The organism is Pseudomonas sp. UBA7530, assembly GCF_002479365.1.
GTDB lineage: Bacteria > Pseudomonadota > Gammaproteobacteria > Pseudomonadales > Pseudomonadaceae > Aquipseudomonas.
Window position 1 is genome coordinate 111,577 of record NZ_DLMS01000007.1, and the last position, 113,361, is coordinate 224,937.

Below are 113,361 nucleotides of genomic sequence, written 5' to 3' on the forward strand. Positions count from 1 at the left end.
ATTTGGAGCGGAAAAGCTTCGCGGACAAGTCCGCTCCCACGAGCAATGCTGTTCACTTAAGGTTGTACGCGCTTGGCTCCCCTCTCCCATTTATGGGAAAGGGGCTGGCGGAGAGGGCTGAAAATTCCGCAAGACTGCCAGTTTCCCCCTCGCCGAACACGGCCCGCCCTAACCCTCTCCCCAAAGGGGCGAGGGGACTAATCGCCTCCGATCACTTCTGGTGTGAACAGCATTACGCTCCCACGAGTGCCACTGAGACCCGTGGGAGCGGACTTGTCCGCGAAACGAGCAGTGCGCGCTACTGTTCGGTCAATAAAAAACGCCGCGAACCTGCAAAGCAGTCGCGGCGGTTTTCTTAGCAGACTGGCCCTAGGTCGCAGGCCGGCAGGCTTAGCCGTCGAGCATTGCCTTGTCACGCACCGCGCCCTTGTCGGCACTGGTGGCAAGCAGGGCGTAGGCCTTGAGCGCGGTGGTCACCTTGCGGGTGCGCGGCGCTGCCGGCTTCCAGCCCTTCTTGTCCTGTTCGGCGCGGCGTGCAGCCAGCTCTTCATCGCCAACCAGCAGGTTGATGCTGCGGTTGGGGATGTCGATGAGGATCTTGTCGCCGTCATTGACCAGGCCGATGGCGCCGCCCGCGGCGGCTTCCGGCGAGGCGTGGCCGATGGACAGGCCGCTGGTGCCGCCGGAGAAACGGCCATCGGTGAGCAGGGCGCAGGCCTTGCCCAGGCCCTTGGACTTCAGGTAGCTGGTCGGATAGAGCATTTCCTGCATGCCCGGGCCACCTTTCGGGCCTTCGTAACGGATGATGACGATGTCACCTTCCTTCACTTCGTCGGCGAGGATGCCTTTTACGGCGCTATCCTGGCTCTCGAATACCTTGGCGGTGCCTTCGAACACGTGGATGGACTCGTCGACGCCGGCGGTCTTCACCACGCAGCCGTCGAGGGCGATGTTGCCGTACAGCACCGCCAGGCCGCCTTCCTGCGAATAGGCATGCTCGACGCTGCGGATGCAGCCTTCGGCGCGGTCGTCGTCCAGGCTCGGCCAGCGGGTGCTCTGGCTGAACGCGGTCTGGGTCGGGATGCCGGCAGGGCCAGCCTTGAAGAAGTGGTGTACCGCTTCGTCCTGAGTCTGGGTGATGTCCCACTGAGCGATGGCTTCGGCCATGTTGGGGCTATGTACGGTGTGCACGTCGGTGTGCAGCAGGCCGCCACGGGCCAGTTCGCCGAGAATGGAGAAGATGCCACCGGCGCGGTGTACGTCTTCCATGTGGTACTTCTGGATGTTCGGCGCCACCTTGCACAGCTGCGGCACCTTGCGCGACAGGCGATCGATGTCGCGCAGGTCGAAGGCGACCTCGCCTTCCTGGGCCGCGGCCAGCAGGTGGAGGATGGTGTTGGTCGAGCCGCCCATGGCGATGTCGAGCATCATGGCGTTCTCGAACGCCTTGAAGTTGGCGATGTTGCGCGGCAGCACCGACTCGTCGCCTTCGCCGTAGTAGCGCTGGCACAGCTCGACAGCCAGGCGGCCGGCGCGCAGGAACAGCTGCTCGCGGTCGCTGTGGGTGGCCAGGGTCGAACCGTTGCCCGGCAGGGACAGGCCCAGAGCTTCGGTGAGGCAGTTCATCGAGTTGGCGGTGAACATGCCGGAGCAGCTGCCGCAGGTCGGGCAGGCGCTGCGCTCGTACTCGGCGACTTTTTCATCGGACGCGGTCGAGTCGGCGGCGATGACCATGGCGTCGACCAGGTCCAGGCCGTGGCTGGCCAGCTTGGTCTTGCCGGCTTCCATCGGGCCGCCGGAGACGAAGACCACCGGGATGTTCAGGCGCAGCGCAGCCATCAGCATGCCGGGGGTGATCTTGTCGCAGTTGGAGATGCAGACGATGGCGTCGGCGCAGTGGGCATTGACCATGTACTCGACGGAGTCGGCGATGATCTCGCGGCTTGGCAGCGAATAGAGCATGCCGTCGTGGCCCATGGCGATGCCGTCGTCGACGGCGATGGTGTTGAATTCCTTGGCCACGCCGCCGTGCTTCTCGATCTCGCGGGCGACCAACTGGCCCAGGTCCTTGAGGTGCACGTGGCCGGGCACGAACTGGGTGAAGGAGTTGGCGATGGCGATGATCGGTTTCTTGAAGTCTTCGTCCTTCATCCCGGTGGCGCGCCACAGGGCACGGGCGCCGGCCATGTTGCGGCCGTGGGTGGAGGTCTTCGAGCGGTAATCGGGCATGACGATGATCCTGCGGCTAATTCGGTTGTGTGTGCGGTGAGCGTCGTCGAGCGGCAGATCGCCGCGGTATCAGGAGGCTGCATGACGAAACGGGATCACCGTTCGTACGGCCGGGGCTCACGGGCCCGCCGGAGGATTTCTGGCGAGGAATGCTGGGATTCTACGCCCGCCAAGGCGGGCGGGGGAAGGCTGATGGTCGCTTGCGCCAGTCGCTGTCGCTCAGTGCGGTAACTCGATCCCGCGCATGCGTTCGGCGCGGCGGCGCAGCAGTTCGAGGGTCACCAGCAGGGCGATGGACACCAGGATCAGCAGGGTGGCGATGGCCAGGATGCTCGGATTGATCTGCTCGCGCAGGCCCGAGAACATCTGCCGCGGGATGGTGCGCTGCTGAGGGCCGGCCATGAACAGGATCACCACCACTTCATCGAACGAGGTGATGAAGGCGAACAGTGCGCCGGAAATCACCCCGGGTCGGATCAGCGGCATGATCACGTCGAAGAACACCCTGATCGGCGTGGCGCCGAGATTCAGCGCGGCGCGCGCCAGGCTGTAGTCGAAGCCTGTGAGCGTGGCCGTCACCGTGATGATGACGAAGGGCGTACCCAGCGCGGCGTGCGCCAGGATCACCCCGAGGTAGCCACCGGCCAGGCCGAGGTTGGAGTAGAAGAAGAACATGCCGGCGGCGGTGATGATCAGTGGCACGATCATCGGCGACAGCAGCAGGGCGGTGATGAAACGGCGAAACGGCATCTCGTCGCGCGCCAGACCTACGGCGGCGCAGGTGCCCAGAATCGTGGCGAGGATGGTGGAGAGGATGCCGATGAAGAAGCTGTTCTTGATCGCCAGGATCCACTTCGGGTCGTCGAGAATCTCCCGGTACCAGCGCAGCGAGTAGGCGTCCGGGTCCAGCGTGAGCATGCCTTCGGTGAAACTGAAGAACGGCTCGGCGTTGAACGACAATGGCACGATCACCAGGATCGGCAGGATCAGGAACAGCAACACCAGCCAGGAGCTGGCCTTGAGCAGCCAGTGTCCGAGGTGGTGCCAGAAGCCATAGTAGGCGGGGATCTTCATGGCGCCGTGCCCGGGGTGAGGTGACGGCTGCTGCCGCCTGTAGCCCGGACGCAGTCCGGGAGCGAGGAGGAGACGGGTTTCACGGATTGCATCCGGACTACGCCGTGTTGCTGCGATGCTGATAAGGCCATGTTCATCCCAACTTGATATTGCTGGCGCCGACGAAACGGTCGTACACCCAGTACAGCAGCAGGATCAGCCCGAGCAGCAGCGAGCCCAGTGCGGCGGCCAGCTCCCAGTTGTTCGAACGCTGCATGTGGAAGGCGATGATGTTGCTGATCATCTGCCCGTCGGTGCCGCCGACCAGTGCCGGGGTGATGTAGTAGCCCACCGATATGATGAACACCAGCAACGCCCCGGCGCTGAGGCCTGGCAGGGTCATCGGGAAGTAGATGCGGGCGAACGCCGGTATCGGTTTGTCGCCCAGGCTGAGCGCGGCGCGCATGTAGCTGGGGTCGATGCCGCGCATCACGCTGTACAGCGGCAGGATCATGAACGGCAGCAGGATGTGGGTCATCGCCACCACGGTGGCGAATGAGGTGTAGAGCATCTCGAAGGGTTGGCTGATGATGCCGATGCCCATGAGGAAGGAGTTGATCACGCCGTTGGTCTGCAGCAGGGCGATCCACGAGGTGGTGCGCACCAGCAGCGAGGTCCAGAACGGCAGCAGCACCAGTACCAGCAGCAGGTTGGCGCGATTCGATGGCAGGCCGGCGAGGTAGTAGGCCAGCGGGTAGCCGAGCAGGGCGCAGAGCAGGGTGATGACCAGCGCCATGTTCAGCGTCTTGGAATAAAGCTGCAGGTAGATCTGTGTGTCCTGGCGCACCTGAATGCCCTCGTCGGGGTGCAGCTCGAGATCCAGTGCGGTCAGGTAGTAGTCGTAGGTGTAGACCTTGCCGGCACGTTCGATGGCGTACCACAGCTCGGGCTTGCTCCAGTTGCGATGGGCGTCGAGCAGGGTTTGCACACCCTGGCTCTGCAGCGCTTGTGCATCCAGACGGCCGATGCGCCGTGCAGTGGATTTGACCACGCTGGACATGCCCGTGTAAGCGCGGTTGAACTCCTCGGACAGCTTGCCGGACAGGCGCTGTTCGTTGAGCCCATGCAGCTCCGTGACGAAGACCTGCAAGGTTGCCTCGTCCGGCATCTGCCGGTGATCGTCCCAGCGTTCGAGTTCGGCCAGGGTCAGGGGAATCAGCTCGGCTACGGTCGGGTGATACACGCTGCGCCACAGCATGGTGCCGATCGGGGCGACGAAGGTGACGAGGATAAACAGCAGCAGCGGCACCACGAACAGAAAGGCGGCGACGCGCTTCTTGCGACGGGCGCTGGCAGCTTGGCCGGCTTCGTGGGTGGTCAGGGATGACAAGGCGTTACTCCGATGGATCCAGCCCAACTGTTCCCCCGGCTCCCGTGGCAGGCGCTTCAGCGGCGACGGTCGCGGCTAAAGCCCCTCCCACAGGTCGGAGGAAACAGGGTGCCGGTGCTTTTACTTCAACAGCCACTCGTTGAACTTCTCGCCCAGCGACTCGCCGTAGTCGGCCCAGAACTCGGAGCCAGCCTGGATGCCCTTGTCCAGATGAGCGGTCGGCAGGTGCGGAGTGGCGTTCTGGTCAGCCAGCGGCATGGACGACTTGCGAGTCGGTCCGTAGGCCACGTCCGGCATGCCGGCCAGTGGTTTGGAGCCGGTGGCGTACTTGATGAACTCCATGGCCAGCTCCTTCTTCTTCGAGCCCTTGACGATGGCCCAGGCATCGAGGTCGTAGACATGGCCGTCCCAGACGATTTCGAAGGGCTTCTTCTCCTGCACTATGGCGTCGTAGAAGCGGCCATTGGCCGACTGCACCAGCACTGCACCGCCGTCGTTGAGCAGTTGTGGCGCTTGCGACCAGGAGTCGAACCAGACGATGTCCTTCTTGATGCTGTCCAGCTTGTCGAAGGCGCGCTGCTGGCCTTCCGGTGTGGCCAGCACTTCGTAGACTTCCTCCGGGGCTACGCCGTCGGCCATCAGTGCCCACTCCATGTTCACCTGCGGGCGCTTGCGCATGGCGCGCTTGCCGGGGATCTTGGCGGTGTCGAAGAAGTCGCCGATGCTGGTGGCCTTGGTGCCGCCGATGGTGGTGTCGTTGAAGGCGAACACCACGGACCAGACGATATTGCCCACCGCGCACTCGCTGGCCAGCGCTTCGGGAATGAAGTCCTGAGCCGCCGCAGTGCCGTCGATGCCGGCCGGCAACACGCTGTGATCGAGGGTTTCCAGCAGGCCTTCGGAGCAGGCGCGCTCGAGGTCGATCACTTCGAAGTCGACCACGTCCCACTGGATGTTGCCCGACTCGACCTGGGCCTTGATCTCGGCAACGCCACCCGAATAGTCCTCGAACAGCACCTTGACGCCGGTTTCCTTCTGGTAGGGGTCGATGACGTGCTTCTTCTGCGCGGCGCCGTAGGAGCCGCCCCAGGACACCACGGTGAGACTGTCCTGGGCCGTGGCGTTGCCTGCAGTGAAACCCAATGCCGCCAACAGGGCGAAGGTGGAAACGCTGGTAGTCAGTGATCTAGCCATTGCTGTGCTCCATTTGCTTCTACTAGTTGTGGTGGTCAGAGCGTCGTCGGCACTTCCGATCGGTCCAGGGCCTGGCTGTCTTCCGGCAGCCAGGTGAGGGCGATCTCTTCCTGAGCGCTGAGTTGCGGGGCTGAACTGTCGTTCAGATTCTTCACCACCAGTTCACTGCCGCTGGCAGTCTCGAAGTGGTAGCGGATGTATTCGCCGACGTAGTGGCGGGTGACGAACCGGGCCTTGACCTGGTTGCCGCTGTCGCCGAGGCGGGTGGTGAAATTGAGCTTTTCCGGACGCACCGACACCGTGGTGGCCTGGCCGACTTCGCAGCAGTTGGCCTTCAGCGTGCTGACCAGGCCGCCATCGTCGAGACGTACCTGCACGCGGTCCGTTTCGACCGTCTCGATCACCCCTTCGAGCTTGTTGCTCTCGCCGATGAAGTCGGCGACGAACAGGTTGGCCGGGCGCTCGTAGAGCACGTGTGGCGCGGCGCATTGCTGCACCACGCCGTTGTTGAACACGGCGATGCGGTCGCTCATGGTCAGCGCTTCGGTCTGGTCATGGGTCACGTAGATCACGGTGAAGCCGAGCTGCTCGTGCAGGCGCTTGATCTCGAACTGCATCTGCTCGCGCAGCTTCTTGTCCAGCGCGCCGAGTGGTTCGTCCATCAGCACGATGTCCGGGGCGAAGATCAGCGCTCGGGCCAGGGCCACGCGCTGGCGCTGGCCGCCGGAGAGCTGACCGGGATAGCGTCCGCCGAACGCCTGCAGTTCGACCAGGGCGAGGTACTGCTCGACCTTGGCGCGAATCTCGTCCTTGGGCAGCTTGCGGATCTTCAGCGGGTAGGCGAGGTTCTCGCGGATGGTCATGTGCGGGAACAGCGCGTACTGCTGAAAGACCATGCCGATGTTGCGGTCGTACGGCGCGATGCTGGTGACGTTGCGGCCGTTGATCAGAATCTCGCCGCTGGTCACGTCTTCGAAGCCGGCGAGCATCATCAGGCAGGTGGTCTTGCCGGAACCGGAAGGGCCGAGCAGGGTGATGAACTCGCCCTTGGCCACGTTGAGGTTGAAGTCCTTGACCACCAGGGTCTTGTGATCGTAGGTCTTCTTGACATTGGTGAATCGCAGGAACGCGTCGTTCCCAGCCTGCGCAGTCATAGTCCTCCCCGCTGTCCGCAATGTGGAGTCAGCTCGTGGCCAAGGCTCCAACTTCTGAGTCGATTCGCCTCCTTCGTGGGCGGCGATCGTTATGGCGATAGGCAAAAGCAATAAGCAAGCCAGATTAAGGCTGGCTGCTTGATAGCGCTCTGCTATGCAGGCTCAAGCCTAGTCGATGCTGGGCGAGATGCGAGGCGGGGTGTGGGAGGAGGTAACAACGAATGGGGGAAGAGGCACCTGCCGACACGCACTCGGCAGGTGCAGCTTGCTCAGCTGTTGGGCAGCAGGCGTACGGTCAGGCTCTTGATGTAGCGGGTTTCGTTGATCGCCGGATGTACCGGGTGATCCGGGCCCTGGGCGCCGCGCTCGAGCAGCTGGATGTTGCGATCCAGATGGCGGGCGCTGGCCAGCAGGATGTTCTGCAGGTTGTCCTCGTCCAGGTGCATGGAGCAACTGGCACTGACCAGGATGCCGTCCTTGTTGAGCAGACGCATGGCGGTTTCGTTGAGGCGGCGGTAGGCGGCCTCGCCGTTCTTGATGTCCTTCTTGCGCTTGATAAAGGCGGGTGGGTCGGCAATTACCACGTCGAAGCGTTCTTCGGCCGCCTTCAGTTCACGCAGGGCGGCGAACACATCGCCCTCGACGCAGGTGACCTTCTCGGCGAAGCCGTTGAGCGTGGCATTGCGCTCCACGCCATCGAGGGCGAAGCCGGAGGCGTCCACGCAGAACACTTCGCTGGCGCCGAACGCCGCCGCCTGCACGCCCCAGCCGCCAATGTAGCTGAACAGATCGAGCACGCGCTTTCCCTTGACGTAGGGCGCCAGGCGCGCGCGGTTCATGCGGTGATCGTAGAACCAGCCGGTCTTCTGCCCTTCGATCACCGGCGCCTCGAACTTCACGCCGTTTTCTTCCAGGGCGACCCACTCCGGCACCTCGCCGTAGGCGGTTTCCACGTAGCGCTCAAGGCCTTCGGCGTCGCGCGCGCTGGAGTCGTTCTTGAACAGGATGCCGCTGGGTTTGCACACCTGGATCAGCGCGGCGAGCACGTCGTCCTTGTGCGCTTCCATGGTGGCCGAGGCCAGCTGCACCACGAGGATGTCGAAGAAACGGTCGACTACCAGGCCCGGCAGCAGGTCGGAGTCGCCGTACACCAGGCGGTAGCAGGGCTTGTCGAACAGGCGCTCGCGCAGGCTCAGGGCGACGTTGAGACGATGCACCAGCAGGGATTTGTCCAGCACGTGCTTGACGTCGCGCGACAGCAGGCGGGCGCAGATCAGGTTGTTCGGGCTCATGGCGACGATGCCCAGCGGCTTGCCGCCGGCCGCTTCGAGGACAGCCTGGTCGCCGGCTTTGAAGCCATGCAGCGGAGTGGCGGCGACATCGATCTCGTTGCTGTACACCCACAGGTGGCCGGCGCGCAGGCGTCGGTCGGCGTTGGCTTTCAGGCGCAGACTGGGCAGGGAAGACATGAGTTCGAGCTCCGCAGGGCAAAGAGCGGGATTATAGCGGTTTGCACGCAGGCCCGGCGGTTACAAAAGTCGACTGCGGGCGTGCCTGAGCTTTGGCTAGACTGTGCGCTAATTCTCACCCTGCCCGATTCCCCCTCCATGACCTACGAACTCACCGCCGAACAGATCCAGCAAGTCCTGCAGGGGATCAGCGTACCGCCGCAACCGCAGATCATGGTCGATCTGCAGATGGAACAGATCATGCCCAACCCCGATCTGCGCAGCATCGCCAAGCTGATCAGTCAGGACCCGGGGCTGTCCGGCGCGCTGCTGAAAATTGTCAACTCGCCGCATTTCGGCCTGGCCAACCGCATCGCTTCGATCCAGCAGGCGGTCAATCTGCTGGGCTGCAACACGGTGATCAACCTGATCAATGCGCAGTCGATCAAGGGCGAACTGACCGACGAAGCGATTCTGGTCCTCAACCGCTTCTGGGACAGTGCCCAGGACGTGGCGATGACCTGCCTGACCCTGGCCAAGCGCCTCGGTTATCACTCGCCGGACGAAGCCTACAGCCTCGGCCTGTTCCACGACTGCGGCATCCCGCTGATGCTCAAACGCTTCCCCAACTACATGCAGGTGCTGGAGGAAGCCTATGCCAGCGCCAGCGACGAGCGCCGCGTGGTCGACACCGAGAACCGTCTGCTGACCACCAACCACGCCGTAGTGGGCTATTTCACCGCGCGCTCGTGGCGCTTGCCGGAGCATCTGTGCGAGGTCATCGCCAACCACCACAATGCCCTGTCGATCTTCAGCGACGATTCCGGACAGGACGCGCAGCTCAAGACGCTGCTGGGCATCCTGAAGATGGCCGAGCACATCTGCGAGACCCATCGTGTGCAGGGCGGTCAGGCCGTCGACATGGAGTGGCAGTACATCGCCCAGCCGATTCTCGAATACGTCGGGCTGTCGGAGTACGACTTCGAGAACCTGCGTGAAAGCATCCGCGACCTGACCGTACTTTGAACCTGGCAGGGCGCTTGCTGCACGTGGGCCTCGGTGCGTGCTACCGCTTTGCGCACCGCTCCTGCTAAGGTGGCGCACCGCCGTTTTTCTGCCGTATCGCCATGCCCGAATTACCTGAAGTCGAAACTACCCGTCGTGGTATTGCCCCCTATCTTGAAGGTCAGCGCGTCAGCCGCGTGATCGTGCGTGAACGCCGTCTGCGCTGGCCGATCCCCGAGGACCTGGACATTCGCCTGTCCGGCCAGCGTATCGAGTGCGTCGAGCGGCGCGCCAAGTACCTGCTGATCAAGGCCGAAGTCGGCAGTCTGATCGGTCATCTGGGCATGTCCGGCAGCCTGCGCCTGGTCGAGTGCGGCCTGGTTGCGGCCAAGCACGAGCATGTGGATATCGAGCTGGAGTCCGGCCTGGCGCTGCGTTATACCGACCCGCGCCGCTTCGGTGCGCTGCTCTGGAGCGAAGACCCGCTGCGCCACGAGCTGCTCAGCAAGCTCGGCCCGGAGCCGCTGGGCGGGCTGTTCGACGGCGAGCGGCTGTTCCAGCTTTCGCGTGGGCGCAGCATGGCGGTCAAGCCGTTCATCATGGACAACGCCGTGGTGGTGGGCGTGGGCAACATCTACGCCACCGAAGCGCTGTTCGCTGCCGGTATCGACCCGCGTCGCGAAGCCGGTTCGATCTCGCGGGCGCGCTACCTGCGCCTGGCCGAGGAGATCAAGCGCATCCTCGCCCATGCCATCGAGCGCGGCGGCACCACGCTGCGCGACTTCGTCGGTGGTGATGGTCAGCCCGGCTACTTTCAGCAGGAGCTGTTCGCCTACGGGCGCGGCGGCGAGTTCTGCAAGGTTTGTGGCAGCACGCTGCGAGAGGTCAAGTTAGGGCAGCGGGCGAGTGTGTACTGTCCCAAGTGCCAACGCTGAGAAAACCTATCGATCTGCTGCGCGTCGGCCCTACTGCGTTAAAAACAGGCTCGGAATGCTCATGTACAAAAGTACACTCCGCTTCCTCGCCTGTGTTTGCCTTGTATGGCTCTAGCTCGCAAGCTCGTAAAACACGTTCTGGTAAGAAAAAAACAAGAAATACCGAGGTTGATCGATGTCCGGTAACTACTTGCCGCGCAATCCTGTGGCCCAATGGCTGGGGCGCAGCGTACTGAGGGTGATGGGCTGGCGGATCGAGGGCGAACTGCCGAAGCTCGACAAGTTCGTCGCCATCGGCGCTCACCATACGTCAAACTGGGACTTCGTGATCTTCATCGCGCTGAAGTTCGTGCTGCGCCTCAATGCCCGCTGGTTCGGCAAGCACAGCATCTTTCGCTGGCCCTTCGGCGGCCTCATGCGCGGTTGGGGCGGCATTCCGATCCGTCGGAACCTGAAGCTCAACACCGTCGAGCAGGCGGTGCAGGCCTTTCGCGAACACGACCAGTTCATCCTGGTGCTGTCGCCCGAAGGCACGCGCAAGAAGGTCGAGCGCTGGAAGATGGGTTTCTACCATATCGCTCTGGGCGCGGGCGTGCCCATCGTGCTGGGTGCGCTGGACTACCAGAACCGGCGCGTGGTGATCGGCCCGACCTTTCAGCCGACGGGTGACGAAAAATCCGATCTGGCTGCCATGCTGGCGTTCTTTCGCCCTTATGTGCCGAAAAAGCCGGAGTACGCCTTTCATGGCGATTGATGTCCATCACGCTGACAATTACCAATGCGCTGTTATAGTTACTGGCACTTTCCCGAATAACCTGAAGGATCGATCCATGAAAGCGTTCCGCACCTCCGCTGCTGTCCTGGCGCTGACCTCTGGCCTGCTGGCGCTATCGGCGCAGGCGGAAGTGGTTCAGCAGAACGTCAGCGGCGATCCGCTCTATACCGTAGAAGCGCCCAAGGGCTATGCCATGATCGGTGACCTGGTCATCGCTCGCCCGCTACTGATCGGCGCCACCGCCATCGGCGCTGCGGCCTTTATCGTCAGCCTGCCGTTCACCGCCCTGGGCGGCAATGTCGGCGAGGCGGCGCAGTCGCTCGTGGTCGAGCCTGGCAAAGAAGCCTTCGTGCGCTGCCTGGGCTGCACCAGCAGCGGCTACAAGCAAGACTGATTCGCTGCAACCCGCTGTCGCGGCCTCTCGCCTCTTTATCGAGGCGAGGGGCCGTTTACGTTTGAACGCCGAGAAAAGGAAGGAACGGTGATAATGAAGTCCTTGCGCTGGGTGATGCTGTCGCTGGTGATAGCGGGGCTGATCGCCTCGTTCTGGTTCAGCCAGGGCTGGCTGCAACTCTGCGCCGGCCTGGCGATCTTCCTGTTCGGCATGCAGTGCCTGGAAGAGGGCTTGCGCCAGTTGGCGGGCAGCAAGCTGGAACAGTTGCTCGGGCGCAGCACCGCGACGCCGTTCAAGAGTCTGTTGTTCGGTGTCGGCGGCACCTTGCTGCTGCAATCGAGCACGCTGGTGTCGCTGCTGACCATCGCCTTCATCAGCACCGGGTTGATCCAGCTGGCCGGCGGTATCGCCATCCTCTTCGGCGCCAATCTCGGTGCCACCAGCGGTATCTGGCTGCTGGCGATGGCCGGGCAGAACCTCAGCCTGAGCCCGCTGGCGCTGCCACTGCTGGTTTTCGGTGTGCTGGCCGGCTTCTTCGGCGCCAAGAGCAAGGCGGCCGGGCGCATCGTGCTGGGCATCGCCTTCATCTTTCTCGGCATCGACCAGATCAAGGAGGGCTTCGCCAGTTTCGGCGATGGCCTGGACATGACCGGCCTGCAGGAAGGCGGACTGCGCGGGGCGCTGTTGTTCACCGCCATCGGCATGGCCATCACCGTGGTGCTGCAATCGAGTCACGCCACGCTGATGCTGACCCTGGCCGCGCTGGCCAGCGGCCAACTGGAGCTGGGGCAGAGCCTGGCCATCGCCATTGGCTCGAATGTCGGCAGCAGCGTGACCACAGCCTTCGTCGGTTCGCTCGGCGGCAATCGCAGCGGCCAGCGCCTGGCGCTGGCTCATGTGCTGTTCAACATCACCACCGGCACCCTCGCCTTCTGCCTGCTCGGCCCGCTGACCTGGCTGGTACATGCGCTGGCCGAGCCCTTGGGGCTGGGCGACAACAGCCTGATCCAACTGGCGATGTTCCATACCCTGTTCAATGCCATGGGCGTGGCGCTGTTCTGGCCGCTGCAGGGGCGCCTGGCGCAATACCTGATCCGCTGGCTGCCGGAGCGTGTCGAGCCGCCGGTGCTGATCACCGAGCTGGCGCCCGAGCAGGTCGCCGAGCCCGAGCGCACCCGCGCGCGCTACCTCAACGAACGCGCGCTGGACTCGGTGGACGCCGCATCCGGTGCGGTGGTGCAGGAGCTTGGGCACCTTGGCCGCCTGAGCCTGGAGGTGATCTGCCACGCGCTCTATCTGCCGGTGGACCAGCTGGCGCGTACCCAGGCCGACGATAGACTGCTGCAGGCCAAGCCTACGCACGGCGGCTTCGATGCGCAGCACCTGTACCAGCTTCATATCAAGGGGGTGTATGGCGACCTGCTGAGTTTCATGGGCCGCATGGAGCTGCCCATGGACGAAGCGCACCAGCAGTTCTGGGTCAGTTGCCAGCTGGCAGCGCTGCAATTGGTGGACGCGGTCAAGGATGCCAAGCACCTGCAGAAGAACCTCGGCCACTACCTCGACGCGCCGCCCTCGGCCGTGCGGGATGCCTATGTGGAGCTGCGTCGTCATATGCTCGTCACGCTGCATGAGGTGCGTGAGCTGGCGCGCTCGGAGATGCCCGAGGAAATGTGGCAATCGCGCCTGCGCTGGCTCGACGAGCAGGCGGCGAGCTTCGACGGGCAGTTCCGCCAGCGTCTGTTTGCCGATGTGCGCAGCGGGCGGCTCGATGGCCTGCAGACCAGCTCGCTGATGAATGACCTGGGCTATGTCAGCCGCATCTTCCAGAGCCTGCGCAACGTACTGATGCTGGGCAGCGAGCAGGCGCTGTTCCGTGAGTTGCGCAAGTTCGGCGAGGAGCAGGAGAGTCTGATCAGACTCTCCTGACCCAAGACGTAGCCCGGATGAAATCCAGGCTTTGCTCGGTTTTCCCGGATTTCATCCGGGCTACGGCCACATTCGGTCGATGCACCTCAAGGAATCGCCTCGCCAATCCCGCGCGGGTCGCTGGCCGCCTGCACTTCACCGCTGACCTTGTCCCAGAACAATACCTGCTGATTACCGTACTGCCGGTCGAGGCGCTTGAGTTCATAGCCACGTCGCTGCAGCTCGGCGGCCTGCTCGTCGCTGAAGGTATCCGGCTCATGCTCGATCACATCCGGCATGAACTGGTGGTGGTAGCGCGCTACGGCCGGCCAGCGCGCGATGGGCTGGTCGTCCAGGTATTCGAGCATCGACAGCAGCACCATGCTCGGAATACGGCTGCCGCCTGGCGTACCGAAGGCGGCGAACTCGTCGCTGCTCTCGATGAAACTCGGGCTCATCGACGACAGCGGGCGTTTGCCCCCGGCAATGGCGTTGGCCTGGCTGCCCGCCAGGCCATAGGCGTTGGCGCCCTGCACGTCGGCGGCGAAGTCGTCCATCTCGTCATTGAGCAGCACGCCGGTGCCGGGCACGGTGAAAGCGGCGCCGAACGGCAGGTTGATCGACAGCGTGGCAGCCACTGCATTGCCCTCGGCATCGAGCACGGCGAAATGCGTGGTGTGGTCGCCCTCATGCCAGGTGCCGGCAGGCGGCAGGCTGGCGCTGGGCGTGGCCTTCTCGGGCTCTATGCTGCCGGCGAGCACGGCCAGGTGTCCGGGCGAGAACAGTTGCTCCACGGGATTCTTGACGAAGTCCGGGTCGCCCAGCAGGCCGCGATCTCGGTAGGCGCGGCGCAGCGCCTCGACCACGTAGTGCACGCGCTGCATCGGTTCGGCGTCGCGCCAGGGTAGTTGTTCGAGCATCGCTAGGCTCTGCGCCAGCGCAATACCGCCGGCCGAGGGCGGCGGTGCGCTGATCAGCTCGCGGCCATCTTCGAGGCGAAAACGCAGCGGTTCGCGGCGGACGATGCGGTATTCGCGCAGGTCATCCAGGGTCCAGATGCCACCGGCGTGGCGTACGCCAGTTACCAGGCGCTCTGCCACCGGCCCTGTGTAGAAGCCGGCACGGCCATGCTCGGCCAGTGACTGCAGGGTGGCGGCCAGCTCCGGCTGGCGCAGCGAATGGCCCTCGCCGGGTATTTCGCCCTGGTCGAGAAACAGCCTGGCGCTCTCGGCATCGTCGCGCAGTGCCGCCAGGCGCCAGGTCGCGCGTTCGCGGTAGACGCGGTCCACCGCAAAGCCCTCGTTGGCCAGGCGAATCGCCGGGGCCAGGCTGGTTTTCAGCGGTAGGCGACCGTGATGCTCGGCCAGTTCGACCAATGCTGCCGGCAGCCCGGGAATGGCAGCAGCCAGCGCGCCATTGAGCGACAGCTCGCGTTGTACCTTGCCGTCGCGGACGTAGAGATCCGGCTTGGCCTCCAGTGGCGCGCGCTCACGGGCGTCGAGGAAGTCGTAGCCGGGGGCGTCGCCAGCGCTGCGCAGGAGGAAGAAGCCACCGCCACCCAGGCCCGAGCCGTAGGGCTCGACCACGGCCAGGGCTGCACTGGCGGCAATGGCGGCATCGAAGGCATTACCGCCAGCGTCGAGCATCTGCTGGGCGGCGGCAGTGGCCGCAGGGTGGGCGGTGGCAATGGCGGGTTGCTGCGGGGCGGCCTGAGCCAACAGGCTGGCGCCGAGCAGCAGGGTCGATAGCAGGAGTTTGCGCAACATGCGATCTACCAGAGGGCGGCTGAAGGAAGCTTGAAGCTTAACAGCCTCGCTCGGGCGAGGGGGCACAACGGGCGCGGAGAAAGTGGGAGGTCGCTAGCCCTCGAAAGTGTCAGGCCTTGCCGGTGATGATGCGGTACTTGTGCATCAGTTCATCCTTGCTCTCCACGTTGTTCTCGTCGAGCGGGATGCAGTCGACCGGGCAGACCTGCTGGCATTGCGGCTCATCGTAGTGGCCGACGCATTCGGTGCACAGGTTGGGATCGATCACGTAGATCTCCTCACCCTGGGAAATGGCGCCGTTGGGGCACTCGGGTTCGCAGACGTCGCAGTTGATGCAATCGTCGGTAATGATCAGGGACATGAAAAACAACTCCCGTCGAAGCTGGGCCACGACATTGGCAGGCGACAATGGGGCAATTGTGCCGGATTGGTACGCCATGTGCCATTAGCCCGGTCGGTTAGGCGCCTTGCTCCCTCTCCCGTTTGCGGGAAAAGGGCAGGGGAGAGGGTAGGGAATCGTGGCGCCGCTTTTATCCTCTCCCAAGAGCGGGAGAGGGTCATCAGTCGACCGTGAACGGCCGGCTTTTAATGCTTGCGCAAGCGCTCGTGGAGCGCATCGGCGACGGCCGGGTGCACGAACTTGGAAATGTCGCCACCCAGCGCGGCGATTTCGCGCACCAGGGTCGAGGAAATGAAGGAATACTTCTCCGACGGTGTGAGGAACAGGCTCTCGACGTCCGGCGCAAGCTGGCGGTTCATGTTGGCCAGCTGAAATTCGTACTCGAAGTCCGATACCGCGCGCAGGCCGCGCAGGAACACGTTGGCGTTCTGCTCCTTGACGAAGTGCGCCAGCAGCGAGGAGAAACCCACCACTTCAACGTTGGGCAGGTGCTTGGTTACCTCGCGGGCCAGCTCGACGCGTTGTTCCAGCGGGAACAGCGGGTTCTTCTTGGGGCTGGCGGCAACGGCGATGATGACGTGATCGAAGAGCCGCGCGGCGCGTTCGACCAGATCGCCATGGCCTTTGGTGATGGGGTCGAAGGTACCCGGGTACAACACTCGATTCATCGCTTCGTCCTGTTCGAGGCGGCAAGAGTCGCGGATGGTAGCGCAGCGTTTCCCTTGCGGCCAAGCGTGACGAAAGGCTCGGTTGCCGTGTGTGCCTGAGTGCCTGGCATTCAATGGGCTGTAGAGGATGCAGATGTGGGCGATTACCGAGCAGGGCACAGCCTGCGCCAGGCAGGGCCGTGCGCTGCACTGCTCAGGCCTTCAATCGTTCGCCCAGCAGGGTTGCCAGTTTCGCGGTCAGCCCATAGATCGAAAGTTGCGGGTTGGCGCCGATGCTGGTGGGGAACAGCGAGCCGTCGTGGACCGACAGGTTCTCCAGCTGGTGATGCCGGCCGAGGCTGTCGACCACTGCCTGCTGCGGGTCTTCGCCCATGGCGCAGCCGCCCATCACGTGAGCGCTGCCCAGGCGGGTGCGGTACAGCGCCAGGTCGAGGTTGTCGATCAGGTCCCGGGCTTGCTTCCAGGTTGCCACGTAGCCGGCATCGGCGTGCATCGGCATCACCGCCCTGGCGCCTGCGGCGAACTGGATTTCGGCCATGGTCAGGAAGGCACGGCGCACGCCATCCCAGGTGTAGTCGGTCATCTGGTAGTCGAGTACCGGGCTGCCGTCGTCACGCAGTTCCACACGGCCCTCGGCGCAATCCGGGTGGAAGCCGTCGCGCAGCAGGGCAAGCATCACGTTGGTATGCGGCAGTTGTGCCATGCGCAGGGCGTTCTCGCGGCCAAAATCGCCGAGCAGGGTGGCGGTCAGCGCTGGCTGTAGGGGCGGCACTTCCAGCTTGTAGGAAAGGCGTCCGCCGGTGCCATCGTCCCACTGAAAATGATCCGAGTAGACCGACTGCGGCGCACCGTAGAAGGGGTTGATGACCTGTTCGAACTGCGCCGCGGAGAAGTTCACCAGGTGAAGGTAGGTGCGCCGTCCGACGCGCTGGTGCGGGTCGGGCGCGTTGGAGCGCAGCAGAATGCCGGGGGTGTTGATGCCACCGCCGGCCAGCACGTAGTGCCGCGCCTTGACCCGGATGCGCTTGCCGGTGGGCGCCACGCAGCGTTCGTCCATGCCCAGGCAGTCGATGCCGACCACCTTGTCGCCTTCGATCAGCAGCTTGTCGGCGCGCGCCAGGTAGAGCAGCTCGCCGCCGGCGTCGAGGGTGGCGGGGATGGTGGTGACCAGCATCGACTGCTTGGCGTTGGTCGGGCAGCCCATGCCGCAGTAGCCGAGGTTCCAGCAGCCGCGCACGTTGCGCGGGATCGGCGCCCAGTGATAGCCGAGCTTGTCGCAGCCGCTGCGCAGCACCTCGTTGTTGGCATTCGGTGGCACCGCCCAGGGCGCGACGCCCAGGCGCTGCTCCATCTTCTCGAACCAGGGCGCCATGGACGCGACGTCATGGCCTTTCACGCCATGCACTTCAGCCCAGTGGGCCAGGGTCTGTGGCGGCGTGCGGAAGCTGCTGGTCCAGTTGATCAGCGTCGTGCCGCCCACGGCCCGGCCCTGCAGTATGGTGATGGCGCCATCCTTGCTCATGCGGCCGATACCTTCCTGATAGAGGTTCGGGTAGGCCTCGGCCTCCTGCATCTTGAAGTCGTCGCTGGTCTTCAGCGGGCCTTCCTCGATCAGCAGCACCTTGTAGCCAGCGGCGCTGAGAATCTCCGCCGTGGTGCCACCGCCGGCGCCGCTACCGACGATGGCGACATCGGCTTCCAGCGTCAGGTCGTTTTCCAGGCGCGAGCCGTCGTATGTCTTCCAGCCTTTGGCCAGGCCTTGCTTGAACAAATCGGGTACAGGCATTTCACCTTCTCTTCTTGTCGTCGGGCCGTCTGTAGGGGGCGAGCTCTCGAGCTGGGTGCTTGCCCTGATCGCGGATAAATCCGCTCCTACACCAACAGCCCGTATTCCGTGGGAGCGGCTTCAGCCGCGATGCTCTCCACCCCTGGTAGGGTGGGCCGTCATACGGTGGGCGGCCCCGGATAGCCGCAATGCGCCCAGGCTTCCTGGCAGCTGTACCAGGCCATCATCACCAGTTGCAGCAGCGAGGCGTGGCCCATGCGCAGCAGGCTCAGGCTGCTGTTCTGCCAGCGGCTGAGGAAGTTGCGCACGTCATCGGCGCTGGCGTTGTCCCAACTGCCCCAAACGCCGGTCAGCGGGCCACGGGTAATGGGCAGGGCCAGCACGTCGAACAGTTGTACGGTGAGTTTCAGCATCTCCGGCGACAGGTGGGCGAGGCCGTTGTCGAGACTCTTCAGCGTGCCATCTATCGCCTGCGGCATCTGTTCGGTACTGACGGCGCCATCGAGCATCACCGGGATCAGCGCGCGCAGAAACGGCAGGTCGCTGCTGCGCAGGATCAGATAACCATTGGCCGGCGTGCTGGCCGAGCAGCCGCTGAGCGTCGCGGTCAGCCCGGCAGTGCCGAGCAGCGCCGTGCCCAGCAGGCCGACCTTGAGCAGGCTGCGCCGCGAAAGTTGCGGCGCGTCGAGAGTGGTGTCGTTCATTGTTGTTATCACCAGGCGTAGAGCGGGTGCTGACCGCGTCGATCAACGTACGAACAATTTGTAGATGAGCTTCTGGATCGCCTTGCCGTAAGGCGGGTAGATCAGCCGTGCGGCGTTGAAACGCTGCTTGATGAATACGCCCTTGGCCTTGCTGAAGGTCAGGAAACCTTCGTGACCGTGGTAGTGGCCCATGCCCGACGGGCCGACACCGCCGAACGGCATGTCGTCCTGCGCCACGTGCAGCAGGGTGTCGTTCAGGCACACGCCGCCGGAGTGGGTTTCGTGCAGCACGCGCTGCTGTTCGCCCTTGTCGTAACCGAAGTAGTACAGCGCCAGCGGGCGTGGCCGTGCGTTGACGTAGGCGAAGGCATCTTCCAGGCGGTCGTACGGGACCACCGGCAGCAGCGGGCCGAAGATCTCGTCCTGCATCAGCTTCATGTCGTCGTTGACGTCGAGTACCAGGCTCTGCGGCAGGCGCCGGCCCTGGGCCTCTGGATACAAGGGAACGATGCGCGCGCCCTTGGTCTGCGCGTCCTGCAGGTAGCCGTTGAGGCGGGCCAGCTGGCGCTCGTTGATGATCGCCGTGTAGTCCGGGTTGTCCTTGAGCTGCGGATAGAAACGCTGCACGACGTCGCGATAGGCGCTGACGAAGCCGTCGACGCGATTACGCGGCACCAGCACGTAGTCCGGCGCCACGCAGGTCTGGCCGGCGTTGAGGGTCTTGCCGAAGGCGATGCGCTCGGCGGCGTGCTCCAGCGGCACGTCGGCCGAGACGATGGCTGGCGACTTGCCGCCCAGTTCCAGTGTTACCGGGGTCAGGTTCTCCGCGGCGGCGCGCATCACGTGCTTGCCGATGCTGGTGGCGCCAGTGAACAGCAAATGGTCGAACGGCAGCTTGGAGAAGGCCATGCCGACTTCCGCCTCGCCCAGGGCGACGCTGACCAGGTCCTCGGGGAAGATGCGCGCCAGCAGGTCCTTGACCAGTTGCGAGGTGGCCGGGGTGGATTCGCTCATCTTGATCATCACCCGGTTGCCGGCGGCCAGCGCACCGGTCAGCGGGCCGACGGCGAGAAACAGCGGGTAGTTCCACGGCACGATGATGCCGACCACGCCCAGCGGCTGGTAGATGACCTTGGCTGAAGCGGGCATGAACTGCATGCCGACGCTACGCCGTGAAGGCTTCATCCACTTTCTGATGCGTTTGCTCGCGTAATGGATGCCATGCAGGCTGGGCATCAGTTCGGCGAGCAGGGTCTCGTCCACCGAGCGGTTGCTGAAGTCCTGAGAAATCGCCTCGATCAGCGCATCCTGCTGTTCGTCCAGCAACTCCTTGAGGGACTTCAACCACTGAATGCGTTGCTCGGCCGACGGCATCGGGTTGGCGGCAAAGGCGGAGCGCTGCAGGGCGAAGGTGGCGTCCAGCTGGCTGATCTGCTGTTGGCTGTGCTGCAAATAGGCGATGTCGGCGACCATTGGTTTCTCCTCGACGTTCCAGCGGGCAGGCTGTTGAAAAACTATCTGCGTTGTCATCGCTGCGTTAAAAACAGGCTCAAAATGCTCATTTACAACTTGTAAACTCCGCTTTTTCGCCTGTTTTTGCCTTGCGCTGACTGCCTCGCCGACGTTTTTAAACAGCCTGCTGGAGGCGGCTATAAGCCGCGATTAGGCTGAGCTGGATTTTTAGAGCAATTACTCTAATGTGTCAAATAGGTGCCGCGTTTCCGTCCTCGCTGCACCCTAACCAAAGGCCTGCCAGCGCTTTTGCGGCGCATTCGGGGGTAACACTCCGGCTGTTTCGCCTGTACCTTTGCCACTTTTGAAGTCGAGATCGAGCTGCGTCATGGCGCCACCCAAGACCCGCGACCGCATCGTTGCCGAGAGCCTGGCCCTGTTCAACGGCCAGGGCGAACGCAATGTCACCACGAACCACATCGCCGCACATCTGGGCATTTCGCCGGGTAATCTGTATTACCACTTCCGCAACAAGCAGGTGATCATCGCCGAGCTGTTCGCCCAGTACGAAGCGCAGGTCGACAGTTTTCTGCGTCTGCCCGAAGGTCGTGCGCTGACGGTAGAGGACAAGACCTTCTACCTGGAGGCGCTGCTGGCGGCGATGTGGCACTACCGTTTCCTGCATCGCGATCTGGAGCACCTGCTGGAATCCGACGCCGAGTTGGCTGAGCGTTATCAGGCCTTCGCCCGGCGCTGTCTGGTGCACGCGCGGGCCATCTACCAGGGCTTCGTCGATGCCGAGATCCTCAGCATGACGCCGGCGCAGATCGAGGCGCTGACCCTCAACGCCTGGATCATCATGACTTCCTGGGTGCGTTTCCTCTGCACCGCCGGGGCCAGCCCGGACGACCTCAGCCAGGACATGCTGCGCCGCGGCATCTACCAAGTGCTGGCGCTGGAGGGCGGCTATATCGCGCCTTCGACGCGTGCGGCGGTCGAGGCGCTGTACGATCGCCTGCACGTGCCGCTGGAGCAGGTACTGGGGTAAGCGGTTCGGTGTCACCGGATGCTCTGTAGCCCGGATTCATCCGGGGTACGACTTCGCGGGTCGGTAGGAGGGGCTTTTGCCGCGAGCTTTTCGCCGCTGAAGCGCCTCCCACAATCTGCAGCGACTGCCTTGCCCGGTTGCAATCCGCAATGGCCTTTGTCGCGTCTTCCCGGACTTCATCCGGGTTACTTGCCGCCCGCGTAGGAGCGGCTTCAGCCGCGATTATCCGTGGCTCGCCAGCCATTGCGGAATACGCCGCTCCAGGTAATACACTGGCTTGCGCGGGCTGCCTTCGACGAAGCCGACATGCCCGCCCTTGGCGTGCAGTTCGAACTCGGTGCCGGGGGCGAGTTCGCTGGCCTCCGGCAGGCTATGGCGGAAGATGAAGGGGTCGTCCTCCGCCTGGATGATCAGCGTGCGTGTGCGGATTTCACCCAGGTAGAAGCGGCTAGAAGCGCGGCGGTAGTAATCGTGGGCATCGGCGAAACCGTGCAGCGGCGCGGTGATGCGCCCGTCGAAGTCCCAGAAGGTGCGCATGCCGTCCAGCGGGCCGAGGCGCTCCAGTACCGACAGGCGCTCGCTCTGACCCTGTTCGGTGAATAGGCGCTGCTTGTCGTTCACGTAGGCGACCATCTCGCGCATGAAGTGCGCCTGATACACCCGTGAGAAACCCAGGCCGATGCGGTCGGCGCACTGATCCAGACGAAACGGCACCGACACCGCTACCGCGGCTTGCAGCTGGCTCTGCGCGCCGCTTTCACCCAGGTACTTGAGCAGCACGTTGCCGCCCAGCGAATAGCCGACGGCATATAGCGGCGCCATCGGCCGTTGCGCGCGCAGGTGGGCGACAGCCGAGGCCAGATCCTCGCTGGCGCCGGAATGGTAGCCGCGCGGCAGCAGGTTGGGCTCGCCGGAGCAGCCACGCCAGTTCAACGCCACGCTGGCCCAACCGCGTGCGGCCAGGGCCTGCTGCAGGCCGAGCACGTAGAGCGAGCTGGAGCTGCCGGTCAGGCCATGCAGCACCAGCACCAGCGGCGCGTGGGCGTCGTGCGGGCCGTGCCAGTCGAGGTCGAGGAAGTCGCCATCGTCCAGCCACAGCCGTTCGCGCTGGCGCTCGAGCTGCGGCGGCTTGCGGCAGAAGGGCTTCCACAGCGTCTGCAGATGCGGACCGGGGAGCCACCAGGCGGGGCGAAATTCAGTGTTCATGGTGAAGTCGGTCGTCGGCAGTAGACGTAGCCCGGATGCAATCCGGGAATGGTGGCCCTGGATTTCATCCAGGCTACGGAGCTTTCAGCGTCGGCGCTTGCGCAGTATGCGCCAAGCGCACCAGGCCAATACCAGTAACGCGACGATACGCTGATTGGTAAGTCCGATGACGATACCTTGCTGATGCTCCAACAGTATCGTGCGATTCAAATTCAGCGGAATTTCCTGCTGGCTGAGCAGCACCGGCAGCGCCAGTACGATCAGCAGCAGATAGGGCAGGTGGGCATAGATGAAGTCCTTCATCCACGCTGCCACAGCGCGTAATGCACCTGGCCGGTGTGCTTCTCACGGTGCAGGCGCCAGTTCCCCGGTAGGCCGAGGGTTGACGGGGTGGATTCGCTTTCGGTGTAGATCCAGGCGTCGTCGGCCAGCCAGCCTTGTGTTTCCAGCAAGGTGCAGGCGTCCTGTAGCAGGTCCTTGTGGAAGGGCGGGTCGAGCAGAGCGATATCGAAGCGCCGCGGTGCCGGGCGGGCCAGCAGTTGCAGGGCATCGCCGAGCTGAATCTCGCCCTCGCTGCACTGCAGCGTCGTCAGATGTCCGCGCAGCGCAGCCACCGACGCCGGGTTGAGGTCGCAGGCCAGGCCGCTGGCAGCGCCGCGCGACAGGGCTTCGAGCAGTAGCGCGCCGCTGCCGGCGAAGGGGTCCAACACATGAGCGCCCTCCACGTAGGGCGCGAGCCAGTTGAACAGCGTTTCGCGCACCCGATCCGGGGTCGGGCGCAGGCCCGGCCCGTCGGGGAAGGCGAAGCGCCGCGAACGCCATTGCCCACCGATGATGCGCAATTGACCCTGGCCGCCGTGGGCTTTGCCCGCGGCGGGTTTGTGCGGGGCGCGTCCGCGCATCAGTGCGGCACCGTGCTGGGCTGCTCGGCCGGGCGATCGGTCGGTGGTGGCAGCTCCTTCTGCGCCACGGTCGGGCCTGCTGTGACCACCACCAGTGCTTCGGGGTCGAGGTGCTTGGCCATCGCCGCTTTCACCTGCTCGGTGGTGAGGTTCTGCACGTCGCGCATGAAATCGTCCAGGTAGCTCAGCGGCAGATCGTAGAAGCCCATCGATGCCAACTGGCCGACGATGGCCGCATTGCTTGCCGTGGACAGTGGGAAGCTGCCGGCCAGCTCGCGCTTGGCGTTGTCCAGCTCCTGCTGGGACGGGCCGTCACGCAGGTAGTCGGTCAGCAGTTGCTTGACCAGCGCCAGGGTGCCCTGGCTGAGCTCGGCGCGGGTCTGCAGATTGATCATGAATGGGCCGCGCGCCTGCATGGTCCTGAAACTGGAGTAGACGCCGTAGGTCAGGCCGCGCTTCTCGCGTACTTCGCTCATCAGGCGGGTGCCGAAACCGCCGCCGCCGAAGATCTGATTGCCTAGATATAGCGCGGCATAATCCGGATCGCTGCGGTCGATGCCGAGCTGGGCGAACATCAGATGGGTCTGGTTGGATGGGTATTCGATATGGCTGACGCCCGGCTTGGGCGTTTGCGGCTGGGCGATCTTCGCCAGCGCCGGGCCTTGTGGCAGGGCGGCGGAGAGCTGATTGGCGATGGCCTCGGCCTCGGCGCGCGACAGGTCGCCGACCAGGGCGATCACCGCATTGCCGGCCGCGTAGGCGCGAGCGTGGAAGGCCTGCAGCTGCTGACGGGTGATGGCGGGGATCGACTGCGCCGTGCCGTCGCTCGGGTGCGCGTAGGGATGCTGCCCGTACAGGCGCTCGAACAACTCCAGGCTGGCCAGCTTGCCCGGATTCTGCTTCTGGTACTCGAAGCCGGCGAGCAGCTGGTTCTTGATCCGCGCCAACGAATCGGCAGGGAAGGTGGGCTTGCCCAGTACATCAGCGAACAGCGCCAGCGCAGGTTCGCGTTGCTCCCACGCGCTCAGGCTGCGCAGGCTGGCCACGGCCATGTCGCGGTAGGCGCCGTTGCCGAACTCGGCGCCGAGGCCCTCGAAACCGGCGGCGATGGCGCCAACGTCCTTGCCCGGCACACCTTCGTTGAGCATCGCGTTGGTCAGGGTAGCCAGGCCCGGCGCGCCGCCGTCCTGACTGCTACCGGCGGCGAAGGTCAGGCGCAGGTCGAACATCGGCAGCTCATGGGCTTCGACGAACAGCACCCTGGCGCCCTGTGAGGTGTGCCAGCTCTGGATTTCCAGCGTACGGCGGGTCGGCGCCTTGCCGTCGAGCGCAGCCAGCGACTGCAGCTTGGCGGCATCGCCGGTCGCCGTGCTGTCGGACAGGTTGGCGCAGGCGCCCAGTGCCAGGGCGGTGGACAGGACCAGGCCGAGCAGGCCCAGGCGGCGTTGCTCAGTCTTCATGGGCGGGACTCCTTATTGCGGGATTCTTCAGGCAGAACGTGGGCGACACTCAGGCGGTCGCGAACGAAGAAGGTACGGGCGGCCTGCTGGATGTCCGCCGGGGTGACGGCTTCCAGCTCGGCCAGTTCCTGGTCGATCAACTGCCAGGACAGGCCCACGGTTTCCAGTTGACCGATACCGGTGGCCTGGCTGGTGATTGAGTCGCGCTCGAATACCAGGCCGGCGATGACCTGGGCGCGTACGCGTGCCAGTTCGGCAGCGGACGGCGGGGCTTTCTTCAGTTCTTCCAGTTCGCGCCACAGGCCGGCTTCGGCCTGCTCCAGGGTCTTGCCCTTCTGCACGTTGGGCATAGCCGAGAGGATGAACAGGCTGTCGCCGCGGGTGAAGGCGTTGTACCAGACGCTGGCACCGGAAACGAGCTCCTCGCCGCGCTCCAGGCGGGTCGGCAGACGCGCGCTGTAGCCGCCATCGAGCAGCGCGGCGGCCAGGCGCAGGGCATAGACCTGGCGCGGCGTTTGCGCAGTGGCCAGGCCCGGCACGTTGAAGCCCATGACCAGATTGGGCAGTTGGGTCTTGAGATACAGGGTGGTGCGCCGTTCGCCCGGCGCGGCCAGTTCCAGCGGCAGCTTGGCGGTCGGAACGTCGCGACGCGGGATGTCACCGAAGTAACGTTGCGCCTGGGTCTTGACCTCGTCCAAGCTGACGTCGCCGACCACCACCAGGGTGGCGTTGTTCGGCGCGTACCACTTCTTGTACCAGGCGCGCAGTTCGTCGATGTGCATGCGCTCGAGGTCGGCCATCCAGCCGATGGTCGGGATGCTGTAGCCGCTGGCCGGGTAGGCCATGGGTTTGAAGCGCTCGAATGCCAGGGACGAGGGACGGTCGTCGGTGCGCAGACGGCGCTCTTCCTTGATCACCTCGATTTCCTTGGCGAACTCGTCTGCCGGCAGTTTCAGGCTGGCGAGACGGTCGGCTTCCAGCTCCAGCGCCACGCCCAGGCGGTCGCGGGCCAGCACCTGGTAGTAGGCGGTGTAGTCGTCACTGGTGAAGGCATTTTCCTCGGCGCCCAGCTCACGCAGGATGCGCGACGCTTCGCCGGGGCCGAAATTGCGGCTGCCCTTGAACATCATGTGTTCCAGGGCGTGGGACAGGCCGGTGGAGCCGGGCGTCTCGTAGCTGGAGCCGACCTTGTACCAGATCTGCGAAACCACGACCGGCGCGCGGTGGTCCTCGCGGACGATGACCTTGAGGCCGTTGTCCAGTTCGAATTCGTGGGTGGGTTGAGCGGGAGACGCGGAGGCTGCAAGAGGCACGCAAAGGGCGCCGAACAGCAGGCCGAGGGAACGGCGGGCGATGGCATTCATTAAAAGTCTGACCTGTCGGATAGCCTGGGCGGTCGTACCGCCGGCGGGCGAAGAGGTGCTAGGATACCCCATCCTTTTCCGGGGCGGCGCGACAAGGCTTTACAGCCTGTTAGCGTCGCTCCCCTGAGATGCAAGCGACCCATGTTTGGTTCCAATGACGACAAGAAGTCGCCGGCCGAGGCTGGCGCGCAGACCCCGCCTGTGACCGAAGAGAAGAAATCCCTGTTCAGCTGGTGGCGCAAGAAGCCGGCGGAAACACCTGCCGAGCCGGCTCAGCCCGCGCCCGTCGAGCCAGCGGCGCCTGCGCAGGCACCTGTCGAGCCGTCGCCGCCTGCGCCCGAAGCCTTGCCGGCAGCAGAGTCCGCAGCCGAGACGCCAGTGGTTGATGTCACGCCGGCTCCAGCGCCGCCCATTGCCGAAGCCCCCGTAGCTGAACCCATGGTCGTCGAGCCGACGCCAGTCGCGGTCGAACCCATCGCCGAGGTTGCCCCGGTGGAGGCTGCGCCAGCGCCCGTCGCCGCGCCGGCCACCCAGGATAAGCCCGGTTTCTTCGCCCGTCTCAAGCAGGGCCTGTCCAAGACCAGCGCCAGCCTCGGCGAAGGCATGGCCAGCCTGTTCCTCGGCAAGAAGGCCATCGACGACGACCTGCTCGACGATCTGGAAACCCGACTGCTGACCGCCGACGTCGGTGTCGAGGCGACCACCGCCATCATCGGCAATCTGACCAAGCGCGTGGCGCGCAAGGAACTGGCCGACAGCGGCGCGCTGTACAAGGCCCTGCAGGAAGAGCTGGTCACCCTGCTCAAGCCGGTCGAGCAGCCGCTGGTGATCGATACGGCCAAGCAGCCCTATGTGATCCTCGTCGTCGGCGTCAACGGCGTGGGCAAGACCACCACCATCGGCAAGCTGGCCAAGAAGCTGCAGCAAGACGGCAAGAAGGTCATGCTCGCCGCCGGCGATACCTTCCGTGCCGCTGCCGTGGAGCAGTTGCAGGTCTGGGGCGAGCGCAACAACATCGCGGTCATCGCCCAGCACACCGGTGCCGACTCGGCCTCGGTGATCTTCGATGCGGTGCAGGCCGCCAAGTCCCGTGGCATCGATGTGCTGATCGCCGATACCGCCGGGCGCCTGCACACCAAGGACAACCTGATGGAAGAGCTGAAGAAAGTCCGTCGGGTGATCGGCAAGCTGGACGAGACGGCGCCGCACGAGGTGCTGCTGGTGCTCGACGCCGGCACCGGGCAGAACGCCATCAGCCAGGCCAAGCAGTTCAACCAGACGGTGAACCTCACCGGCCTGGCGCTGACCAAACTCGACGGCACCGCCAAGGGCGGCGTCATCTTCGCCCTGGCCAAGCAGTTCGGCCTGCCGATTCGTTACATCGGCGTGGGCGAGGGCATCGATGATTTGCGTCCGTTCGAGGCGCAGGCTTTCGTCCAGGCACTGTTCGAGGAGCGTGAGCGCGGATGATCCGATTCGAGCAGGTCGCCAAGCGTTACCCCAATGGCCATGTCGGGCTGCACGAGCTGACTTTCCGCGTTCGCCCCGGCGAATTTCTCTTCGTCACCGGCCACTCCGGTGCCGGCAAGAGCACGCTGCTGCGCCTGCTGCTGGCGATGGAGCGGCCCACCAGCGGCAAGCTGCTGCTGGCTGGGCAGGATCTTTCCACCATCACCAATGCGCAGATTCCCTTCCTGCGTCGGCAGATCGGTGTGGTATTCCAGAACCATCAACTGCTATTCGACCGCACCGTTTACGACAACGTCGCCCTGCCGCTGCAGATTCTTGGTCTGTCCAAGCCGGAGATCGCCAAGCGCGTCGGCGCCGCGTTGGAGCGCGTCAGCCTCAGCGACAAGGCTGCGCAAGCGCCTGGGGATCTGTCCACCGGTCAGCAGCAGCGCGTCGGCATCGCCCGCGCCATCGTCCACCGCCCGGCCCTGCTGCTGGCGGACGAGCCCACCGGTAACCTCGACCCGCGCCTGGCCGCCGAGATCATGGGCGTGTTCGAGGACATCAACCAGCTGGGTACCACGGTGCTGATCGCCAGCCACGACCTGGCGCTGATCGCGCGCATGCGCCAGCGCATGCTGACCCTGCAACGCGGTCGTCTGATCGGTGACGGGGAGGCTGCCTGATGAGCGCATCGAAGATGCCCACACCGCAACCGGCCGAACGTGTCGGCGCGGCGCCGCGCAACAAGGTGGTGGACGGCCCGGCTGACGAACCGGATTTCCGCACGCTGTTCCACGCCTGGCTGGAAAGTCACCGTGCCAGCCTGGTAGACAGCCTGCGCCGCCTGGCGCGACAGCCCATCGGCAGCTTCTTCACCTGTTGGGTGATGGCGGTGGCGCTTAGCCTGCCCATGGGCCTGTCGCTGCTGCTGGACAACGTCGAGAAGCTCGGTGGCTCCTGGCAGCGCGCCGCACAGATTTCCCTGTTCCTCGACATGTCCGCCGGTGAGCGTGACGGCCAGGCGCTGCGCGAGCAGATCGCGGCGATGGATGACGTGGCCGATGCCGAGTGGATCAGCCGCGAGCAGGCGCTGGAAGAATTCCAGCAACTGTCCGGCCTGGGCCAGGCGCTCAAGGAGTTGCCGGAGAACCCGCTGCCAGGCGTGGTCCTGGTCACGCCGAAGGAAGTCGACAAGGCCAAGCTCGAAGCCCTGCGCCAGCGCCTGGCGGAGCTGCCCAAGGTAGAGCAGGCACAGCTCGATCTGGTCTGGGTCGAGCGTCTGACTGCCATCCTCAAACTGGGTGATCGCTTCGTCTTCGGTCTCAGCCTGCTGCTGATCCTGGCGCTGCTGCTTGTGATCGGTAATACCATCCGCCTGCACATCGAGAATCGCCGCGCCGAGATCGAGGTGATCAAACTGGTAGGTGGAACCGATGGCTATGTGCGGCGTCCTTTCTTGTATATGGGCGCGTTGTACGGTTTCGGCGCCGGCATCTTCGCCTGGTTGCTGTTGGCCTTCGGGCTGGATTGGCTGAACGATGCTGTAGTACGTTTGGCCGGCCTCTACGGTAGCGATTTCGCCCTGGGTGGCGTACCTTCGGCCGACGGTTTTTCGCTGCTGCTCGGCGCCGTGCTGTTGGGCTATATTGGCGCCTGGCTGGCGGTGGCGCGTCACCTGAACGAACTTGCTCCCCGCTAGGGCGCTGTTCGGCGAGGCTGAACGCAAGCTGACAAGTCATTGTTTTGGTTGATATTGACTATCTGATAGGGAACTTATCCACAGGCTCTTTATCAGATAGCGCAGTGCTACACTGCACGAGTTTCGTGAATCGGAGGATTCGAATGTCCACTTCCTTGCAACCTGTTCATGCCCTTGTTCCAGGCGCCAACCTGGAAGCGTACGTGCATGCGGTTAACAGCATTCCACTGCTGACGCCCGAGCAGGAGCGTGAACTGGCCGAAAATCTCTACTATCAGCAGGATCTCGATGCCGCCCGCCAGATGGTGCTGGCTCACCTGCGTTTCGTCGTGCATATCGCGCGCAGCTATTCCGGTTATGGCCTGGCCCAGGCTGACCTGATTCAGGAAGGCAACGTCGGCCTGATGAAGGCGGTCAAGCGCTTCAACCCGGAAATGGGTGTGCGTCTGGTGTCTTTTGCCGTGCACTGGATTCGTGCGGAAATCCACGAGTTCATCCTGAAGAACTGGCGCATCGTCAAAGTGGCCACCACCAAGGCGCAGCGCAAACTGTTCTTCAACCTGCGCAGCCAGAAGAAGCGTCTGGCCTGGCTGAACAACGACGAAGTCACCGCTGTAGCGGAAAGCCTGGGCGTCGAGCCGCACGAAGTGCGCGAGATGGAAAGCCGCCTGACCGGCCAGGACATGGCCTTCGACCCGGCAGCCGATGCCGACGACGACAGCGCCTTCCAGTCGCCCGCGCATTACCTGGAAGATCACCGCTACGACCCGGCCCGCCAGCTCGAGGATGCCGACTGGAGCGACAGTTCCAGCAGCAACCTGCACGAAGCGCTGGAAAGCCTGGATGAGCGCAGCCGTGACATTCTCCACCAGCGCTGGCTGGCCGAGGAGAAGGCGACGCTGCACGATCTGGCCGCCAAGTACAACGTGTCGGCCGAGCGTATTCGTCAGCTCGAGAAGAACGCCATGAACAAGCTCAAGGGCTGTATCGCCGCCTGAGCCTGCCGCAACCCGAAAAGCCGCACCCTGGTGCGGCTTTTTGCTGTCTGGAGCAACCGCCTTGAACAAAGCCCCGCTGAAAGCGCAGCACTGGCTGATATTCGTGATCGTTGCCGTGCTGTTCTTCGCCTGGGGCGCCTGGCTGATGCGCAGCAGCGAGGTTCAGCCGGTGACCAATCTGCAGCAGTGGCGCGATGCCCTGCTGCAGCCGCTGGCCGAAGATGGGCTGACGCTGCGTGATGTGCAGGCGCTGGCCCCGGGCGAGCTGTGGCTGGAGCCGCGCCTGGACGGCGCACGGCTGACCTATCGAACGAGGCTTGAAGGGGAGGAGGGCGAGTGGTCGCTGCAGGCTGAACTGGCCTTGAGCCAAGGCCAGCGTGACAGCCTGATGGTGGCGCAAGGCCTGAAGGCAGGCGATGCGGAGTTAGCGCTGGATGAGTCGCTGACCGAGCAGATGGCCACTTTTTCCATCGCCAGCCTCAATCTGCACGCCCCGCAAGCGCTGGCCAGCGAACGCCTGGCCGCCAGCCTCGGGCAGCCGCGTCTGACCCTGGAGTTGGCCGACGGCCAGGCGTGGGTCTATCCACAATGGGGTTTGACCGTGCATCTGCACGGCGATGACGTCGAACTGCTGCATGCGGTGCCGCGCAAGGCGTTTCGCGCTACTCGCTAGCTTACAGCCAGCGTGGCCACCAATCGGGGCGCTGTGGCTTTAGCTGGTCGAGGTAGTGGCTGCCGCCGAGCTGGTTCATCTGCTGGCGAATCCAGGCCGCGCGGCGGATCACGTAGCCATTCGGGCGACCTGCGCTCCAGCGCAGCGGGTTGGGCAGCACGGCAGCCAGCTGGCTGGCCTGCTGGCGATTGAGGTAAGGAGCGCCGACGCCGAAATGATGCTGCGCGGCGGCTTCGGCGCCGAAGATGCCATCGCCCCATTCGACGCTGTTGAGATAGACCTCGAGGATGCGCTCCTTCGACCAGAGCAGCTCGATCAGCGCGGTGAACCAGGCTTCCAGCCCTTTGCGCAGCCAGCTGCGCCCGGACCAGAGAAACAGGTTCTTCGCCACCTGCTGGCTCAGAGTACTGGCGCCACGCAGCGAGCCGCCGCTCTGGTTGTGCGCCAGCGCTGCCTGAATCGCGCCGACGTCGAAGCCCCAGTGCTCGGCGAACTTCTGGTCTTCGGCGGCGATCACCGCCATCTTCAGGTGGTCCGGCAGTTCGTTCCAGGGGCGCCATTGGCGCTTCAGCTCAATGGGCTGTGAGCTGCCCCAGGATTCGATTTTGCGTTCGATCATCAGCGCCGTGCCGGGTGGCGGTACCCAGCGCAGCACGAGCACCAGCAGGGCGCTGGCCAGCATCAGCCAGAGCAGCAGTTTCAGCAGGCGGCGGGTCAGGGCTCGGAGCATGGGGTCTCGCAATGATTGGGCGTGGCGCTATTAAAACAAAAAATCGCCGGGAGCGATTTTTGACGTCGGCTCTGCCGACGGCCCGAAGGGTTGCGGCCAGGGATGGCAGGCAACCAAAAACTGAAGAAATGCCCGTCTGATGATCAGGTGTGACAATAACGACCCCCTTGCCGGCGGCCTGAGTGATTAAACTGCGTCAGGTCGATCCCATCTGGAGGTTTCATGGCCCGTCTCTGGCTGCTGTTATCCGCTTTCGCCGGCTTTACCGGCGTCGCTCTGGGCGCCTTTGCCGCTCACGGTCTGAAACACAGGCTGACGCCCGAGTATCTGGCGGTGTTCCAGACCGGCACGCACTATCAGCTGATCCACGCGCTGGCCCTGTTCGGCGTCGGTCTGCTGGCGTTGCATATGCCCGGACGACTGGTGAACCTGGCTGGCGGCGCCTTCGCCGTGGGTATCCTGCTGTTCTCCGGCAGCCTCTATCTGCTGATCCTCAGCGGTATCGGCAAGCTCGGCATCATCACCCCGTTCGGGGGTGTCGCCTTCCTGATCGGCTGGCTGTGCCTGGGGCTGGCGGCGTGGAAAATGACCTGACCCTGGCGTCAGAAATGAGGACCAATGGCGTCTTTTAGCCTTGGTCGCGACAGCCTATCGGGCTAGAATGCCGGCCCTCTTCCTAGTTGTGACCGAGTCGTCATGCGTATCCAGTTGAATGGTGAACCCTTCGAACTGCCGGATAACCAGAGCGTCGCCGACCTGTTGGTTCGCCTCGACCTGACCGGGCGCCGTGTGGCGGTCGAGCTCAATCTGGACATCGTTCCACGCAGCCAGCACGACAGCACCCGGATCGCCGAGGGCGATCAGGTGGAAGTGGTGCATGCCATCGGCGGCGGTTGACTTCACGAGGAGTATTCCATGAGCCAAGTTCGCAGCGACAAGCCCTTCACCCTGGCCGGTCGTACGTTCCAGTCGCGCCTGCTGGTCGGTACCGGCAAGTACAAGGATATGGACGAGACCCGTGACGCCATCGCGGCTTCCGGCGCCGAGATCGTTACCGTGGCGGTGCGCCGTACCAATATTGGCCAGAACCCCGGCGAGCCGAACCTGCTCGACGTGATCAGCCCGGACAAGTACACCATCCTGCCCAATACCGCCGGCTGCTACGACGCCGTCGAGGCCGTGCGTACCTGCCGCCTGGCGCGTGAGCTGCTCGACGGCCATAACCTGGTCAAGCTGGAAGTACTGGCCGACCAGAAGACCCTGTTCCCCAACGTCATCGAGACCATCAAGGCCGCCGAAGTGCTGGTCAAGGACGGTTTCGACGTCATGGTGTACACCAGCGACGACCCCATCATCGCCCGTCAGCTGGCCGAAATCGGCTGCATCGCGGTGATGCCGCTGGCCGGCCTGATCGGCTCGGGCCTGGGCATCTGCAACCCGTACAACTTGCGCATCATCCTCGAGGAATCGAAGGTGCCGGTGCTGGTCGACGCCGGCGTGGGCACGGCCTCCGACGCCACCATCGCTATGGAACTGGGCTGCGAAGCGGTGCTGATGAACAGCGCCATCGCCGAAGCGCAGGACCCGGTGCTCATGGCCCGCGCCATGCAGCACGCCGTCGAGGCCGGGCGCCTGGCCTACCTGGCCGGGCGCATGCCGAAGAAACTCTATGCCAGCGCGTCGTCGCCGCTGGCTGGCCTGATCAATTAAGGATGACGATTGGCTGCGGACCGGCTCGCCGGCCCGCCAAGTCGTAAAACACCCTACAAGAGCACAGCATGACCGATAGCCAACAGCCCGAACTGACCGAAGACGGTCGCCAGCGCCGTACCATCAAAAGCTTCGTGATGCGTGCCGGGCGCATGACCGAAGGTCAGCAGCGCGGCATCGACAAGGGCTGGCCGCTGTTCGGCCTTGAACTCGAAGATGGCCCGCGCGATTTCGATCAGGTGTTCGGGCGCAGCGCGCCGCGCACCTTCGAAATCGGTTTCGGCATGGGCCACTCCACCCTGGAGATGGCCGCTGCCGCGCCCGAGCAGGACTTCATTGGCGTCGAGGTGCACAAGCCGGGCGTGGGTGCCTTGCTCAATGGCGCGATGACGCAGAACCTGAGCAATATCCGCGTGTACAGCTGCGATGCGCTGGAAGTGCTGCGTGACTGTGTCGCCGATTCCAGCCTCGATCGCGTGCTGCTGTTCTTCCCTGATCCCTGGCACAAGTCGCGCCACCACAAACGCCGCATCGTTCAGCCGGCCTTCGCCGAGCTGGTGCGCAGCAAGCTGAAGATCGGCGGCGTGCTGCATATGGCCACCGACTGGGAAAACTACGCCGAGCACATGCTCGAGGTGATGAACGTCGCGCCGGGTTATCGCAACCTTGCTGCAGATGGCACCTATGTGCCGCGCCCAGAAGAGCGCCCGGTGACCAAGTTCGAACGCCGCGGCGAGCGTCTTGGCCATGGCGTATGGGACCTCAAGTTCCAGCGCCAGGAATGATGACCGGGCGACCCTGGCCGACCAGGATCGCCCCACGCTTAGAACCGGCAGGATGCACGATCAGATCGGGATAACCCGGCGGCCAGGACGGCACCTCACCTCAGAACCTGTTCATGATCCGTTGCGCGTGGACGCTCGCGAGCTCGTGAGGCAGGCTCTCATCACACAACAACGATAAACGCGCCTGCAAGGCGTGTAGATATTGGCGACGCCGCTGCCATGGCGCCGCAAGGAGAGCATTGTGTTGAGATCGGTTTCCATTCTTCTGCTGACCGCCCTGGCCTTTCAGGCTCAGGCCAAGGTCGATGCCAGCCAGGCTGCGCGCCTGGAGCAGGATCTGACCCCGTTGGGCGGTGAGCGTGCGGGCAATGCTGCCGGCACCATTCCGGCCTGGACGGGAGGCTTGGCGACGCCGCCAGCCGGTTACCAGCCCGGTATGCATCACCCGGACCCTTATGCCGACGACAAACTGCTCTATCGCGTCGACAGCCAGAACCTGGCGCAGTACGAGCAGCAATTGCCGGTCGGCCTCAAGGCCCTGCTGCAGGAGAACCCCAGCTTCTACCTGCGGGTCTTCCCGACTCGCCGCAGCGCGGCGGCTCCGCAGCGCATCTACGACGCCACCCGTTTCAACGCGCTGAATGCCGAGCTGATCTCTGGCGGCAATGGCGTGCAGGGCGCGGCGGCCGGCGTGCCGTTCCCCATGCCGCAGAACGGCCAGGAAACCATCTGGAACCACATCATGCGTTACCGTGGCGACCAGATCAGCATGGCCACCAATCAGGCGGCGGTGCTCGCCAATGGCAGCTACAACCTGCTCAAGCTCGAGCGCGACATCTATTTCCTCTACGGCCGCGAAGGCGTTGCCCCGCAGGATCTGGACAACACCCTGTTCTTCTATAAGTACAAGGTCGTGGCGCCGGCCAAACTGGCAGGTTCGGCACTGGTGGTGCAGGAAACGCTCGATCAGGTGCTGGCCATTCGCAAGGCCTGGCGCTTCAACCGCGGCGAGCGCCGTGTGCGTCGCCTGCCCATGCTCGCCTATGACACCCTGCAGCCCGATACCAACGGCATGGCCACCGCCGACCAGGTGGACGCCTACAACGGCGCCCCGGACCGCTACGAATGGCAGCTGTTGGGCAAGCGCGAGATGCTGGTGCCCTACAACAGCTACGCGGTTCACCAGCAAGGCATTCCGTACGCCGATATCCTCCAGGCCAAGCACATCAACCCCGAACTGCTGCGCTACGAGCTGCACCGCGTCTGGGTGGTCGAGGCGGACCTGCGCACCGGCTTCAGCCACCCGTACGGCAAACGCCGCTTTTATCTGGACGAAGACAGCTGGCAGATCCTCGCCGTCGATCTGTATGACCGCAGCGGCAACCTGGTCGGCCTGCAGGAAGCGCATCCGATCAGCTACTACGATGCGCCGATGTTCGGCTCGACCCTGGAGACCATCTATGACCTCAAGGGCGGCCGCTACTTCGCCGACGGCCTGGACAACAACGAGAAGATGTACGACTTCAACGCCCGGCTGAGCCCGCGCGACTTCACCCCGCAGGCGTTGCGCCGCGAAGGCAACTGAGCCGGCATCATCCGCGCGACCAGCGCATCGCCAGCTGCGGCTGCCGCTCGCGCACTACAGCGTTATCGCGGACAAGTCCGCTCCCACAGAAGGTCGGCGCGCGCAGCGCCGGCACAATTGTTCTTGTGGGAGCGGACTCGTCCGCGAAGCCTTTCGTCCTGGATGACGACTACATGCAGCGGCATGGTCCGTCCGGCCGTTGGCGCGATAGACGCCCAGCTCGAAGTTGTCGCGCCTGCGCATGTGACGACCTGCTTGGTGCATTGAGCGGAAACGCCACGTATAGTCCCGCTCGGATCTAAGAAACCGCTCTAAATCGATGCTTTCAGCGTTTCTACGCATCTTCGGTTTCAATTTTTTCGGCGCGTGGTCGCTTATTACCCGCGTATGCCCGTTAGCACTACCCAGGTTCTCGGGCACCCCAAACTGTTTCCAGATTCCGGTGATAACGCCCTGCGCGGAAAGCCCGTCCACAGGCTTCTGCTCTTTTGGCCCATCGCTGCGCACGGATCTGGCTTTCAACGGCGGTTGGCCAGCCCAGCCCGCCATCGATGGAGTCCTTCGCATGAACATCAAGGATTTGCCGCTGCGCCTGAAGATCACCCTGACGGCGGCGGCGCTGTTATCGCTGGTCAGCATCACGCTGATCTGGCAGAGCGTTTCCTCTCTCGACAGGACGGTCAACGACACCCTGCAGCGGGACATCGACGGCTTCGCCCAGGCGGTTTCGGTCAACCTCGGCAACTGGATGCACGACCGCATCAACGCCGTGAAAACCACCTCGACCAGCCTGGTGCAGCAGCCGCAGATCGCTCCGCACATCCTGCTGCAGCAGACCTGGGCGACCTTCGCCTTCAACATCACCTACATCGGCACCACCGATGGCCGGATGCTGCAGAACGACCCGAGCGTGATCCTGAAGAACTACGATCCGCGTCAGCGCGGTTGGTACCAGGGTGCCGAGAAGAACAACGACGTGTTCATCAGCGACCCCTACGTCTCGCTCACCGATGGCGCCTACGTGGTGACCATCGCCTACCCGGCGCGCCGCGACGGTTCGTTGATCGGAGTAGTCGGCGCCAACCTGACGCTCGACACCCTGACCGAGACCATCGGCAAATTGAGCATTCCCGGCGACGGCTACGCACTGCTGATCGACCAGAGCGGGCAGATGATCGCCCATCCGGACAAGGACTGGCGCACCAAGTCGGCCTCCGATTTTTCGCCGACGCTGGGCGGCGAGCAGCTCAAGGCGCTGGTGCAACAGCGTCGCCTGGCCGAGGCCGATGTGGCCGGTACCGAGAGCCTGCTGTTCGCCGTCGAGATTCCCAACACGCGCTGGACCTTCGTGATGGTCATGGACAAGGCCAAGGTGCTCGCTCCGGTGCGTCACCAGCTGTTCGTGCAACTGGCCATCGGCACCGGCATGCTGGTCGTTGCCATTCTGGTGCTGGCGTTGCTCGGCCGCGTGCTGTTCCGCGACCTGGAGCAGATTCGCCGCAACCTCAATGCCATCGCCGCCGGTAACGGCGACCTGACGCAGCGACTGCCGGTCAACTCCAACGACGAGATCGGCCAGTTGTCGAGCAGCTTCAACCGCTTCATCGACCAGTTGCACGGCATCATCTCGCGCCTGCGCGATGTCGCCGTGGCGCTGAGCAGCGAGTCCGGGCAGGTGGCGCAGGATGCCGATGCACAGAACCAGCGCGTGCAGCAGCACCAGTCCGAGCTGCATCTGGTGGCCACCGCGGTGACGCAAATGGCGTCCGCCACCCAGGAAATCTCGCGTAACGCCGAAACCGCTTCCGGCCAGGCCGTGGACTCGGTCAGTCTCAGCGTGGAAGGTCGCCGCCAGGTGGAGCGCAGTCAGGAGTCCATCTCGTTGCTGGCCGAGGAGGTCGAAGGCGCCGGGCGCATCATCGACGAGCTGCACCGTCACTCCAACGAGATCAGCTCGATTCTCTCCACCATCGCCAGCATTGCCGACCAGACCAACCTGCTCGCGCTCAACGCGGCCATCGAGGCGGCGCGTGCCGGCGAGCACGGCCGCGGCTTCTCGGTGGTGGCCGACGAGGTGCGGGTGCTGTCCAAGCGCACCCACGAGTCGACCCGCGAGATCGAGGCGATGATCCAGGTGCTGCAGGACGCTACCCGTCAGGCGGTTGGCGTGATGGACAACGCCGGCACCAAGGCCTCGCAGAGCGTCACCGATGCTCAGGCGGCCAGCGATCTGCTGCAGCGCATCACCGAGGCGGTCGGGCAGATCAACGACATGGCCGCGCAGATCGCATCGGCGGCCGAGGAGCAGGCCAGTGTGACCGTCGAGGTCAACCGCAACACCGAGAACATCCGCAGCATGGGCGATCAGATGTCGCAGAGCAGTCACGCTGCCTCGGCAGCGGCCTCCAATCTGCAGGCGCTCGGCCGGCAGATCGGCGACGAGGTTTCCAAGTTCGTCTTGTAAGTCGGCTGCGCTACTCGCCGTAGGAGCCGCTTCAGCCGCGAAACTGTCGAGAGCAATCGCGGCTGAAGCGGAATACCGCCCAGCCGCTCCTGCAAGAAGATCGAGTGCAAAGAAAACGCCGCGACTCCGGTAAGGAGCGCGGCGTTTTCGTTTCAGCCCGCGATGAGGCGGCCCAGCGTCTAATTGCGGTCGGCCATGATGCCGATTACCACGAAGATCAGGATCAGCACCGGCGCCAGGGTGAAGTTGTTGAAATGCGCCAGGCCCTTGGCCAGCCAGGGCGTGAGGAAGACGATCGCCAGGCCGTAGCCGACCGCGCAGAACACCACGAACAGCAGGGTGCGCAGCACGAAGTTTAGGTTGCCGATGGTGCGCTGGACCCAGGCGTTGATGGCCGGGCCGAACAGCACCAGCAAGGTCGCCATGATAGCCAGGGAAATATCGCTGAGGTGGCTGCGGCTCCAGCGCGACAGGGTGACGATCAGATCCAGTAGCAGATCCATTGGGGCTCCTTGGAAAGCGTAACGGTCAGCGCAGGGCATCTCGGGATGCGCGAGCGAAGCGCCTAAGCCTAACGGATTGTGCTTGCGCTGTGGGTGACCTAGGCCAGGAACAGCTGCAACAGGTCGTTGAGAAACAACTGGCCTTTGGCCGTGGCGACCAGGCGCGTATTGTCGGCCTGCAGCAGCCCCTGGCGTTCGGCTTCGCGACGGGCCTGTTCGAGTTGCTGCAGCGGCAGGCCGGTGCGTTGGCTGAACAGTTCGGCGGGCGCGCCATCGGTTAGGCGCAGCACGTTCATCAGGAACTCGAAGGGCAGCTCGTCGGCTTCGAGGATACGCTCGCCGGCCTGGAAGGCTTTGCTGCGGTCCAGATAATCCTTGGGCAGGCGGGTTTTCCAGGTGCGCAGGATGCGTCCGTCCGGTGTGCTCAGCTTGGCGTGGGCGCCGGCGCCGATACCGAGAAAGTCGCCGAAGGTCCAGTAATTGAGGTTGTGCCGCGCCTGCTTGCCTGGCTGGGCGTAGGCCGACACCTCGTACTGTGCGTAACCCTCTGCGGCGAGCAGGGCCTGGCCGGCTTCCTGGATATCCCACAGCAGATCGTCTTCCGGCAGCACCGGCGGCTGGCTCCAGAACACCGTGTTCGGCTCCATGGTCAGCTGGTACCAGGACAAGTGCGTGGGTGCCTGAGCGATGGCCGTGCGCAGGTCGAAGAGGGCATCCTCGATGCTCTGCTCGGGCAGGCCGTGCATCAGGTCGAGGTTGAAGTTGTCGAAGCCGGCGGCGCGCGCCATATCGGCAGCCCGCACGGCCTCGTTGCCATCGTGGATGCGCCCCAGCGCCTTGAGCTTGGCCTCTTGGAAGCTCTGCACGCCGATGGATAGGCGATTGATGCCCAGCGCCCGGTAGCCCTTGAATTTGGCCTGCTCGAAGGTGCCGGGGTTGGCTTCCAAGGTGATCTCGATATCCGGCGCGAAGGCCACGCGGCGTTCGACGCCTGCCAGCAGGCGGCCCAGGGCGCGGTCGGAGAACAGGCTGGGGGTGCCACCGCCGAAGAAGATCGACGTCAGCGGCCGGCCATGCACGTGGCGCAGGTCGACATCGAGGTCGGCGAGCAGGGCGTCGACGTATTCCTCTTCAGGCAGTGTCGGCCCGGCGGCGTGGGAGTTGAAGTCGCAGTAAGGGCATTTGCGCACGCACCACGGGATGTGGATGTAGAGCGCCAGGGGCGGGAGCAGGAACTTCCCGCCAGCGGTATCGCTCATGCCAGCCCCAGGCGCTGCTTGAGCAGGGCCATGGCGCGGGCGCGGTGGCTGAGGCGGTTCTTCTGCTCGGGCGGCATCTCGGCGCTGGAGCACTCACCTTCCGGCACCCAGAACAGCGGATCGTAGCCGAAGCCGTGTTCGCCACGGGCTTCGTGCAGGATGCTGCCGTGCCACAAGCCTTCGCAGAGGATCGGCAGCGGATCGTCGGCGTGCCGCACCAGCGCCAGGGCGCAGACGAACTGGGCGCCACGCTCAGCATCTGGCACGTCTTTCAGGGCCGCGAGCAGCTTGGCGTTGTTCGCCGCATCGCCCTGGCCATCGGCATAGCGCGCCGAGTAGATGCCGGGGGCACCGCCGAGGAAGTCCACCGCCAGGCCGGAGTCGTCGGCCAGCGCCGGCAAGCCGGAGATGCGCGCGGCGTTGCGCGCCTTGAGGATGGCATTCTCGACGAACGACAGGCCGGTTTCTTCCGGCTCGACCTGGCTGAACTCGCCGATGGAGCGCACGCGCACGGCGTCGCCGAGCATGGCCTGCAGCTCCTTGAGCTTGCCGGCGTTATGGCTGGCCAGGACCAACTCTTTGAAATTAGTCATCCGGGAACATTTCCTGGTTGAAGGTGATGCGATGTGCGTCGTCACCCTGGCGCACGTTGAGCGTGAAGCTGAGCACTTCGCGGGTCTTGAACGGGAACTGCGCCAGGTAATAGATGGCCTCGCCTTCGGTGACCTGGCGGAAGGTCAGCGTGGTGCTCTTGCCCAACAAATCCTTCACCTCACCGCCCACTACCGCCGTGCTGGGCTTGCCAGCCTTGAGCACGGCGACGTTGATCACGCCCTGGGTCTTGCTGCGCACCAGGCCGGCGGCGCTGGCGATATCCGGCTGGATGAAGCTGGAATTGAACACACTGTAGTGCACGTCAAGGTCGCCGAAGCTCTGCTTGCGCTCGGCGGCGGCCGGCAGGGCCAGGCACAGGGCGATTAGGAAGGGAATGATGCGGCGCATGGTGTTCTCCTCGTTCAGACCGCGACGCGGTGGGCGGACAGGTCCGCGCCGCTGATGCGGTAGATGCCGATCTCGCCCAGCAGGTTGGGCCAGATGCGGCTGGCGATGCCGTGGCGATGGTCACGGTCGACCGCCAGGCGTTCTTCCACACGGGCACCCTGGGCGTGGCACAGGCGCTCGAAGTCCTCGAAGGTGCAGAAGTGGATGTTCGGTGTGTTGTACCAGGTGTAGGGCAGGAAGTCCGACACCGGCATGCGACCTTTTGTCGTCAGGTACCAGCGGCAGCGCCAGTGGCCGAAGTTGGGGAAGGTGATGATGCAGGTCTTGCCGACGCGCAGCATCTCGGCCATCACCCTGTCCGGGTAGTGCAGCGCCTGCAGCGACTGGGTCATGACTACCACGTCGAAGCTGTTGCTGGCGAAGTTGCCCAGGCCCAGGTCGAGGTTTTGCTCGATGACGTTGACGCCGCGCTCGATGCACAGGGCGATCTTGTCCGGATCGATTTCCAGGCCGTAGCCGGAAACCTGCTTGTTGTCGCGCAGCCAGGCGAGCAGTTCGCCGTCGCCGCAGCCCAGGTCGAGCACACGGCTGCCCGGGGCGATCCATTCCTGGATGATGTCCAGATCCGCTCGCATGCTCATACCTCGATTCGCTTCATGTAGCTGCCGAATGCCTGCAGGTAACGCGGGATCGGCATGAGGAAGGCGTCGTGGCCCTGCGGTGCATCGATCTCCAGGTAGCAGACGTTCTTCTTCGCCGCCGTCAGGGCGTCGACGATCTCCCGCGAGCGGGCAGGGGAGAAGCGCCAGTCGGTGGTGAAGGACATCAGGCAGAAGTCCGCCTTGGCCACGGCCAGGGTCTTGGCAAGATCGCCGTCGTGCGCGGCGGCCGGGTCGAAGTAGTCCAGCGCCTTGGTCATCAGCAGGTAGGTGTTGGCGTCGAAGCGCCCGGAGAACTCCTCGCCCTGGTAGCGCAGGTAGCTTTCCACCTGGAACTCGACGCTGTGGAAGTCGTAGTTGAGCTTCTCGCTCTTCAGACCACGGCCGAATTTCTCGCCCATGGCATCGTCGGACAGGTAGGTGATGTGGCCGACCATGCGCGCCAGCATCAGGCCGCGCTTGGGGATCACGCCCTGTTCCTGGAAATGCCCGCCATGGAATTCCGGATCGGTGAGAATCGCCTGGCGCGCCACTTCGTTGAAGGCGATGTTCTGCGCCGACAGCTTGGGCGCCGAGGCGATGGCTAGGCAGTGCCGTACGCGCTCGGGGTAGCTGATGGTCCACTGCATGGCCTGCATGCCGCCGAGGCTGCCGCCGATCACCGCGGCCCATTGCTCGATGCCGAGCACATCGGCCAGGCGCGCCTGGCTGTGTACCCAGTCTTCGACCGTCATCACTGGGAAATCGGCGCCGTAGGACTTGCCGGTCGCCGGGTTGGTACTGCTCGGGCCGGTGGAGCCGTTGCAGCCGCCGAGGTTGTTGAGGCTGACGACGAAGAACTTGTTGGTGTCGATCGGCTTGCCGGGGCCGATGCAGTTGTCCCACCAGCCGGGTTTGCGGTCATCCGGGCTGTGGTAGCCGGCGGCGTGATGATGGCCGGACAGGGCATGGCAGATCAGCACGGCATTGCTGCGTGCGGCATTCAGCTCGCCGTAGGTTTCGACGACCAGTTCGTACTCGGCCAGGCTGCGCCCGCAGGCCAGCGCCAGGGGGGCGCTGAAACGGAACACCTGGGGGCTGACCAGGCCGACGGAATCTTCGGGAAATGCAGTGGGCATGAAGGCGCTGCTAATGAATCGGAGGAGGGCGCCAGTCTAAAGAGCACCGACCCGAGCGGCAAGCGAGCGGTCTGGTCTCCCCTCTCCCGCTTGCGGGAGAGAGCGTGCATGAGCGTAGGATTTACAGGCTTTGTTGCCGCGCCGCCACCGGCAGGCTGACCACCTTGCCCTGGCGCTGCACCGGCGCCGGCATGCGCAGCACGCGGAGCATGTCGCTGGCCTGGGCCAGCTGTTGCTCCAGCTCTTCCTGGTAGCGCGCCAGTTGCAGGCTGCGCTTGCGCGTCTGTTGGGTTTCCTGTGCCAGTGCCTTGAGGCGCAGCATATGGCTTTCCAGCATCTGCTTGTGTTCGAGGGTGTGCTGCATCAGCGGCATCAGGGCGTCGGCGGCCCACTGTTCGGCGTCCAGGCGCAGGCGCTGGTGCAGGCCGATCACTTCCTGCGCCAGAGTGGCGAAGAAGCGCCGGGTCAGGCTGCGTTGTTCGGTGAGCAACGTTTTCACGTGCAGGCGGAACTGATCGCCCTTGTCCTGCAACTTCTTCAACTCGCGCAGGTAGCGCTGGATCTTGAACTGCGGCGCGTCGACGCCGCCCAGCGGGCTTTCTTCGTTATGCCGGCGATAGATGGCGGCGACCATCTTGTTGGCCATCTCCGCTTCGTGCTCCAGGTTGTGCAGGTCCTGCTCGACGGCGCGGAAGAAATGCAGGATGGCCTGGTTGATGCCCAAGGTCGTCCAGCTGCCGGTGAGGTTGCGGCGCACCTCGTTCAGGTGTTGCTCCAGACGCTCGGCGCGTGCGGCGTGGCGCAGCAACTGGCCCTGGCGTTGCAGCAGGCGCTGATTGGTCTTCAGGCCAAGCAGGCGTTTGTGGTGCTGGTTGTGGTCTTCCTTGGTCTTGGCGGTCAGCTCGAACAACAACTGGCCGTTGTCCTGCTGATGGCTACCGAGCAGGGCCAGCTGTTCGCCGACCTTTTCCAGGCGCAGGTTGAGCACGTGCTGGCTGTTGTTCACCAGTGCCAGGACCTGGCGCACCACGTGGTCTTCGATCAGTCGCTCCTTCTGCGCGACGATGCGCTCGCACAGCAGGTTCTCCAGGTCGGCCATCTGGCTGCGGGCCAGCAGCTCCTCATCCTTGCGAACCTTGGCCAGCAGCGCCTGCTTGGCAGACAGCGGCAGTACGTCCTGCTTGGCGATGCCCAATTGCTTGGCGGTGGCGCTCTGAATCTGGCTGATGGCGTTCTGCACGAAGGACTCGCCGGCCAGATCGTCCCAGAGCACGTCGATCTTGTTCAGCACGGCGAACAGGCAGGTCTGTGTGTCTTCGTCGAGCTGACGGATGTGCTGTTGCCAGATGCTCATGTCGCTCGCGGTTACGCCGGTATCGGCGGCCAGCAGGAAGATGACCGCCTGCGCGTTGGGCAGCATCGACAAGGTCAGCTCCGGCTCGCTGCCCAGGGCGTTGAGGCCCGGTGTGTCGAGAATGCGCAGGCCCTGGCGCAGCAGAGGGTGATCGAAGTTGACCATGGCGTGGCGCCAGGCCGGCACCAGCACCTGGCCGCGCTTGCCGGTGCCTTCGAGCATGTCCGGGTGGAAACCGAGCTGAATCGCCTGCTCCACCGGCATGGGTTTGGTCTTGGCGACCTGGCTGAAGGCCAGCGCCATGTTGGCCGGGTCGCTGGTATCCAGCGGAATATTCACCCAGTGGCGGGGAATGCGTTTGAACTGTGCGACGCTGGCCGAGGCGGTGCGGGTCTCGATCGGCAGCAGGCGAATGTAGGGGCGTTCCGAGCGCGGGTCGAAGAACAGCTCGGTGGGGCACATGGTGGTGCGCCCGGCATGCGAGGGCAGCATGCGCTGGCCGTATTCTGAGAAGAACAGGCTGTTGATCAGCTCGGTCTTGCCGCGCGAGAACTCGCCGACGAAGGCCAGGGTGATGTGATCGGTGCGCAGGATCTTCAGCGCGCGTTCGAGCTTGGCCTGAACCGCCTCGGAGTTGAGCCGGTTGTGCTCCAGCCAGCTGCGATAGCGCGTTATCTCGCGCATCAGTTCGCGTTTCCAGGCGACGTAGGCGTCAACCTGCTGGCTGAGACGTTCCATGCTCATCCTGGCTCTCCTCTCGGCAAGATCATCCTCTTGCGGGGGCTGCGTAACGGTTTGGTTGGGGTTGCCGCCAGGAAGCACGGCGTTTCGCGAGAATAGCTTGCATTATGCGAGCTGCAAGGCGGCCGTCAATTGGCCTCTTCGCCAGTCCCGCCTTATGGTCGGCTGGGACGGCTGAGTGGTCGTCAGGCGCGCTGCAGGCCGGGAATCGGCGGCAGGCTCTGTGGGGCGCGAATGCGCAGGCGTTTCTGCCGATTGAGTTCGCCGCTTTCCAGGCTCACCTGGCTCTTGGCCACGCCGAACGCCTTGGCCAGGAAGGCCTGCAGATGGGCATTGGCCTTGCCGTCGACTGGCGGGGCGGTGAGGCGAATCTTCAGCCTCTCACCATGCAGCCCGGCGAACTCGTCCTTGCTCGCTTTAGGCTGCAGGTGGCAGTCGAGGATCAGATCCTCGCCGTCCCAGCGAAAGTAGCTCGCCACTCAGAGGAAGGGGCTGAGCATCGGTGGCAGGCCGGTGGAGGCCGCCAGGGCGCCGATCACGAAGCGGTCGATCAGGTTGATGGTGATGAAGGCGAAGATCGGCGAGATATCCAGGCCGCCGAGGTTCGGCAGCAGCTTGCGGAACGGTGCCAGCAGCGGTTCGCAAATCTGGTTCACCAGCTGCGCGCCGGGGTTGTAGCTGCCTGGGGCGACCCAGGAGAGGATCACGCTGATGATCAGGGCGAAGAAGAACACCTTGAGGAACAGCGAGGTCACGCCGATCATCGACCACACCAGTAGCTGCAGAATGAAGCCGCCGACGTTGTAGCCCATCAGCGTCAGGGTGACGATCATCAACAGCAACTGCACTAGAATCGCCAGCACCAGCGAGGCCAGATCCAGCCCGGCGAAGCCCGGGATGATGCGGCGCAGAGGCGTCAGTAGAGGCTGGGTGGCCTTGACGATGAACTGGCTCAGCGGGTTGTAGAAGTCAGCACGTACCAACTGCAGGATGAAGCGCAGCAGCACGATCAGCAGGTACAGGCTGCCCAGGGTCTGGATGATGTAGATGAGGGCTTCGATGAGTCCGGACATGTGTGCTTCCTTATTGACCCAGTTGTTCGGCCAGTTCGGCCGAGCGATTGGCGGCGGCGTTGAGTGCCTGTTGTACCAGCGCTTCGAAGCCGCCGGCCTGGAAGGTTTTGATTGCCGCTTCGGTGGTTCCGTTCGGTGAGGTCACACGGCGACGCAATTCTGCCGCGTCGACATCGCTCTCGCTGGCCATGCGCGCGGCGCCCAGTGCAGTCTGGATGCTCAGGCGTGCTGCGGTTTCACGCGGCAGGCCGAGCTGCTCGCCGGCCGCAGTCATCGCTTCGATCAGCAGGAAGAAATAGGCCGGGCCACTGCCGGACACGGCGGTAACGGCGTCGAGCTGTGCTTCTTCATCCAGCCACAGGGACAGGCCGACGGCGCTCAGCACCTGTTCGGCCTGGGCTTTCTGCTCGCTGCTCACGCGCGGGTTGGCGAACAGGCCGGAAACGCCCTGGCGCAGCAGCGCCGGGGTGTTGGGCATGCAGCGCACGACAGGGCGCTCGCCCAGCCAGCTCTCCAGGCTGGCGCAGCTGATGCCGGCGGCGATGGAGATGATCACCTGGTTGGCGGCCAGGTGTGGCGCCAGATCCAGGCATACCGCTTTCATGATCTGTGGTTTGACCGCCAGCACGATCAAATCGGCGCCTTTGATGGCCTCGCCATTGTCGGCGAAGGTGGCGATGCCATGCTCCTGCTGCAGGCGCGCGCGCTGTTCGCTGCCGGGCTCGCTGGCGCGGATGGCGCTGGCTGCCACGCCCTGGGCGCGCAGGCCGCCAATCAGGCTGGCGGCCATGTTGCCGGCGCCGACGAAGGCGATGGTCGGGTTGCTCATTGCGGGAATTCCTTCATTCAGTGAGTGGGCTGGCCGTAATCGCGGGCGCCGAACAGGGCGGTGCCGATGCGCACCCAGGTGGCACCTTCGGCGATGGCGGCTTCCAGGTCATGGCTCATGCCCATGGACAGGGTATCGAGATCGAGCGCCAGGTCATCGCGCAACTGGCGCAGACGGGCGAAGGCGGCGTGTTGCGCGGTGACGTCGTCGGTGGGCTCGGGAATGGCCATCAGTCCGCGCAGCTGGAGGTTGGGCAGGGCGACAATGGCCCTCGCCAGCTCTGGTAGTTCCTCGGGACTGCAGCCGGACTTGCTGTCCTCACCGCTGACGTTGACCTGCAGGCAGATGTTCAGCGGCGGCAGATGCGCGGGGCGCTGATCGGACAGGCGTTGGGCAATTTTCAGGCGATCCACGGAATGCACCCAGTCGAAGTGCTCGGCGATGGGCCGGGTCTTGTTCGACTGAATGGGGCCGATGAAGTGCCAGATCAAGGGCAGGTCGGTCAGCTGGGTCTGTTTTTCCAGCGCTTCCTGAAGGTAGTTCTCGCCAAAATCGCGCAGACCGGCGGCGTGCGCTTCGCGGATGGCTTCGGCCGGTTTGGTCTTGCTCACCGCCAGCAGGCCGATGTCCGCCAAATTGCGCTGCGAGGCTTGCGCCGCCTCACGGATACGCGCTCCGACCTTTGCAATATTCTCTGCTATCGTGGACATTACCTGCGCTCTACATAAAGCCCGCTCGTTAAGCGTTCGCGGCATTCTACCTGCTTGCTTGTAATTGGGGAGTCCCATGGATATCACTGAGCTGCTCGCCTTCAGCGCCAAGCAAGGCGCGTCGGATTTGCACCTCTCGGCGGGGCTGCCGCCGATGATCCGCGTTGACGGTGACGTGCGCCGCATCAACCTGCCGCCGCTGGATCACAAGCAGGTACACGCGCTGATCTACGACATCATGAACGACAAGCAGCGCAAGGATTTCGAAGAGTTTCTGGAGACCGACTTCTCCTTCGAAGTGCCGGGTGTGGCGCGCTTCCGGGTCAACGCCTTCAACCAGAACCGTGGCGCCGGTGCGGTGTTCCGTACCATTCCGTCCAAGGTACTGACCATGGAAGACCTGGGCATGGGCGAGGTGTTCCGCAAGATCACCGACGTGCCGCGCGGCCTGGTGCTGGTCACCGGCCCCACCGGTTCGGGCAAGTCGACCACCCTGGCGGCGATGCTCGACTACCTCAACAGCAACAAGTATCACCACATTCTCACCATCGAGGACCCGATCGAATTCGTCCACGAGTCGAAGAAGTGCCTGGTCAACCAGCGCGAGGTGCACCGCGACACCCACGGCTTCTCCGAAGCCCTGCGTTCGGCGCTGCGTGAAGACCCGGATATCATCCTGGTGGGCGAAATGCGTGACCTGGAAACCATCCGCCTGGCGCTGACCGCCGCGGAAACCGGCCACCTGGTGTTCGGCACCCTGCACACCACCTCCGCCGCCAAGACCATCGACCGCGTGGTCGACGTGTTCCCGGCCGAAGAGAAGTCGATGGTGCGTTCGATGCTCTCCGAGTCGCTGCAGGCGGTGATCTCGCAGACCCTGCTGAAGAAGATCGGTGGCGGTCGCGTGGCCGCGCACGAGATCATGATCGGTACGCCGGCCATTCGTAACCTGATCCGCGAGGACAAGGTGGCGCAGATGTATTCGGCGATCCAGACCGGTGGTGCGCTGGGCATGCAGACACTCGATGCGTGCCTCAAGACCCTGGTATCCAAGGGCCTGGTCAGCCGCGACAGTGCGCGCGAGAAGGCCAAGAGCCCGGAAAACTTCTAAACCGTTCGGCCGGCGCGTGCGGAACACGCTCGCGGGCGCCGCTCAATGCCGAACAGTGCGTGTGGATGTGCGAGAGCGACGATGGAATTCGAAAAACTGCTGCGCCTGATGGTCGAAAAAGGTGGTTCCGATCTGTTCATCACCGCCGGTGTACCGCCGTCGATGAAGGTCAACGGCAAGATCATGCCCGTGACCAAGAACGCCATGTCGCCGGAGATGACCCGCGAAACCGTGCTGGGCGTGATGAACGAGGCGCAGCGCCGCGACTTCGCCGAGAACCACGAGTGCAACTTCGCCATCAGCGCCCGTGGCATCGGTCGCTTCCGCGTCAGTGCTTTCTACCAGCGCAACCTAGTGGGCATGGTGCTGCGCCGTATCGAGACCACCATCCCGACCATCGATGAGCTGAAGCTGCCGGAGATCCTCAAGAAGCTGGCGCTGACCAAGCGCGGCCTGGTTCTGTTCGTCGGTGCCACCGGTACCGGTAAGTCCACCTCGCTGGCGGCGATGATCGGCTACCGCAACAAGAACAGCAGCGGCCACATCATCTCCATCGAAGACCCGATCGAGTACATCCACCAGCACCAGAACTGCATCGTCACCCAGCGCGAAGTGGGCATCGACACCGAGTCGTTCGAGGTGGCGTTGAAGAACACCCTGCGTCAGGCGCCGGACGTGATCCTCATCGGTGAGGTGCGTACTCGCGAGACTATGGATCACGCCGTGGCCTTCGCCGAAACCGGCCACCTGTGCCTGGCCACCCTGCACGCCAACAACGCCAACCAGGCGCTGGACCGCATCATCAACTTCTTCCCGGCCGACCGGCAGAACCAGGTGTGGATGGACCTGTCGCTCAACCTCAAGGCCATCGTCGCTCAGCAGTTGGTGCCGACCCCGGACGGCAAGGGCCGTCGCGCGGTGATCGAGGTGCTGATCAACACCCCACTGGCCGCCGACCTGATCCGCAAGGGTGAGGTGCACGAGCTCAAGGGCCTGATGAAGCGCTCCACCGAACAGGGCATGCAGACCTTCGACCAGGCGCTGTACAACCTCTACACCCAGGGCGAGATCACCTACGAAGACGCACTGCTCTACGCCGACTCGGCCAACGACCTGCGCCTGATGATCAAGCTCGGCTCGGAAACCGACGGCGATCACCTGACCAGCATGGCTCAGGGCCTGGCGCTGGAGGTCAGCGAGGACGATCCGGGGCGTCGCTTCCGCTGACGGCGCCTGTAGGTGCATGGGAGCAGGACCCCGATCCGTTTATCCGTCTCGCACTATGACATTCGCGGACAAGCCCGCTCCCACAAAGCAGAGCAGCGAGCCTCCTTGTGAGAGTGGACTTGTCCGCGAAGCTTTTCCTTGAGCCATCCATAACCTTTCCCGCTGACCGAGCGGCGCTGAGGTTGCCAGCTAGGCGCTGCGCGGAAGCAGGAACCCGCTTGCGGGCGATCCGCTAATCCACCTCGTGTCATGACATTCGCGGACAAGTCCGCTCCCACAAAGCAGAGCAGCGTGCCTCCCTGTGGGAGCGAACTTGTCCGCGAGCTTTTCCTTGAGCCATCCATAACCTTTCCCGCTGACCGAGCGGCGCTGAGGTTGCCTGCTAGGAGCGGCGTTGAAGCAGGAGCCCGCTTGCGGGCGATCCGTTTATCCGTCTCGCACCATGACATTCGCGGACAAGTCCGCTCCCACAAAGCAAAGCAGCGTGCCTCCCTGTGGGAGCAGACTTGTCCGCGAAGCTTTTCCCTGCATCACATCACCTTTCCCGGCTGACGAACCCTGCGCGCTGGAGCGGGCCGCTGCCGAGCCGCATGCTGGAAGACCTGTCGGCGCTCGTGAAGGGGTGGCCACTGACTACGCCTGATCTCCTGCCCCAATCCGCTCTGTGGTCGCCTCAGCCCCCATGGCGATGCGTTTGCCTTTCCTGCCGGCCAGCACCAGCGCCTGACCATCTCGTTGTGCGCCTGCGCGCGCCTCGCTCATCAATTGCGGAATCAACGGGCCTTCCGGCAGGTTCTTCCAGAATCTCAGCGGCAGATGCTGCTGCATCACCGTGCGGTTGAGACGTGCCGGGTTGAAGGTGCTGCCGTAATAAGCGCGCCACAGGGCCTGGCCGTCATCCTCGGGCTGCTGCGCCCAGGCTTGCCATTGCGCTGGGCAACGGCGTTCGTGCAGCAGGTGCTGGCCATCCCAGAACACACCGTCGCGCGGCGTTGCGATCAGCCAGCTGTGCTTGCCCAGGCGCTCGGCGAAATGGCCGCTGGCCGAGGCGAGGATGTCATGTGCCGGTTCGAACCAGGCGACGAAATCCGGCGCGCCGGCAGCCTTGCTCGGTTGAAAGCGCGCGAAGGCGTGCAGATGATGGGCTTCGCGGCGCACTGTCTTGAGTCGCCGATGCAGTTCGCTGCCGTCCGCGTCGCCGGCCAGCACGGCGCTGCGCTCGCCCTGCACGAAGCGCCAAAGCACGCGGTAGAGCAGACTCCAGCGTTCCTCGCCTCGGTACTGCGCAGCGCTTTCCAGTAGCTCCAGCAGTTCGGGGGATACCCGCAGGCGACCGTTCGGCTCAGGTGCAGGTTCGGCGGGCTGATCGAACAGGCCGGGCGCCGCTTCTTCGTCGAGCCACTGCAGCTGATGCGGCGCCAGTCCCTGGAGCAAGGCGCGGCGTGCGGCCTGACGCCAGGTGGCGAAGGTGCCGTCGAAGCGCAGGCTGTGCATCACCACAACGCCATCTGCGCCGGGGTATCGCGCAGTTGCTGGCGCAGCACCACGGACTCGTGTTCGGCCCGCGGTGGCCGGTAATCCTGAGTGACGATGAAAGGCTTGGCCTTCTCCAGCACGCAGCGCAGGCGGGTCAGATCTTCATAGCGGATGCGCCGTTCACGCCGTAGTGCACCCAGGCGCCTGGCACTGAGCACGCCGATACCGGGCACGCGGGCGATCAGCGCTTCGTCGGCGCGGTTCAGATCGACCGGGAACTGCTCGCGGTTGGCCAGTGCCCAGGCCAGCTTGGGGTCGATATCCAGCGCCAGGTTGCCGGGGCCGGCGAGCAGTTCCGTGGCGCTGAAGCCATAGCCGCGCATGAGGAAATCGGCCTGGTACAGGCGATGCTCTCGCAGCAGTGGCGGCGCCTCGAAGGGCACGCTTTTCGGGCTTTGCGGAATCGGGCTGAAGGCCGAGTAGTAGACGCGGCGCAGGCGATAGTCGTGGTACAGGCTTTGGGCGTTATGCAGGATGGTGCTGTCGTCGGTGGCGTCGGCGCCGACGATCATCTGCGTGCTCTGCCCGGCCGGTGCGAAGCGCGGCGCGCGGCGTTCTTCCTGGGCCTCGCGCTCGCCCTGATGGATGCTGTGCATGGCCTGGTGGATGCTTCCTACGTTCTTTTCCGGCGCCAGGCGCACCAGGCTGGTTTCGGTGGGCAGTTCGATATTGACGCTGAGGCGGTCGGCATACAGGCCGGCTTCGGCGATCAGCTCCGGTGCGGCATCGGGGATGGTCTTCAGATGAATGTAACCGCGAAACTGATGCTCCTCGCGCAGCAGCTTGGCGACGCGGATCAACTGTTCCATGGTGTAGTCGGCCGAGCGGATGATGCCGGAGCTGAGGAACAGTCCACTGATGCAGTTGCGTTTGTAGAAATCGAGGGTCAGGGTCACCACTTCCTCGGGTGAAAAACGCGCACGAGGCACGTCGCTGGAGCGGCGGTTGATACAGTACTGGCAGTCGTACAGGCAGAAGTTGGTCAGCAGGATCTTCAGCAGCGCGACGCAGCGTCCGTCCGGCGTGTAGCTGTGGCAGATGCCCATGCCGTTGGTCGAACCGATGCCGTCCTTGCCCTTGGAGCTACGCTTGGGCGCGCCGCTGCTGGCGCAGGAGGCGTCGTACTTGGCGGCGTCGGCGAGGATGGTGAGTTTTTCGATCAGTTGCATGGCAGGCGATATCTATACTGTTTTTTTATACAGTATATGGGCGTCGTACAGCTATCAAGCAGTTCGTGAAGTCACACCGCCCAACGGCGCGTGAAACCTTATGTCGGCGCGCCGCGTCTTACCCGGTACCTCGTTCAAGGAGTACGTCATGCAACGACAGGATACACATAGCAAGCTGATCGGCTACCTGCTGTGGATCTTCGGTTTTCTCGGTTCGCACCGCTTCTATTACGGCAAGCCGGTGACCGGCACCATCTGGTTCTTCACCCTCGGTTTGCTGTTCATCGGCTGGATCATCGATCTGTTCTTGATTCCCTCGATGGACCGTGAAGCGGACCTGCGCTTTACTGCGGGCGATACCGATTACAACGTGGCGTGGATTCTGCTGACCTTCCTCGGCGTGTTCGGCGTGCACCGCATGTATCAGGGCAAGTGGATCACCGGGATCATCTATCTGTTCACCGGCGGGCTGTTTCTGATCGGCGTGCTCTATGACTTCTTGACGCTCAATACGCAGATCTCGATCAGGAATGCGCAGCGCGGTTGAGGCAGAGGCAAGTGAGTTGCACGATCTGCCCCTCTCCCCCGGCCCCCGCTATGCGCCCCGGCCCCTCGCAGAGCTCAGGGCGCTTGAGCGGGCGAAGCGATGCTTCGCTGTTTCCGCTCAAGCCCCGCAAGCGGGAGAGGGGAGACAAGCGTCGTAGCCCGGTTGCAATCCGGGGAATGAAAAGGGCATCCCGCGGGATGCCCTTTTCATTGCTGCCGGCAGGATCAGTCGTCGCTGTCGTCGTCGTCCGCGCCGTCGACTTTCATGCCCAGTTCCTTGATCTTGCGCGTCAGGGTGTTGCGACCCCAGCCTAGCAGCAGCGCGGCGTCGCGGCGGCGGCCGGCAGTGTGCTTGAGCGCGGTCTCGATCATGATACGTTCGAAAGCGGGCACGGCGGTGTCGAGCAGGCTGGACTGGCCGCGTGCCAGGGCCTGATCGGCCCATAGGCGCAAGGCCTGCTCCCAGTTGGTTACCGGGGCGGCGTCCTGCGGCTGAGTCAGCAACTCCGGCGGCAGGTCGTCGACATGCACTTCACGACCCGAGGCCATGACGGTGATCCAGCGGCAGGTGTTCTCCAGCTGGCGCACGTTGCCCGGCCAGGGCAGGTGCTTGAGGTAATCCTCGGTTTCGCTCTTGAGCAGCTTCGGCTCCACCGCCAGCTCCTGTGCCGCGCGGGCAAGGAAATGGTGGGCCAGGGTCGGGATGTCCTCGCGGCGGTCGGCCAGGCGCGGAATGTGGATGCGGATGACGTTGAGGCGGTGGAACAGGTCTTCACGGAATTTGCCGGCTTGCACCAGGGTTTCCAGGTTCTGGTGGGTGGCGGCGATGATGCGCACGTCCACCTTCACCGGGGTGTGGCCGCCGACACGGTAGAACTCGCCATCGGCCAGCACGCGCAGCAGGCGGGTCTGGGTGTCGGCCGGCATGTCGCCGATCTCGTCGAGAAACAGGGTGCCGCCGTCGGCCTGCTCGAAGCGCCCGCGACGCTGGTTGGCCGCGCCGGTGAAGGCTCCTTTCTCGTGGCCGAACAGCTCGGACTCCATCAGGTCCTTGGGAATGGCCGCCATGTTCAGGGCAATGAAGGGCGCCGCCGCACGCGGACTGTGGCGATGCAGGGCGTGTGCCACCAGCTCCTTGCCGGTACCGGATTCGCCATTGATCAGCACGGTGATATTGGAGTGGGACAGGCGGCCGATGGCGCGGAACACCTCCTGCATCGCCGGCGCCTCGCCGATGATTTCCGGGGTGCGTGCCTGCGCGGCGGGGGCGGCCAGGCTCTGCTGTTCCTGCGCATGCTGAAAGGCGCGCTTGACCAGCGAGACCGCCTCGTCGACGTCGAACGGCTTGGGCAGGTACTCGAACGCGCCGCCCTGGTAGCTGGCCACCGCGCTGTCCAGGTCCGAATGCGCGGTCATGATGATGACCGGCAGGCGCGGATACAGCTCGCGGATCCGTGCCAGCAGGTCGAGGCCGCTGGCGCCGGGCATACGAATATCGGAGATGATCACGTCCGGCTGCTGGCGGGTCAGGCGGGCGAGTACACCGTCGGCACTGTCGAAACTCTGAGTGGTCATGCCTTCCTGCTGCAGGGCCTTTTCCAGGACCCAGCGGATGGAACGATCGTCGTCGACAATCCAGACGGTTTCACTGCGGCTCATGGCGTGGGCGCTCCTTGTTCCAGCGGCAGGAAGATCGAGAATACGGTGTGGCCAGGGTGGCTCTCGCACTCGATCAGACCTTGGTGCTGACTGATGATGTTCTGGGTAATGGCCAGGCCCAGGCCGGTGCCGTCGGCACGCCCGCTGACCATGGGATAGAAGATGGTTTCCTGCAGTTCGGCCGGGATGCCGGGGCCGTTGTCGATGATCTCGACCTTGACCACCAGGCGGTGGCGTGTGTGGCCGATGGTGAACTGGCGCAGGGTGCGGGTGCGCAGGCTGATGCGGCCCAGGCCCATGTCGTGCTTCTGCCCGGCGATGGCCTGCATGGCGTTGCGCACGATGTTGAGCACGGCCTGGATCATCTGCTCGCGGTCGATCATCAGGTCCGGAATGCTCGGGTCGTAATCGCGCACCAGGGTGATGCCGCCCTGGCTTTCCGCCTCGATCAGGTTGGCGACGCGCTCGAGCACCTCGTGCACGTTGGTCATCGCCAGCGACGGCAGCTTGTTCGAGCCGAGCATGCGGTCGACCAGATTGCGCAGGCGGTCGGCCTCTTCGATGATGACGTTGGTGTAGTCCTTGAGGTCTTCGTTGGGCAGCTCGCGCGAGAGCAGTTGCGCGGCGCCGCGGATGCCGCCGAGCGGGTTCTTGATCTCGTGGGCCAGGCCGCGCACCAGCAGTTTGGTGGTCTCCTGCTTGGACAGCTGCGCCTCTTCCTTGGTGATGCGCAGCAAGCGATCGCGCGGATGCACCTCCAGCAGCAGCAGGGTTTCGCCCTTGCTGAACAGTGGCGTCACCGCATAGTCCACGGTCAGCGTCTGGCCGGTGACCGAGGTCAGCACGGCTTCACGCTTGTTGAACGGATGCGCCTGCTCCACCGCTTGGCGCAGCGACGAAAGCGCCTCGGGCGATTCGGTGAACAGGTCACTGATGAACTGACCATGGCTGCGCTGGCCGCTGACGGCCAGGAGCATTTCCGCCGCCGGGTTCATGTACTCAAGGCACAGTTGGCTGTCGAGCAGCAGGGTGGCGGTGGTCAGGTTGTCGAGTAGCAGTCGGTGCAGCGCGTCGTTGATGGTCATAGGCAGTGCGTTCCGGCGATGGGCAGGAAAATGCAAGAAGCAAACCAAGGCCCCGAAAAGACGCATGATGTGTGTGGTCTGGCAGGTTTTGGGGGCGTAGCGGCGCAGTTGGGTAGCGAAAAGCGACCCAAAACAGGGAGAGCTTAGGAGGTGGTGCGCCAGATTGCACCATTAAGGTGCAATCTGCTTTCAGAGGAAAGGAAGGATGCTGACTTCTTCCTTGGGTTTGTCTTTCAGCGGGCATTCGGGCCGTACGCCGTATTCATCCTTCTTGCACGGGTTGACCTTGCGCTTCTGCGCCAGGCTCATGCGGTGCATGTGGAAGGGCTGCGCCGGCGTGCGCTCGACGATGAGGCCAGCAGAGTCGATGATCTCTGCCACCAGTTGGTGCGTGCCGCGGTCGACATGCCGCAGGGAAAACACCGGGCTGCGGCTGATTTCGCCCTGTGGCTCGCCGTTCAGCAGCAGGCGGTAACTATGGCCGGGCAGCAGGCCCGGCTCGCTATTGAGGGTGACGATCATGTCCCCAGAGCCGTTGTGGATCGAGGCGTCCGGCTCCGGCAGGAGGATGCGCAGCAATTGATAGTGCACGGTCGGCTTGGTGACGGCGGGCGGGGTCGCGCGCACCGTGGGCGTGGGCTGGCTCAACTCCACGCTGTTGGAGGGCGCGAGCATCACACGCTCGGCATTGCTGCTGCGCGGCTTGTCGGTGAATACGCGGTTACCTTCGGCGTCGATGTAGGTGTAGACCTGGCCAAACGCGAACGGCGCGACGAGCGCAAGCAGGATGAGCGGAAATCGTATGGTCAATTGACAGGCTTCGGTGTTGGACGGGGAGGCGGTGGTGGTGTCTGGCGCGCCGGACTGTTCAGGCTGATGCGCTGCACGGTAAAGGTTTCGGTGGCGCTCTGCTGGACGATGCGCTCGCCATCCATCACGGCCACGGCCAGTGCGTGCTCGCCGCGGTCCAGGTTGGTCAATTGCAGGCTCGGCACGTTGCTGGCCTGACCATAGGGTTCGCCATCGAGGATCAGGCGCAGGCGGTGACCGGGTTGCAGGCGCGGCTGAATGTTCACGCCGACGATGAAGGTACCGTTGTTGGCGCGCATGGCCTCATCATCCGGAATGCCAGTCAGGCTCAGCTCGGCGTAGGGCGCTTCGCTCTGCGTCGGGGCGTCGTCTTCGGGCGCTGGCAGGCTGGGCGTCTGCATCTCCACCGTGTTGGTCGGCGGCAGTTCGACGCTCTCGGCGGCCGTGCCATCCGGCGGCTGATTGGTGAAGACCGTGTTGCCGTTGGCATCGGTGTATTTGTAAATCTGCGCACTGACCGGCAGGGCCAGGGTAAGCAACAGGCAGGCGAGTAATGGGCGCATGGGCCGATCCCTCCTCGGGTGATGCGCTAAGCCTTGCACTGCAATCGGTTCCTGGCAAGCGCAGGGCGCCTTGGCTGTGATGTTTGGCTACAAAAAGTGGACTCGGATCTGCCGTAGGAGCGAGCTCTGCTCGCGAACCTGGCGACCTGGAGAGCTTCGCGAGCAGAGCTCGCTCCTACAGGGCATGGTGTTGCTGCGTGCCCATAAAAAAGCCCCGCCAGGCAGAGCCGGGCGGGGCTTTCGAAAGCGCCGCACGAGGCGGCGCAGACTGGCTTAGACGCTGTAGTACAGGTCGTATTCCAGCGGGTGCACGAAGGTGCGTACCTTGATTTCTTCTTCCGATTTCAGCTCGATGTAGGCATCGATGAAGTCGTCGGAGAACACGCCGCCCTTGGTCAGGAACGCGCGGCCCTTGTCCAGCTCTTCCAGGGCTTCTTTCAGGCTGCCGCAGACCTGCGGGATCAGCTTGCCTTCTTCCGGCGGCAGATCGTACAGGTTCTTGTCGGCGGCATCGCCCGGGTGGATCTTGTTCTGGATACCGTCCAGACCGGCCATCAGCAGTGCAGCGAAGCACAGGTACGGGTTGGCAGCCGGGTCCGGGAAGCGCGCTTCGATACGGCGGGCTTTCGGGCTGGAAACGTACGGAATACGGATCGAGGCGCTGCGGTTGCGAGCCGAGTAGGCCAGCATGACCGGAGCTTCGAAGCCCGGAACCAGACGCTTGTAGGAGTTGGTCGACGGGTTGGTGAAGCCGTTCAGGGCCTTACCGTGCTTGATGATGCCGCCGATGAAGTACAGCGCGGTCTCGGATAGACCGGCATAGCCTTCGCCTGCGAAGGTGTTCTTGCCGTCCTTGGAGATCGACATGTGCACGTGCATGCCCGAACCGTTGTCGCCGTACAGCGGCTTCGGCATGAAGGTAGCGGTCTTGCCATAGGCGTCGGCCACGTTGTGCACGCAGTACTTGAGGGTCTGAACTTCGTCAGCCTTGGCGACCAGGGTGTTGAACTTCACGCCGATTTCGTTCTGACCGGCAGTGGCCACTTCGTGGTGGTGCACTTCGACGACCAGGCCCATTTCTTCCATGGCATTACACATGGCAGTACGGATTTCGTGGTCGTGGTCGCACGGCGGAACAGGGAAGTAACCGCCCTTGACGGCCGGACGGTGGCCCTTGTTGCCGCCTTCCACGTCCTGATCGGTCATCCAGGAGCCTTGCTCGGAGTAGATCTTGAACATGGAGCCGGAGATGTCGGACTTGAACTTCACTTCGTCGAAGATGAAGAACTCGGGCTCCGGGCCGACGAATACGGTGTCACCGATGCCGGTGGTTTTCAGGAACTCTTCGGCACGCTTGGCGATGGAGCGCGGGTCACGATCGTAGCCCTGCATGGTGCTCGGCTCGATGATGTCGCAAACGATGATCAGGGTCGGCTCTTCGGTGAACGGGTCTAGCACGGAGGTTTCGTCGACCGGCATCAGGATCATGTCGGAGGCTTCGATGCCTTTCCAGCCATGGATGGACGAGCCATCGAACATCTTGCCGTGCTCGAAGAAGTCTTCGTCCAGGGCGTCACGGGCCGGCATGGTCACGTGGTGCTGCTTGCCCTTGGTGTCGGTGAAGCGCAGGTCTACCCACTTCACGTCATGTTCTTTGATCAGTTGAACAGCCTTAGACATGTTGTCCTCCAGATGGAAAAGGCTCGCTTAGTGGAGCCCCGATATGTGCGGTGAAGCCCGGCGGGATAGTCCTTCAGGGCAACCTGCCTCACAAGGGAGCAAATTGCATGCCAGTGCCCTTTATTGGGCAGAGGCCGCGAAACTCAGGCGCTGCGCCGCCTGCGCAGCGATTTCGCTTTGAGTTTTGCACCATTTAAGGGCTGCAATTTATGCAAAAGACCTATTTTGGTGCGCCATCTTGGTGCTGCAGTATTTTTGGTCAAAGCTTGAACAATTTCCGCTATAATCCGCGCCCCTGTTTTTTCGTCCCCGAAGTGGGCGGCCTATTCATGAAGCTGATCGTCAAAGTTTTCCCTGAAATCACCATCAAGAGTCGCCCGGTGCGCAAGCAGTTCATCCGCCAGTTGGGGAAGAACATCCGCGCCGTGCTGCGCGATCTTGACCCCGATCTGCGGGTCACCGGTGTGTGGGACAACCTGGAGGTCGAGACCGACCTGGACGACGCCAAGCTCCTGGCCGAGATGACCGAACGCCTGCGCAACACGCCGGGTATCGGCCTGTTCCTCGAAGTCAACGAATATCCGCTGGGCAATCTGGACGAGATCACCGAGCACTGCAAGCGCCACTATGCCGACCAACTGCCGGGCAAGATCTTCGCCGTGCGCTGCAAGCGTGGCGGCAAGCACGCGTTCAGCTCCATCGACGTCGAGCGCCATGTCGGTTCGCGTCTGCGCCAGGAATGCGGTGCGGCCGGCATCGATCTGAAGAAGCCGGAAGTCGAAGTGCGCATGGAGATTCGCGACCAGCGCCTGTTCGTGGTGCACAACCGTCACGAAGGCCTCGGCGGCTACCCGCTGGGTTCGCTGGAGCAGACTCTGGTGCTGATGAGCGGCGGCTTCGACTCCACCGTCGCGGCCTACCAGATGATGCGCCGCGGTCTGGTCAGCCACTTCTGCTTCTTCAATCTAGGTGGTCGTGCCCATGAACTGGGCGTGATGGAAGTGGCGCACTACATCTGGCAGAAGTTCGGCCGCTCGCAGCGCGTGCTGTTCGTCAGCGTGCCGTTCGAGGAAGTGGTCGGCGAGATTCTCGGCAAGGTCGACAACAGCCAGATGGGCGTGATCCTCAAGCGCATGATGCTGCGCGCTGCCACCCGTGTTGCCGAAAAGTTGCAGATTGAGGCGCTGGTGACTGGCGAGGCGATCAGCCAGGTCTCGAGCCAGACCCTGACCAACCTGGCAGTAATCGATTCGGCCACCGACATGCTTGTCATGCGCCCGCTGATCGCCAGCCACAAGCAGGACATCATCGACACCGCCACGCAAATCGGCACCGCCGAGTTCGCCAAGAACATGCCCGAGTACTGCGGCGTGATCTCGGTCAACCCGACCACCAAGGCCCGTGGTTATCGCGTGGAGAAGGAGGAGGCGCAGTTCGACATGGCCATCCTCGAGCGTGCCCTGGAGCGCGCCACCCAATTGCCCATCGACCGCGTGATCGACGAACTGGGCAAGGACGTGCAAGTCGAGGAAGTGCGTGAAGCGCTGGCCGGGCAGATCGTCATCGATATCCGCCACCCCGATGCCGCCGAAGACGAGCCGCTGGACGTGCCGGGCATCGAAGTGCAGGCGCTGCCGTTCTATGCGCTGAACAACAAATTCAAGGAACTGGATGAGAACCGCCAGTACCTGCTGTATTGCGACAAGGGCGTCATGAGCCGCCTGCATGCCCATCACCTGCTGAGCGAGGGACACGCCAATGTGCGCGTTTATCGTCCGGCATAGGACGCCGGGGCTTAATGGCGGGAGTATCCGCCATCGCCCTCCCGACCTAGCGCTTTAAGCGATGCCCTACTTGGTTCGCTGAAACAATTTTCTTCATATTCGTCGTCCAGGCTGGGCGACACACCGAATCCTCTGATCGAGATACACACAGTGATCGAAAATCTGCGCAACATCGCCATCATCGCCCACGTCGACCATGGCAAGACCACTCTCGTCGACAAACTGCTGCGTCTGTCTGGCACCCTCGACCGCAAAGAAGCGGAAAACGAGCGCGTCATGGACTCCAATGACCAGGAAAAAGAGCGCGGCATCACCATTCTGGCCAAGAACACTGCGCTGAAGTGGGGCGACTACAACATCAACATCGTCGACACCCCCGGGCACGCCGACTTCGGTGGTGAAGTAGAGCGCGTAATGTCGATGGTCGACTCCGTACTGCTGGTGGTCGACGCCCAGGACGGCCCGATGCCGCAAACCCGTTTCGTGACCCAGAAGGCGTTCAAGGCCGGCCTGCGTCCGATCGTCGTGGTCAACAAGATCGACCGTCCGGGCGCGCGTCCTGACTGGGTCATCGACCAGATCTTCGACCTGTTCGACAACCTCGGCGCCACCGACGAGCAGCTGGACTTCCCGATCGTCTACGCCTCGGCCCTGAACGGCATCGCCGGCATGGACCACGAGAAGATGGACGACAACATGGACGCGCTGTTCCAGGCCATCGTCGACCACGTCCCGGCTCCGGTTGTCGACGTCAACGGCCCGTTCCAGATGCAGATTTCGCAGCTGGACTACAACAGCTTCCTCGGCGTCATCGGTATCGGCCGCATCGCCCGCGGCACCGTCAAGGCCAACAGCCCGGTAACCGCCATCGGTGCCGACGGCAAGCGCCGCAACGGCCGTATCCTCAAGATCATGGGCCACTCCGGCCTGCAGCGCGTCGAAGTTCAGGAAGCCCAGGCTGGCGACATCGTCTGCGTATCGGGCATGGATGAGCTGTTCATCTCAGACACCCTGTGCGACCAGAACAACGTCGAAGCGCTGCCGCCGCTGACCGTCGACCAACCGACCGTTAGCATGACCTTCCAGGTCAACGACTCGCCGTTCGCCGGCAAGGAAGGCAAGTTCGTCACCAGCCGCAACATCAAGGATCGTCTGGAGAAGGAACTGCTGCACAACGTCGCCCTGCGCGTCGAGCCGGGCGAGACCCCGGAGAAGTTCAAGGTCTCCGGTCGTGGTGAGCTGCACCTGTCGGTACTGATCGAAACCATGCGCCGCGAAGGCTTCGAACTGGCCGTAGGCCGTCCGGAAGTGGTGATCATCGAGAACGAGGCCGGCGAGAAGCAGGAACCGTACGAGAACGTCACCATCGACATCGAAGAACAGCACCAGGGTTCGGTGATGGAGCAGATGGGCCTGCGCAAGGGCGATCTGACCAACATGGTTCCTGATGGCAAGGGTCGTATCCGCCTGGAGTACACCATCCCGGCGCGCGGCCTGATCGGCTTCCGTAACAACTTCCTGACCCTGACCTCGGGCAGCGGCATCCTGACCTCGACCTTCAGCCACTACGGCGCGATCAAGGCCGGCGAAGTGAGCAACCGCCAGAACGGCGTACTGGTCTCCATGGCCACCGGCACCGCGCTGACCTACTCGCTGGAAACCCTGCAAGCGCGCGGCAAGCTGTTCCTCGAGCCGGGCCAGGAGATCTACGAAGGTCAGCTGGCCGGTATCAACAGCCGTGACAACGACCTGGTGATCAACCCCACCAAGGGCAAGAAGCTCGACAACATGCGCGCTTCCGGCAAGGACGAAGTCATCGCCCTTGTTCCGCCGATCAAGTTCACCCTCGAACAGGCGCTGGAATTCATCGCCGATGACGAGCTAGTGGAAGTGACGCCGAAGTCGATCCGTCTGCGCAAGAAGTACCTGAACGAGAACGACCGCAAGCGCTTCGAGCGCGCCAAGGTCTAAGAGCGGCCGCAAGCGGCAAGCTTCAAGCTGCAGGTAAAAGCAAAGCCCCGCCAGAGCGATCTGGCGGGGCTTTTTTTCATGGTCTGTCATACCTTGCGTGGAGCTCTCGGGTGTCGCGCGTCGGCGTCAGACATTGCTCCCGAGAATTTTCGGCTCAATGCCGCCTGAGCGGAGCTGGGCGGCAAAAGAAAACCCCGGCCTCCTTGCGGAGCTGGGGTTTCTCGTATCGATTCAGCCTGGGTTCGGTCGGCAGGCCAATAAGCCGTAGGCCGTCAGCCCAATCAGCACCAACAGGCTGATCGTCATCACTCGCCTGCTACCTGGCGCAGGTTCTGCGCTGGGGTGTCGTCGAGGTTGTTGAGCATGCGTTCGCTGTACCAGTCGAGGAAGTTGATCACGCCGAACTCGTAGGTCTTGGAGTACGGGCCAGGCTGGTAGGCGGTGGAGTTGATGCCGCGCTGGTTTTCTTCGCCCAGACGGCGGTCCTGATCGTTGGTGGCATCCCAGACTTCGCGCAGGCGCGCCACGTCGTAGTCGACGCCCTCGACCGCATCCTTGTGCACCAGCCACTTGGTGACGACGATCGATTCCTGGGCACTGATCGGCCACACGGTGAAGTTGATCAGGTGATCGCCCATGCAGTGGTTCCACGAGTGCGGCAGGTGCAGGATGCGCATCGAGCCCAGATCCGGATCGGTGATGCGGCCCATCAGCTTCTTGCTGCCCTGCTTGCCGTCCATGGTCATGGATACGGTGCCCTTGAGCAGCGGCATGCGCACGATGCGGTTACGCAGGCCGAAGCTGGCGTGAGCGTAGGGAATGTTGTCCCTGTCCCAGCGGGTGGTGCACTCGGCAACCTGGTCCTTGAACGCCTGGCTGGCGCGCGGGTCGGTGACGTCGTCCCATTCCAGGAGGGTGTTGAGCAGTTCCGGGTGCGAACCGTTGCAGTGGTAGCACTCGCGGTTGTTCTCCAGCACCAGCTTCCAGTTGGCCTGTTCACGCATGCTGCTCTGGACCGCGACCTTGGTGTTCTCCATGTCGTAAGGCTCCATGTAGTGAGCCAGGGTCGCAAGGAATTCGTCGATGGCCGGCGGATTTTCCGCCAGGCTGATGAAGATGAAGCCGCCAGCGGTCTTGCACTGCACGGGTTTGAGGCTGTAGTCCTTGAGATCGAAGTCGGCGCCCATTTCGGTGCCGGCGAACAGCAGGCGGCCGTCCAGCTCGTAGGTCCACTGGTGGTACGGGCACACCAGCTTGGCGACCTTGCCCTTGTCGGAGACGCACAGACGCGAGCCGCGGTGACGGCAGACATTGTGAAAGGCGTGGATCTGACCTTCGGCGCCGCGGATGACCAGGATCGGGTTGTCGCCGATCTGCACGGTGAGGAAGTTGCCCTTGGCAGGGATCTCGCAGGTCATGCCGGCGATCAGCCATTCCTTGTGGAAGATCTCCTGCATGTCGACCTGGAACAGGCGCTCGTCGTTATAGAAGGGCTGCGGCAGCGAGAAAGTGTGGTCGCGCTCGTGCAGCATCTGGGCGGTGGCCTTGCGGACGGGCTCCAGTGGGTCGCCCAGGCTCAGGTTTTGGGTGCAGTCCATGTTGGCTCCTCGGTGGCGGGCGCGGCGCGCCTGCCGAAAAAAGTGGCTGATACGGTATGTGCCGCAAGGTGTCGATCAATCGCTGCCGCCTGCAACGGGCGCGCATGCTTGGTGAGGCGGAGTGTGGATCCGGCCGATGGGCAATCCTTATCCATGGGCGACATGCCTGGATTTGTTTCCGACGCGTCAGGCCCCGTGCTATCAGGCAGGTCGCGATAAGCATGCGGATGTCGCTGGCAGATAAATGACGGTCGGCGGGCTTTCGCACAATCCGCGCCATATAGGCCGATATCCGGCCGCGTGGAGAGCTGTCATGACCACCAACTCTTTCCTTAACCCGGTTACCACCCAAACCTGGACCAACGGCCGCCATCTGGTGCGTTGCGTCAAGGTGATCCAGGAAACCTGGGATGTCCGCACCTTCTGCTTCATGGCCGACTTGCCGGTGCTGTTCTTCTTCAAGCCGGGTCAATTCGTCACCCTGGAGCTGGAGATCGACGGTCAGCCGATCATGCGCTCTTACACCATTTCCAGCTCGCCCTCGGTGCCCTACAGCTTCTCCATCACCATCAAACGGGTGCCGGGCGGCAAGGTGTCGAACTGGTTGCACGACAATCTCAAGGAAGGCGACGAGGTGCCGGTGCACGGCCCTGTGGGGCTGTTCAATGCCATCGATTTTCCCTCCGAAAAAGTGCTGTATCTTTCCGGTGGCGTTGGCATCACTCCGGTGATGTCGATGGCGCGCTGGTTCTACGACACCAACGCCAACGTCGACATGGTGTTCGTGCACAGCGCCCGTTCGCCGAAGGACATCATCTACCAGCGCGAGCTGGAACACATGGCTGCGCGCATCAATAACTTCAGCCTGCACGTGATCTGCGAGAAGCACGGCCTGGGCGAAGCCTGGGCTGGCTATCGGGGTTATCTGAACAAGACGATGCTGGAGCTGATCGCGCCGGATTACCTCGAACGCGAGATTTTCTGCTGCGGCCCGACGCCCTACATGAGTGCGGTCAAGCGCCTGCTCGAAGCGTCCGGCTACGACATGAGCCGCTACCACGAAGAAGCCTTCGGCCCGACGCCGCCGGAGATTCGTGCCGAGGTCAAGGAGCTGGCAGCCGAAGCTGCCGACGCGCCGGAATTGCCGGTCGGCGAGCTCAATCAGGTGGAGTTCACCAGCACCGGCAAAAGCATTCGCGTCGCGCCCGGCGAGACCGTGCATGCCGCTGCCGCCAAGCTCGGCCTGCATATTCCCAAGGCCTGCGGCATGGGCATCTGCGGCACCTGCAAGGTCATGAAGACGGCGGGCGAAGTGGACATGGAGCACAACGGCGGGATCACCGACGAGGACGTGGCCGAAGGCTACATTCTGTCGTGCTGCAGCGTGCCGAAAGGGGATGTCGCCATCGACTACTGATGGCGGATCAGGCTGCTGTCAGTGGAAGGAAAGGCGGCGCTATGCGGCCTTTCCATCATTCATCGCATTGCCAGGACTGCGTGCCAGTCTCGCGCCTGGCTTGCGTGACCGTCCAGGCTCCAGCCTCGCCAGCCAGGCAGAAGCGTTTGTAGAACCAGGCGCGCCGTTTTTTCTGGTCGCCTGCCTGTAAAAACACCTCATAGACGCCAGGGGCAAGAGGTCTGGGTGGGGCCTGGGTTTCCAGCCCGGTGAGCGGCTGCCCGTACTCGATACAGCCACCTGGTTCCAGTCGCACCGCCGATGGCTTCTTGCCTTGCGGTGCGCTCAGTTCCCACGCCTGTATCGAATGCTGATTGACCTGCAGCGCATACAGGTCGACCTGATTCTGATCGAGGCGAGCGCTGCTGGAGAGGAAGCCGGATACCTCGTAGGTCTCGGCTGCTCCCAGGCACAGCACGCCATCTTTCATCCAAACCTGCGCCTCGCCGTCATGATGACGCGACGTGGCATGCCCTTGTCCCAGCACTGCAAGGGCCAATATTGGCAGGAGCGCTCTAAGTGCTTTGGGCATTTCGGGGCGCTCGGATGGTCAGGCCATCACCTCACGAATATCCGCAGCCAACTGACGCACTCGCGCTTCGTCGGTATCCCACGAGCACATGAAGCGCGCGCCGCCAGCACCGATGAAGGTATAGAAACGCCAGCCGCGTGCGGTCAGGGCGTCGATGGCCGGCTCGGACAGTTGCAGGAACACGCCGTTGGCTTCGACCGGGAACATCAGGCTGACGCCGGGCACGTCTTCGACCAGCGAGGCGAGCAGCTGGGCGCAGTGGTTGGCGTGGTTGGCGTAACGCAGCCAGGCGTCGTTCTGCAGGATGCCGACCCAGGGGGCCGACAGGTAGCGCATCTTCGAAGCCAGCTGGCCGGCCTGCTTGCAGCGATAGTCGAAGTCCTCGGCCAGCGCCTTGTTGAAGAAGATGATTGCCTCGCCCACTGCCATGCCGTTTTTGGTGCCGCCGAAGCACAGCACGTCGACGCCGGCCTTCCAGGTCAGCTCCGCCGGGCTGCAGCCCAGGAAGGCGCAGGCATTGGAGAAGCGCGCGCCGTCCATGTGCAGGTTGAGGTTCAGCTCCTTGCAGACCTGGCTGATGGCGCGGACTTCTTCCGGGCGGTACACGGTGCCGACTTCGGTGGCCTGGGTGAGGGTGACCACACGCGGTTTCGGGTAGTGGATGTCCTGGCGCTTGAGGGCGATTTCGCGGATCGCCTGTGGCGTCAGCTTGCCGTTATCAGTCTTGGCCAGCAGCAGTTTGGAGCCGTTGGAAAAGAACTCCGGCGCGCCGCATTCGTCGGTCTCGACGTGAGCGGTCTCCGAGCAGATCACGCTATGGAAGCTCTGGCACAGCGAGGCCAGGGCCAGCGAATTGGCGGCGGTGCCGTTGAAGGCGAAGAACACCTCGCAGTCGGTCTCGAACAGGCGGCGGAAGTGGTCGGCGGCGCGGGCGGTCCACTCGTCATCGCCGTAGGCGCGCTGGTGGCCCTGGTTGGCCTCGGCCATGGCGGCCCAGGCTTCGGGACAGATGCCGGAGTAGTTGTCGCTGGCGAATTGCTGGGCATTGTCGGGCATGGATGCGTTCCTTCTGAAAAGCCTGCCGGCAGGTCATCCGGCAAAGCGTGCACTTTACTCCAAGGGCCTGTGACCGAGGGTCCGTGGCGGCGACGAGTTGTTGCACTGATGCGTACTGCCTGGTCCGTTGGTGAACCGCCGTTCGGCTCCGCAATGGAACTTGAGGCTTTCTGCGGTGTTCACACCTACCAGAGGGCGGCACTCGACCCGCCCTTCGCAATCAGAGAAGGAGTTTCATATGACTTATCGTCACCTGCTCGCCCTTGCCCTGCCGCTGGCTGTGGCGCTGCCCGTTTCCGCTGCCGAGTGGTCGGATAGCGCGAAGAACGAGTTCGTTCAGCAGTGCATCGCTGGCGCGCCGGCGGGATATGAGGAGCCACAATTGCGAGCTTATTGCGACTGCGCCGCGACCAAGGTCAGTGAAGAGTTCAGTGAGGCCGAGCTGCACGAGATGACCCGTCAGTCCCCTCCCGACACTGCCATGCAGCAGCGCCTGGTGAATGCGTCCAGTAGCTGCAGCAGCAAGCTCAAGCCGTAATCATCCATCTGAGTAGTTGGTGCGCGGTCAGGCCAGGGCCTTGTGGGCTCTGGCCTGGCGACGCATTTCCACAGCCAGTGCACAACACAGTCCACAGTATTTGTGCACAAGCTAAACCTATCTTATTGTTCCTGCTCAATTTTTAGGCGATTTCCGGAAGGCCGCGGCAGCCCTGGCTTGGAGCCTATGTCGAACAGGCTATGCACACTTTCATCCACATCTTCTGTGCATATCCCCAACCGTCTTTCTTCCCTTCAGCGGTCGCTGGTGGATAAGCCATGCGGCCTGTTGCGCTGTGCAGATATCGTCCTCACGCGCGGAGCTCAGAGCTGGTGAGCCCTGCACTCATTGATCGACAGCTTTTCCACAGGCTAATCCACGACTTCTGTGCATGTCTCGCCTTGCTAAGTAGCTGATATCGATCAGGAAATGATCGTTCCTCGGCAGCCCTCGCAGGCGCTGGCGCAGCGCGCTGTATGCACGGTTTATCCACAGCTTGATCCCCGCCATTTGTGCGCAAAACCACAGCCTCGTATCGACGCGCCTGATTGCGACACGCGGCATGTCGCAAACGAATGCTCTCGTGGCGTTGGCAGGCATCTGAGGGGGCAGGGCCGGCCCTACCATCGCTGCACAGGGCCTTGCCGGCCCGTCAGTCCAAGACCGCCGTATACAGGCGCTGCAGGAGAGTCGAGATGTTCAGCAAGCAAGATCAGATTCAGGGTTACGACGACGAGTTGCTCGCGGCGATCAATCAGGAAGAACGCCGTCAGGAAGAGCACATCGAGCTGATCGCCTCGGAAAACTACTGCAGCCAGCGTGTGATGGAAGCACAGGGCAGCGGCCTGACCAACAAGTACGCCGAAGGCTATCCGGGCAAGCGCTATTACGGTGGCTGCGAGTACGTCGACAAGGTCGAACAGCTCGCCATCGACCGCGCCAAGCAGCTGTTCGGCGCCGACTTCGCTAACGTCCAGCCGCACTCCGGCTCGTCCGCCAACGCCGCTGTCTACCTGGCGCTGCTCAGCGCGGGTGACACCATTCTGGGCATGAGCCTGGCCCACGGCGGCCACCTGACCCACGGCGCCAAGGTGTCGTCCTCGGGCAAGCTGTACAACGCCGTGCAGTATGGTCTGAACCCTGCCACTGGCCTGATCGACTACGACGAGGTCGAGCGTCTGGCGGTCGAGCACAAGCCGAAGATGATCGTCGCCGGTTTCTCCGCCTATTCCAAGACCCTCGATTTCCCGCGTTTCCGTGCCATCGCCGACAAGGTCGGGGCGCTGCTGTTCGTCGACATGGCGCACGTGGCGGGTCTGGTCGCTGCTGGCCTGTATCCCAACCCGATTCCGTTCGCCGATGTGGTCACCACCACCACCCACAAGACCCTGCGCGGTCCGCGTGGCGGCCTGATCCTGGCCAAGGCCAACGAAGAGATCGAGAAGAAGATCAACTCCGCCGTATTCCCGGGCGCCCAGGGCGGCCCGCTGATGCACGTGATCGCAGCCAAGGCCGTGTGCTTCAAGGAAGCCATGGAGCCTGAATTCAAGGCTTACCAGCAGCAGGTGATCGACAACGCCCAGGCCATGGCCAAGGTCTTCGTCGAGCGCGGCTTCGAGGTGGTCTCCGACGGCACCGACAATCACCTGTTCCTGCTCAGCCTGATCAAGCAGGGCCTGACCGGTAAGGAAGCCGATGCTGCCCTGGGCCGCGCCGGCATCACCGTGAACAAGAACGCCGTGCCGAACGACCCGCAATCGCCGTTCGTGACCTCGGGCATCCGCATTGGTACCCCGGCCGTGACCACCCGTGGTTTCAAGGTCGCCCAGTGCGAGGCGCTGGCTGGCTGGATCTGCGACATCCTCGACCACCTCGGCGATGCCGATGTCGAGGCGCAGGTGGCCAAGCTGGTGGCCGGGCTGTGCGCGGATTACCCGGTCTATCGCTAAGCCAACCCTCTCTCTCGGTCCCTCTCGCGCAGTCGCGAGAGGGCAGTAGAACCCTGGAGCATGCCCATGCAACGTTATTCCGGCTTCGGCCTGTTCAAGCACTCGTTCAGCCATCATGAGAACTGGCAGCGCATGTGGCGTAATCCAACGCCCAAGCCGGTTTACGACGTGGTCATCGTCGGCGGTGGCGGCCACGGCCTGGCCACGGCCTATTACCTGGCCAAGGAATTCGGCGTGAAGAACGTCGCCGTGGTGGAGAAGGGCTGGCTGGGCGGTGGCAACACCGCGCGCAACACCACCATCGTGCGTTCCAACTACCTGTGGGACGAGTCCGCGCACCTCTACGAGCACGCGATGAAGCTATGGGAAGGCCTGTCCCAGGACCTCAACTACAACGTCATGTTCTCCCAGCGTGGCGTGTTCAACCTCGGTCACACCCTGCAGGACATGCGTGACATCGAGCGCCGCGTCAGCGCCAACCGCCTCAACGGTATTGACGGCGAGGTGGTGGATGCCAAGCAGGTGGCGGAGATGATCCCCTACCTGGATTGTTCGAAGAACACCCGTTACCCGATTCTTGGCGCTTCGCTGCAGCGCCGTGGCGGCGTGGCCCGCCACGATGCCGTGGCCTGGGGCTTTGCCCGCGCCGCCGACGCCCTGGGCGTCGACCTGATCCAGCAAACCGAAGTGATCGGTTTCCGCAAGGAAAACGGCGCGGTGATCGGTGTGGAAACCAGCAAGGGCTTCATCGGCGCCAAGCGCGTCGGCGTGGTCGCCGCCGGTAACTCCGGGCACCTGGCCAAGCTCGCCGGCTTCCGCCTGCCGCTGGAGTCGCACCCGCTGCAGGCACTGGTCTCCGAGCCGATCAAACCCATCATCGACACCGTGATCATGTCCAACGCCGTGCACGGCTACATCAGCCAATCGGACAAGGGCGACCTGGTCATCGGCGCCGGCATCGACGGCTACAACGGCTACGGTCAGCGCGGCTCCTATCCGACCATCGAACACACCCTGCAGGCCATCGTCGAGATGTTCCCGGTGCTTTCGCGCGTGCGCATGAACCGCCAGTGGGGTGGCATCGTCGACACCACGCCGGATGCCTGCCCGATCATCGCCAAGACGCCGGTGAAGAATCTGTACTTCAACTGCGGTTGGGGTACCGGTGGCTTCAAGGCCACGCCGGGTTCGGGTCACGTGTTCGCGGCCAGCCTGGCCAAGGGCGAGATGCATCCGCTGGCCAAGGCGTTCTCCATCGAGCGCTTCCACAACGGTGCGCTGATCGACGAGCACGGCGCAGCCGGTGTAGCGCATTAAACATTCATCCCGCAGGGATGGCATCCGATGACCCTCTCCCGCTTGCGGGAGAGGGTGGCCCGAAGGGCCGGGAGAGGGTGGTGCGGTCTGCACCGCAACCCTCTCCCCCGACCCCTCTCCCGCGGGAGAGGGGAGACAAGCTTGCCCCGCGCGGTCATCCGAGCGGGTTTGAAGATTTACCGGAGGTAGCGACCATGCTGCACATCTTCTGCCCTCACTGTGGCGAACTGCGTTCCGAAGAGGAATTCCACGCTGGCGGCCAGGCGCACATCGCCCGCCCGCTGGACCCGAACGCCTGCACTGACGAGGAGTGGGGCGAGTACCTGTTCTTCCGTGACAACCCGCGCGGCATCCACCACGAGCTGTGGATTCACGCGGCGGGCTGCCGTCAGTACTTCAACGTCACCCGTCACACGGTGAGCTACGAAATTCTCGAAACCTACAAGATCGGCGAGCGCCCCAGCGTGACTGAGGCATCGCTCACTGCGAAAAAGGCCGTCGACCAAGGAGTAACGGCATGAGCCAGGTCAATCGTCTTTCCCAGGGTGGCCGCATCGACCGCAGCCAGCCCTTGACCTTCAGCTTCAACGGCCAGACCTATCAGGGTTACGCCGGCGATACCCTGGCCGCCGCGCTGCTGGCCAACGGCGTCGACGTGGTCGGCCGCAGCTTCAAGTATTCGCGTCCGCGCGGCATCGTTGCCGCGGGTGCCGAAGAGCCCAATGCCGTGCTGCAGATAGGCTCCACCGAGGCGGCGCAGGTCCCCAACGTGCGTGCTACCCAGCAGGCGCTGTACGCGAACCTGACCGCAACCAGCACCAACGGCTGGCCGAGCGTGAACACCGACCTGATGGGCATTCTCGGCAAGGTCGGCGGCGGCATGATGCCGCCCGGTTTCTACTACAAGACCTTCATGTATCCGCAGAACCTGTGGCTGACCTACGAGAAGTACATTCGTAAGGCCGCGGGCCTGGGTCGTTCGCCCAAGGAAAACGACCCGGATATCTACGACTATCTGAACCAGCACTGCGACGTGCTGGTGGTCGGTGCCGGCCCTGCCGGTCTGGCCGCAGCCCTGGCCGCCGGCCGCAGTGGTGCGCGGGTAATCCTGGCCGACGAACAGGAAGAGTTCGGTGGCAGCCTGCTGTCGACCCGCGAGATGCTCGATGACAAGCCGGCTGCTGACTGGGCTGCCAAGGCCATCGCCGAGCTGCAAAAGATGCCGGAAGTGACCCTGCTGCCGCGTGCCACGGTCAACGGTTACCACGACCACAACTTCCTCACCATCCACCAGCGCCTCACCGACCACTTGGGTGAAGTCGCGCCGATGGGCCAGCCGCGTCAGCGCCTGCACCGTGTGCGTGCCGGGCGCGTGGTGCTGGCCACCGGCGCCCACGAGCGGCCGCTGGTTTACGCCAACAACGACGTGCCCGGCAACATGCTGGCCGAGGCCGTGTCGACCTACGTACGCCGCTATGGCGTGGCGCCTGGCCAGAAGCTGGTGCTGTCGACCAACAACGATTACGCCTACCGCGTGGTGCTCGACTGGCTCGACGCCGGCCGCCAGGTGGTGGCCGTGGCCGACGCGCGTAGCAACCCGCGCGGCAGCTGGGTCGAAGAAGCGCGCCGACGTGGCGTGCGCGTACTCACCGGCAGTGCCGTGGTCGAAGCGCGTGGCAGCAAGCGCGTCACCGGTGCGCGCATCTGCGCCATCGATCTGGCCAAGCACAAGGTCACCAGCCCGGGCGAGACCCTCGACTGCGACCTGATCGTCAGCTCCGGCGGCTACAGCCCGGTGGTGCATCTGGCGTCGCACCTGGGCGGTCGTCCGGTATGGCGTGAAGACATCCTCGCCTTCGTGCCGGGTGAAGGCTTCCAGAAGCGTCATTGCGCCGGTGCGGTCAACGGCGTGTTCAGCCTGGGCGACAGCCTCGCCGATGGCTTCGAGGCCGGTGCCAAGGCGGCCGCCGATGTAGGCTTCCAGGCCGTGACCGGCACTCTGCCGAAGGCCGAGAAGCGCATCGAGGAGGCGTCGGTTGCACTGTTCCAGGTGCCCCACGACAAGAACACCGCCCGTGCGCCGAAACAGTTCGTCGACCAGCAGAACGACGTCACCGCCGCCGGCATCGAGCTGGCCACCCGCGAGGGCTTCGAGTCGGTCGAGCACGTCAAGCGCTACACCGCGCTGGGCTTCGGCACCGACCAGGGCAAGCTGGGCAACATCAACGGCCTGGCCATCGCTGCCCGCTCACTGGGCATCAGCATCAGTGAAATGGGCACCACCATGTTCCGCCCGAACTACACCCCGGTGACCTTCGGCGCCATCGCCGGCCGTCATTGCGGTGAGCTGTTCGAGCCCAAGCGCTACACCGCGCTGCAGAAATGGCACCTGGAGCAGGGCGCCGAGTTCGAGGATGTCGGCCAGTGGAAGCGCCCCTGGTACTTCCCGAAGAACGGTGAAGACATGCACGCCGCCGTGGCCCGCGAATGCCTGGCCGTGCGTAACGCGGTGGGCATTCTCGATGCCTCGACCCTGGGCAAGATCGACATCCAAGGCCCGGATGCGCGCGAGTTCCTCAACCGCGTCTACACTAACGCCTGGACCAAGCTGGACGTGGGCAAGGCCCGCTACGGCCTGATGTGCAAGGAAGACGGCATGGTCTTCGACGACGGCGTGACCGCCTGCCTGGCCGACAACCATTTCGTCATGACCACCACCACCGGCGGTGCCGGGCGCGTGCTGGAGTGGCTGGAGATCTACCACCAGACCGAATGGCCGGAACTGAAGGTTTACTTCACCTCGGTCACCGATCACTGGGCGACCATGACCCTGTCCGGCCCCAACAGCCGCAAGCTGCTGGCCGAGGTCACCGACATCGACCTGGACAAGGACGCCTTTCCGTTCATGACCTGGAAGGAAGGCAAGGTCGGCGGCGTACCGGCGCGCGTGTTCCGCATCTCCTTCACCGGTGAGCTGAGCTACGAAGTCAACGTACAGGCCGACTACGCCCTGGGCGTGTTGGAGAAGATCGCCGAGGCCGGCAAGAAGCACGGCCTGACCCCATATGGTACAGAGACCATGCACGTGCTGCGTGCCGAGAAGGGCTTCATCATCGTCGGCCAGGACACCGACGGCTCGGTCACCCCGGACGACCTGGGCATGGGCTGGTGCGTTGGCCGCACCAAGCCGTTCTCCTGGATCGGCTGGCGCGGCATGAACCGCGAGGACTGCCTGAAGGAGAACCGCAAGCAGCTGATCGGCCTCAAGCCGGTGGACCCGAACAAAGTCCTGCCGGAAGGCGCCCAGCTGGTGTTCGATCCCAAGCAGTCGATTCCGATGACCATGGTCGGCCACGTCACCTCCAGCTACATGAGTGCCGCGCTGGGCCATTCCTTCGCCATGGCCCTGGTCAGGGGCGGCCTCAAACGCATCGGCGAGCGCGTCTTCGCGCCGTTGGTCGATGGCAGTGTGATCGAAGCCGAAATCGTCAGCCCCGTGTTCTATGACCCGAAAGGGGATCGCCAGAATGTCTAACGTCAACGTCTACAAACAACGCCCTGCCGAAATCGCCGGGCAATCGCCGCTGCACCACGCCGGCCTGCACGAACTGGCCGGCAAGGGCCGCAAGGGCGCCGGGGTGACCTTGCGTGAGAAGAAGCTGCTGGGCCATCTGGTGCTGCGTGGCGACGCCGACGATGCCGAGTTCGCCGGTGGCGTGCACAAAGCCCTGGGCCTGGAGCTGCCGGTGGCGTTGACCCTGGTGGCCAACGGCGACACCTCGCTGCAATGGCTGGGCCCGGATGAGTGGCTGCTGATCGTCCCCGGCGGCAGCGAGCTCGAGGTCGAGCGCAAGCTGCGCGAGGCCCTGGACGGCCAGCACATTTCGGTGGTCAACGTCAGCGGTGGGCAGACCCTGCTCGAGCTGCGCGGCCCCAAGGTGCGTGAACTACTGATGAAATCCAGCAGCTACGACGTGCATCCGAACAACTTCCCGGTGGGCAAGGCGGTCGGCACGGTGTTCGCCAAGTCGCAACTGGTGATTCGCCACACCGGCGAGGATACCTGGGAACTGCTGATCCGCCGCAGCTTCGCCGATTACTTCTGGCTGTGGCTGCAGGATGCCAGTGCGGAGTATGGGTTGGCGGTCGAAGCCTGAAGCTGACACGAACGGCTCCCTCTCCCCTTTGGGGAGAGGGCTGGGGAGAGGGGAAAGGCGGATCGCGTTGTTCCGGCGGCCCTCTCCCCCGGCCCCTCTTCCATAAATGGGAGAGGGGTGAACAGCAACGGAGTTTGTCTCGGAGTCCACTATGAGCCGCACCCCCGATACCTGGATTCTCACCGCCCACTGCCCGAGCCTGCTCGGTACGGTCGACGTGGTGACCCGCTACCTGTTCGAACAGGGCTGCTACGTCACCGAGCACCACAGCTTCGATGACCGCCTGGCCAGTCGTTTCTTCATCCGCGTGGAATTCCGCACCCAGGCCGATTTCGACGAGGCGACCTTCCTCGCCGGCCTCAACGAACGCACCGCGCCGTTCGATATGTGCATCGAGCTGACCCCGCCTGGCTATCGCGCCAAGGTGGTGATCATGGTCTCCAAGGCCGATCACTGCCTCAACGACCTGCTCTACCGCCAGCGTACCGGCCAACTGCCGATGGACATCACCGCCATCATCTCCAACCACCCGGACCTGAAGCCGCTCGCCGACTGGCACGGCATTCCCTATCACCATTTTCCCCTCGACCCCAATGACAAGCCCGCCCAGGAGCGTCGCGTGATGCAGGTGGTCGAGGATACCGGCGCCGAGCTGGTGGTGCTCGCCCGCTACATGCAGGTGCTGTCCGCCGACCTGTGCCGCAAGCTTGACGGCCGGGCAATCAACATCCATCACTCGCTGCTGCCCGGCTTCAAGGGCGCCAAGCCCTACCACCAGGCGTATCAGAAGGGCGTGAAACTGGTCGGCGCCACAGCGCACTTCATCAACAACGACCTGGACGAAGGCCCGATCATCACTCAGGGGGTGGAAAGCGTCGACCATGCGCACTATCCCGAGGATCTTGTGGCAAAGGGACGCGATATCGAATGCCTGACCCTGGCCCGCGCAGTCGGCTACTTCCTCGAACGCCGGGTGTTCCTCAACGCCAACCGTACCGTAGTCCTTTAACCAGAGACGTTGCCGCACAGAGAACGGCGGCTGTCGGTTTTGCATCCGCGGCCGCTCCGCACCCTAGCTAGTCTGGCTAGACCATCGGCACCCGTCCTGCCCAATAACGGCGGGTGCCGATAAAGACGCTCATTACTCCGCCACAAGGCCCGCGCGACTTGACGTCGCGCCTTTGTATCCACAAGAAGAAAGGAGATTTCATATGTCTGATAATCGCGGTGTGGTTTACCTCGGCGCAGGCAAGGTCGAAGTACAGAAGATCGACTACCCGAAAATGCAGGATCCGCGCGGCAAGAAGATCGAGCACGGGGTCATCCTCAAGGTCGTTTCCACCAACATCTGCGGCTCCGACCAGCACATGGTGCGCGGTCGTACCACCGCTCAGGTCGGCTTGGTGCTGGGCCACGAGATCACCGGCGAGGTGATCGAGAAGGGCCGCGACGTCGAGCGTCTGCAGATCGGTGATCTGGTTTCCGTGCCCTTCAACGTCGCCTGCGGTCGTTGCCGCAGCTGCAAGGAACAGCACACCGGCGTCTGCCTGACCGTCAACCCGGCGCGTGCCGGCGGTGCCTACGGCTACGTCGACATGGGCGACTGGACCGGTGGCCAGGCCGAATACGTGCTGGTGCCCTACGCCGACTTCAACCTGCTCAAACTGCCGGATCGCGACAAGGCCATGGAGAAGATCCGTGACCTGACCTGCCTGTCCGACATTCTGCCGACCGGCTACCACGGAGCCGTTACCGCTGGCGTAGGCCCGGGCTCCACCGTCTACGTCGCGGGCGCCGGTCCGGTCGGTCTGGCCGCTGCTGCCTCGGCTCGCCTGCTCGGTGCTGCCGTGGTCATCGTCGGTGACCTCAACCCGGCACGTCTGGCGCACGCCAAGGCGCAGGGTTTCGAAATCGCCGACCTGTCGCTGGATACCCCGCTGCACGAGCAGGTCGCTGCGCTGCTGGGTGAACCGGAAGTGGACTGCGCCATCGACTGCGTGGGCTTCGAGGCCCGTGGTCATGGCCACGAAGGCGTCAAGCACGAGGCTCCGGCCACGGTGCTCAACTCGCTGATGCAGATCACCCGCGTCGCCGGCAAGATCGGCATCCCCGGCCTGTACGTAACCGAGGACCCGGGTGCGGTCGATGCCGCTGCCAAGATGGGTGCGCTGAGCATTCGCTTCGGTCTGGGCTGGGCCAAGTCGCACAGCTTCCACACCGGTCAGACTCCGACCATGAAGTACAACCGTCAGCTGATGCAGGCCATCATGTGGGACCGCATCAACATCGCCGAAGTGGTGGGCGTGCAGGTGATCAGCCTGGACGACGCACCGCGCGGTTACGGCGAGTTCGACGCAGGCGTGCCGAAGAAATTCGTCATCGATCCGCACAAGATGTTCAGCGCGGCGTAATGCCCAGCTGCGTGGCCCGGCGCTGTCGCGGGTCACGCGTGTTTGCGTTGGCGGCGCGCTGCGCGCGTCGCGGATAGGTTTACGGCCAGGCGCATTGGTCCGCGCCTTCTTCTTCGGGAGCCTTCGGGCTCCCTTTTTTGTTGTGGGCGGCAATCTGCTGCGGACCTTCGGGTCGCCGCTTGCCCGACCATCGAGCCGTGGCGCATTCGACGATCCGAACGCGCCCGCCACCAGTCAGCCAGGGTTTTCGTCGCGCAACTGTTCGATGCGTTTGTCCTTGGCCAGCCAGAGGTCCGAAACCCAGTCCTGTACCCGTAGGCGGAAGGCCGGATCATTCTCGTAATCACCCAGGTACAGCGCCGGATCGAGTTCCAGGGTCTGGATATCGATGATCACCTTCGGCACCTGGCCGCTGAGCAGCGCCCAGAAGCCCGGTACCTGCTTGGCGGGGTACACCAGCGTCACGTCCAGCACGGCATCGATCTGCTCGCCCAGCGCGGCGAGCACGAAGGCCACGCCGCCTGCCTTGGGCTTGAGCAGGTAGCGGTAGGGTGACTGCTGCTGGGCCTGCTTGGCCGGGGTGAAGCGGGTGCCTTCCAGGTAGTTGACCACGGTCACCGGCAGGCGCTTGAACTTCTCGCAGGCAGCCTTGGTGATCTCCAGATCCTTGCCTTTCATATGCGGGTTCTTCTGCAGGAAGGCCTTGGAGTAGCGCTTCATGAAGGGGTAGTCGAGCGCCCAGAAGGCCAGACCGAGAAAGGGCACCCAGATCAGCTGCTGCTTGAGGAAAAACTTGAAATAGGGCGTCTTGCGGTTGAACGCCTGCACCAGCGCCGGGATGTCGACCCAGGATTGATGATTGCTGATCACCAGGTAGGAGCGGTCGGGGCGTAGTGCGGCATTGCCACGGATGTCCCAGTGCGTCGGGGTCAGCAGGGCGAAGATGCGTTTGCAGTTCTCCGCCCAGAACTCGGCGACCCACATTACCCCGCGTGAGCAGGTATCGCGCGCCGCCTGGCCCGGCAGCACGAACTTGGCCAGGGCGATCAGCAGCAGGGGGCCGATCAGCAACAGGGTATTGCTCAGCAGCAGGGCTATATTGAGTAGGCCGGTCAGCAGGGGACGCATATCAACTCCTTGGCGGGCGCGAAGGGGCCATCATAAGCAACTGAAGAATCTGGCTCAAAATTGCGACTAGTGGCATATGGCCATTTATTGCGAAAGGCGTGATGCTGATCGGTGTGGAACGTAAGGGGATTGCTCGTCGATTCCAAGGTGACGCGCTCGAGCGCTCCCACCAACTTGCTCTGGATTATCTCGATGTTGAAACGCATTGTGGTAGCCGATCTGCGCATCGGCATGTATGTCCAGGAATTTTGCGGATCATGGATGGACCATCCATTCTGGAAGTCGAAATTTCTTCTCAATTCACCGCAGGACCTGCAGCGCATCCGCGCCAGCAGCATCGGTGAGTTGTGGATCGACGTCAGCAAGGGCCTGGATGTCGAGGCCGGTGCCGTTGTCAGCACCGAGGCAGAGGCGCAGAAGGAGGTCGAGGCCACGCTGATGGCAGCGGTGCAGCCCCGTAGCACCGCGCTGAGTGCATCGATGGATACCGAACTGGAGCGCGCCGCCAAGCTCTGCGCCCGCTCCAAGCAGGCGGTGCTGAGCATGTTCGGCGATGCGCGCATGGGCAAGGCGCTGAATTTCGAACAGGCCGAGTCGCTGGTGGAGGAGATCTCCGAGTCGGTGATGCGCCACCCCAATGCCCTGATCAGCCTGGCGCGACTCAAGCATGCCGACGAATACACCTATATGCACTCGGTGGCGGTCTGTGCACTGATGATCGCCCTCGCGCGGCAGCTTGGTCTGGGCGAGGGGGCGGTACGCGAGGCAGGCCTGGCCGGCCTGCTGCATGACGTAGGCAAGATGGCCATCGATCAGGAGGTGCTGAACAAGCCCGGCAAGCTCAGCGACGCAGAGTTCGCGGCGGTGCGCCGTCACCCCGAGGCCGGCGGCGAGATCCTCCTGGCCGGCAAGCATGTCAGCGCCCTGGTGCTGGATGTCTGCCTGCATCACCACGAAAAGATCGATGGCAGCGGCTATCCGTATGGCCTGCAGGGTGAGCAGATCAGTCTGTTCGCCAGAATGGGCGCGGTCTGCGACGTGTACGACGCCATCACCTCCAACCGGCCCTACAAGCCGGGCTGGGACCCGGCCGAGTCGATCCGCAAGATGGCCGAGTGGAAGGGGCATTTCGACGAGGCGGTATTCCAGGCCTTCGTCAAGACGGTCGGCATCTATCCGGTGGGGGCGCTGGTGCGTCTGGAAAGCGGCCGGCTTGCGGTCGTGCTGGAGCAGAATGCCAAGTCGCTGCTGGTGCCCAAGGTCAAGGCGTTCTTCCTCGCCAAGTCTAAAGTGCAGATTCCGCCGGTGGTGATCGACCTGAGCAAAGCGAACGCACAGGATCGCATCGTCGGGCGCGAGTCGGCAGCGGTCTGGGGCTTCGAACATCTGGACGAACTCTGGAGCGGCATGCCTGCGCAGCGAGCCCGGCCGTAACGCTTTGTCATCCTTGCCGGGGAACACCGCAGGACAGGGGCAGTCGGATAACGGGACTTCCATTGCACAGGAGTGCCGACCTTGAAATACGCCCTCTTTCTGCTGGCTGCTGCGATCAGCCTGCCGGCCATGGCCGATGAACAACCAGACCTTTACGGCCGTTACGAGCTGATCAAACTCCCCGCCCTCGGCCAGACCCTCAAGGCCAAGATGGATACCGGTGCCATGACCGCCTCGTTGTCGGCCAAGGACATCGAGCCGTTCGAGCGCGATGGTGAGGACTGGGTGCGCTTCCGCCTGGCCGTAGACGGTGCCGAAGATACGGTCTACGAACATCCGCTGGTGCGCATCGCCGAGATCAAGAAACGCGCCGAAGAGAGCGATGCCGAAACCAAGGAAGTCGCCTACTCGCAACGCCCGGTAATCGAAATGCCGATTTGCCTGGGCGAGGAGGAGCGCACCATCGAGGTCAACCTGACCGACCGCAGCACCTTCAGTTATCCGCTGCTGATCGGCGCCAGCGCCATGCGCGATCTTGGTGCAGCCGTGGACCCTGCGGAGCGTTACACCCGCGATCGTCCGCAATGCTGAGCAAATTGTCGCATTTCAGAAAAGGCTGATAGTCATTGGCCATTACACTCCATAAGAGTGCCCCGTAACGACTACCCTGCCCAAAAGAGGGCGTCGGGCCTGCTTTTTGCTAAGTGCAATTCTTTGCCAGGCCTGTAGGCCCTTTAGGTCGCTGAGGTGTCGCTATGACGGGAGTACTCGAGCCGGGTGTACGGCTGTTGCAACGTTTCAGTTTTGCCCACAAGTTTCAGCTGGTGTTTCTGTTGTTCGCGCTTCCGCTCGGATACGCGTTGTGGGTCATCGGCAGTGACTACCTGTCACGCCTGCAATCGATCGACTACGAGGTGGAAGGCGCACAAGCGCTTGAGCGCATGGCGCGTGCGCAACAGGAGCTGATCGCCCAGCGCACACTGCTGGCACGCTGGAAAGGCACCGAGGGCGCTGCCCAGGGACAATTGCAGCAGCGTGAGGCGCAGCTCGACGAAGCGTTGCAGCAGGCCGCGGAGCCGCTGCAGAGCAGCCTGATCAGTGATCAGGCGCGGCAGCACTTTCAGGCCCTGCAGGGCGAGCGTGATGGTCTGCGCACGGCTGGTCTGGCCAAGGTGGCACTGCCCGATGCGTTGGAGCGTTACCAAAAGGCGCTGCTTTACCTGATCGCCCTGCGCGAGCAGGTGGCCACGGACAGTACCCTGATTCTCGATCCGCGCCTCGACACCTACCTGATGATGGAGCAGATCACCTACATCATGCCGCGGCTGCTCGAGCAGCTCGGCACTTTCGCAGCGCAGGGCCATGGCGCGGTGGTCTCGCAGCATTTCACCCTGCAGAGCCGCGTGCTGATCCGCGATCTGCGCCGCAGCCTGGACGAACAGCGTGCGCAGCTGGTCAAGGCGCAAATCACCCTGTCGCGCGAAGCACCGCAGGCGATGCGCCAGTTGAGCGCACCTTTCGACGCCTCGCTCAAGGCGTTCGACGACTTCCTCACGCAGATCGATCGTGACATGTTCGAGGCCAGCCCAATGGCGCTAACCCCCGAGCAGTTCGTGCAACAAGTCGAAGCGCTGGAGGGCCAGTTGCTGGCTCTGCAGCAGGCGGTTTACCAGCAGTTCATCGCCAGTCTCGGCGACTATCGGCAGCAGGCGCTGCAATCGATGATCGAGGTGATCGGTGCTTTCAGCGTTCTGACCCTACTGGCGATGTACGTGCTGATGTGTCTGAACGCGTCGATCCGCATCAGCACCAGCAACATCATCGAGGCTGCACGTGGTCTGCGCGACGGTGACTTACGCGTGCACATGCAGGTCAACGGTCGTGATGATCTAGCCGCCATCGCCCAGGCGCTGAATACTGCGGTCGAGCAGCTGCGTGACTCGCTGCAGGGGGTCAACCGCGAAAGCCAGCAACTGGAAAGCACGGTGCAACTGCTGGGTGGCCAGGCGCGTGACACGCTGGACGCCGTCGAGCAGCAACAGGCGCAGATGAGCCAGATTGCCACCGCAGCCACGCAGATGGCGGCTACTGCGCAGAGTGTCGCGCAAAGTTGCGAGCAGGCCGCCATGGAGGCGCAGCAGACCCGCGAGGTGGCGCTGAGCAGTAACCAGCGCAGCGAGCGCACCAGCGCCAGCATGCGCCAGCTCAGCAGCCGTCTCGGCGACAGCGCCGCAGCGTTGCAGCAACTGCGTGATCAGACCCAGCAGATCAACCGCGTGGTCGAGGTGATCAAGGGCATCGCCGAGCAGACTAACCTGTTGGCGCTCAACGCCGCCATCGAGGCCGCGCGCGCAGGGGAGGCCGGGCGCGGCTTTGCCGTGGTCGCCGACGAGGTGCGCTCGCTGTCCAAGCGCACCCAGGACTCGACCCAGGAAATTGCCCAGACCGTGGACAACCTGCAGCGGGTGGTTGGTCAGTCGGTCACCCTGATGGGAGAAGCTTGTAGCCAGGCCGACGGCGATATCGGCAGCGTGCTGGCCATGAGTGATGAACTGCAGAACATCGTCGACTCGGTGCAGCGCGTCAGCGACCGCCTGGCGCAGATCGCCACCGCCGCCGAGCAGCAGGCGGCCACCGCCGATGAAGTCAGTGGCAATATCCAGCAGGTCGATCAGGCCGCCGGGCAACTGCTCGATGGCGCCCAGGCCGTGAGCCGTGCCGCCGAGCAACTGCGCCGAGGCAGCGAAGGGCTGGCGCATAATACCGGACGATTCAGCCTCGGGTGAGGCTGACCGCGGCGGCCAACTCTGCTAAAAACGGATAACAACGAAAGGAGCCGCCCGCATGAAAACCGTCGCAGAGGTCATTCGCAATAAAGCCAACGCCTACGTCTACAGCGTCGACAGTGAGGATTCGCTGCTGGACGGGCTGCGTATCCTCGCCGAGCAAAAGATCGGTGCACTGCTGGTGCTTTCCGGCGGGCGTCTGGTCGGCATCGTCAGCGAGCGCGACTACGTGAGAAAGGTGGCGCTGGCCGAACGCTCGCTGCTCAACACCAGGATCAGCGAAATCATGACCCGCGATGTGATCAGCGTCGGCCCGCGTGACAGCGTGCAGTACTGCATGGAGCTGATGACCGAACGCCGCCTGCGTCACCTGCCGGTACTGGCTGAGGGCGAGCTGATCGGCCTGTTGTCGATTGGTGACCTGGTCAAGGAAACCATCGCCGAACAGGCCGACCTGATCCGTCAGCTGGAGCAATACATCCGCGGCGAGATTCCATAAGCGCGTAGCCCGGATGAGGGAAAACCTTGCGGGAGGCGCTTTCGACTCTGGCATCCTGCTTCGTTCTACCTCCTGCATCCATGCAGTCGCAGCGGCGAATGTCGCATAGGCAACCCGCCAATCTCCCCTGGCAGCTTGCTCCCGTTCTACGCTATCGCCCGCTTGACGCATGAACCAGCCGCCGGCAGTCTGCCGCCGTCGCCCCACAGGTGCAGGACGCCCGATGCCGCAGATACTTATAGTCGAAGACGAAGCCGCGATTGCCGACACGCTGGTCTATGCCCTGCAGGCCGAAGGCTTCGTCACCCATTGGTCGAGTCTCGGCGGCGAGGCGCTGACGCTGCTGGAGAACGGCACCTTCGACCTGGCCATTCTTGACGTTGGTCTGCCCGATATCAGTGGCTTCGAAGTGTGCAAACGCCTGCGCCGTTTCTCCGAGGTGCCGGTGATCTTCCTGACCGCGCGCAGCGAGGAAATCGACCGTGTGGTGGGTCTGGAAATCGGCGCCGACGATTACGTGGTCAAACCCTTCAGCCCGCGTGAAGTGGCGGCGCGGGTCAAGGCCATCCTCAAGCGCGTGGCGCCGCGTGAGATGCCGACAGCCAGCGCGCCCAGCGTCTTTCAGATCGACGATGCCGCCTTTCGCATTCATTACCACGGCCAGCCCCTGAGCCTGACGCGCCATGAATTTCGCCTGCTGCGCACGCTGCTTGGCCAGCCGCGCCGGGTCTATTCACGCGAGCAACTGCTCGATGCCCTCGGCGTCGCCAGCGAAGCCGGCTACGAGCGCAACATCGACAGCCATATCAAGAGCCTGCGCGCCAAGCTGCGCGCCATCGCCCCAGCCGAGGAGCCGATCCAGACCCATCGCGGCCTGGGCTACAGCTACGAGCCGGAGCTCTGAATCATGCCATTGGGCGTACGCATCTTTCTCGTCTACTTCCTCTTCGTCGGCCTGGCCGGCTGGTTCGTGCTGAGCACAGTGATGGACGAGATTCGCCCCGGCGTGCGCCAGAGCACCGAGGAAACCCTGGTCGACACCGCCAACCTGCTGGCCGAGATCCTGCGCGACGACCTCAAGTCCGGCACCCTCGGCCAGGGCCGCCTGCACGAGGCGCTTGAAGCCTATGGCCGGCGTCAGCCGCAGGCGAGCATCTGGGGCGTGACCAAGGCCGAGGTCAACCACCGCATCTACGTTACCGACGCCCGGGGCATCGTCCTGCTCGACTCGACTGGTCTGGCGGTGGGTCAGGACTACTCGCGCTGGAACGACGTGCTGCTGACCCTACGTGGCCAGTACGGCGCGCGCTCGACCCGTGAAGATCCGGACGACCCGGATTCCTCGGTGATGTACGTGGCGGCGCCGATCAGGGATGGCGAGCGCATCATCGGCGTGGTTTCGGTGGCCAAACCCAACCGCACCCTGCTGCCCTATATCGAACGCTCGCAAAACCGTCTGAGCTGGCTCGGCGTCGGGCTGATCGGCCTTGGCCTGCTGATCGGCGCGGCGCTGTCCTGGTGGCTCAGCGCCGCGCTGGGCAAACTCACCCGCTACGCCCGGGCGGTCAGCGAAGGCCAGCGCGCCGAGGCGCCGAAGGTGCGCGGTGGCGAACTCGCGCAACTGGCCCAGGCGGTCGAGCGTATGCGCACCGAGCTGGAAGGCAAGGCCTACGTCGAACGCTACGTACACACCCTGACCCACGAACTGAAGAGTCCGTTGGCCGCCATACGCGGCGCCGCCGAACTGCTCGATGGCGATATGCCGGCGGAGCAGCGCCAGCGCTTCGTGGCCAATATCCAGCAGGAAAGTGCGCGCCTGCAGAACCTGATCGAACGCCTGCTGCACCTGGCCCAGGTGGAGCAACGCCAGGGTCTGGAAGAGCGCGTAGCGGTACCGCTGGCGCCGCTGGTGGAGGAACTGTTGCAGGCGCAGCAGGCGCGCATCACAGCTACCAATTTGCAGATCGAACACGCGCTGCCAGCCGGCCTCAGTCTGCGTGGCGAACGCTTTCTGCTACGCCAGGCGCTGGCCAATCTGCTGGACAACGCCCTCGACTTCACCCCACCCGGCGGACACATGCGCATCGCCGCCGAACGCCAGGGCGAGCGCATCGTGTTGCGTCTGTTCAACCAGGGTGAAGCCATCCCCGACTACGCCCTGGCCCGCCTGACCGAACGCTTCTACTCCCTGCCGCGCCCCAATGGCGGGCGCAAGAGCACTGGCCTGGGCCTGAACTTCGTGCAGGAAGTGGCCGAGCTGCATGGAGGTGAATTGCATATCGGCAATGTCGAAGGTGGCGTTGAAGTGAGCCTGACGCTGCCCATCTAGGGCACGCTGGCGCTGCTGTGGGGTAGGCTTTGCCGCGACCGATGCATAAACCTGTCGCTGCTAAAGCGCCTCCCACGAGGGCTGCCCAGCGCAGAAATTAGATAGCGCCCACGCTCCAGCGTGAGAGCCGTCTCACGACTCTCTGCATCGCTCACTCGTTCGGAGATGCAGCTGCCTGCTGGTCAGTGCTGTAGCGTCGAGGTCTTCGTTCCCACCCAGCCGTGAGAGCGATCTATTCGGGAATGTCCTTCACGAACGTGGCTTCGACTCGTCTCGATACGAGCATGTAAGGCACCCAGATAACGGCGCTGAACAAGGTGCGTGCAAATTCCTTGGTCGTGTCCGGATCGAATACAGGTTCGTCGGTAAAGATGAGCGAGCCTAACCAGGCATCAAAGGGAATGAAGACCAGGGAAATCAGGATCGTGGCAATAAAGACCTTTGGGAAGAGATAGTGTTTTGTGAAGAACAGGTAAAGCAGAAGTGCGCACGCAATCAGCATGCATGAATTGAAGATGGCTTCGAAGACCAGCAGGGGCGCCCACAGCCAGTGATAGTACTCGGTGCCGGGAGTGGTCAGCGTTTCGAAGGTTCCGTCAGTGAATACTGAATAGAACATCGGCCCGTAGGTGATGGATATGCGCAGGGGCGTGATGATCAGACCGAGCCCGACCAGAATCAACCAGCCACCCAATCCCTTTAATTTTGCGTTATCGCTCATGTTTACATCCTTGTGATGCATGTCTGACTATGAATGGACACCCGCTCTGCTGGTGCCTGGGTTTCGCTGTGCGCGACCTAGGATACCTGCTGACGTAAACCAAGGAGAACGCATGCAATATGTAGTGACGGCATTCGATTTTACCGACCCGGATGCATTGTCTCGTCGTCTGGAGCACCGAGAAGCTCACCTGGACGGGTTAAAGAAAATGACGGCAGCCGGTACGTTTCTCAGCGGTGGGGCGATTCTTGATGCAGAGGGCCGTATGGTGGGCTCTTCTGCCCATGTCGAGTTTGGCAGCAGAGATGCACTTGAGCATTGGCTTGATCATGATCCCTATACGCTGGGGAAAGTCTGGGAAAAAGTAGAGGTGCGGGAGATCAAGCTCTTTCCTGTCGCGCAGTTTGCCCGCTAGCTCAGCATCACCAACGCTAGGACTTATGCACTGATCGCGGATAAATCCGCTCCTACAGGAGAGGTTGTGGTTCGGGTGTGGGGGCTTTGAGCGGCAAGCGCAGCAGTTCCACCTGCCACCAGGTTGGCAGCAGGCGGCGGACTTCGGGGCGGGCGAAGCGGTCGTCGATCAGATAGAGCACGCCCTGGTCTTCCGGCGTGCGGATCACCCGGCCGGCGGCTTGCACGACCTTTTGCAGGCCGGGGTAGAGGTAGGTGTAGTCGTAGCCATTGCCGAACAGGGCGTCCATGCGTTGGCGGATTTCTTCGTTGATCGGGTTGAGCTGGGCCAGGCCGAGGGTGGCGACGAAGGCGCCGATCAGACGTTCGCCGGGCAGGTCGACACCTTCGCCGAAGACGCCGCCGAGCACGGCGAAGCCTATGCCGCGGCCGCCGATCTGGAAGCGTTCGATAAAGCCCTGGCGCGCCGCTTCGTCCATCTGTCGCGATTGCGTCCACACTGGGATGTGCGGGTGATCGCGGCGCAGCTCCTGCAGCACCTGTTCCAGATACTGATAGCTGCTGAAAAAGGCCAGGTAGTTGCCGGGGCGTTCGGCGTATTGGCGCGCCATCAACTGGCAGATCGGCGCCAGCGAGGCGTCGCGGTGCTGGTAGCGGGTCGACAGGTTGCGCACCACCTGCACATGCAGTTGTTCGGCGCTGAACGGCGAGGCGACATCCAGGCACTGCGTCTCTTCCGGCAGGCCGAGCAGGTCGAGGTAGTAGTGACTGGGGCTGAGGGTGGCGGAGAACAGCGTGGCGCTGTGGGCGTCCTCGAAGCGCGGGCCGAGGAAGGGCGCCGGGAGGATATTGCGGATGCATAGGGTCGAGTAGCTACGCCCGTTGCCAGCCTCGACGCGGCTGATATCGAACAGCGAGTGCGGGCCGAAGCTTTCCGCTAGGCGGCAGAACAGCATGGCGTCCAGATAAAAACTTAGCAGCTCGCCGCCATTGCCTTCGGGTTGATCGGTCAGCAGGTCGGTGATGGCGCTGACCGCCTTGCCCAGCGCGGCCAGCAGCAGGTCCGGCGCCAGCGGGTAGACCTGATAGGGCACCTCTTGCTCGCGGTGCAGCTGATCCCAGTGGCGGTCGACCCGGTCCAGCACGCTCTTCAGCCGCTTCGGCGCGCCACGGCACATGGCCTTGAAGCGCGCCTGATCCAGCTCGGCGCTGTACATGCCGCGCCCGCGCTCTACCAGATTGTGCGCTTCGTCCACCAGCAGGCAAATGCGCCACTGGTTGATCAGGGTGAGGCTGTGCAGCAGCGCGCCGAGGTCGAAGTAGTAGTTGTAGTCGCCCACCACCACGTCGCTCCAGCGGCACAGCTCCTGGCTCAGGTAGTAGGGGCATACACCATGGGCGATGGCGATATTGCGCACCGCCTGCTGATCCAGCCAGCGTTCTTTGAGTGCCGCGCTGCGCGCTGCCGGCAGGCGGTCGTAGAAACCCTTGGCCAGTGGGCAGGAGTCGCCATGGCAGGCTTTGCTCGGGTGCTCGCAGGCCTTGTCGCGGGCGACGTGTTCCAGCACGCGCAACGGCGTCTCCGGTTCGCGCAGGCGTTGCAGGGCATCCAGTGCCAGGCGCCGGCCCGGCGTCTTGGCGCTGAGGAAGAACAGGCGGTCGAGCTGCTGGCCGGGCATGGCCTTGAGCTGCGGAAACAGGGTGCCGAGGGTCTTGCCGATGCCGGTGGTGGCCTGCGCGAGCAGGTAATGGCCGTCACGCGCGGCGCGGTACACGGCCTCGGCCAGTTGCCGTTGGCCATGGCGGAATTCGCCGTAGGGGAAGCTCAGTTTCTCCAGCGCCTGGTTGCGTGCGTGCTGATGTGCCTGCTCCTGGCGCGCCCAATGGATGTAGCGGCGGCAGTGCAGGGCGAAGAACTCGCCCAGGGACGCCGCGCTGTGGCGCTCGCGGAATACCGTTTCCTGCTGGGTGATGACGTTGAAGTAGACCACCGCCAGATCCAGTTCCTCGAAGCCCAGCTCCTGACACAGCAGCCAGCCGTAGATCTTCACCTGCGCCCAGTGCAGCAGGCGGTGGTTGGCGGGGATGCGCGAGATGTCGCCACGGTGGGTCTTGATCTCTTCCAGCAGGCGAAACTCGGGGTCGAAACCATCGGCGCGGCCACTGACCGTCAGCCCTTCGAACTCGCCGATCAGGGGAAGCTCGGAGACGTAATCCGGGCCGCGCCGCGCGACCACGGTGGCGTGTCCGGCCATACCTTCGGCGGCGGTGGGCGAGGGGGTGAAGCGCAGGTCGAGGTCACCCTCCTTCGCGGTGAACTCGCATAGCTCGCGCACGGCGATGCGCAGGCTCAATCGCTCCACTCCACGTAGCAGACGCTGACTGGCATGCCATGCTCGGCGCAGAACGCCAGCCAGCGTTTCTGGTTGTCCTGCAGACGGTCGCCGGGGCCTTTTACCTCGATCATCCGGTAGCGGCCCTCACTGGGCCAGAACTGGATCAGGTCGGGCATGCCGGCGCGGTTCTCGCGGATGTCGGCCAGCAGGCGGCGAAACCAGGCGGCAAGGTGCGCGGGCGGCAGGCAGATCAGGGCCTGCTCCAGGCGTTCGGCGTCGAGCAGCTCCCAGAACACGAAGGGTGACTGGATGCCGAATTTCTCGGCGTGGGTACGGCGTATGGCCTCGATATAGCTGCCGTCGTCCAGGCGCGCCAGGCAGGCGGCGAACAGCTCGCTGCGACGGGCATGGAAGTCGGCGCGGTGCAGATCCACCGGGCCGGCGTGGAAGGGGTGGAAGAAGGCGCCAGGCAGCGGGGCGAAGATCGCCTCCCAGCAGAGCAGGCCGAACAGCCCGCAGATCAGTGTGTTCTCCACGTAATGCACGGGCGCGTCCGGCTTGGCCAGGTGCATGGCCACGGCCAGTTCGACGCTGGCGGCGCGCGGCAGGCGCAGGTCGAGACGATTCTCGCTGAGCTTCGCCGCCCTGGCCGCTGGCGCCAGGCCGAGGCGTTTGCGCAGGCGGGTGCGCGCGCGTTCGGCCAGTTGCGCTTCTTCGGCGTTGTGTGGCGCCTCGATCACCTGCTCGGCTAGGGTCAGCGCCTCGGCATCGCTGCCCAGGCGCTCGAGCACGCGAATCTGCCGCTGCCGCGTGCCAACCGCGTGAGTATCGCGGTACAGCGCGAGTGCTGATTCCAGCTCGCCAGCGCGTTCCAGCTGCTGCGCCATTTTCAGCAGCAGGCGTTGGTAGCGCTCGCCGATATGCGGGTTGTCGCTGGCAAAATCCCCGAGCTGCTGCAGCACCTCGGCTACAGGCAGGCCGGCTTCGAAGGCCTCGCGGCAGGCGCGCAGATGCAGGTAGTCGTCCACATCCTTGCGGTTGCGGAAGCCGCGCGAGCCCGGCGTGATCGGCACCTGTTCGTAGCGGAAGATGCCCAAGTCGGCGAGCACGAACTCCGACCAGTTCTGCGCCAGGTTGCCAAAGAACATCAGCCGCAGGCGGTCGCACAGCGGGCCGATGGCCAGGCTCAGCAGGCGCTCGTCCAGTTGCGGGCACCAGTCGGCCAGGCTGCGTGGTTCGACATGCAGCTCGCGCAGGTGGTCGAGCACCTCGCTTTTCTTCAACGCTCCGCGTGGCAGGTTGGCGGCGAAATGCGTGGCCAGTTCTTCCTTGAGCAGCAGGGCGCCCAGCTCGTCGAGACTCAGAGCCGCGCAGTCGATCAGCCAGCCCAGCACCAGCAGCGGTGCAGCCGCACTCTGGATTTCGCCTATCTCCGCATAGCGCAGCTTGCTGACACGAAAGTGCACGCCCTTGCGCATCACCAGGCGCACCAGCAGCGCCTGGGCGGGTAATGGCAGCTGGAGAAAATCCACGATGAAGGCGCGCTCGGCATCGTCCATCAAATCGCGGTGATGGGCGCCGAGCCAGTCGAGGGCCTTGCGGAAGTTGGCCAGGTAATAGAGTTCGGGGGCGTCGAGGGCGAGCATGCTGCGAAGTTTTACTGGTTTTTTATACAGATGCCAGTGCCTTTCGCCCGCGCAGCTGCCGAGCAGACGGAAGGCGAGGGTGATGCCGCCTGGTCTTTTCTGATGGCTATCTGGCTGATCGATAAACGCTTTTTTCGGGTATCGACGGCGTCGATGGTCACTATCCCGAGATGTGCCTTTTGCCATTCTGAGGCGTGCGTAACATGACAACCGTAGCCAGTTACTCACCCCTCTTCAGGAGAACGACCATGAAAAAGCAGATCTTCGCCAGCCTCGTTATCGCCGCCCTGTCGGCCAGCGTATTCGCTCTGCCACAGATCTCCGCGCAACAGTCCGCTGCTCCGGTCGTGGCCGAAGATGGTGCTGATCGCGTAGGCATCAATCGTGTCGCCGAAGGCGGTGCCGAGCTTACTCTAGAGCGTTTTCGCGTAGCCGAAGATGGCGCAGATCGCGTTGGTCTGAACCGTATCGCCGAAGGTGGCGCAGATCGTGTTGGTCCGAACCGCGTAGCCGAAGGTGGTGCTGACCGCGTGGGTCTTAACCGCGTAGCCGCAGACGGTGCTGATCGCGTTGGCCTGAACCGCGTAGCCGCAGATGGCGCTGACCGCGTTGGTCTGAACCGCGTTGCCGCAGATGGCGCCGACCGCGTAGGTGCCAGCCGTATCGGCTGATCCGGTCATCCATCACGCGGGAGCAGTCGTATGCCGCATAGCAGTTAGGAAGGGCGCCCCGAATCGGCGCCCTTTCTTTTTCACCCATTCTCCACACAATCTCCACGCTCGCCCCATACGCCACCCACCGCCCCTGCCCAGACTCTGCCGTACCTTCACTCGCTACGGAGAGCCGTACCATGAACCGTTCCCTGGGCTTCAAGCTGGGCGCCATCGCCCTGCTGATTTTGCTACTGATGATTCCCCTGCTGATGATCGATGGCCTGGTCGACGAGCGTCAGGGCCTACGCCATGAGGTGCTGCAGGACATTGCCCGCAGTTCCAGCTACCGCCAGCAGATCACCGGGCCGATCCTGGTGCTGCCCTACATCAAGACCACGCACGAGTGGAAAACCAACGAGAAGACCGGCGAGCGCTATAGCGAAGAGCGTCAGCGCCGCGGCCGCCTGTATTTCCTGCCGGAGCGCTTCGTGCTCGAAGGGCAGGTTGGCACCGAGCTGCGAGCGCGCGGCATTTACGAAGCGCGCCTGTACCGCAGCGACAGCCAGGTCAGCGGTCAATTTCGTCTGCCGGCACGCCTCGGGCTGGGCGACGACCTGGGTTTCTACCGCTTCGAGAAACCCTTCCTCTCGGTCGGCATCAGCGATATCCGAGGTATCAGCAACGACCTGCAATTGCGCCTGAACGGCCAGACCCTGAGTTTCGCACCGGGCAGCGGCGACGATAACTTCGGCGCCGGCGTGCATGCACCGCTCCCCGCTCTGGATGCGCAGGGTGGGCAGACGCTCGAGTTCTCCTTTGATCTGAAACTGCAGGGCACCGAGCAGCTCTCGATAGTGCCGGTCGGGCGTGACAGCCGGGTCAAGCTGAACTCCGACTGGCCGCACCCGAGCTTCGTCGGCGAATACCTGCCGAGCAGCCGTGAGATCAGCGCTGCGGGTTTCACTGCCGAGTGGCAGACCAGCTTCTTCGCCACCAATCTGGAGGAGGCTTTGCGTGACTGCGTGGGCAGCGAGCGTTGTCAGGGGCTGTTTGGCCGCAACTTCGGAGTGAGCTTCGTCGACCCGGTCGACCAGTACCTGAAGACCGATCGCGCGATCAAATATGCGCTGCTGTTCATCGCTCTGACCTTCGCCACCTTCTTCCTCTTCGAGGTCCTCAAGCGCCTGGCCGTACACCCGGTGCAGTACGCCCTGGTCGGCCTGTCGCTGGCGCTGTTCTACCTGCTGCTGTTGTCGCTCTCCGAACATCTGGATTTCGCCCTGGCCTATCTGCTGTCTGCCTGCGCCTGCGTCGGCCTGATTGGTTTCTACGTCAGCTTCGTGCTGCACAGCTGGCGACGCGGGTTGGGCTTCGGCAGCCTGCTGGCCGCGCTGTACGCGATGCTCTACGGCCTGCTCAACGCCGAGGACTACGCCCTGCTGATGGGCTCGCTGCTGGTGTTCGGCGTGCTCGGCAGCGTGATGGTGCTGACCCGCAAACTGGACTGGTACGGCGTCGGCCGCAGCGCTGCGCAGGCCTGAATCTGAATGGCGCGGTCACTACAAGCCGCGCCTCTTGTCGGAGGTGATCCCCATGCGTCTTCTCATGCAATTTTCCGCCTGCCTTGGGCTCGGTCTGGTGGTGGCAGTGATGATCCTCATCGGTCTGATGTTCTGTGGCTGGTTCAATCTGATCGACGGCCTGTTGCTGACCGGCAAGCCGCTCGCAAGCCTGAGCCTGATGGTGCTGCCAGAGAGTTTCTGGAGTGCCCTGACCGGTATCCAGGACGCGGCGAGCAACGGCACGCTGCGCTCCTTCCTGTCGCTGTGCGCGGCGTTGGGCCAGGTCGGCCTGCTGCTGGCGCTGGGCTTTATGCGCCTGTGGTATCGGGCATGAGCGGGCATATCGGTTTGCGCGAGGATACGCGTGTCGGGCAACTGCTAGCGCGGCGTATCGCCTGGCTGTTTCGCGATGCCCATCATGGGCAGTGGGCGGTTAGCAGCGTAGACTCGCGCCGGGATGAACCGGAGGCTCTCAAGGATGAAAACTTTATTTGCCGCAGCCCTGGGCTGCATGCTGCTGAGCGGCGCCATACTGGCTGAAGATTGCCGCCAGCGCCTGCCGGCCTGGATCGAGATGGCCCATCCGGGCCATGCGCTGGAAGACGAGCGCGGGCGCTATCGTGTGGACGCCGAGCGCAGCATCTGCAAGGTCTGGCCGGCGCGGCCTCAACTGACCCTGCTTGCGATGCCGCTGGTGCGCGCCGAACACGATGGCTACGGGGAAACGGACCTGGAATTGCTGGTGTTCGATAGCGCCAGGCAGCGTTTCCTGGCGCGCTTGGTCGAGCCCAATCGACTGGATTGGGATGCGGTTTTTATCGAGGATTTGAGGTTTGATACCGCGCCTTATCGCCTGCGCGCAGACGATATTGCATTCGGTGTGCGGATATCGCGGAGCGGCAGTTCGCGGCCCAATCCGTTCTATGAAACCCGGCTCGATCTTTACCAGCTGGACACCGATAGCCTGCGCCCATTGTTGAGCGAGTTACCGGTGAGAACGGCTGGAGGCGAGTGGGATACCAACTGCAGCGGAGCGTTCAGCGAAACCAAGGGCGTGGTCATCATCACCGACCGGGCTGGGCACGGCGGGTATCGCGATCTGCTGTTGAAGAACGCGCGTGTCGAGCGGCGTATGGCGCTGATCGACGGCGAATGCCAGACCGTCGAGGAAAACTCCCATCGCTATCAGTTGCCCATCGAGTTTGCTGAGGACCGCTATCTGCTACCGATCGAGTTGGTCTCCGATCCGCTCTAAAGGCACGTATTCGCCGCTCTTGCCAACCCTGTAGGAGCGAATTCATTCGCGATAAGAATTGGGGTGTTCGCGAATGAATTCGCTCCTACAACGGCAAAAGCCATATCCGCTTGGCCTGCGCCTGAGGGCAGATAGCGTCGTAGGTGACGATATGTAGCCCGGATTTGATTCGGGAATAGGGTGCCGGGCCATCCCCTGGTTGCATCCGCGCTACGAGGTGACAAGCCAGGGTGAACCGCGTTCCCTGGCGCTCGGCTTTACAGACTGACCGAAATCCCCGCCTGCAGCGTGCGCGGTTCGCCCGGGTAGGACCAGACGTTCCAGGCGCGCTCTTCATAGTGCTTGTCGAACACATTGTTCAGATTGAGGTTCAGGCGCACGTTCTCGGTCAGCGGGTAGTAGGCCAGCAGGTCAACCAGGCCGTAGCCGTCCATGTCGAAGGTGTCGTTGCTGGTCTGGCCCTGGCGCTCGCTGACGTACTTCAGGCCGATGCCCAGGCCCAGGCCGGCCAGCGGGCCGCCGTCGAACTCGTAGGTGTCGAGCAGGTTGAAGCTGTGTCGTGGCACGTTGCCCAGGCGCGTTCCTGCCGGCATGGTGGCGCTGGTGCTTTCGGTGACTTCGGCGTCGACATAGGCATAGCCGCCGATCACCCGCCATTGCGGGGTGATGTTGCCGGCCAGGTTGATATCGAAGCCACGGCTGCGCACTTCGCCAGCGGCGATGCTGCGTGTTGTATCCAGCGGGTCGCTGGTCAGCACGTTTTCCTTGACGATATGGAACGCCGCCGCGGTCAGGCTCAGGTCGCGGTCGGCCATGTCGTACTTGATGCCGACTTCATGAGCGACGCCTTCTTCCGGATCGAAGGCATTGCCCAGGCGGTCTGCGCCACGGTTGGGTTTGAACGAGCGCGAGGTGTTGGCGAATACCGCCAGTTCGTCGGTGAGGTCGTAGATCAGGCCGAAGCGCGGCGAGACTGCATTGTGCGCCTGATCCCAGCTGCCGCTGCGGTTGAGCTTGTCGTCATAGCTCTGCTCGAAGCGCTCGATGCGCGCGCCTACCTGCGCCTTGAGGCGTTCGGTCAGGGCGATCTGGTCCTGCAGATAGAAGGCGTAGGATTTCAGCGTCTCGGCGTCGTGGGTGGTGGTGCGGGTCAACGCTGGCAGCGGCTGGCCGTGTACCGGGTTGTACAGGTCGATGGGGTAAGCGTTGCCGCCTGGCGAGCGGATGATCAGCGAGTTGTAGTTGAACTTGTCGTACTCCACACCCACCAGCAGGGTGTGGGCGAAGCCGCCAAGGTCGAAGTTGCCTTCGGCGTTGGCCTGGGCATTGACGTCGTTCCAGTTCAGCCAGCGCTCGTTGTAGTTACGCCCGACCACGCTGCTGCCAGCGGCCAGGCCGCGGTAGGCGTTGCTGTTGTTCTCCACGGCGCCGCCGGACAGGTCGCCATCCAGGTACTGCACACCGCCGCGCAGCGTCCAGCTGTCGTTGAGCAGGTGTTCGATGCGCAGCTGGGTGGTGGCATTGGCGTTGGTCAGCTTGCCGGCGGCTTCCTCGCCGAGGAAGCGATCGCGCGGCAGCTTGCCGTTCTGGTTGGAGTAGCGGGTGACGCCACGGTCGAGCGGGTGGCGGTTGTGCAGGTAGTCGCCTTCGAGGGTGACGGCGGTGGTCTCGTTGAGTTGCCAACGCAGCACCGGGGCGACGTTGTAGCGCTCGCTCTCGACGTCATCGCGGAAGCTGTCGCCGCCTTCGGCCACCAGGTTCAGGCGGTAGGTGAAGGCTGCTTGTTCGTCCAGCGCGCCGGTGGTGTCCAGCGTGCCGCGGCGCAGGCCTTCGCTGTTGACCTGGCTGCCCAGCACGGTGCGGCGTTCGGCCTGCGGCTGCTTGCTGACGATGTTGAAGGTGCCGCCTGGATCGCTGCGGCCGTAGAGCATGGCCGCCGGCCCGCGCAGCACTTCGATGCGCTCGATGGTGCTGGCGTCGGGCATGTTCGGGTAGCCGCGGTTGACGGCGAAACCGTTGCGGTAGAACTCCTGGCTGTTGAAGCCGCGAATCAGAAATTCGGTCAGACCCTGGCCACCGAAGTTGTTGCCGCGCTCCACGCCGCCGGCGTAATCCAGCGCATCTTCCAGGCGCACCGCGCCGATGTCCTGCACCACCTGCGCCGGCACCACGCTGATCGACTGCGGAATCTCGTGAATCGGCGTATCGGTACGGGTGGCACTGGCCGAGCGGCTGGCCCGGTAGCCATCCACCGGGCCGTCGGCCCGCTCGCTGGGGGCGGTGATCTGCATTTCTTCCAGTGCCAGCGGTGTGTCGTTTTCCGTGCTGGCGAAGGCGGTGTGACCGGCGAGAGCGGGTAGGGCGAGAAGCGGTACGACCAGGCGTCGCATGATGTGAATCCTTGGGGCGTCGGGTAGGTGAGGGCCCAGGATTCTAGTGTTTTAGAGAATGGCTATCAAATGAGTTTTTATCTTATTCGTAAACTTTTCGGCCGCCATTTCTCTTCCACGGTTTCGCTGTTCGCGATGAGTGTTGGAAACGTCGTGATGCGGCTACTACCAATGTCTATCTGTCGGACGGTGCTGGCCTGCTGCTAGCTTGAAGCTGCATCAGAATAACAATAACCGGAGGCGTCTATGACTTCTGAACAAGCAAATGCCGCGGCCTACTGGAAGGCCAACGTGCGGCTCATCACCTGGAGCCTGATCGTCTGGGCACTGGTTTCCTACGGATTCGCCATGATCCTGCGCCCGATGGTCTCGGGAATCTCCGTTGGCGGTTCCGACCTCGGATTCTGGTTCGCGCAGCAAGGCTCCATCCTCTTCTTCATCGGGCTCATTTTTCACTATGCGTGGAGACTGAACAAACTCGATAAAGAATTTGGCGTCGAGGAGTAAGCGGTCATGAGCCAATTCGTAATCAACATGTTGTTCGTAGGCGCGTCCTTCGCGCTCTACATCGGCATCGCCATCTGGGCGCGTGCCGGCTCCACCAAAGAGTTCTACGTCGCCGGCGGTGGTGTGCATCCGGTCACCAACGGCATGGCGACTGCCGCTGACTGGATGTCCGCTGCATCCTTCATCTCCATGGCGGGCCTGATTGCCGCCGGCGGTTATGCCAACTCCACCTTCCTCATGGGCTGGACCGGCGGCTACGTGCTGCTGGCGATGCTGCTGGCGCCCTACCTGCGCAAGTTCGGCAAGTTCACCGTGCCGGATTTCATCGGTGATCGCTTCTACAGTCGTGGCGCGCGCCTGACTGCGGTGATCTGCCTGGTGATCATCTCCGTGACCTACGTGATCGGCCAGATGGCCGGTGCCGGTGTTGCCTTCTCGCGCTTCCTCGAAGTGAGCAACTCCACCGGTATCTGGATCGCCGCGGCCGTGGTATTCGCCTACGCCGTATTCGGTGGCATGAAGGGCATCACCTACACCCAGGTCGCTCAGTACGTGGTACTGATCGTGGCCTACACCATCCCGGCGATCTTCATCTCCCTGCAGCTGACCGGTAACCCGATCCCGCCGCTGGGCCTGTTCGGTGACCACGTCGAGTCCGGCGTGCCGCTGCTGCAGAAGCTCGATGAAGTGGTACGTGAGCTGGGCTTCGCTGCCTACACCGCCGATGTCGACAACAAGCTGAACATGGTGCTGTTCACCATGTCGCTGATGATCGGTACCGCCGGTCTGCCGCACGTGATCATCCGCTTCTTCACCGTACCGCGCGTGGCCGATGCCCGTTGGTCCGCCGGCTGGACCCTGATCTTCATCGCCCTGCTGTACCTCACCGCTCCGGCCGTTGCCTCCATGGCGCGTCTGAACCTGGTGACCACCATCTATCCGGAAGGCACTTCTGCCCCGGCCCTGTCCTACGAAGAGCGTCCTGAGTGGGTCAAGACCTGGGAAACCACCGGCCTGATCAAGTGGGAAGACAAGAACGGCGACGGCCGCATCCAGATGTACAACGATGCTGCACCGGCCTTCACCGCGACCGCTCAGGAGCGTGGCTGGAACGGTAACGAGCTGACCGTGAACAACGACATCCTGGTTCTGGCCAACCCGGAGATCGCCAACCTGCCTGGCTGGGTAGTCGGTCTGATCGCGGCGGGCGCCATTGCCGCGGCATTGTCGACGGCGGCTGGCTTGTTGCTGGCGATTTCTTCGGCGATCAGTCATGACCTGATCAAGACGCTGATCAATCCGAAGATCAGCGAGAAGAACGAGATGATGGCGGCGCGGATATCGATGGCCTGCGCAATCTTGCTGGCGACCTATCTGGGCTTGAATCCACCCGGGTTCGCCGCGCAGGTGGTGGCGCTGGCCTTCGGTATCGCTGCGGCAACCCTGTTCCCGGTACTGATGATGGGGATCTTCTCCAAGCGCATGAACGACAAGGGCGCGATCTGCGGTATGGTCGCCGGCCTGGTCGTGACGCTGCTGTACATCTTCACCTACCTGGGTTGGTTCTTCATTCCGGAAACCAACATGCTGCCCAATACCCCGGACCAGTGGTTCATGGGTATCTCCCCGGCTTCCTTCGGTTCCGTCGGCGCCCTGATCAACTTCGCCGTTGCCTACGGCGTATCGATGGTCACCGCCGAGCCGCCGCAGGAAATCCAGGATCTGGTGGAAAGCGTGCGTACCCCCAAAGGTGCTGGTGCCGCTCTGAACCACTGAGCATAATCCTGGCCTGACACCATCTGTCGATGGTCCAGGGTCTGACAGACGGGCCTCCACTGGAGGCCCGTCTTTTTTCGGGAACAGTCATATGTTGTGGACTTTGCTTGCCATCGTGGTCGCGGGGCTCGGCGCTGCCGGTATCGCTCTGCTGCTGCGCAAACTGACGCGCAACAAGCTGCCGAGGTGGATCGTGCCACTGTTCGGTGGTCTGGGGATGCTGAGTTATCAGGTGTTCTACGAGTACTCCTGGTTCGAGCACCAGCAGGCGCGTCAGCCCGCGGAGTCGGTCGTCGTTGCGACCGAAGCGGGTCACGTGTTCTGGCGCCCGTGGAGCTACTTCGTGCCGATGGTCACCGCCTTCACCGTGCTCGACAGCAAGAGCGTGGTGCGCGAGCAGGTGGCGGATGCGCAGGTGGCCGAGTTCATGCTCTATCGTTTCGAGAAGCAGCACATCGATCACGTGTCGCACCAGGCGCATCTGCTCAACTGCACGACAGCCGAACTGTTGCCGCTGGACGAGAAGCAACAGCCTCAGGTCGCTCAACTCAAGCGTGTCGACAAGGACGAGGTGCTGTACCAGCGCGTCTGCATGTAGAGCGAATTCATTCGCGATGATTTGCCTCGGTGAAGGCCATGGTCGCGAATGATTGGCTCCCACCCTAATCGGCAAAGGCCGGGCGCAACGCCCGGCCTTTCATAGATGCAGATCAATGTTCGTCTGCGCAGCCTGCCTAGAATCGCCTGCTTTGCCTTGCATGCAGGTGTTTCATGTCGTTTTTCCCCGAACTGCTGTCGCCGGCCGGCACCCTGAAGAACATGCGCTACGCCTTCGCCTACGGCGCCGATGCGGTGTATGCCGGGCAGCCGCGCTACAGCCTGCGCGTGCGCAACAACGAGTTCGACCATGCCAACCTCGCCGTCGGCATTGATGAGGCGCACGCGCAGGGCAAGCAGTTCTACGTGGTAGTCAACATCGCCCCGCACAACGCCAAGCTCAGGACCTTCCTCAAGGACCTGGCGCCGGTGATCGAGATGCGCCCCGATGCGCTGATCATGTCCGACCCCGGCCTGATCATGCTGGTGCGTCAGCACTATCCGCAGATGCCGATTCACCTCTCGGTGCAGGCCAATGCGGTGAACTGGGCCAGCGTCGAGTTCTGGCGCCAGCAGGGGCTGACGCGGGTGATCCTCTCGCGCGAGCTGTCGCTGGAGGAGATCGAGGAGATCCGCAGCGAGGTGCCGGGCATGGAGCTGGAGGTGTTCGTCCACGGCGCACTGTGCATGGCCTATTCCGGGCGCTGCCTGCTGTCGGGCTACATCAATCGCCGCGACCCCAACCAGGGAACTTGCACCAATGCCTGCCGCTGGCAGTACCAGGCCACGCCGGCGAGCGAGAACGAGCTGGGCGAAATCGTCCGCGTGGTCGAGCCGACACTGGGCCAGGGCGCGCCGACCACCCAGGCATTTGTGCTGCAGGAGGCGGGGCGGCCGGACGATGAAATGACCGCCTTCGAAGACGAGCACGGCACCTACATCATGAACTCCAAGGACCTGCGCGCGGTGCAGCACGTCGAGCGCCTGGTGCGCATGGGCGTGCATTCGCTGAAGATCGAGGGGCGCACCAAGAGCCATTTCTACGTGGCGCGCACCGCGCAGGTCTACCGCCGCGCCATCGACGATGCGCTGGCCGGCAAGCCGTTCGACCCGAGCCTGCTGGGCAGCCTGGAGTCACTGGCGCATCGGGGTTACACCGAGGGTTTTCTGCGTCGCCACGTACATGACGAATACCAGAACTACCAGCGCGGCAGCTCGGTGTCGGAGCATCAGCAGTTCGTCGGCGAACTGACCGGCGAACGCCGTGGCGAGCTGGCCGAAGTGCGGGTGAAGAATCGCTTCGCCGTCGGCGACGGCCTGGAGCTGATGACGCCGCAGGGCAACCTGCGTTTCGGCCTGGAGCACCTGCAGAATGCTCAAGGGCAGGCGCAGCCGGTGGCGCCTGGCGATGGCCACGTCCTGTATCTGCCGCTGCCGGCGGATGTGCAGCTGGAATACGGGCTGCTGATGCGCGATCTCTAGGTTTTCGTAGGGTGGATGACGCTCCTTTCACCCACCATGAGGGCAACAACCTTGGTGGATGGGTGAAGCGTCATCCACCCTACATAGCACCTATTACATCGCGTGCTGGCGGCGGCGCCGGCTGGCCAGTTGACGCTCCAATTCGCAGAGGCTGTCGATGCCCTGGCGGCGCGCCTTGCTGAACAGCATCAGCGCCAGTTCGGCGGTGACCAGCGCATCGGCGCTGGCGTTGTGGCGTTGGTGCACCTGCAGACCAAATTCGGCAACCCACTCGTCCAGCCCGCCCTGGCGGATGCGTGCCTGCGGACACAGCAGCGGGGCAATTTCGGCAACATCGAAGAAATTGTGCTGCAGGCGATAACCCAGGCTCTGGCGCAGTGCCCGGGCCAGCATGCGCTGGTCGAAGCCCGCGTGGAAGGCCAGCAGCGGGCTGCTGCCGACGAACTCCATGAAGTCTAGCAGCGCCTCGGCGGGGTCGACGCCGCGGGCCACTTCACTGGGGGCGATACCGTGGATCAGGGTGCTGGCGCTGGCCTGATGATCGGGCTGGTGCAGGGTGCATTCGAACTGTTCGGCGAAGTCGATGGCGCCGTTGTCGATCACCACCGCGCCGATGGCCAGCACCTGATCACGGCGCATGTTCAAACCGGTGGTTTCCAGATCGAGCACGACGAAACGCTGCTCATGCAGGGGGCGTTCGTCGAATGCTGCCGGTGCGCTCAAGGTCTGGCGGCGTTGCAATTGCTGCTGGGTCAGGGCCGGGCCGCGGCCGGTGAACCAGGTGAACCTGCTCATAGCTGATACCTCATGGCCAGGCTGCTCTGCAGGCGCTGCGCCTGGCGGAACGACTCGCGCAGAATACGCCGGTCCAGGTGGTTGAGGTGGTCGGGATCGACCCGATTGGAATAGGGCAGCTCGTCGCGCGCCTGCAATTGGTGCTGCTGCATGCGAGTCTGCTGAATGAAATGGTAGGCCTCCTCATAGGCAGCACCGTCCAGCGCATCGATCACCCCCTTGGTGATCAGCGCGCGCAGGCGTTCCAGGGTGCCGACCGCGCCGATGCCATTGGCCAGCGCCAGCAGTCGGGCGCCGTCGACGAAAGGTGTCAGGCCCTGTACCTTGAGGTCGAGGGTGTCCTTGTCGGCACCGGAACGTGCCACCACGAAATCACGGAAGCGCCCGACCGGCGGGCGCTGGCGCAGGGCGTTCTCGGCCAGCATCTTCTGGAACAGGCTGTTGCTGGCGACGCGGCCGAGCAGCTCGCTGCGCAGTTGTTCGCAGCCTTCATCCGGGCCCCAGATGGTGCGCAGGTCGAAGTAGATCGACGAGCCCAGCAGGTTCTCCGGCGTGGCTTCGAGGACGAAGCCGGCGAAGCGCCGTGACCATTCCTGGCGCGACAGGCACAGTTCGGGATTGCCGGCCATGATGTTGCCCTTGCACAGGGTGAAACCGCACTGTGCCAGGCGCTGGTTGATCTCGCGCGCGATCGGCAGCAGGCGCTCGCGAATGGCCGCGGCGTGGGCGGCATCGCTGGCCTCGAAGAGGATACCGTTGTCCTGGTCGGTGTGCAGGGTCTGTTCGCGGCGGCCTTCGCTGCCGAAGCACAGCCAGGTGAAGGGGATGCCCGGGTCGCCCATTTCCTCGAGGGTCAGCTCGATAACCCGACACACGGTGTGGTCGTTGAGCAGGGTGACGATATGGGTGATCTGCGTCGAGCTGGCGCCGTGGGCGAGCATGCGGTCGACCAGCAGGCGGATGTCGCTGCGCAGCCCGGCCAGCGTCTCGACCTTGCCGGCGTGGCGAATGGTGCGTGCCAGATGCACCAGGTCGACCCGCTGCAGGCTGAACAGATCGCGCTCGGAAATCACCCCGCGGAGTTTCTCGTGCTCCACCAGGCAGACGTGGGCGATATGCCGCTCGGTCATGGCGATGGCGGCATCGAAGGCGCTGGCATCCGGCGCCAGATGGAAGGGGTTGGGCGTCATCAGCTTGTCGATCGGCTGGGCCAGGTCGACGCCGTCGGCGACCACCCGGCGCAGGTCGCGCAGGGTAAAGATGCCCAGCGGCTTGTCGGCCGGGTCGAGCACCACGATGCTGCCCACGTGCTGCTCGTGCATCAGTCGCACGGCATCGCGCAGCGGCGTGTCGGGCGCGCAGCCGATGGGTTGGCGCATGGCCAGTTCGCCCAGGCGGGTATCCAGCGAATATTGCGCGCCGAGGGTTTCCACCGCGCGCAGCTGCACCTGCTGGTTGACCTGATCGAGCAGGCTGCTGACCCCGCGCAGGGCGAAGTCGCGCAGCGGGTTGGAGACGGCGAATAGTTTGACGAAGGCGACCTTGGCCAGCAGCAGGCAGAAGGTGTCTTCGGCGGCCAGATGCTCGGTGCGGGTGGCACGCTCGCCGATCAGCGCGGCCAGAGGGAAGCACTCGCCGGCGGTGATTTCGAAGGTGGTCTCGGTGCCGCGACGGGCACTGTGTGGGCGCTCACCGTGCACGCGGCCTTGCTTGACGATGTAGAAGTGTTCGACCGGGCCGTCGCTGGGCTTGATGATCGAGTCGCCCTCGGCATAGAAACGCAGCTGACAGTGCTCGACCAGAAACGCCAGGTGAGCGGTGTCCATCTGGTTGAAAGGCGGGAACTTCTGCAGGAACTCCATGGTGCCGTGGATGTTCTGCAGCACCGCAGTCTTGCCCGCATCGGCCATCGCGTCGGCCTTGCTCATGGGCTTGCGCCTCGCAGTTTCGGGATGTTGTCAGTGTGGTGCGGTCTCGGCGCTTTGCCCATTGCACCTAAGTAGGGGGCGCAGCTCCCGCCGAGAAGGCAGCCCTGTGGGAGCGGCCTTGGCCGCGAAGCTTTTGTGCAGATATCGTTCGCGGACGAGTCCGCTCCCACACAAGCCCGTTCCCGGCCAGGCGGATACGAAAAAGCCGCCCGAAGGCGGCTCGTTCACTGCGCAGCGATCAGAGGCCGTTCTTGGCCTTGAACTCGCGACGACGGCGATGCAGCACCGGCTCGGTGTAGCCGTTGGGCTGCTTGGTGCCTTCGACCACCAGCTCCAGCGCAGCCTGGAAGGCGACGTTGTTGTCGAAGTCCGGGGCCATCGGGCGATACAGCGCGTCAGCCGCGTTCTGACGATCGACCACCGGCGCCATGCGCTTGAGGCTTTCGACCACTTGCGCTTCGGTAACGATGCCGTGGCGCAGCCAGTTGGCCAGCAACTGGCTGGAGATGCGCAGGGTGGCGCGGTCTTCCATCAGGCCGACATCGTTGATGTCCGGCACCTTGGAGCAGCCGACGCCCTGGTCGATCCAGCGCACCACGTAGCCGAGAATGCCTTGCGAGTTGTTGTCCAGCTCGTTGCGGATTTCTTCTGCTGACCAGTTGGTGTCCTTGGCCAGTGGGATGGTCAGGATGTCGTCTACCGAAGCCGGGGTGCGCTTGGCCAGTTCGGCCTGACGGGCGAAAACGTCGACCTTGTGGTAGTGCAGGGCGTGCAGGGTGGCAGCGGTCGGCGACGGGACCCAGGCGGTGTTGGCGCCGGACAGCGGGTGCGCGACTTTCTGCTCGAGCATGGCGGCCATCAGGTCCGGCATGGCCCACATGCCCTTGCCGATCTGCGCGCGGCCCTGCAGGCCGGTGGCCAGGCCGACGTCGACGTTGTTGTTCTCGTAGGCGCCGATCCAGGTCTCGCTCTTCATGGCAGCCTTGCGCACCACGGCGCCGGCTTCCATGGAAGTGTGGATCTCGTCACCGGTACGGTCGAGGAAGCCGGTGTTGATGAACACCACGCGCTCGCTGGCCGCCTTGATGCAGGCCTTGAGGTTGACGGTGGTGCGGCGCTCTTCGTCCATGATGCCGACTTTCAGGGTGTTGCGGGCCAGGCCCAGCACTTCCTCGACGCGGGCGAAGATTTCGCTGGTGAAGGCGACTTCTTCCGGGCCGTGCATTTTCGGTTTGACGATGTACACGCTGCCGGTACGGGTGTTCTTGCGCGTGGTGTTGCCGTTGAGGTTGTGCACCGCAATCAGGCTGGTGAACAGCGCGTCCTGGATGCCTTCCGGAATCTCGTTGCCTTCGGCGTCGAGGATGGCCGGGTTGGTCATCAGGTGACCGACGTTGCGCACGAACAGCAGCGAGCGGCCATGCAGGGTCAGCTCCGAGCCGTCCGGCTTGGTGTAGACGCGATCCGGGTTCATGGTGCGGGTGAAGGTGCTGCCGCCCTTGGACACTTCCTCGGCCAGGTCGCCCTTCATCAGGCCCAGCCAGTTCTTGTAGACCACCACCTTGTCGTCGGCATCGACGGCAGCGACGGAGTCTTCGCAGTCCATGATGGTGGTCAGCGCGGCTTCCATCAGCACGTCTTTGACGCCGGCGGCGTCGGTGCTGCCGATGGGGCTGGAAGCGTCGATCTGAATTTCGAAGTGCAGGCCGTTGTGCTTGAGCAGCACGGCGATCGGCGCGCTGGCCTCGCCCTGGAAGCCAACCAGCTGTGCGTCGTCACGCAGGCCGCTGTTGCTGCCACCCTTGAGGGCGACGACCAGCTTGCCGTCGACGATGGCATAACCGGTGGAGTCAACGTGCGAGCCGGCAGCCAGCGGTGCGGCCTCGTCGAGGAAGGCGCGAGCGAAGGCGATGACCTTGTCGCCACGTACCTTGTTGTAGCCCTTGCCCTTCTCGGCGCCGCCTTCCTCACTGATCACGTCGGTGCCGTACAGCGCATCGTATAGCGAGCCCCAGCGGGCGTTGGAAGCGTTCAGGGCGAAGCGCGCGTTCATCACCGGCACGACCAGCTGCGGGCCTGCCAGGCGGGCGATTTCTTCGTCGACGTTGGTGGTGGTGGCCTGGAAATCTTCCGGCTCCGGCAGCAGATAGCCGATTTCCTGGAGGAAGGCTTTGTAGGCGGCCGCGTCATGAGCCTGACCCTTGCGCGTCTGATGCCAGGCATCGATCTGCGCCTGCAGCTCGTCACGCTTGGCCAGCAGGGCACGGTTCTTCGGCGCCAGGTCCTTGATGACCGCAGCGGCACCGGCCCAGAACTGGTCGGCAGCGATGCCGGTACCGGGGATGGCTTCGTTGTTCACGAAGTCGTACAGGGCTTTGGCGACCTGCAGGCCACCGACTTGAACGCGTTCAGTCATCACTTGCCTCACTCTCTGAGCTTTACTCAATAGCCGCTTCGGGCTCCTCTGAAAACGACCTGCGTAATCAACGCCTGCGCTTTCAGAGAGGCTCGCCGGAGACGGTCTGGCCGTCTTGTAGTCCGTGGCGCGGCATACTACATCAAGATTTCGGGGAAATGCAGTGGGTGCGCGTCAGACTGCGACCAAAAGACTATTTTGAGTCACGTTGAGTGCGCTGTGTGTTCAAAAATCTGCGCTATTGTTCCATAAAATATGTAAAAACGTACACGATTAATTAGTCTGGCTACTGACAACGGCGTCAATATGGCCTACGCACCTCGTCACCTATACTGCCCCACACGCCTTCTGGAGCCTGCCATGACGGTTTCCGCTGCCACCACCGCCGATCTTGTCGACCTCACCCGTCTGTTCGCTGGTTATCTGCGCTTTTATCAGGTGCCGCGGGCTGATTCGGATATCGCCACCTTCCTTCGTATGCGCCTCGAGCGCGGTGATTCGCAGTTGTTCATCGCCCGTGACGGGCAGGGCGCTGCCCAGGGTTTCGTCCAGCTTTATCCCTTTCTTTCCTCATTGGCTCTGGAACCGGCCTGGTTGCTCAGCGATCTGTATGTCGACGAAAGCGCGCGCCGTTGCGGGGTTGGCGAGGCGTTGATGAATGCTGCTCGCGCCCATGCCGAGGCAACTGGTGCTTGCGGTCTGCAGCTGGAGACGGCGAAGACCAACCTGGCTGGTCAGCGCCTTTATGAGCGGCTCGGTTATGCGCGTGACGAGCAGTTCTTCACTTACTGGCTGTCGCTGCGCGGCTGACTTTTCCCATCCTGTGAACGAGTGAGGTAGTACATGGATCATCTGGTACTGACGGTGATTGCCGAGGACCAACCAGGCTTGGTCGAGCGCCTCGCCGGCTGTGTGGCGAAACATGGCGGCAACTGGCTGGAGAGCCGCATGGCGCGCATGGCTGGGCAGTTCGCCGGGATCGTCCGGGTGGATGTACCGGCCGAGGCCCACGGCGGTTTGATCAAGGAACTCGAAGCGCTAGGTGCGCAGGGTATTCGCGTGCAGTTGGCGGCTAGCGGTAGCGAACCAGGCGGGCGTTTCGCCGCCATTCGCCTGGAGCTGGTCGGCAACGACCGGCCCGGTATTGTGCGCGACATCACCCGCGTGTTGGCCGAGCAGGGTGTCAATCTTGAGAGCCTGCTCACCGAGGTGGCACCAGCACCGATGAGCGGCGAGCTGCTATTCACCGCCGAGGCGCTGCTCGCCGTTCCGGAGACCCTGGCCCTGGAGCAATTGCAGGCGCGCCTGGAGACCCTGGCCGACGATTTGATGGTGGAGCTGAATCTGCGCACCGAGGAGTGATATCCACGGCAGTCGTGGATCAGCCTGTGGATAAACTGGGGAGCCCCGGCGCACTGCCTAGTGTCCCGGGGCTTTTCGTTGGCTGGCTAAAAATCCAGCAGGATCAAAGGCTTGTGCACAAACGCCGGGGATGGAGCTGTGGATAAGCCGGGGACGAAACGGGGCGCGCCAGAGTTGGCGCGGTTTGGGCAGAGTTGGTTGTTTTCTGCGCATGTGCACCACGGCCCGGGCGGCGCCGACACCAGCGGTGGACGCTAGCCGGTTACGGCGTCAGGTTCTCGCAGAAGAGCGTTTGCGCAGGTTGAGCCAGATATCCAGGCTGTATACAAACAGGCCGGCCCAGATGCAGGCGAAGGCCAGCAGGGTGCTAGGCGCGAAATGTTCATCGAACAGCAGGATGGCCTGCAGCAGCACCAGCGTCGGCGCCAGGTACTGCAAAAAGCCCAGCGTGGTGTAGGGCAGGTGCCGGGCTGCGGCGTTGAAGCACACTAGCGGCACCAGGGTGATCGGCCCGGCGGCTGCCAGCCAGAGTGCTTCGCTGCTGGTCCAGAAGCTCGCCTGGCTGCTCATCGCAGCAGGGTGCAGCACCAGCCAGGCCAGCGCCACGGGGACCAGCAACCAGGTTTCCACTACCAGGCCGGGCAGGGCGGCCACCGGCGCCTGCTTGCGAATCAGCCCGTAGAAACCGAAGGTCAGCGCCAGTACCAGCGACACCCAGGGCAGGCTGCCGACCTGCCAAAGCTGCTGCAGCACGCCCAGCGCAGCCAGGCCGACCGCCAACCACTGCAGACGGCGCAGGCGCTCGCCGAGAATCAGCAGACCGAGCAGCACGTTGATCAGCGGGTTGATGTAATAGCCCAGGCTGGCCTCGATCATGCGCTCGTTGTTCACCGCCCACACGTACACCAGCCAGTTGGTCGCGATCAGCAGGCCGCAGCCGGCCAGCACCGCCAAGCGCTTGGGGTTGTCACGCAGCTCGCGCCACCAGCCCGGGTGTTTCCACACCAACAGCAGCAAGCCGCCGAACAGCGCCGACCACAGCACGCGGTGCACGATGATCTCCATCGCCGGTACGCTTTGCAGGGCCTTGAAGTAGAGCGGGAACAAGCCCCAGATGATGTAGGCGGTAAGGCCCAGAATGTACCCGCGTTGCGGGTTGGCGGTGGCCATCGAGAATCCTTGGTTAGGCAGCTAACGGTTGCCGCGAAATTCTAGCGCTCTGGCCACAGGGCTGTCTGTTCGTTCAGCTTTTTCTGTATACCGAAGCGCCGGCAAAGTCGTAAGGCAAACTTTACGCGGCGTGCGCAACTGTATCGGTGTGCGGGCTTGGCACGCGGACATTGGTGAGATGCAATCCAAGACCCTGGAATCGGACAAAAAGCATCGCGGCTGAAGCGGAATGCCGCCCAGCCGTTCCTACAGATGTCCACCTGCCCGGTAGGAGCGGCTTCAGCCGCGAAAGCTCCAGCCCTCGTTTCAGGGTCGCGCGGCCCGAGTGCAATCGGCGAATTTCGACCCCGGATTGCATCCGGGCTACGCCTCAGAACAGTCGCGTAGCCCGGATGAAATTCGGGGGTATACGGCGCCGGACCTTATCCAGGCTGCGCTTCAGAACAATCGCAGCGGCTCCTCATCCAGCGCCGCCATTTGCTCGCGCAGGGCGAGAATCTGGTCGCCCCAATATTGTTCGCCAGCGAACCAGGGAAAGGCCAGAGGAAAGGCCGGGTCGTCCCAGCGCCGCGCGATCCAGGCGCTGTGATGCATCAGGCGCAGGGCGCGCAGGCCTTCGATCAGCGGCAGCTCGCGCGCCGCGAAATCATGGAATTCCTGATAACCATCGACCAGCTCGGCAAGCTGGCCGAGGCGTTCGTGACGCTCGCCGGCCAGCATCATCCACAGGTCCTGCACGGCCGGGCCCATGCGGCAGTCGTCGAGGTCGACTATATGGAAGGCGTCGTCGCGGTGCAGCAGGTTGCCGGGGTGACAGTCGCCATGCAGGCGTATCGGTGAATAGCGCACGCGGGCGAACAGTTCGTCGAGGCGGGCGAGCAGATCGCGCGCCACCGACTCGTAAGCCGGCAGCAGGCTGCGCGGCACGAAGCCACCGTCGAGCAGCGAGGCCAGGGCGGCGTGGCCGAAGTTGTCCACGGCCAGGGTTTCACGGTGGACGAAGGGGCGGCTTGCGCCGATCGCGTGCATGCGCCCGAGCAATTGGCCGAGGCGATACAGCTGGTCGAGATTGCCCGGCTCCGGCGCGCGCCCGCCGCGCCGCGGGAACAGGGCGAAACGGAAACCACCGTGCTCGAACAGCGTCTCGCCATCGCGTGCCAATGGCGCTACCACCGGCACCTCATGCTCGGCCAGTTCGAAGCTGAAGCCATGTTCCTCGCGAATCGCCGCATCGCTCCAGCGGTCCGGGCGATAGAACTTGGCGATCAGCGGCGTCTCGCCCTCGATACCCACCTGATAGACACGGTTCTCGTAGCTGTTGAGCGCCAATACCCGGGCGTCGCTGAGGTAGCCAAGGCTCTCCACGGCATCGAGCACCAGATCCGGGGTAAGGGTGGAAAAGGGATGGCTCATGTGCGGCTCCGCAAAGGTGGATGCACAGTGTACCTGGCGGATGGTCTTGCCGTAGGGCGGGTGCAACCCGCCGCCAACATCGCTGGCGGTTGCACTCGCTCTACCTCCTTGTAGCCCGGATGAAATCCGGGGCAAGCCTTTGCGAAATTTCCCGGATTTCATCCGGGCTACGGTTCTGGCGGCTCGCACCCACCCTACAGTTGCGTACCCAGCAACACCTGGCTGGCAGCGAATTGCGCGCGCACCGGGTCGCCGGCGACGACGCCCAGCCTGGCCAGTTGTTCCGGCCCGACCGAGGCGCACAGCGTCTGGCCATTGGCCAAGCTCACGCGCACTTCGCTCGGGCCATCGCTGCCCGGCAGAATGCGCTCGATATGGCCTTCGAGCGCATTGCGCTCGGGATCTACCGGCTGCTTCAGCGGTTGTAGCTCCAGCCAGCCGGCCTTGATCAGGGCGACCACGCTGCTGCCTTCGCTCAGTTGCAGGTTTTCCGTGCTGTCATGGGTGATCAGCGCCTGCAGGTAGCCGCCACCGGGCAGCTCGATATCGATCAGGTCGTTATGTCCGTGCGCATGAATCGCCTGCACGCGGCCGGTCAACTGATTACGTGCGCTGGTGCGCAGCATCAGGCGGCCAAGCAGCTCCAGGTCGGCATCATCACCGGCTGCCTGCAGCAATTGCGCCTGCAGCGCCTGCAGGCGGTGCTGCAGGGCCAGCAGACGTTCGCCGGCAGGCGTCAGGCTCGCGCCGCCGCCGCCCTTGCCGCCGACACTGCGGCTGACCAAAGGCTGTTCGGACAGGTTGTTCAGCTCATCGATGGCATCCCAGGCGGCCTTGTAGCTCAGCCCCGCAGCCTTGGCGGCGCGGGTGATGGAGCCTTGTTCGGCGATCTGTTCGAGCAGCGCCAGGCGTTTCGGTCGGCGGCTGAGCAATTGGGCGAGGGGATCGAGCTGAGACATGGTTCGGCGTGGCCAGAGAGATGCCGGCACGGTGCGCGACTGTGCTGGGCGCGTCAAGTCAGCCATCGCCCGGCCGCGGCGTGCGAGCCAGGCAATAGACGTCGACGCGCAGAACACCGGCGCGGCGCAGCAGCTGGGCGAGCATGCCTGCGGTGGCGCCGGTGGTGAGCACGTCGTCGACCAGCGCCAGATGAGCACCAACAACCTGCGCATGAGGACCGAGGCTGAATGCCTGGCGCAGGTTGCGCTTGCGCGTGGCGGCATCCAGACCCTGCTGAGCGGGCGTATCGACACGGCGCTGCAGCCAGTTATGTTGCACCGGCAAACCCAGGCTGGCGCCCAGCCAGTCGGCGAGCATCTGCGCCTGGTTGAAGCCGCGCTGCCGTTGTCGCCTGCCTGCCAGCGGCACCGGCAGCAGGGCTTGCGGCCGTGGCAGGCCTTCGTCGTAGGCGTGGCCGAGATGCTCGGCCAGCAGTTCAGCGAGCAGGCGGCCGTGAGGCCATTGCTTCTGATGCTTGAAGCGGGTGATCAGGTTGTCGACCGGGAAGGCATAGCGCCAGGGCGCTTCTACTCGACTGAAATACGGGGGCTTTTTCTGGCAGGAGCCGCAGATCATGTCATGGGCTGGCAACGGCACCGCGCAGATCCGGCAGTGCGCGCCGAGCCAGGGCAGCTCGGCTTCGCAGGCGGTGCAGATGCTGTGCGTGAGGTGATCGGTGGCTTCGTCGCAGAGCTGGCAATGGCGGCGTGATTGCAGCCAGGGCAGGCGTTGCAGAAAAGTGAGATCGAGCGGTGGCATGGCGGCTCGTCCGTGAGCGGTGGTGCCGAAAGTTTAGTCAGTGCTAGCGGATCAGCCAGCCCATGACGATCAACCCCAGAAACAGCCAGATCACCCCGCCGATGATCGAGCCGCGCAGGAACGAGCGCACGCCGCTGAAGAGAAACAGCAGACCGATGATCAGCAGAATGACGCTGAAGATCGACACGTCCATGCCAATGGCCCTAGCCAGGCCATGGAGGAAATCGTCGATGGCATCGGCCATGGCGCCCAGCACGCCGGACAGCATGTCGACGATGAAACGGATGGCGCGACCCAGCGCTTCGCCGAGTCCTTCAAAAAAACCTTCAACCTGCATGCAGAACATCCTGTGGTAGGGGTAAGTATTTGGCCTTGTGCCATAACATAAGTTCTATTGATCGATAAATGATCAGATGTAAGCCTGTGTCTTTATCGTGGTTGACAGCATCCAATCGCTACTTATGATGGCCAAAGCCTGAATGCCCCGCTGTGGGCCCTACAACAGATGCCGCCAAGCGTCGAAGGACTTCTCTGATGAGCGCAACCGCTGAAACTTCCACCCGTCACGACTGGAGCCTCGCCGAGGTTCGCGCCCTGTTCGAGCAGCCTTTCAACGACCTGCTGTTCCAAGCGCAGAGCGTGCACCGCCAGCACTTCGACCCCAACCGCGTGCAGGTCTCGACGTTGCTGTCGATCAAGACCGGCGCCTGCCCGGAAGACTGCAAGTACTGCCCGCAGTCCGGCCACTACAACACCGGCCTGGACAAGGAAAAGCTGATGGAAGTGCAGAAGGTGCTGGAGGCCGCCGCCGAGGCCAAGGCCATCGGCTCCACCCGTTTCTGCATGGGCGCGGCCTGGAAGCATCCGTCGGCCAAGGACATGCCCTACGTGCTGGAAATGGTCAAAGGCGTGAAGAAGCTCGGTCTGGAAACCTGCATGACCCTCGGCCGCCTCGACCAGGAGCAGACTCAGGCATTGGCCGAAGCCGGGCTGGATTACTACAACCACAACCTCGACACCTCGCCGGAGTTCTACGGCAACATCATCACCACCCGCACCTATGGTGAGCGCCTGCAGACCCTGGCCTACGTGCGCGAGGCGGGGATGAAGATCTGCTCCGGCGGCATCCTCGGCATGGGCGAGTCGGTGGATGATCGCGCCGGGTTGCTGATCCAGTTGGCCAACCTGCCGGAGCATCCGGAGAGCGTGCCGATCAACATGCTGGTCAAGGTCAAGGGCACGCCATTGGCCGAGGAGAAGGATG

The 113,361-nt window shown here is 63.7% G+C and carries 101 protein-coding genes and 1 pseudogene (1 of these 102 only partly in view); 50 read left to right on the forward strand and 52 right to left on the reverse strand.

The annotated features are described in order from the left end of the window. Positions 1-390: 390 nt before the first annotated feature. The 6 genes from ilvD to B2U07_RS11985 all read right to left on the reverse strand — a co-directional run bounded on the left by ilvD (position 391) and on the right by B2U07_RS11985 (position 8,489). On the reverse strand, positions 391-2,229 hold the full coding sequence (ilvD, locus tag B2U07_RS11960) for a dihydroxy-acid dehydratase (RefSeq protein ID WP_275546847.1): 1,839 nt from the start codon (positions 2,227-2,229) through the stop codon (positions 391-393). A 219-nt stretch (positions 2,230-2,448) separates the two neighbouring features. Then, the gene (locus B2U07_RS11965; protein WP_197856781.1) at positions 2,449-3,303 is read right to left on the reverse strand and encodes an ABC transporter permease; all 855 of its coding nucleotides are present in this window, start codon (positions 3,301-3,303) and stop codon (positions 2,449-2,451) included. A 133-nt stretch (positions 3,304-3,436) separates the two neighbouring features. Further along, complete coding sequence (locus tag B2U07_RS11970; protein ID WP_275546848.1) at positions 3,437-4,672, reverse strand: ABC transporter permease; 1,236 nt, start codon at positions 4,670-4,672, stop codon at positions 3,437-3,439. Positions 4,673-4,792: 120 nt separating this feature from the next. After that, complete coding sequence (locus B2U07_RS11975; protein ID WP_275546849.1) at positions 4,793-5,866, reverse strand: ABC transporter substrate-binding protein; 1,074 nt, start codon at positions 5,864-5,866, stop codon at positions 4,793-4,795. 35 nt (positions 5,867-5,901) lie between these two features. Beyond that, entirely contained in the window at positions 5,902-7,020 is a 1,119-nt protein-coding gene (locus B2U07_RS11980) for an ABC transporter ATP-binding protein (protein ID WP_017363138.1), read from the reverse strand. A 269-nt stretch (positions 7,021-7,289) separates the two neighbouring features. Then, complete coding sequence (locus tag B2U07_RS11985) at positions 7,290-8,489, reverse strand: class I SAM-dependent rRNA methyltransferase (RefSeq protein WP_275546850.1); 1,200 nt, start codon at positions 8,487-8,489, stop codon at positions 7,290-7,292. A gap of 138 nt (positions 8,490-8,627) precedes the next feature. Between B2U07_RS11985 and B2U07_RS11990 the strand changes: the two genes are divergently transcribed. The 5 genes from B2U07_RS11990 to B2U07_RS12010 all read left to right on the forward strand — a co-directional run bounded on the left by B2U07_RS11990 (position 8,628) and on the right by B2U07_RS12010 (position 13,506). Beyond that, the gene (locus B2U07_RS11990; RefSeq protein ID WP_197856786.1) at positions 8,628-9,494 is read left to right on the forward strand and encodes an HDOD domain-containing protein; all 867 of its coding nucleotides are present in this window, start codon (positions 8,628-8,630) and stop codon (positions 9,492-9,494) included. A 101-nt stretch (positions 9,495-9,595) separates the two neighbouring features. Continuing rightward, positions 9,596-10,408: a bifunctional DNA-formamidopyrimidine glycosylase/DNA-(apurinic or apyrimidinic site) lyase gene (gene mutM / locus B2U07_RS11995; protein WP_197856787.1), complete on the forward strand. Its 813-nt coding sequence runs from the start codon at positions 9,596-9,598 to the stop codon at positions 10,406-10,408. Positions 10,409-10,583: 175 nt separating this feature from the next. Continuing rightward, positions 10,584-11,162, forward strand: coding sequence for a lysophospholipid acyltransferase family protein (locus tag B2U07_RS12000; protein ID WP_275546851.1), 579 nt, complete (start codon positions 10,584-10,586; stop codon positions 11,160-11,162). Between the two features lie 76 nt (positions 11,163-11,238). Next, on the forward strand, positions 11,239-11,577 hold the full coding sequence (locus B2U07_RS12005; protein WP_197856789.1) for a multidrug transporter: 339 nt from the start codon (positions 11,239-11,241) through the stop codon (positions 11,575-11,577). Positions 11,578-11,670: 93 nt separating this feature from the next. Further along, positions 11,671-13,506, forward strand: a complete 1,836-nt coding sequence (locus B2U07_RS12010) for a Na/Pi cotransporter family protein (protein ID WP_275546852.1) — start codon at positions 11,671-11,673, stop codon at positions 13,504-13,506. A gap of 86 nt (positions 13,507-13,592) precedes the next feature. Here B2U07_RS12010 and ggt read toward each other — a convergent pair whose 3' ends face one another. The 6 genes from ggt to B2U07_RS12040 all read right to left on the reverse strand — a co-directional run bounded on the left by ggt (position 13,593) and on the right by B2U07_RS12040 (position 20,282). Next, entirely contained in the window at positions 13,593-15,251 is a 1,659-nt protein-coding gene (ggt, locus tag B2U07_RS12015; protein WP_275546853.1) for a gamma-glutamyltransferase, read from the reverse strand. 109 nt (positions 15,252-15,360) lie between these two features. Next, positions 15,361-15,612 carry a YfhL family 4Fe-4S dicluster ferredoxin gene (locus B2U07_RS12020; protein WP_003464019.1) on the reverse strand — a complete coding sequence of 84 codons (252 nt, stop codon included), beginning with the start codon at positions 15,610-15,612 and terminating at the stop codon, positions 15,361-15,363. Positions 15,613-15,836: 224 nt separating this feature from the next. After that, positions 15,837-16,319, reverse strand: coding sequence for a pantetheine-phosphate adenylyltransferase (gene coaD, locus B2U07_RS12025; RefSeq protein ID WP_197856792.1), 483 nt, complete (start codon positions 16,317-16,319; stop codon positions 15,837-15,839). A 193-nt stretch (positions 16,320-16,512) separates the two neighbouring features. Then, positions 16,513-18,105 carry a GMC family oxidoreductase gene (locus tag B2U07_RS12030; RefSeq protein WP_275546854.1) on the reverse strand — a complete coding sequence of 531 codons (1,593 nt, stop codon included), beginning with the start codon at positions 18,103-18,105 and terminating at the stop codon, positions 16,513-16,515. Positions 18,106-18,263: 158 nt separating this feature from the next. Further along, positions 18,264-18,809 carry a twin-arginine translocation pathway signal protein gene (locus B2U07_RS12035; RefSeq protein WP_275546855.1) on the reverse strand — a complete coding sequence of 182 codons (546 nt, stop codon included), beginning with the start codon at positions 18,807-18,809 and terminating at the stop codon, positions 18,264-18,266. Positions 18,810-18,851: 42 nt separating this feature from the next. Beyond that, the gene (locus tag B2U07_RS12040) at positions 18,852-20,282 is read right to left on the reverse strand and encodes a coniferyl aldehyde dehydrogenase (RefSeq protein WP_275546856.1); all 1,431 of its coding nucleotides are present in this window, start codon (positions 20,280-20,282) and stop codon (positions 18,852-18,854) included. A 367-nt stretch (positions 20,283-20,649) separates the two neighbouring features. Here B2U07_RS12040 and B2U07_RS12045 point away from each other — a divergent pair, with 367 nt between their 5' ends. Then, positions 20,650-21,309: a TetR/AcrR family transcriptional regulator gene (locus B2U07_RS12045; protein WP_275546857.1), complete on the forward strand. Its 660-nt coding sequence runs from the start codon at positions 20,650-20,652 to the stop codon at positions 21,307-21,309. A gap of 222 nt (positions 21,310-21,531) precedes the next feature. Here B2U07_RS12045 and B2U07_RS12050 read toward each other — a convergent pair whose 3' ends face one another. The 5 genes from B2U07_RS12050 to B2U07_RS12070 form a co-directional block, all read right to left on the reverse strand. After that, on the reverse strand, positions 21,532-22,515 hold the full coding sequence (locus B2U07_RS12050) for a hydrolase (protein WP_275546858.1): 984 nt from the start codon (positions 22,513-22,515) through the stop codon (positions 21,532-21,534). 84 nt (positions 22,516-22,599) lie between these two features. Continuing rightward, positions 22,600-22,818 (reverse strand): hypothetical protein, encoded by a 219-nt coding sequence (locus B2U07_RS12055; protein WP_275546859.1) that lies wholly within the window; start codon positions 22,816-22,818, stop codon positions 22,600-22,602. Beyond that, complete coding sequence (gene rsmD, locus B2U07_RS12060) at positions 22,815-23,417, reverse strand: 16S rRNA (guanine(966)-N(2))-methyltransferase RsmD (protein ID WP_296277061.1); 603 nt, start codon at positions 23,415-23,417, stop codon at positions 22,815-22,817. Before rsmD ends, B2U07_RS12055 begins: the two co-directional genes overlap by 4 nt. Next, positions 23,417-24,877, reverse strand: coding sequence for a M16 family metallopeptidase (locus B2U07_RS12065; protein ID WP_296277062.1), 1,461 nt, complete (start codon positions 24,875-24,877; stop codon positions 23,417-23,419). Before B2U07_RS12065 ends, rsmD begins: the two co-directional genes overlap by 1 nt. Then, complete coding sequence (locus B2U07_RS12070; protein ID WP_296277066.1) at positions 24,874-26,241, reverse strand: M16 family metallopeptidase; 1,368 nt, start codon at positions 26,239-26,241, stop codon at positions 24,874-24,876. The genes B2U07_RS12065 and B2U07_RS12070 overlap by 4 nt, the downstream gene beginning before the upstream one ends. A gap of 141 nt (positions 26,242-26,382) precedes the next feature. Here B2U07_RS12070 and ftsY point away from each other — a divergent pair, with 141 nt between their 5' ends. From ftsY to B2U07_RS12095, 5 genes are all read left to right on the forward strand, one after another. Then, complete coding sequence (gene ftsY, locus B2U07_RS12075; protein WP_296277068.1) at positions 26,383-27,711, forward strand: signal recognition particle-docking protein FtsY; 1,329 nt, start codon at positions 26,383-26,385, stop codon at positions 27,709-27,711. Beyond that, positions 27,708-28,376 carry a cell division ATP-binding protein FtsE gene (gene ftsE / locus B2U07_RS12080; protein WP_013717545.1) on the forward strand — a complete coding sequence of 223 codons (669 nt, stop codon included), beginning with the start codon at positions 27,708-27,710 and terminating at the stop codon, positions 28,374-28,376. The genes ftsY and ftsE overlap by 4 nt, the downstream gene beginning before the upstream one ends. Continuing rightward, entirely contained in the window at positions 28,376-29,392 is a 1,017-nt protein-coding gene (gene ftsX / locus B2U07_RS12085) for a permease-like cell division protein FtsX (RefSeq protein ID WP_275546864.1), read from the forward strand. Before ftsE ends, ftsX begins: the two co-directional genes overlap by 1 nt. 143 nt (positions 29,393-29,535) lie before the next feature. Then, on the forward strand, positions 29,536-30,390 hold the full coding sequence (gene rpoH, locus B2U07_RS12090) for an RNA polymerase sigma factor RpoH (protein WP_275546865.1): 855 nt from the start codon (positions 29,536-29,538) through the stop codon (positions 30,388-30,390). Between the two features lie 61 nt (positions 30,391-30,451). After that, positions 30,452-31,063, forward strand: a complete 612-nt coding sequence (locus B2U07_RS12095; protein WP_296277070.1) for a hypothetical protein — start codon at positions 30,452-30,454, stop codon at positions 31,061-31,063. 1 nt (position 31,064) lies between these two features. Here B2U07_RS12095 and mtgA read toward each other — a convergent pair whose 3' ends face one another. Continuing rightward, positions 31,065-31,793, reverse strand: coding sequence for a monofunctional biosynthetic peptidoglycan transglycosylase (mtgA, locus tag B2U07_RS12100; protein WP_296277071.1), 729 nt, complete (start codon positions 31,791-31,793; stop codon positions 31,065-31,067). 222 nt (positions 31,794-32,015) lie between these two features. On the opposite strand from mtgA, the gene B2U07_RS12105 reads away from it, so the two are divergent. The 7 genes and pseudogenes from B2U07_RS12105 to B2U07_RS23110 all read left to right on the forward strand — a co-directional run bounded on the left by B2U07_RS12105 (position 32,016) and on the right by B2U07_RS23110 (position 38,337). After that, positions 32,016-32,387 (forward strand): DUF423 domain-containing protein, encoded by a 372-nt coding sequence (locus tag B2U07_RS12105; protein WP_296277073.1) that lies wholly within the window; start codon positions 32,016-32,018, stop codon positions 32,385-32,387. Between the two features lie 102 nt (positions 32,388-32,489). After that, the gene (thiS, locus tag B2U07_RS12110) at positions 32,490-32,690 is read left to right on the forward strand and encodes a sulfur carrier protein ThiS (RefSeq protein ID WP_296277075.1); all 201 of its coding nucleotides are present in this window, start codon (positions 32,490-32,492) and stop codon (positions 32,688-32,690) included. 18 nt (positions 32,691-32,708) lie between these two features. Then, positions 32,709-33,503 carry a thiazole synthase gene (locus B2U07_RS12115; RefSeq protein ID WP_296277076.1) on the forward strand — a complete coding sequence of 265 codons (795 nt, stop codon included), beginning with the start codon at positions 32,709-32,711 and terminating at the stop codon, positions 33,501-33,503. Positions 33,504-33,571: 68 nt separating this feature from the next. Next, positions 33,572-34,288, forward strand: a complete 717-nt coding sequence (trmB, locus tag B2U07_RS12120) for a tRNA (guanosine(46)-N7)-methyltransferase TrmB (RefSeq protein WP_296277077.1) — start codon at positions 33,572-33,574, stop codon at positions 34,286-34,288. A 241-nt stretch (positions 34,289-34,529) separates the two neighbouring features. Continuing rightward, entirely contained in the window at positions 34,530-35,873 is a 1,344-nt protein-coding gene (locus B2U07_RS12125; RefSeq protein WP_296277079.1) for a DUF1329 domain-containing protein, read from the forward strand. Positions 35,874-36,438: 565 nt separating this feature from the next. Next, positions 36,439-37,479 (forward strand): annotated as a pseudogene (locus tag B2U07_RS23105) (HAMP domain-containing protein); the annotation flags it as partial. Between the two features lie 132 nt (positions 37,480-37,611). After that, complete coding sequence (locus B2U07_RS23110; RefSeq protein ID WP_419096343.1) at positions 37,612-38,337, forward strand: methyl-accepting chemotaxis protein; 726 nt, start codon at positions 37,612-37,614, stop codon at positions 38,335-38,337. Positions 38,338-38,516: 179 nt separating this feature from the next. Here B2U07_RS23110 and B2U07_RS12135 read toward each other — a convergent pair whose 3' ends face one another. The 11 genes from B2U07_RS12135 to B2U07_RS12185 form a co-directional block, all read right to left on the reverse strand. After that, positions 38,517-38,840, reverse strand: a complete 324-nt coding sequence (locus B2U07_RS12135; protein ID WP_004373808.1) for a DUF3392 domain-containing protein — start codon at positions 38,838-38,840, stop codon at positions 38,517-38,519. A gap of 98 nt (positions 38,841-38,938) precedes the next feature. Then, positions 38,939-40,099, reverse strand: a complete 1,161-nt coding sequence (hemW, locus tag B2U07_RS12140; RefSeq protein WP_296277081.1) for a radical SAM family heme chaperone HemW — start codon at positions 40,097-40,099, stop codon at positions 38,939-38,941. Beyond that, the gene (gene rdgB, locus B2U07_RS12145) at positions 40,096-40,692 is read right to left on the reverse strand and encodes an RdgB/HAM1 family non-canonical purine NTP pyrophosphatase (RefSeq protein ID WP_197856811.1); all 597 of its coding nucleotides are present in this window, start codon (positions 40,690-40,692) and stop codon (positions 40,096-40,098) included. Before rdgB ends, hemW begins: the two co-directional genes overlap by 4 nt. Then, positions 40,685-41,101 carry a DUF4426 domain-containing protein gene (locus B2U07_RS12150; RefSeq protein ID WP_161866062.1) on the reverse strand — a complete coding sequence of 139 codons (417 nt, stop codon included), beginning with the start codon at positions 41,099-41,101 and terminating at the stop codon, positions 40,685-40,687. The genes rdgB and B2U07_RS12150 overlap by 8 nt, the downstream gene beginning before the upstream one ends. Positions 41,102-41,115: 14 nt before the next feature. Beyond that, positions 41,116-41,736, reverse strand: coding sequence for a methionine biosynthesis protein MetW (metW, locus tag B2U07_RS12155; RefSeq protein WP_197856948.1), 621 nt, complete (start codon positions 41,734-41,736; stop codon positions 41,116-41,118). Between the two features lie 2 nt (positions 41,737-41,738). Continuing rightward, a complete protein-coding gene (gene metX / locus B2U07_RS12160) occupies positions 41,739-42,878 on the reverse strand; it encodes a homoserine O-succinyltransferase MetX (protein WP_296277082.1) in 1,140 nt (379 codons plus the stop codon). Between the two features lie 121 nt (positions 42,879-42,999). Further along, a complete protein-coding gene (locus tag B2U07_RS12165) occupies positions 43,000-44,976 on the reverse strand; it encodes a dynamin-like GTPase family protein (RefSeq protein WP_296277083.1) in 1,977 nt (658 codons plus the stop codon). A 182-nt stretch (positions 44,977-45,158) separates the two neighbouring features. Further along, entirely contained in the window at positions 45,159-45,452 is a 294-nt protein-coding gene (locus tag B2U07_RS12170; RefSeq protein ID WP_296277084.1) for a DUF167 domain-containing protein, read from the reverse strand. Beyond that, the gene (locus tag B2U07_RS12175; protein ID WP_197856816.1) at positions 45,453-46,046 is read right to left on the reverse strand and encodes a YggT family protein; all 594 of its coding nucleotides are present in this window, start codon (positions 46,044-46,046) and stop codon (positions 45,453-45,455) included. 10 nt (positions 46,047-46,056) lie between these two features. Continuing rightward, positions 46,057-46,875 (reverse strand): pyrroline-5-carboxylate reductase, encoded by an 819-nt coding sequence (gene proC / locus B2U07_RS12180; protein ID WP_296277085.1) that lies wholly within the window; start codon positions 46,873-46,875, stop codon positions 46,057-46,059. A gap of 17 nt (positions 46,876-46,892) precedes the next feature. Then, positions 46,893-47,585, reverse strand: coding sequence for a YggS family pyridoxal phosphate-dependent enzyme (locus B2U07_RS12185; protein ID WP_296277086.1), 693 nt, complete (start codon positions 47,583-47,585; stop codon positions 46,893-46,895). A gap of 76 nt (positions 47,586-47,661) precedes the next feature. Here B2U07_RS12185 and pilT point away from each other — a divergent pair, with 76 nt between their 5' ends. Both pilT and B2U07_RS12195 read left to right on the forward strand, forming a co-directional pair. Next, on the forward strand, positions 47,662-48,696 hold the full coding sequence (gene pilT, locus B2U07_RS12190) for a type IV pilus twitching motility protein PilT (protein WP_003463935.1): 1,035 nt from the start codon (positions 47,662-47,664) through the stop codon (positions 48,694-48,696). 81 nt (positions 48,697-48,777) lie between these two features. Next, positions 48,778-49,923: a PilT/PilU family type 4a pilus ATPase gene (locus tag B2U07_RS12195; RefSeq protein ID WP_296277087.1), complete on the forward strand. Its 1,146-nt coding sequence runs from the start codon at positions 48,778-48,780 to the stop codon at positions 49,921-49,923. A gap of 633 nt (positions 49,924-50,556) precedes the next feature. On the opposite strand, the gene B2U07_RS12200 is transcribed toward B2U07_RS12195, so the two are convergent. Both B2U07_RS12200 and B2U07_RS12205 read right to left on the reverse strand, forming a co-directional pair. Further along, positions 50,557-51,417 carry a TIGR03915 family putative DNA repair protein gene (locus tag B2U07_RS12200; protein WP_275546881.1) on the reverse strand — a complete coding sequence of 287 codons (861 nt, stop codon included), beginning with the start codon at positions 51,415-51,417 and terminating at the stop codon, positions 50,557-50,559. Further along, complete coding sequence (locus tag B2U07_RS12205) at positions 51,417-52,628, reverse strand: putative DNA modification/repair radical SAM protein (RefSeq protein ID WP_275546882.1); 1,212 nt, start codon at positions 52,626-52,628, stop codon at positions 51,417-51,419. Before B2U07_RS12205 ends, B2U07_RS12200 begins: the two co-directional genes overlap by 1 nt. Positions 52,629-52,776: 148 nt before the next feature. On the opposite strand from B2U07_RS12205, the gene B2U07_RS12210 reads away from it, so the two are divergent. Beyond that, on the forward strand, positions 52,777-53,175 hold the full coding sequence (locus B2U07_RS12210; protein WP_197856823.1) for a TM2 domain-containing protein: 399 nt from the start codon (positions 52,777-52,779) through the stop codon (positions 53,173-53,175). 224 nt (positions 53,176-53,399) lie between these two features. Here the strand turns inward: B2U07_RS12210 and ntrC are convergent, their stop codons facing one another. From ntrC to glnA, 5 genes are all read right to left on the reverse strand, one after another. Continuing rightward, the gene (gene ntrC / locus B2U07_RS12215) at positions 53,400-54,833 is read right to left on the reverse strand and encodes a nitrogen regulation protein NR(I) (RefSeq protein WP_197856824.1); all 1,434 of its coding nucleotides are present in this window, start codon (positions 54,831-54,833) and stop codon (positions 53,400-53,402) included. Beyond that, positions 54,830-55,918: a nitrogen regulation protein NR(II) gene (glnL, locus tag B2U07_RS12220; protein WP_275547515.1), complete on the reverse strand. Its 1,089-nt coding sequence runs from the start codon at positions 55,916-55,918 to the stop codon at positions 54,830-54,832. Before glnL ends, ntrC begins: the two co-directional genes overlap by 4 nt. Positions 55,919-56,107: 189 nt before the next feature. After that, positions 56,108-56,722, reverse strand: coding sequence for a DUF4124 domain-containing protein (locus tag B2U07_RS12225; RefSeq protein ID WP_275547518.1), 615 nt, complete (start codon positions 56,720-56,722; stop codon positions 56,108-56,110). A gap of 2 nt (positions 56,723-56,724) precedes the next feature. Beyond that, positions 56,725-57,291, reverse strand: a complete 567-nt coding sequence (locus B2U07_RS12230; RefSeq protein ID WP_275547514.1) for a DUF4124 domain-containing protein — start codon at positions 57,289-57,291, stop codon at positions 56,725-56,727. A gap of 273 nt (positions 57,292-57,564) precedes the next feature. After that, complete coding sequence (glnA, locus tag B2U07_RS12235) at positions 57,565-58,971, reverse strand: glutamate--ammonia ligase (RefSeq protein WP_013717510.1); 1,407 nt, start codon at positions 58,969-58,971, stop codon at positions 57,565-57,567. A 329-nt stretch (positions 58,972-59,300) separates the two neighbouring features. On the opposite strand from glnA, the gene thiI reads away from it, so the two are divergent. Together thiI and typA are read left to right on the forward strand one after the other, a co-directional pair. Continuing rightward, positions 59,301-60,755 (forward strand): tRNA uracil 4-sulfurtransferase ThiI, encoded by a 1,455-nt coding sequence (gene thiI, locus B2U07_RS12240; protein WP_275547513.1) that lies wholly within the window; start codon positions 59,301-59,303, stop codon positions 60,753-60,755. 150 nt (positions 60,756-60,905) lie between these two features. Then, a complete protein-coding gene (gene typA / locus B2U07_RS12245; protein ID WP_197856829.1) occupies positions 60,906-62,726 on the forward strand; it encodes a translational GTPase TypA in 1,821 nt (606 codons plus the stop codon). A gap of 305 nt (positions 62,727-63,031) precedes the next feature. Here typA and gbcA read toward each other — a convergent pair whose 3' ends face one another. Further along, positions 63,032-64,324: a glycine-betaine demethylase subunit GbcA gene (gene gbcA, locus B2U07_RS12250; RefSeq protein ID WP_275547512.1), complete on the reverse strand. Its 1,293-nt coding sequence runs from the start codon at positions 64,322-64,324 to the stop codon at positions 63,032-63,034. 313 nt (positions 64,325-64,637) lie between these two features. Between gbcA and gbcB the strand changes: the two genes are divergently transcribed. Continuing rightward, positions 64,638-65,741 carry a glycine-betaine demethylase subunit GbcB gene (gene gbcB / locus B2U07_RS12255; protein WP_275547511.1) on the forward strand — a complete coding sequence of 368 codons (1,104 nt, stop codon included), beginning with the start codon at positions 64,638-64,640 and terminating at the stop codon, positions 65,739-65,741. A 55-nt stretch (positions 65,742-65,796) separates the two neighbouring features. Here gbcB and B2U07_RS12260 read toward each other — a convergent pair whose 3' ends face one another. Both B2U07_RS12260 and B2U07_RS12265 read right to left on the reverse strand, forming a co-directional pair. Further along, entirely contained in the window at positions 65,797-66,210 is a 414-nt protein-coding gene (locus B2U07_RS12260; protein ID WP_275547510.1) for a hypothetical protein, read from the reverse strand. A 120-nt stretch (positions 66,211-66,330) separates the two neighbouring features. Then, on the reverse strand, positions 66,331-67,368 hold the full coding sequence (locus B2U07_RS12265) for a low specificity L-threonine aldolase (RefSeq protein WP_275547509.1): 1,038 nt from the start codon (positions 67,366-67,368) through the stop codon (positions 66,331-66,333). Positions 67,369-67,606: 238 nt separating this feature from the next. Between B2U07_RS12265 and B2U07_RS12270 the strand changes: the two genes are divergently transcribed. The 8 genes from B2U07_RS12270 (at position 67,607) to fdhA (ending at position 77,740) form a co-directional block, all read left to right on the forward strand. Next, a complete protein-coding gene (locus tag B2U07_RS12270) occupies positions 67,607-67,906 on the forward strand; it encodes a hypothetical protein (RefSeq protein ID WP_197856833.1) in 300 nt (99 codons plus the stop codon). A 695-nt stretch (positions 67,907-68,601) separates the two neighbouring features. Continuing rightward, entirely contained in the window at positions 68,602-69,855 is a 1,254-nt protein-coding gene (gene glyA / locus B2U07_RS12275; protein ID WP_275547508.1) for a serine hydroxymethyltransferase, read from the forward strand. A gap of 66 nt (positions 69,856-69,921) precedes the next feature. Further along, positions 69,922-71,172 (forward strand): sarcosine oxidase subunit beta family protein, encoded by a 1,251-nt coding sequence (locus B2U07_RS12280; protein WP_275547507.1) that lies wholly within the window; start codon positions 69,922-69,924, stop codon positions 71,170-71,172. 194 nt (positions 71,173-71,366) lie between these two features. Continuing rightward, positions 71,367-71,693, forward strand: coding sequence for a sarcosine oxidase subunit delta (locus B2U07_RS12285; RefSeq protein WP_161866041.1), 327 nt, complete (start codon positions 71,367-71,369; stop codon positions 71,691-71,693). Beyond that, positions 71,690-74,707, forward strand: a complete 3,018-nt coding sequence (locus B2U07_RS12290; protein ID WP_275547506.1) for a sarcosine oxidase subunit alpha — start codon at positions 71,690-71,692, stop codon at positions 74,705-74,707. Before B2U07_RS12285 ends, B2U07_RS12290 begins: the two co-directional genes overlap by 4 nt. Beyond that, complete coding sequence (locus B2U07_RS12295) at positions 74,700-75,329, forward strand: sarcosine oxidase subunit gamma (protein ID WP_275547505.1); 630 nt, start codon at positions 74,700-74,702, stop codon at positions 75,327-75,329. The genes B2U07_RS12290 and B2U07_RS12295 overlap by 8 nt, the downstream gene beginning before the upstream one ends. Before the next feature lie 151 nt (positions 75,330-75,480). Then, positions 75,481-76,338: a formyltetrahydrofolate deformylase gene (gene purU / locus B2U07_RS12300; RefSeq protein ID WP_275547504.1), complete on the forward strand. Its 858-nt coding sequence runs from the start codon at positions 75,481-75,483 to the stop codon at positions 76,336-76,338. Between the two features lie 202 nt (positions 76,339-76,540). Continuing rightward, a complete protein-coding gene (fdhA, locus tag B2U07_RS12305) occupies positions 76,541-77,740 on the forward strand; it encodes a formaldehyde dehydrogenase, glutathione-independent (protein WP_197856838.1) in 1,200 nt (399 codons plus the stop codon). Between the two features lie 234 nt (positions 77,741-77,974). Here fdhA and B2U07_RS12310 read toward each other — a convergent pair whose 3' ends face one another. Then, on the reverse strand, positions 77,975-78,868 hold the full coding sequence (locus tag B2U07_RS12310; RefSeq protein ID WP_275547503.1) for an acyltransferase: 894 nt from the start codon (positions 78,866-78,868) through the stop codon (positions 77,975-77,977). A 192-nt stretch (positions 78,869-79,060) separates the two neighbouring features. On the opposite strand from B2U07_RS12310, the gene B2U07_RS12315 reads away from it, so the two are divergent. The 6 genes from B2U07_RS12315 to creC all read left to right on the forward strand — a co-directional run bounded on the left by B2U07_RS12315 (position 79,061) and on the right by creC (position 85,916). Beyond that, on the forward strand, positions 79,061-80,302 hold the full coding sequence (locus B2U07_RS12315) for an HD-GYP domain-containing protein (protein ID WP_275547502.1): 1,242 nt from the start codon (positions 79,061-79,063) through the stop codon (positions 80,300-80,302). Positions 80,303-80,383: 81 nt separating this feature from the next. Continuing rightward, a complete protein-coding gene (locus tag B2U07_RS12320; protein WP_275547501.1) occupies positions 80,384-80,893 on the forward strand; it encodes an ATP-dependent zinc protease in 510 nt (169 codons plus the stop codon). A gap of 164 nt (positions 80,894-81,057) precedes the next feature. Continuing rightward, positions 81,058-83,088, forward strand: a complete 2,031-nt coding sequence (locus B2U07_RS12325; protein WP_275547500.1) for a methyl-accepting chemotaxis protein — start codon at positions 81,058-81,060, stop codon at positions 83,086-83,088. 58 nt (positions 83,089-83,146) lie between these two features. Continuing rightward, a complete protein-coding gene (locus B2U07_RS12330; RefSeq protein WP_275547499.1) occupies positions 83,147-83,587 on the forward strand; it encodes a CBS domain-containing protein in 441 nt (146 codons plus the stop codon). A gap of 223 nt (positions 83,588-83,810) precedes the next feature. Continuing rightward, the gene (creB, locus tag B2U07_RS12335; protein ID WP_275547498.1) at positions 83,811-84,491 is read left to right on the forward strand and encodes a two-component system response regulator CreB; all 681 of its coding nucleotides are present in this window, start codon (positions 83,811-83,813) and stop codon (positions 84,489-84,491) included. Positions 84,492-84,494: 3 nt separating this feature from the next. Continuing rightward, positions 84,495-85,916 (forward strand): two-component system sensor histidine kinase CreC, encoded by a 1,422-nt coding sequence (gene creC, locus B2U07_RS12340; RefSeq protein ID WP_275547497.1) that lies wholly within the window; start codon positions 84,495-84,497, stop codon positions 85,914-85,916. Between the two features lie 232 nt (positions 85,917-86,148). Here creC and B2U07_RS12345 read toward each other — a convergent pair whose 3' ends face one another. Continuing rightward, on the reverse strand, positions 86,149-86,637 hold the full coding sequence (locus B2U07_RS12345) for a DUF2569 domain-containing protein (RefSeq protein ID WP_197856845.1): 489 nt from the start codon (positions 86,635-86,637) through the stop codon (positions 86,149-86,151). Positions 86,638-86,749: 112 nt separating this feature from the next. Between B2U07_RS12345 and B2U07_RS12350 the strand changes: the two genes are divergently transcribed. Then, entirely contained in the window at positions 86,750-87,052 is a 303-nt protein-coding gene (locus B2U07_RS12350) for a YciI family protein (protein WP_275547496.1), read from the forward strand. A gap of 52 nt (positions 87,053-87,104) precedes the next feature. Here the strand turns inward: B2U07_RS12350 and B2U07_RS12355 are convergent, their stop codons facing one another. After that, the gene (locus tag B2U07_RS12355) at positions 87,105-89,405 is read right to left on the reverse strand and encodes an ATP-dependent DNA helicase (protein WP_275547495.1); all 2,301 of its coding nucleotides are present in this window, start codon (positions 89,403-89,405) and stop codon (positions 87,105-87,107) included. Continuing rightward, complete coding sequence (locus B2U07_RS12360) at positions 89,402-91,033, reverse strand: VRR-NUC domain-containing protein (protein ID WP_275547494.1); 1,632 nt, start codon at positions 91,031-91,033, stop codon at positions 89,402-89,404. The genes B2U07_RS12355 and B2U07_RS12360 overlap by 4 nt, the downstream gene beginning before the upstream one ends. 248 nt (positions 91,034-91,281) lie before the next feature. Between B2U07_RS12360 and B2U07_RS12365 the strand changes: the two genes are divergently transcribed. The 4 genes from B2U07_RS12365 (at position 91,282) to B2U07_RS12380 (ending at position 94,503) form a co-directional block, all read left to right on the forward strand. Next, a complete protein-coding gene (locus B2U07_RS12365) occupies positions 91,282-91,704 on the forward strand; it encodes a phage infection protein (protein WP_275547493.1) in 423 nt (140 codons plus the stop codon). 179 nt (positions 91,705-91,883) lie between these two features. Then, on the forward strand, positions 91,884-93,227 hold the full coding sequence (gene creD / locus B2U07_RS12370; protein ID WP_275547492.1) for a cell envelope integrity protein CreD: 1,344 nt from the start codon (positions 91,884-91,886) through the stop codon (positions 93,225-93,227). Positions 93,228-93,279: 52 nt separating this feature from the next. Continuing rightward, complete coding sequence (locus tag B2U07_RS12375; RefSeq protein WP_275547491.1) at positions 93,280-93,582, forward strand: hypothetical protein; 303 nt, start codon at positions 93,280-93,282, stop codon at positions 93,580-93,582. A gap of 144 nt (positions 93,583-93,726) precedes the next feature. Continuing rightward, entirely contained in the window at positions 93,727-94,503 is a 777-nt protein-coding gene (locus B2U07_RS12380) for a hypothetical protein (protein WP_275547490.1), read from the forward strand. Positions 94,504-94,760: 257 nt separating this feature from the next. On the opposite strand, the gene B2U07_RS12385 is transcribed toward B2U07_RS12380, so the two are convergent. Beyond that, positions 94,761-96,893, reverse strand: coding sequence for a TonB-dependent siderophore receptor (locus tag B2U07_RS12385; protein ID WP_296277088.1), 2,133 nt, complete (start codon positions 96,891-96,893; stop codon positions 94,761-94,763). 246 nt (positions 96,894-97,139) lie between these two features. Here B2U07_RS12385 and B2U07_RS12390 point away from each other — a divergent pair, with 246 nt between their 5' ends. From B2U07_RS12390 to yegQ, 4 genes are all read left to right on the forward strand, one after another. After that, positions 97,140-97,400 (forward strand): DUF4212 domain-containing protein, encoded by a 261-nt coding sequence (locus tag B2U07_RS12390; protein WP_275547488.1) that lies wholly within the window; start codon positions 97,140-97,142, stop codon positions 97,398-97,400. Positions 97,401-97,406: 6 nt separating this feature from the next. Further along, positions 97,407-99,176, forward strand: coding sequence for a sodium:solute symporter family protein (locus B2U07_RS12395; protein ID WP_197856852.1), 1,770 nt, complete (start codon positions 97,407-97,409; stop codon positions 99,174-99,176). 91 nt (positions 99,177-99,267) lie between these two features. Next, positions 99,268-99,774: a hypothetical protein gene (locus tag B2U07_RS12400; protein WP_275547487.1), complete on the forward strand. Its 507-nt coding sequence runs from the start codon at positions 99,268-99,270 to the stop codon at positions 99,772-99,774. Between the two features lie 173 nt (positions 99,775-99,947). Continuing rightward, positions 99,948-101,255 (forward strand): tRNA 5-hydroxyuridine modification protein YegQ, encoded by a 1,308-nt coding sequence (gene yegQ / locus B2U07_RS12405; protein WP_275547486.1) that lies wholly within the window; start codon positions 99,948-99,950, stop codon positions 101,253-101,255. A gap of 93 nt (positions 101,256-101,348) precedes the next feature. Here the strand turns inward: yegQ and B2U07_RS12410 are convergent, their stop codons facing one another. The 3 genes from B2U07_RS12410 to B2U07_RS12420 form a co-directional block, all read right to left on the reverse strand. Further along, complete coding sequence (locus tag B2U07_RS12410; RefSeq protein WP_275547485.1) at positions 101,349-102,050, reverse strand: 3'-5' exonuclease; 702 nt, start codon at positions 102,048-102,050, stop codon at positions 101,349-101,351. Continuing rightward, positions 102,047-103,978, reverse strand: coding sequence for a putative nucleotidyltransferase substrate binding domain-containing protein (locus B2U07_RS12415; protein WP_275547484.1), 1,932 nt, complete (start codon positions 103,976-103,978; stop codon positions 102,047-102,049). The genes B2U07_RS12410 and B2U07_RS12415 overlap by 4 nt, the downstream gene beginning before the upstream one ends. 238 nt (positions 103,979-104,216) lie before the next feature. Beyond that, complete coding sequence (locus tag B2U07_RS12420) at positions 104,217-106,394, reverse strand: malate synthase G (RefSeq protein ID WP_275547483.1); 2,178 nt, start codon at positions 106,392-106,394, stop codon at positions 104,217-104,219. Positions 106,395-106,754: 360 nt separating this feature from the next. Here B2U07_RS12420 and B2U07_RS12425 point away from each other — a divergent pair, with 360 nt between their 5' ends. Together B2U07_RS12425 and B2U07_RS12430 are read left to right on the forward strand one after the other, a co-directional pair. After that, positions 106,755-107,204, forward strand: a complete 450-nt coding sequence (locus tag B2U07_RS12425) for a GNAT family N-acetyltransferase (RefSeq protein ID WP_275547482.1) — start codon at positions 106,755-106,757, stop codon at positions 107,202-107,204. A 33-nt stretch (positions 107,205-107,237) separates the two neighbouring features. After that, entirely contained in the window at positions 107,238-107,756 is a 519-nt protein-coding gene (locus B2U07_RS12430) for a glycine cleavage system protein R (protein ID WP_275547481.1), read from the forward strand. 270 nt (positions 107,757-108,026) lie between these two features. Here B2U07_RS12430 and rarD read toward each other — a convergent pair whose 3' ends face one another. The 5 genes from rarD to B2U07_RS12455 form a co-directional block, all read right to left on the reverse strand. After that, positions 108,027-108,926 carry an EamA family transporter RarD gene (rarD, locus tag B2U07_RS12435; protein WP_296277089.1) on the reverse strand — a complete coding sequence of 300 codons (900 nt, stop codon included), beginning with the start codon at positions 108,924-108,926 and terminating at the stop codon, positions 108,027-108,029. 438 nt (positions 108,927-109,364) lie between these two features. After that, a complete protein-coding gene (locus tag B2U07_RS12440) occupies positions 109,365-110,339 on the reverse strand; it encodes a serine/threonine protein kinase (protein ID WP_275547479.1) in 975 nt (324 codons plus the stop codon). A 194-nt stretch (positions 110,340-110,533) separates the two neighbouring features. Continuing rightward, on the reverse strand, positions 110,534-111,298 hold the full coding sequence (locus B2U07_RS12445) for a TOBE domain-containing protein (protein ID WP_275547478.1): 765 nt from the start codon (positions 111,296-111,298) through the stop codon (positions 110,534-110,536). A 58-nt stretch (positions 111,299-111,356) separates the two neighbouring features. After that, complete coding sequence (locus B2U07_RS12450) at positions 111,357-112,097, reverse strand: ComF family protein (protein WP_275547477.1); 741 nt, start codon at positions 112,095-112,097, stop codon at positions 111,357-111,359. A gap of 43 nt (positions 112,098-112,140) precedes the next feature. After that, positions 112,141-112,434, reverse strand: coding sequence for a hypothetical protein (locus tag B2U07_RS12455; protein WP_275547476.1), 294 nt, complete (start codon positions 112,432-112,434; stop codon positions 112,141-112,143). Positions 112,435-112,631: 197 nt separating this feature from the next. Here B2U07_RS12455 and bioB point away from each other — a divergent pair, with 197 nt between their 5' ends. Beyond that, positions 112,632-113,361 carry the 5' portion of a biotin synthase BioB gene (gene bioB, locus B2U07_RS12460; RefSeq protein ID WP_275547474.1) on the forward strand. The gene runs 329 nt beyond the window's last position, so the window shows 730 of its 1,059 coding nt (coding positions 1-730); the start codon lies at positions 112,632-112,634; the stop codon falls past the right edge of the window.

Excerpts from the sequence above, each read along its gene's own strand:
- B2U07_RS12135 (WP_004373808.1), bottom strand. The coding sequence starts at position 38,840 with ATGGATCTGCTACTGGATCTGATCGTCACCCTGTCGCGCTGGAGCCGC.
- B2U07_RS12200 (WP_275546881.1), bottom strand. The coding sequence starts at position 51,417 with ATGCACAGCCTGCGCTTCGACGGCACCTTCGCCACCTGGCGTCAGGCC.
- ftsE (WP_013717545.1), top strand. The coding sequence starts at position 27,708 with ATGATCCGATTCGAGCAGGTCGCCAAGCGTTACCCCAATGGCCATGTC.
- B2U07_RS12395 (WP_197856852.1), top strand. The coding sequence starts at position 97,407 with ATGAGCCAATTCGTAATCAACATGTTGTTCGTAGGCGCGTCCTTCGCG.
- B2U07_RS12070 (WP_296277066.1), bottom strand. The coding sequence starts at position 26,241 with ATGAATGCCATCGCCCGCCGTTCCCTCGGCCTGCTGTTCGGCGCCCTT.
- rdgB (WP_197856811.1), bottom strand. The coding sequence starts at position 40,692 with ATGACTAATTTCAAAGAGTTGGTCCTGGCCAGCCATAACGCCGGCAAG.
- thiS (WP_296277075.1), top strand. The coding sequence starts at position 32,490 with ATGCGTATCCAGTTGAATGGTGAACCCTTCGAACTGCCGGATAACCAG.
- B2U07_RS12420 (WP_275547483.1), bottom strand. The coding sequence starts at position 106,394 with ATGACTGAACGCGTTCAAGTCGGTGGCCTGCAGGTCGCCAAAGCCCTG.
- B2U07_RS12365 (WP_275547493.1), top strand. The coding sequence starts at position 91,282 with ATGAAAAAGCAGATCTTCGCCAGCCTCGTTATCGCCGCCCTGTCGGCC.
- coaD (WP_197856792.1), bottom strand. The coding sequence starts at position 16,319 with ATGAATCGAGTGTTGTACCCGGGTACCTTCGACCCCATCACCAAAGGC.
- B2U07_RS12265 (WP_275547509.1), bottom strand. The coding sequence starts at position 67,368 with ATGCCCGACAATGCCCAGCAATTCGCCAGCGACAACTACTCCGGCATC.
- purU (WP_275547504.1), top strand. The coding sequence starts at position 75,481 with ATGAGCCGCACCCCCGATACCTGGATTCTCACCGCCCACTGCCCGAGC.
- creB (WP_275547498.1), top strand. The coding sequence starts at position 83,811 with ATGCCGCAGATACTTATAGTCGAAGACGAAGCCGCGATTGCCGACACG.
- B2U07_RS12455 (WP_275547476.1), bottom strand. The coding sequence starts at position 112,434 with ATGCAGGTTGAAGGTTTTTTTGAAGGACTCGGCGAAGCGCTGGGTCGC.
- B2U07_RS12290 (WP_275547506.1), top strand. The coding sequence starts at position 71,690 with ATGAGCCAGGTCAATCGTCTTTCCCAGGGTGGCCGCATCGACCGCAGC.
- B2U07_RS12425 (WP_275547482.1), top strand. The coding sequence starts at position 106,755 with ATGACGGTTTCCGCTGCCACCACCGCCGATCTTGTCGACCTCACCCGT.
- B2U07_RS12035 (WP_275546855.1), bottom strand. The coding sequence starts at position 18,809 with ATGAACGACACCACTCTCGACGCGCCGCAACTTTCGCGGCGCAGCCTG.
- B2U07_RS12230 (WP_275547514.1), bottom strand. The coding sequence starts at position 57,291 with ATGCGCCCATTACTCGCCTGCCTGTTGCTTACCCTGGCCCTGCCGGTC.
- gbcB (WP_275547511.1), top strand. The coding sequence starts at position 64,638 with ATGACCACCAACTCTTTCCTTAACCCGGTTACCACCCAAACCTGGACC.
- thiI (WP_275547513.1), top strand. The coding sequence starts at position 59,301 with ATGAAGCTGATCGTCAAAGTTTTCCCTGAAATCACCATCAAGAGTCGC.
- creC (WP_275547497.1), top strand. The coding sequence starts at position 84,495 with ATGCCATTGGGCGTACGCATCTTTCTCGTCTACTTCCTCTTCGTCGGC.
- B2U07_RS12260 (WP_275547510.1), bottom strand. The coding sequence starts at position 66,210 with ATGAAAGATGGCGTGCTGTGCCTGGGAGCAGCCGAGACCTACGAGGTA.
- ftsX (WP_275546864.1), top strand. The coding sequence starts at position 28,376 with ATGAGCGCATCGAAGATGCCCACACCGCAACCGGCCGAACGTGTCGGC.
- B2U07_RS12400 (WP_275547487.1), top strand. The coding sequence starts at position 99,268 with ATGTTGTGGACTTTGCTTGCCATCGTGGTCGCGGGGCTCGGCGCTGCC.
- B2U07_RS12165 (WP_296277083.1), bottom strand. The coding sequence starts at position 44,976 with ATGAGCATGGAACGTCTCAGCCAGCAGGTTGACGCCTACGTCGCCTGG.
- B2U07_RS12285 (WP_161866041.1), top strand. The coding sequence starts at position 71,367 with ATGCTGCACATCTTCTGCCCTCACTGTGGCGAACTGCGTTCCGAAGAG.
- B2U07_RS12005 (WP_197856789.1), top strand. The coding sequence starts at position 11,239 with ATGAAAGCGTTCCGCACCTCCGCTGCTGTCCTGGCGCTGACCTCTGGC.
- B2U07_RS12050 (WP_275546858.1), bottom strand. The coding sequence starts at position 22,515 with ATGAACACTGAATTTCGCCCCGCCTGGTGGCTCCCCGGTCCGCATCTG.
- B2U07_RS12195 (WP_296277087.1), top strand. The coding sequence starts at position 48,778 with ATGGAATTCGAAAAACTGCTGCGCCTGATGGTCGAAAAAGGTGGTTCC.
- B2U07_RS11980 (WP_017363138.1), bottom strand. The coding sequence starts at position 7,020 with ATGACTGCGCAGGCTGGGAACGACGCGTTCCTGCGATTCACCAATGTC.
- B2U07_RS12185 (WP_296277086.1), bottom strand. The coding sequence starts at position 47,585 with ATGTCCACGATAGCAGAGAATATTGCAAAGGTCGGAGCGCGTATCCGT.
- mutM (WP_197856787.1), top strand. The coding sequence starts at position 9,596 with ATGCCCGAATTACCTGAAGTCGAAACTACCCGTCGTGGTATTGCCCCC.
- B2U07_RS12295 (WP_275547505.1), top strand. The coding sequence starts at position 74,700 with ATGTCTAACGTCAACGTCTACAAACAACGCCCTGCCGAAATCGCCGGG.
- yegQ (WP_275547486.1), top strand. The coding sequence starts at position 99,948 with ATGTCGTTTTTCCCCGAACTGCTGTCGCCGGCCGGCACCCTGAAGAAC.
- metX (WP_296277082.1), bottom strand. The coding sequence starts at position 42,878 with ATGCCCACTGCATTTCCCGAAGATTCCGTCGGCCTGGTCAGCCCCCAG.
- B2U07_RS11975 (WP_275546849.1), bottom strand. The coding sequence starts at position 5,866 with ATGGCTAGATCACTGACTACCAGCGTTTCCACCTTCGCCCTGTTGGCG.
- rpoH (WP_275546865.1), top strand. The coding sequence starts at position 29,536 with ATGTCCACTTCCTTGCAACCTGTTCATGCCCTTGTTCCAGGCGCCAAC.
- B2U07_RS12205 (WP_275546882.1), bottom strand. The coding sequence starts at position 52,628 with ATGCAACTGATCGAAAAACTCACCATCCTCGCCGACGCCGCCAAGTAC.
- rarD (WP_296277089.1), bottom strand. The coding sequence starts at position 108,926 with ATGGCCACCGCCAACCCGCAACGCGGGTACATTCTGGGCCTTACCGCC.
- B2U07_RS12210 (WP_197856823.1), top strand. The coding sequence starts at position 52,777 with ATGCAACGACAGGATACACATAGCAAGCTGATCGGCTACCTGCTGTGG.
- B2U07_RS11990 (WP_197856786.1), top strand. The coding sequence starts at position 8,628 with ATGACCTACGAACTCACCGCCGAACAGATCCAGCAAGTCCTGCAGGGG.
- B2U07_RS12390 (WP_275547488.1), top strand. The coding sequence starts at position 97,140 with ATGACTTCTGAACAAGCAAATGCCGCGGCCTACTGGAAGGCCAACGTG.
- ntrC (WP_197856824.1), bottom strand. The coding sequence starts at position 54,833 with ATGAGCCGCAGTGAAACCGTCTGGATTGTCGACGACGATCGTTCCATC.
- B2U07_RS12330 (WP_275547499.1), top strand. The coding sequence starts at position 83,147 with ATGAAAACCGTCGCAGAGGTCATTCGCAATAAAGCCAACGCCTACGTC.
- B2U07_RS12385 (WP_296277088.1), bottom strand. The coding sequence starts at position 96,893 with ATGCGACGCCTGGTCGTACCGCTTCTCGCCCTACCCGCTCTCGCCGGT.
- B2U07_RS12030 (WP_275546854.1), bottom strand. The coding sequence starts at position 18,105 with ATGCCTGTACCCGATTTGTTCAAGCAAGGCCTGGCCAAAGGCTGGAAG.
- B2U07_RS12020 (WP_003464019.1), bottom strand. The coding sequence starts at position 15,612 with ATGTCCCTGATCATTACCGACGATTGCATCAACTGCGACGTCTGCGAA.
- B2U07_RS12045 (WP_275546857.1), top strand. The coding sequence starts at position 20,650 with ATGGCGCCACCCAAGACCCGCGACCGCATCGTTGCCGAGAGCCTGGCC.
- B2U07_RS12150 (WP_161866062.1), bottom strand. The coding sequence starts at position 41,101 with ATGCGCCGCATCATTCCCTTCCTAATCGCCCTGTGCCTGGCCCTGCCG.
- trmB (WP_296277077.1), top strand. The coding sequence starts at position 33,572 with ATGACCGATAGCCAACAGCCCGAACTGACCGAAGACGGTCGCCAGCGC.
- fdhA (WP_197856838.1), top strand. The coding sequence starts at position 76,541 with ATGTCTGATAATCGCGGTGTGGTTTACCTCGGCGCAGGCAAGGTCGAA.
- B2U07_RS12415 (WP_275547484.1), bottom strand. The coding sequence starts at position 103,978 with ATGAGCAAGGCCGACGCGATGGCCGATGCGGGCAAGACTGCGGTGCTG.
- B2U07_RS12315 (WP_275547502.1), top strand. The coding sequence starts at position 79,061 with ATGTTGAAACGCATTGTGGTAGCCGATCTGCGCATCGGCATGTATGTC.
- B2U07_RS12105 (WP_296277073.1), top strand. The coding sequence starts at position 32,016 with ATGGCCCGTCTCTGGCTGCTGTTATCCGCTTTCGCCGGCTTTACCGGC.
- ftsY (WP_296277068.1), top strand. The coding sequence starts at position 26,383 with ATGTTTGGTTCCAATGACGACAAGAAGTCGCCGGCCGAGGCTGGCGCG.
- B2U07_RS12175 (WP_197856816.1), bottom strand. The coding sequence starts at position 46,046 with ATGTCCGGACTCATCGAAGCCCTCATCTACATCATCCAGACCCTGGGC.
- pilT (WP_003463935.1), top strand. The coding sequence starts at position 47,662 with ATGGATATCACTGAGCTGCTCGCCTTCAGCGCCAAGCAAGGCGCGTCG.
- B2U07_RS12055 (WP_275546859.1), bottom strand. The coding sequence starts at position 22,818 with ATGAAGGACTTCATCTATGCCCACCTGCCCTATCTGCTGCTGATCGTA.
- B2U07_RS11965 (WP_197856781.1), bottom strand. The coding sequence starts at position 3,303 with ATGAAGATCCCCGCCTACTATGGCTTCTGGCACCACCTCGGACACTGG.
- hemW (WP_296277081.1), bottom strand. The coding sequence starts at position 40,099 with ATGAGCGATACCGCTGGCGGGAAGTTCCTGCTCCCGCCCCTGGCGCTC.
- metW (WP_197856948.1), bottom strand. The coding sequence starts at position 41,736 with ATGCGAGCGGATCTGGACATCATCCAGGAATGGATCGCCCCGGGCAGC.
- B2U07_RS12375 (WP_275547491.1), top strand. The coding sequence starts at position 93,280 with ATGCGTCTTCTCATGCAATTTTCCGCCTGCCTTGGGCTCGGTCTGGTG.
- B2U07_RS12010 (WP_275546852.1), top strand. The coding sequence starts at position 11,671 with ATGAAGTCCTTGCGCTGGGTGATGCTGTCGCTGGTGATAGCGGGGCTG.
- B2U07_RS12345 (WP_197856845.1), bottom strand. The coding sequence starts at position 86,637 with ATGAGCGATAACGCAAAATTAAAGGGATTGGGTGGCTGGTTGATTCTG.
- B2U07_RS12410 (WP_275547485.1), bottom strand. The coding sequence starts at position 102,050 with ATGAGCAGGTTCACCTGGTTCACCGGCCGCGGCCCGGCCCTGACCCAG.
- B2U07_RS12310 (WP_275547503.1), bottom strand. The coding sequence starts at position 78,868 with ATGCGTCCCCTGCTGACCGGCCTACTCAATATAGCCCTGCTGCTGAGC.
- mtgA (WP_296277071.1), bottom strand. The coding sequence starts at position 31,793 with ATGCTCCGAGCCCTGACCCGCCGCCTGCTGAAACTGCTGCTCTGGCTG.
- creD (WP_275547492.1), top strand. The coding sequence starts at position 91,884 with ATGAACCGTTCCCTGGGCTTCAAGCTGGGCGCCATCGCCCTGCTGATT.
- ilvD (WP_275546847.1), bottom strand. The coding sequence starts at position 2,229 with ATGCCCGATTACCGCTCGAAGACCTCCACCCACGGCCGCAACATGGCC.
- gbcA (WP_275547512.1), bottom strand. The coding sequence starts at position 64,324 with ATGGACTGCACCCAAAACCTGAGCCTGGGCGACCCACTGGAGCCCGTC.
- B2U07_RS12450 (WP_275547477.1), bottom strand. The coding sequence starts at position 112,097 with ATGCCACCGCTCGATCTCACTTTTCTGCAACGCCTGCCCTGGCTGCAA.
- B2U07_RS12430 (WP_275547481.1), top strand. The coding sequence starts at position 107,238 with ATGGATCATCTGGTACTGACGGTGATTGCCGAGGACCAACCAGGCTTG.
- B2U07_RS12325 (WP_275547500.1), top strand. The coding sequence starts at position 81,058 with ATGACGGGAGTACTCGAGCCGGGTGTACGGCTGTTGCAACGTTTCAGT.
- B2U07_RS12065 (WP_296277062.1), bottom strand. The coding sequence starts at position 24,877 with ATGAAGACTGAGCAACGCCGCCTGGGCCTGCTCGGCCTGGTCCTGTCC.
- B2U07_RS12360 (WP_275547494.1), bottom strand. The coding sequence starts at position 91,033 with ATGCTCGCCCTCGACGCCCCCGAACTCTATTACCTGGCCAACTTCCGC.
- glnL (WP_275547515.1), bottom strand. The coding sequence starts at position 55,918 with ATGACCATCAACGACGCGCTGCACCGACTGCTACTCGACAACCTGACC.
- B2U07_RS12115 (WP_296277076.1), top strand. The coding sequence starts at position 32,709 with ATGAGCCAAGTTCGCAGCGACAAGCCCTTCACCCTGGCCGGTCGTACG.
- B2U07_RS12280 (WP_275547507.1), top strand. The coding sequence starts at position 69,922 with ATGCAACGTTATTCCGGCTTCGGCCTGTTCAAGCACTCGTTCAGCCAT.
- B2U07_RS11985 (WP_275546850.1), bottom strand. The coding sequence starts at position 8,489 with ATGTCTTCCCTGCCCAGTCTGCGCCTGAAAGCCAACGCCGACCGACGC.
- B2U07_RS12040 (WP_275546856.1), bottom strand. The coding sequence starts at position 20,282 with ATGGTCGCCGACATCGCCTATTTGCAGCACAGCCAACAGCAGATCAGC.
- proC (WP_296277085.1), bottom strand. The coding sequence starts at position 46,875 with ATGAGCAACCCGACCATCGCCTTCGTCGGCGCCGGCAACATGGCCGCC.
- glyA (WP_275547508.1), top strand. The coding sequence starts at position 68,602 with ATGTTCAGCAAGCAAGATCAGATTCAGGGTTACGACGACGAGTTGCTC.
- B2U07_RS12000 (WP_275546851.1), top strand. The coding sequence starts at position 10,584 with ATGTCCGGTAACTACTTGCCGCGCAATCCTGTGGCCCAATGGCTGGGG.
- B2U07_RS12270 (WP_197856833.1), top strand. The coding sequence starts at position 67,607 with ATGACTTATCGTCACCTGCTCGCCCTTGCCCTGCCGCTGGCTGTGGCG.
- B2U07_RS12380 (WP_275547490.1), top strand. The coding sequence starts at position 93,727 with ATGAAAACTTTATTTGCCGCAGCCCTGGGCTGCATGCTGCTGAGCGGC.
- B2U07_RS12445 (WP_275547478.1), bottom strand. The coding sequence starts at position 111,298 with ATGTCTCAGCTCGATCCCCTCGCCCAATTGCTCAGCCGCCGACCGAAA.
- B2U07_RS12440 (WP_275547479.1), bottom strand. The coding sequence starts at position 110,339 with ATGAGCCATCCCTTTTCCACCCTTACCCCGGATCTGGTGCTCGATGCC.
- B2U07_RS12350 (WP_275547496.1), top strand. The coding sequence starts at position 86,750 with ATGCAATATGTAGTGACGGCATTCGATTTTACCGACCCGGATGCATTG.
- glnA (WP_013717510.1), bottom strand. The coding sequence starts at position 58,971 with ATGTCTAAGGCTGTTCAACTGATCAAAGAACATGACGTGAAGTGGGTA.
- rsmD (WP_296277061.1), bottom strand. The coding sequence starts at position 23,417 with ATGCGCGGACGCGCCCCGCACAAACCCGCCGCGGGCAAAGCCCACGGC.
- ggt (WP_275546853.1), bottom strand. The coding sequence starts at position 15,251 with ATGTTGCGCAAACTCCTGCTATCGACCCTGCTGCTCGGCGCCAGCCTG.